This is a genomic window from Cellulomonas soli, assembly GCF_052036975.1.
GTDB classification, from domain to species: Bacteria; Actinomycetota; Actinomycetes; order Actinomycetales; family Cellulomonadaceae; genus Cellulomonas; species Cellulomonas soli_A.
Genome location: NZ_JBQIAR010000001.1, coordinates 397,869 through 512,041 on the forward strand (window position 1 = coordinate 397,869; position 114,173 = coordinate 512,041).

Consider the following 114,173-nt stretch of genomic DNA (forward strand, 5'->3'; position numbering starts at 1 on the left):
CGGGCGCTGCGTGGCCAGCACCAGGTGCAGCCCCAGCGACCGACCGCGCTGTGCGACGTCCACGACGCCGTCGACGAACTCGGGGACCTCCGAGACGAGCGCGGCGAACTCGTCGACCACGATGACCAGCGCCGGCGGCGTCTCGGGGTCGCCGCTGCGCTCGAGGGTCAGCAGGTCCTTGGCCTTCTTGCGGTGCAGCAGCTGCTCGCGGTGTCGTAGCTCGGCGCGCAGCGACGTCAGCGCGCGACGCACCAGGTGCGGCGACAGGTCCGTGACGAGCCCGACGCAGTGCGGCAGACCCACGCAGTCGGCGAACGCAGCGCCACCCTTGTAGTCGACGAACAGGAACGTCACCCGGTCGGGGCTGTGCGCGGCCGCCATGCCGAGCACCCACGCCTGCAGGAACTCGCTCTTGCCCGACCCGGTGGTGCCACCGACCAGCGCGTGCGGGCCCTGGCTGCGCAGGTCCAGCACGAACTCCCCGCCGACGCCCTGCCCGATGACGGCCCGCAGCGTCGCGTCGGTGCGGCGGGGGGCCGGCGGCCCGTGACGGTCCACGATCGACCCCGTCTCACGCCACCGCTCGATGACCGCACCCGGGTCCTCGGCGACCTCCGGACCGGCCAGGGCCAGGTAACCCACGGCACGCGGCAGGTCGGTCTCGTCCTCCACGGGTGCACCGGCGTCCACGACCCCGGTCAGGTGCAGACCGAGCCGCCCCGTCGTCTCCTCGTCGACCGGCTCGGCCGTCACGTCACGCCACGTCCGGTCCGGCACGGAACCCCCGCGCACGCCACCGTCGTGGCACACCAGGAACGCACGGCACGCCGCCGGCAGTCGCGGCTGCCGTGCCGCGCACCAGATCACGTGCACCCCGCGCTCGGGGCCCTCCTCGGCGAGCCGCACGAGCCGGCCACGCTCCACGGGGGCGTCGTCCTCGACGACCAGCACGACCGCGGGCAGCGTCGAGGCGCCCCGGTGGTCGCGGCGCGCCGCGACGAGCTCCTCGAGCTGGCCGACCACGGCCGCGCACGTCGTGGGGTTGTCCCCGAGGTGGTGGGTCAGGGGGCTGTGGGCGCTCGCGGTGTGCGGCAACCAGGTCAGCCAGCGCCAGCTCTGGGCGCTGCGCGCGGAGGCCACACCGGCCACGACGACCTCGGCGGGGGAGTGCAGGCACACGAGCTGGGCGACGAGGCTGCGGGCCACGGCGGCGGCCTCCAGCGGGGCACCGGCGATGCCGATGCCACCGACCTCGCGCAGCCCGGCGACGAGCGGGACGCCCTGCACGTCGCGCAGGCCGGTGACGGTCTCCTCCAGGTCGGCCCACATCTGCCCGTCGGCCTGCCCGCGTGCCGGCAGTCGGACCGTGGTGCGCGACGCGTCCGTGCCGGTGCCGAGGCGCAGCGACAGGAAGTCGTCGTCGTCCGGTCGGCGGCACCACAGCAACGGGCTGAGCGTGAGGGCGGCGTCGACGACCTCGGCCGTCGAGGGGTGCTCGACCAGGCGGGTGGCGACCTCGTCGGTGTGGTCGGTGCGCACCTGCTCGGCCAGCAGGGTCAGGTCGGTGCGGAACTTCTCGGCCTGCTTCTGCACGCGCCGGCGCTCACCGGTGCGCCGGTCGAGCCACGAGCCGAGCATCAGCAGCGGGCTGAGGCCGACGAACGCCAACGTGAGCACGTTCTGGGTCATGGCATACATGCCGACACCCAGCAGTGCCGGGGCGAGCATGGCCAGCCACGGGAAGCGCTGCGGCTTGGCCGGTTCGGGCGGTGCGGGGGCCTCGACGGTCTTCTCGGCGTAGCGGGGCACCACCAGCGGCGGCCGGTTGAACGCCACGACGGCGCCCCCGTGCTCCGTGCTCGTCACCTGCGTGAGCCGCTCCACGCGGAACGTCGTGTCGCCGAGCCGCACCACGTCGTCCGGTCCGAGCGCCGTGCGGGCCACCAGGCCACCGCCGACCTGCACCCCGTTCGAGGAGCCGTTGTCGACGACCTCGACACCGTCGGTGATGACCAGCCGGGCGTGTCGCTGGGACACGGTCCGGTCGTCGAGACGCACCGTGACGTCACGACCGCGCCCGACGGTGTGCACCCCGGCCGGCAGCAGCACCTCCAGCCCGGCGTCCGGACCGCCCAGGACGATCAGGCGCGCTGCCGCGTCAGCCACGTCCGCACCGGGCTCCACGAAGCGCCGCGCGGCACGCGTCACGGCCACGGTCGAGCCGGCCCGCAGCCCGGCGTCCAGCAGCGGGATCGCACGCGGCAGCGACCGGAACTGCGTCGCACCCACCGGGCACGCACTCAGCTCGACCTCGCCGACAGGACCACCGAGGCGCGGGTCGGCCCGCACCAGGGTGTCGGCGACGTCGCCGACGGTCGTCACGGCGTCGGCCTCGATGACGACGGCCTCGGTCATGCCGTCCGGGCGGCGCAGCAGGAGCCGGGTGCGCATGTCAGTTCTCCAGGGCGGACGGCTCGTGCATCACGTTCACGGTCTGGACCGTACCGACGATCGCGTCGAACAAGCTCACCAGCGCATCCCGGGCGCCCACCAGCGGGCTCGAGAACGCCAGGTAGACCAGGTCCGTGCTGCCGTGCGGCTCGATCCAGTAGTCGACGACGAACGACTCGAGGGCGCGGTCCTCGCCGCCACCCGTGCCGCCGTCCTCGCCGGTCAGCCCCGCCAGGTCGGTGCGTACGGTGCCGGCCCGCACCCGCCGCAGGATCACACCGAGCTCACCCTCGGTCAGGTCCACGCTCGCCGCCAGGCCCTCCGCGCCGGACGCCTCGGCGAGCACGGTGCGCCCCAGCGCCTCCAGGTCCTGCCCGGGCAGCGTGTGCACCGTGACCGACGCAGGGATCGGCACACCGCCGACCTCCATCAGCGACACCCCCATCAGCTGCCCCCGGTGCGCGGCGGCCCGCGCGGTCTGCTCGAGCAGCTGCCCACGCAGGGTGCGCCGCAACGTCGCCCACTCGTCCGCCCTGCCCAGCTGCCGGTCGACGAGCGCCTCGACGGACCGCACCCGTTCCGCGTCGTCCGCCAGCTCGACGACCACCCAGTCCTCGGGCAGCTCCAGCGTCACGAACCCGGCCGGTCGCGCCGCCGGGTGGCCGGTCACGGGTTCACCTGCTCGAGTCGTGTGGACGTCTCGACGCTGTCGCCGCCGCTCAGAAGCACGTAGTAGCCATCCTCGATGTCGATCCAGCAGGTCGTGTCGGTGCCGTCGGGGAGCGTGACCGGTTCTTCCCAGGGGGCGTCGTCCGCCCGCACCGGGATGATCGGCGAACTACTCGTGAACTTGATGCCGTAGGTCGATTCCAGGCCCGTGATCGCGGTGGCTTCTGCGGCTCGCTCGAGCGCTCGGTTCTCGGCACGCGCGCGCACTTCACCGTCGACCGTGATCTGGAAGGAGATGTAGGAGGCGCCGATGAAGACCATGCCCCCGCCGCTCAGGATGGCGACCAGTCGCATCGGTCGGCGTGAGGTGCTCCAGCCGAACTCGACGCGGATGACAAGCACGACGAAGGCGATGGCGAAGCCGATTGCGATGGCCCCGAAGATCCAGGTCAGCGGCCCTCCCTCGCCATTCGTCACTGGCGGGGGTGGGAGGTCCGGCACGAGCACCGTGGCGGACAGGTGCGGGGCGCCGGTCATGACGTCACAGGGTCGAGACGGGTGGAGGTCTCCAGACTGTCGCCGCCGCACAGCAGGGCGTAGTGATCGTCTTCGATGTCGATCCAGCAGGTCGTCTCAGTCCCGTCGGGCAACCGGACGTCTTCTTCTCGTGGGGCGTGGGCGGCGCGGATCGGGATGATCGGCATGGAGTCGGTGAAGGTGATGCCGTAGGACTCTTCGAGCCTGCCGATCACCGTGGCTTCAGCGGCTTGCTCTAGCTCCCAGTGCTCGTCGCGTTCCTGCTGCTCGGCGTCGCGTTGGATGGTGTCGATGCCTGCGGTGGCCAGGGCGGTGACGAGCATGATCGCGGCGAGTGTCAGGGTGACGGCGATCGGACGGCGTGTGCGGGACACGTTGAGGATCATCCGGATGACGTGGACCCCGAACACGACGGCAGTCAGCACGGAGATCACTCCGACGGTGATCACCAGCGGCGAGGAGATGTCGGAGAACTGGGGTGCGGGCGGCACGTCGGGTACCAGGACCGAGCTGCGCAGCGTCATCGTGCCCCCACCGTTCGGTTGTGTCGCACGGCGTCCGTCTTGGGGGCGCTCATGCGGTGGCCTGGCTCTCGGTGAGGTGGACGGCGAGCGTGTCGGTGACGACGTTGGTCTGCCAGCCGATCGCGTCGGTGAGCTCGGGGTGCTCGGAGTCGAACTGGCACAGCACAATCTGCTCCGTCCCCGGGGGAAGCACGAACCAGTTCATCTGGAGCATCACCCGCCGTGACGGACGGGTCACGGTCTCCAGGATCTGGAAGACCGCAGGCCCGGCCGTGAGGTTGCCGGGGGAGACGCCCACCTGGACGTATCGGACGCCCTTGGTGCGGGGCGGCTTGTTGGCCCAGCGCACGAGGTCCGCCTGGGACATGCGCTGGGGGCCGTCAGGCTCGACCACCTTGATCGCGACGGTCGACACCGGCTCGCAGGACTGGCGGTCGGGCAACCAGATCCCGGCCGACCAGGTCCCGCCCTCGTCCAGGTACCGGTTCTCCAGTGCGCGGATGCCCGCGGCGACTGCGGGCGCGTGGTCGGGCGGGATCGTGCCGTTCACGGCGATGTCGTCCGCCAGGGCGTGACCCCCGCCGATGTGCCACACCAGCCACGACTCGGTAGAGCCCCAGTCAAGCCCGACTACGCGAGAAGTCGTGTATCTGTGCGTCACAGGCCGGCCCGAGCCCCGCGACGATGGGTGCTGCCGGTCACGAGTTCACCGGTTCCAGGCGGGTGGAGGTCTCCAGGGTGTCGCCGCCGCACAGCAGGGCGTAGTGGTCGCCTTCGATGTCGATCCAGCAGGTCGTCTCGGTGCCGTCCGGCAGCCGGACGTCTTCTTCCCGTGGAGCGTAGGAAGCACGGATCGGGATGATCGGCATGGAGTCGGTGAAGGTGATGCCGTAGGTCTCTTCGAGCCCGGCGATCACGGTGGCTTCAGCGGCTTGCTCCAACTCCCACTGCACGTCGAGAGCGCGCTCCTCACGGTGGACGTGGACCTCGAAGGCAATGTAGGCGGCGGCGCCGAAGACGAACATCCCGGCGATCAGAATCGCGGCGAGCCGAAGAGGACGGCGTGCCTTGACCAGCCCGAGTTCGGTTCTGACGACGAGCGTCGTGAACGCGATGACGAAACCAGCAGCGATGAGGGCGAACGCGAGGCTGACCGGGCCACCGTCGCCGGTTGATGTCGGTGCGGGTGGCAGGTCGGGGACGAGGACGGAGGTCAGGGTGGGGTTCATGCGTCCTCCAGGTGGACGACGACGGAGTCGGTGACGGTGTTGGTCTCCCAGCCGAGGGCGTCGACCAGTGCGGGGTGTTCGGTGTCGAACTGGCACAGCACGGTCTGGTCGGTGTCGGGAGGCAGGATGAACCAGCTCAGTCGGGTCATGACCTTGCGGGAGGGACGGGTCACGGTCTCCAGGAGCTGCAGGACGACGGGTCCGGCGGCGACCTGCCCGGGGGAGGCCTCCACGTGCAGGACCCGGGTGCGCTTCATCTTCGGTGGCCGCACAGCCCAGGCGAGGAGCTCCTGCTGGGTCATGCGTCCGGTGGGCTCAGGTTCGATGAGGCGCACGAGGACGGTGCCGGCCATGGTGCGGGTATGCGGGTCGGGCAGCCACACACCCATGGACAGGGTGCCGGGTTGGTCGGTGAGGACCTCGCAGTCCATGGCGCGGATGCCCTGGGCGATGGCGTGCACCATGCCCGGGTCCTCGTGCATGGGTGCGGCCAGCGCCTCGGCGTTCTGCGTGCCGTCACCAGCGGCCCAGATGACCCAATCCTCGGTGGCACCCCACCGCACCTGCGCGATCCGCCGTGTAGCGCTCACAGGTGCAACCTCTCATCCGCAGCAACCTCGGGTGTCGCCCACTTGTTGAGGAGTTGTCCGCTGTTGTACGCATTGAGCCCAGAGTCGACCAGGTAGAGCGACGTGGCGACTCGCGTCTGTCGCACCGCGGCCCGGAGCGCGCTATCGATCGCGGGGAGCGCGGCGGGATGCCGCACAATCTCCAGCGACTCCTGCAGGGCAACCCTGTTGCCGATGACATCGGCGCGGCCCGCCCAGGCCAGGATCTGGTCTTGGCTAGCGGGTGTGTCGGCGGCCGACGGGTGTCAGCCGCGCAGGCCGGAGGCGAGCTGGGTGTCGGCGTCCTCGAGGGTGGTGGCGGCGGTGCGCAGGTACTGGCCGAGGTTGGTCAGGGCGGCGACGGTGTCGGTGGCGCCCTGGGTGAACTGGCGGTAGGACTCGCCGAAGGCGACGGAGGCCTGGTCGGTGACGAAGCCGGAGGAGATCAGCGACTCGATGAAGGACTTCAGCTCGTTGAGCTTGGCCGTGATCTCGTCCTGGCCGGAGGTCAGACGCGTGGCCGCGTCCCGCATCTCCTGGTAGCTGACGTTCAGGTTCGACATGGGGGTCCTCCACGTGGTCAGGGGTGCGGGACCACGAGGGAACCCGCCCTGACCTGGGAGGTTATCCGACGTGACTGAGTCACCGGCCATCCTTTCCACAGGTTCACTCCATCGCGCCGAGCCGCCGGGCTCCCGTGGCAGGGTGAGGCCCGTGACGCGCCAGAAGCCCCCGTCGAGGCAGGTGCGGGCCAAGCCTCCCGCTCTCGACGCGGTCCGGGCTACGAGCCGAGCACGTCTCGCGGTGTGGGTGGCGGTCGGTGGGTGGTGTGTCGGGGTGCTCGGCGCTGCACTGCTCGCGCGGGACCCAAACCTCCCGGACCTGCGCTGGGGGCTGGCATTCGGTTCGCGCGGCGGCGACAGCGTCCTGGAACTGCATGTCTCGCGCGTCTGGGTCGTGCCGTTTGCAGCGCTCGTCATGACTGTGCCGATCGCGATGGCGGCGGCGGCTGTCATGTGGACGAGGGAGCTGGCCTGCGAGGTGCCGTCCTTTCGCGGGCAGCGTCTGCGCCCGTCCCGGTGGTGCACGGCCTCGATGGGCGCCGTGCTGGCTCTCCTGCCGAACGTTCTCGGCTGCTACGCGGTGAGCCGGCATCACGGTTCGCCCGACGTGATGGTCCTGCTGATGCTGTGGCCTCAGTTCACCTTCCTGGTGTTCGTCGGCGCTGCGATGTGGCGGTGGGAGGCCAGGAGGCTGCGACGCTGACGCCCTCGGGCTGCCGCAGACGACGACGCGCCGCCACCCCTGCTCGGGTGGCGGCGCGTCTGTCCTGGTGGCGGGTGCGCGTCAGAGCGTCGCGCGGACCGCCAGGGTCGCCGCCTGGATGCGCTCCAGGGACGGGGTGACCTCCTCGTACCGGCGGGTCTTGAGCCCGCAGTCGGGGTTGACCCAGAGCTGGTCGACGTCGATGGCCTTGACGGCCTCGGTCAGCAGCTCGGTGATCTCCGCCTCGGACGGCACGCGCGGGGAGTGGATGTCGTACACGCCGGGGCCGACGGCACGCGGGTAGCCGGCGGCGTGGATGTCGCCGAGGATCTCCATCTTGGAGCGGGCGGCCTCGATCGAGGTGACGTCCGCGTCGAGGCCGTCGATCGCGTCGATGATCTCGCCGAACTCGGAGTAGCACAGGTGCGTGTGGATCTGCGTGTCCTCGCGCACCCCGGCCGTCGACAGGCGGAACGAGCGCACCGACCAGTCGAGGTAGGCGGCCTGGTCGGCGTGCCGCAGCGGCAGCAGCTCGCGCAGGGCGGGCTCGTCGACCTGCACGATCGCGATGCCGGCCTCCTCGAGGTCGGCGATCTCGTCGCGCAGGGCCAGGGCGACCTGGTTGGCGGTGGCGCCCAGGGGCTGGTCGTCGCGCACGAACGACCAGGCCAGGATCGTCACGGGGCCGGTGAGCATGCCCTTGACGGGCTTGCTCGTCAGCGACTGCGTGTACGCGGACCAGGCCACGGTCATGGGTGCCGGGCGGGACACGTCGCCCCACAGGATCGACGGGCGCGTGCAGCGCGAGCCGTACGACTGCACCCAGCCGTTGGCGGTCACGGCGAACCCGTCGAGGTTCTCCGCGAAGTACTGGACCATGTCGTTCCGCTCGGGCTCGCCGTGCACCAGCACGTCGATGCCGATCTTCTCCTGCAGCTCGACGACGCGGCGGATCTCCGCCTTCATCTCGTCCTCGTACTGCTCGGCGGTCAGCTCGCCCTTGCCGAACGCGGCACGGGCCTTGCGGATCTCCGGGGTCTGCGGGAACGAGCCGATGGTCGTCGTGGGCAGCGGCGGCAGGTTCAGGCGGGCGGCCTGGGCGGCCTTGCGCTCGGCGAACGGGCCGCGGTGGAACGCGTCCTCGTCGAGCGCGGCGACACGGTCACGGACCTCGGGGCGCACAACCCCGGGGGCGGCGGCGCGCGAGCGCACCGCGTCGGACGCGGCGAGCAGCTGCTCGTGGATCGCCTCACGGCCCTCGGTCAGGCCCTCGGCGAGGGTGACGACCTCGGTGACCTTCTGGTCGGCGAACGCCAGCCACGACACGAGCGTCGGGTCGAGCTGCGGCTCGTCGGCGGTGTCGTGCGGCACGTGGAACAGCGACGTGGACGTGCCGACCGCGACGGCGGCGGCGCCCAGGTTCTCCAGCTGCTCGAGGATCGCCAGCTTGGCGTCCAGGTCGGCACGCCAGATGTTGTGGCCGTCGATCACACCGGCGACGAGGGTCTTCGTCTCCAGGCCGGGCACGGCGGCCGCGGGGGCGTCGCCACGGACCAGGTCGATGCCGATGGCCTCGACGTCGGTGGCGGCCAGCACGGGCAGCGCCGCACCGAGGTCGCCGTAGGGGGCGGCGACGAAGATCGCCGGGCGCTCGGGGGCGGTCAGCTCGGTGGCCAGCACCCGGTAGGCCTCGGTGACGGCGGCGAGCAGCTGGTCGGCGGGCACGTCGATCGAGTCGGAGACCAGGGCGGGCTCCTCGAGCTGCACCCACGTGGCACCGGCGGCCGCCAGGTCGCGCAGCAGCGCGACGTACACGGGGAGGATGTCGGCGAGCCGGTCGATCGGCAGGAACCCGTCGGGCGCACCTTCGGTGGCCTTGGCCAACGCCAGGTAGGTCACCGGGCCGACGATGACCGGGCGGGTCAGCACGCCCTCGGACAGTGCCTCGGTGAACTCGGCGACCGGGCGGGTGCTCGCGTAGCGGAACGCCGTCTCCGGGCCGATCTCGGGGACCAGGTAGTGGTAGTTCGTGTCGAACCACTTGGTCATCTCGAGCGGCAGGTCGTCGCCACGTCCGCGCGCGACCGTGGAGTAGCCGGCCAGGTCCAGGCGGCCGTTGTCGTCGACCAGGTCGGCGAACCGGGCGGGCACCGCACCGACGACGGCGGTCGCGTCGAGCACGTGGTCGTAGAACGAGAACGCCGAGGGGATGGCGGCGGCGTCCTTCGGCAGACCCAGCTCGACGAGGCGGTTGCGCGTGCGGCGGCGCAGGTCGGCGGCGACGGCCTCGACCTCGTCGGCCGAGGAACGCCCGGCCCAGAACGCCTCGATGGCCTTCTTGAGCTCGCGGCGCGGGCCGATGCGCGGGTAGCCGAGGACGGAGCCCGCGGGGAAGACGGGGGTGCTGCTGGTGGTCATGTCGTGTTCCTTGCGGTCAGTGCTGCCGGGGGTCAGGGGGTCTGTCGTGCCTCGCCGGAGCCGCCCAGGTGGGCTCCTTCGAGCAGGTCGAGTGCGGCGTGGTGTTGGTTGAACGTGTACACGTGCACGCCGGGTGCACCGCCGTCGAGGACCTGGTTGACCAGGTCGACGGAGGCCCGGATGCCGCGCCGGTGCCGTTCGGCGGCGTCGTCGGTGCCCAGCAGGTCCAGCAGGTCGCGCGGCACGGGCACGCCGGTGAGGTCCTGCACGCGCAGCAGGCGGGCGGGGTCGGTCGTCGGGATGATGCCCGGGATGATCGGGATCGTGACGCCGGCCTCGCGGGCTTCGGCGACGAGGGCCAGGTAGGAGTCGGCGTCGAAGAACAGCTGGCTGATCGCGAAGTCCGCCCCCGCCTGCTGCTTGGCGAGCAACGAGGCGACGTCCTGCGCGCGGGTGCCGCCGGTGGCGTGGTTGCCGCGGGGGAACGCGGCGACGGCCACCGACAGCGGGCGGACGGTGGCCCGCACGGCCTGCGCGGGCGACACGGCGCACCGGCGGCCCTCGATCTCGCGAAGCAGCTCGACGAGCTCGCTCGCCGTGTGCAGGCCCTCGGGGTGCGGGTGCCAGTCGGTGGCGTCGACGGGCGGGTCGCCGCGCAGCGCCAGGAACGAGCGGACGCCCTCGTCGAGGAACTCCTCGACGATCGTGGTCGTCTCGGCCTTCGAGGTCCCGACGCAGGTCAGGTGCGCGATGGGGTTCAGGCTGGTCTCGCGCAGCAGTCGGCGCACGAGCGCACGCGTGGTCTGGCGGGTCTTGCCCGAGGCCCCGTAGGTCACCGACACGAAGTCGGGCCGCGCGGACTCGAGCTGCTGGATGGTCGCCCAGAGCTTGGGTGCCGCATCCGGGTTGCGGGGCGGGTACAGCTCGAAGGAGACGGTGGGGCGGTCGACCGGGGCGACGAGCGCGCGCGGCTGGGTCGCGGTCGCGGCGCTCATGGCCGACCGGCCCTGGGGGTACGACAGGCAGCGGGGTCGTTCATCGTCAACTCCATCGACCCTGGCGGAAGCACCCACACCCTCGTCATGAGGGGGGTTGCTGCGGCGTCGACGAGCCAGGTCTCTCGGCCGCTCTGGATGGTTGTGCCGATGGTAGAACGACGATCACATCGTGGGCAACCAGACTCGACATGTGAGACGGGCGGGATCGAGGGGCGATCAGACGAGGCCGACCACCCGCCGGGCGCAGGCCCGGACCCTGCGTGAAACTCAGACGGGTCGGCGCTGGCTCAGGTCGCCGCCGAGCTTGGCGGGGCGCTGCCGGGGCACGTCGAACCACGACGACGGCGAACCCGTCGGCACCGAGAGCAGAGCGTCCTGGACAGCGGCCAGCACCAGCGCGTCGGTGGCATCAGCGACCGACTCCCCGCGCAGCACCTTCTGCACGTCCCGTTCGGCCGCCGTCCGACCTGAGGATTCGGGCACGTCGGTCATGGGGGCACTCTAGGCAGACCTCACGGACTCGGCCAGGAGCCGCGCGGGTGATGACACGCCCCTGACCGTGGCAAACGGGTGACGCCGGACAGGTCAGGGGGCAGCCACGCGCACCGCCGGGCAGCTCGCCAGGTGGTCGTCCACCAGACCGCACGCCTGCATCGCCGCATAGGCCGTCGTCGGGCCGACGAAGCGGAAGCCCAGCCGACGCAGCTCCTTGGCCAGCGCCGTCGACTCCGGGGTCACCGCCGGGACGCCCTGCCACGTCACCGGCCGCGTGCGCGTGCCCGCCGCGGGCGCGAACGACCACAGCACCTCGTCGAGGGTCCGGCCCGCCTCGTGCAGGGCCACCAGCGCGCGGGCGTTGGCGATCGTCGCCTCGATCTTCCCGCGGTGACGGATGATGCCCGCGTCGCCCAGGAGCCGCTCGACGTCGTGCTCGTCGTAGTCCGCCACGACCAGCGGATCGAACCCGGCGAACGCCGTCCGGAACGCCTCGCGCTTGCGCAGCACGGTGATCCACGCCAACCCGGACTGGAAGCCCTCCAGGGCGATCCGCTCGTACAGCGCGTGCTCGTCGTGCACGGGGACGCCCCACTCCTCGTCGTGGTAGCGCTCGTAGAGGGGGTCGCCGTCACCGAAGCAGCGCGGGATCGGGTGCGGGTCGACGTCCATCGTCCGATCCTGCCCTGAGGCACTGACAGGCGACGGGCAGAACAGGACGACACCTGGTGCGGGGTGCGCTGGGCTGGTCGGGTGACTCCCTGGTCGTTGGCGTGTGTGCGCCTCTAGGTTCGGGGTGTCGGGCCTGGTCAGGGGGCTGCTCGAACAAGGGGGCGTGTGCGCACCGGGCGAGGAGGGCGCGACCGTGCGAGTGAACCTGGGCACCCTTGCCGTCAACGACCGCGCGTCCCTCACCCTCTATGTCGGCGTGACCCGCACCAGCGCCGCCGCCCTGAATGCCATTGGTGGCATCGACCCGGCCCTCTACGCCCTGGCCGAACCCACCAACCCCGGCGGTGCCGTGGGCACCTTTGCCATCTCCGGCCTCACCCACTCCACCCCCACCACCACCGCAGCAAGCGGGCCTGAACCATCATGACCATGAAGCGAGCACGACCCGACAACGAGGTGACGGCATGAGACGACACATCGCGACCGTGGGATGCCTTGCGGTGATCGGGTTCCTGACCGGGTGCGTCTACGACGCGGCAAGACCGCAGGTGACCTACGAGAACCGGCTCGCCGAAGATGTCCTCGTCACAGTCGAAGGCGCGAACATGCCGTATCAGGTGGCCGTCGGCAGCAACTCGTCCAACTCGCTCGGGACCGATGAATGCAAGGGCACGGCGATCGTGGTCAAGACCGAGGACGGGGACCTGGTCGGGCGGGTCGAGGAGCCTGCGTGTCCCGACTGGCGTCTGGTGGTCAACGAGGACGGCACCCTCGACTACACGGAATGACCCGCCAGAGCCCCTGACGCTGGGCACCCCACACTCCCGCATGCGGACCTCGATCCGTCTGTGAGGAAGGGCTCGCGGCCAGGGCGAGGGCAGGCGGGCGGGCGGTCGTGTGTGCGTGTCGGACCGGGCGCCTACGGTCGACCGCATGGAGCAGCGACTGTCCTTGGTGACCCTCGGTGTCGCGGACGTGCCGCGCGCGCACGCCTTCTACGCGGCGCTCGGGTGGCGCTCCCGCGCCGACCTCGGCAACGACGAGGCGGACATCGTGTTCATCCAGACCGGCGGCATCGTGGTCGCCTTGTGGAGCCGTGCTGCGCTCGCGGAGGACACCGGGGTGAGCGACACCGGCGGTTGGGGTGGCATCACGCTCGCCCACAACGTGCGCAGCCCCGCCGAGGTCGACGCGGTGCTGCAGGAGGCCGTCGACGCGGGCGCGACCCTGCTGCGTGCCGGGTCCGCGACCTTCTGGGGCGGGTACAACGGCGTGTTCGCCGACCCGGACGGGCACTGCTGGGAGATCGCGCACAACCCGTCCTGGCCGATCACCGAGGACGGGCGCACGCTGCTCGGCCCGTGACCGCGACGGGCGGGGTCGCGCCCACCGCGAGCGAGCGGCGGGCGGTCTGCGGCGGACCCGGGCACGTCAGCCGGCGGCGGCGAGGGCCTTGCGGATGCGGGTCGGGGAGACCGGGCCGGGCGTGCCGAGCTGCTGGGCGAACAGGCTGACCCGCAGCTCCTCGACCATCCACCGCACGTCCTCGAGGACGGCGTCGCGGGCCGCGTCGGGGGCGGCGGTGCGGGCCTTGGTGCGTGCGGCGGCGAGCAGGTCGGCGCACTCCTGCACCTGCCAGGCCAGGTCGCCGTCGCGCACCGGGTTGTCGGCGGCCTTCGTCAGCCGGTAGGCCGCGGCGCGCAGGTAGCGGGCCAGGTGCGGTAGGCGGTCGGCGCCGACCTCGGAGACGAACCCGTCGTGCACCAGGTCCGCGGACTGGGCGCGCACGTCCTGCAGGGTGGCCAGCAGGGCGAGGCTGCTGATGCTGCGGACCTGCGCGTCGAGGTCCCGCCATGCCGTCAGCACGGCGACCAGGTCGGTGACGACCGCATGCACGGCGTCTTCCAGGCCCGTGCGCACCGAGGTCCGCAGGGCCGCGTACGTGTCGGCGTCGCGCACGGTGGTGGCGTCCGCACCGGCCAGGTGCGCGGCCATCAACCGGTCGACGGCCGCCAGCTGCACGTCGGTGACCAGGGCCTGCGTGCTCGGGTACGGGCTCGCGGCCAGCGCGAGGGCCTGCGTGCCGGTCCATCGGGTGGTGACGCGCGCGGTGGCCAGGGCGGTCTCGGTCAGCAGCAGGCGGCGCAGCCCGCGGCGGTGGGCACCGGCCACGCGCTGCTCGTCGGCCAGTGCGCGCAGGGCCACCGAGGTGCCCTCCTCGACGAGCGAGGGGAACGCGCGCACCACGACACCGCCAGGCCCGGGGGTCTCGACGGTCTCGGGCAGGGTGCCGCCGGGGATGTCGTCCCACGAGGTGACGGCCGCACGCTCGACGGCCGCGGGCGGGGCGGGGGTCGAGGTCGAGGGGGCGACCGGACGGGCGTCTCCGGGCGACCGGGGTCCCGTGCCGGCAGCACCGTGGCTGCCGGCGCCCGCCGCGCCAGAGCCCGACGGACCGGCCTGAGCCGATCCCGTCGCGGAGGAACCGGCGGAGGCCTCCTCCATCGCCGCCCGCAACGCGGTGCGCACGGCCGAGGACACCGCGTCCTGCGCGCGCGCCGCATGCTGGCGTTGCAGCACCAGCAGGTCCTTGCCGTCGTCGACGACCCCGCCGCGGTCGCCGACCACCCGGAACGTCATGCGCAGGTGCGCGGGCAGCTTGGTGTCGTCGAACGCGTCCTCGGGGACGTCCACGTCACGCATCGAGCGCACGGCCTGCCGGAACGCGTCGTGGAACGAGGGTGCGGCGTCCCCGGCACGCACGGTGTCCTCCCAGGACGCCAGGTGCTCGTCCATCCAGGCGTCGACCGCCGCCGCGACGTCGGGTGCGGGGACCAGCTGCACCCGGACGGGCTTGGGCAGGGCGCGGATCGTGGCGGTGACCAGCTCGGCGCGCAACCCCGGCACCAGCCAGTCGAACCCCTCGGGGCGCAGCCGCGCGAGCGAGACGAGCGGGATGTGCACGGTGACGCCGTCGGCCTCGGTGCCCGGCTGGAACTGGTAGGTCAGCGGCAGGCTCAGGTCGCCCTGCGGCCAGCGCGAGGGGAACGACTGCTCGTCGATCGCGTCGGCCCCGTCCGCCACGAGCAGCTCGCGCGTGAACGAGAGCAGGTCGGGTGTGGTGCGCCGCGCCTGCTTCCACCACTGGTCGAAGTGCCGGGCGGAGACGACGTCGTCGGGCACGCGCTCGTCGTAGAAGTCGAACAGCACGTCGTCGTCGACCACCAGGTCGCGGCGGCGGGCGCGCGCCTCGAGCCCCTCGGCCTCGGCCAGCAGGCGGCGGTTCTCGTGGAAGAACTGGTGGTGCGTGGTCCACTCGCCCTGCACGAGCGCGTGCCGCAGGAACAGCTCGCGGGCGTGCTCGGGGTCGACCTTGGAGTACAGGACGCGGCGGCCGGCGACGATCGGCACCCCGTAGAGCAGCACCTTCTCGGTGGCGGTCGCCGCCCCCTGCTTGGTCGACCACGCCGGCTCGGAGTACGTGCGCTTGACCAGGTGCGCGCCGAGCTCCTCGGCCCACTCCGGCTGGATCCGCGCCACGTCCCGACCCCACAGCCGCGAGGTCTCGACGAGCTCACCGGCCATGACCCACGCGGGGGGCTTCCGGGCCAGGCCCGAGCCGGGGAAGATCGCGAACCGTGCGCCGCGGGCCCCCAGGTACTCGTTGCGCCCTCGTCGGTCCGGGCGGCCCCCGCGCGCGTCCGGCCCGCCCGCGCGACCCCGCGAGGCCTGCACCTCGGTGGCCTCCTGCATGCCGATGTGCGACAGCAGGCCTGACAGCACCGACTGGTGGATCAGGTCGGCGTCCCACTCGAGGCGCGTCGGCGGCCCGTCCGTGGCGGCTGCTGCGGCGTCGGCGTCGGCGGGCGTGGCGGCCCGGCGCGGCGGGTTCACCGTGATGCCCAGCGGCTTCGCCAGCTCCTTGAGCTGGGTGACGACGTCCTGCCACTCGCGGATGCGCAGGTAGTTGAGGTACTCCGCACGGCACATCCGCCGGAACGCCGACCCTGACAGCTCACGCTGCTGCTCGCGCACGTAGTGCCAGACGTTCAGGTACGAGAGCAGGTCCGAGGTCGGGTCGGCGAACCGGGCGTGCTGCTGGTCGGCCCGCTCACGCTCCTCCGCGGGGCGTTCGCGCGGGTCCTGGATCGACAGGGCCGCGGCGATCACCATGACCTCGCGGGCCACCCCGCGCCGACCGCCCTCGACGATCATCCGGGCCAGCCGCGGGTCCATCGGCAGTTGCGCCAGGGCCCGCCCGGTGTCCGTCAGGCGCGTGCCGCCGCCGTCACGGCCCACGGCCAGCGCCCCGAGCTCGGTGAGCAGCTGCACGCCGTCACGCACCGCGCGCACGTCCGGCGGGTCGACGAACGGGAACGCCGTCACGTCGTCCGGGGTGGTCGCCACCCCCACGGCGATCATCTGCAGGATCACCGACGCCAGGCTGGTGCGCAGGATCTCCGGCTCGGTGTACTCCGGCCGGGACTCGAAGTCGTCCTGCGAGTACAGGCGGATCGCGATGCCGTCCGCGACGCGCCCGCACCGCCCCGAGCGCTGGTTCGCCGACGCCTGCGAGATCGGCTCGATGGGCAGCCGCTGCACCTTCGTGGCCTTCGACCAGCGCGAGATGCGGGCCGTGCCCGGGTCGACGACGTACCGGATGCCCGGCACGGTCAGCGACGTCTCGGCCACGTTCGTCGACAGGACGACCCGGCGGGTCTGGTGCCGTTCGAACACCCGGTGCTGCTCGGCGGCCGACAGGCGCGAGTACAGGGGCAGGATCTCCACGGCCCGCGGGTGCTTCGGGTCGCTCACGCGCGGCCCGAGCGACCCGCGCAGCGCGTCCTCGGCGTCGCGGATCTCCCGTTCGCCGGACAGGAACACGAGGATGTCGCCGTCGCCCTCGGCGCACAGCTCGTCGACGGCCTCGCAGATGGCCGTCATCAGGTCGCGGTCCTCCTCGCCGCGCGCCGCCTGGCCCGGGCGTGCGGCACCGCGCGCCTGACCCTTGCGCGGCTTGGACCCGGCGCCGCCACCCGTGCGATGTGGGGAGGGCGGGGCCGGCACCGGGTCGTCGAGGTCGTCGCCCGTGACGCCCGTGTCCGGCGACAGCGGCCGGTACCGCAGCTCCACCGGGTACGTCCGCCCGCTGACCTCCACGACCGGCGCGGGCACGCCCTCGGGGTGCTCGGCCGTCGGCGCCGACGCGAAGTGCCGCGCGAACCGCGCCGAGTCGATCGTCGCCGACGTGATGACGACCTTCAGGTCCGGCCGCTGCGGCAGCAACCGCGTCAGGTACCCGAGGATGAAGTCGATGTTCAGCGACCGCTCGTGCGCCTCGTCGATGATCAACGTGTCGTACTGCCGCAGCATCGGGTCGCGCTGGATCTGCGCGAGCAGGATGCCGTCGGTCATCACCTTCACCAGCGTCGAGTCGCTCGACTCGTCGGTGAACCGCACCTGGTAGCCGACGATCTGCCCCAGCGGCGTGCCGATCTCCTCCGCGATGCGCTCCGCGACCGACCGCGCGGCGATGCGGCGAGGCTGCGTGTGGCCGATCTGGCCGGCCCGGCCGCGCCCGAGCTCGAGGGCGATCTTCGGCAGCTGCGTCGTCTTGCCCGACCCCGTCTCCCCGGCGACCACGATCACCTGGTGGTCGCGCAGCACCTGCGAGATCTCGGCGCGGCGGGCGCTGACGGGCAGCTGCTCGGGGTAGACGACCGGCGGGAGCTCGACCGCGGTGCGCAGCTCGGCCGCCCTGGCCAGCCGGGCCGCGGTGCGGTCCGCCCGCGGATCGCCGCCCCGACCGCCGCGCGGCGTCGACCGGTCCCCACCCCGTCCGCCACCCCGACGGGGTCGACGACGACCGGACCCCTGCGGGCCGGTGGTGGAAGGGGACGACGTGCTCACGACGTCCGATCCTCTCAGGCCCCGGCTCGGGCACGCTCCCGGATTATTCGCGTGCCGACCGCGACCCGGGCCGCCTACCGTGTCAGCGTGCTGATCTGAGCCCGAGCCCGAGCCCGAGCCCGAGCCCGAGTCCCTTCCCGACTCCCCGCACCCGTCGCCGCCCGGCGTCTTCGATGACACCGGCGGCATGCCGGCAGCACCCGGACGCACGTCGTCCGCCGCCGGCCGGGTGCACGCCCGGTGGTGATCGCTGTGCCCCCTGTGTCCCCCGTCCTCCGCGCCCGCGGCCTGTCCCGCTCGTACGACGCGCGACCCGTCCTCGTCGCCCTCGACCTCGACGTCGACCCCGGCCACCGCCTGGCCGTCGTCGGTGAGAACGGCGTCGGCAAGTCCACGCTCCTGCGCCTCCTGGCCGGTGTCGAGGACCCCGACGCGGGCGCCGTCGACCGCCCCGCCGACCTGCAGCTGCTCACCCAGGAACCCCCGTTCGCGTGGACCGCCACCCTGGACGAGGTCATGGCGGAAGCGCTCGCCGTGCCGCGGGCCGCGCTCTCCACCCTCGACCGGTCCGCCGCCGCGCTCGCGGACGGTCGGCCCGGCGCCGACGACGCCTACGCGGCGGCGCTCACCGAGGCGGAACGGCTCGACGCGTGGGATGCCGACCGACGCGCCGCCCTCACGCTCGCCGGACTCGGGCTGGCCGACGTCGACGGCGGCCGCGCGACCGGGACGCTCTCGGGTGGGGAGCGCACCCGGCTCGCCCTCGCAGCCCTGCTCGTGCGTCGACCGACGGCCGTGCTGCTCGACGAACCCACGAACCACCTGGACGAGGATGCCGCCGGGTACCTCGCCCAGGCGTTGCGCGAGCTGCCGGGCGCGGTGGTCCTGACGAGCCACGACCGGGTGTTCCTCGACGAGGTCGCGACGTCGATCCTGGACCTCGACCCGGGGCTCGGTGGCCCGGCGCTGTTCGGGGGCACGTTCGGCGCCTACCTGGCCGAACGGCGCGCGGCCCGGGCCCGCTGGGAGGGCCGATTCCGCGCGGAGCAGGACGAGCTGGCCCGTCTGCGGGTCTCCGTGCGCACCACCGCGCGTGCCGTCGGGCACGACAGGGAGCGCCGGGACGGCAACAAGATGGGCTTCGGCATCCTCGGGAACCGGGTCGAGCAGAAGATCTCCAGCCGGGTCCGCGACGCGCGCCGACGCCTCGAGGAGCTGACCGAGCACCAGGTGGCCCGACCGCCGGCGGCCCTGCGGTTCACCCCGCCGCCGGACGGCCTCGTGGCGGCGACGCCCGACGGCGTGCTGGTGCACGTGCGCGGGGCTGAGGTGCCGGGCAGGCTGCGCGTGCCCGTGCTGGACCTCGCCGCCGGTGACCACCTGCTCGTCACGGGTGCGAACGGCGCAGGCAAGTCCACCTTGTTGCGCCTGCTGGCCGGCGACCTGCCTCCCGGGCAGGGTGCGGTCGACCGTGCGCGAGGCGTCGAGGTGGCACTGCTCGAGCAGGACGTGGGCCTCGGTGACGACCCGCGCACGCCGCGTGAGGTCTACGAGCTCGTCACCGCCGACCGCCCCGCCGCCCCCCGGCTCGTCGAGCTCGGGCTGGTCGCCCCGCGGGACACGGAGCGGCCGCTGCGTGAGCTGTCCGTCGGCCAGCGTCGGCGCCTCGTGCTGGCGCTGCTGGTCGCCCGGTCGCCCCACGTGCTGCTGCTCGACGAGCCGACGAACCACGTGTCGGTCACCCTCGCCGACGAGCTGCTCGACGCGCTCGCGACCAGCTCCGGGGCGGTCGTCGTGGCGACGCACGACCGGTGGGTGCGTCGCACCTGGACGGGGCGGCAGGTGGCGGTCGTGGAGGGTGCGCTGCTGCTCTGACACCGCCCACGCGCCGAAGGGCACCGCTCGAGCGGTGCGCGAGGACAGCCCCATCGAGTGAACGCCCGGACGCCCTTCGCCGCGGCGTCGCGTGTCCGGTTCGCCCTAGAGTGGGCGGATGGCCCAGCAGAGCGATGATCCCGGCACGTCCGAGGGTGAGCGACGTGCCGTCGCCGCGCTCACGGCGTCCGGGATCCCGTTCGAGGTGACCCGGCACGGTCCCGTGCGCTCGTTGGCCGAGGCCGCGGCGGCCCGGGGCGTCGACCCGTCCGCCATCGTGAAGTCGCTGGTGGTGCGGCGCGGGGAGGACGACTACCTGTTCGTGCTGGTGCCCGGCGGCCGCACGATCGCCTGGCCGCAGCTGCGGGCACTGCTCGGGGTGACGCGTCTGTCGATGCCCGACGCGGCCACCGCCAAGGATGTGACGGGCTACGAGCGCGGCACGATCACCCCGTTCGGCTCGCTGCGGGCCTGGCCGGTGATCGCCGACGCGCACGTGCCCGGGAGCACGGTGTCCATCGGTGCCGGCGCGCACGGGGTGGCCGCGACGGTGCACGGCGACGACCTCGTACGGGCGCTGGGGGCGACCGTCGCGGACGTCACCGAGCCCGAGGGTGCGCCGGAGGGCAGGTCGTGAGCGGGCAGCCGCCGAGCGGCGGTGACGGGCGCCGGGAGGTCGCAGCGTTCTTCGCGCACCCCGCACCCGCGTGGCGGCGGCAGACGCCCGTGCCGTGGTGGAAGTCGTTGACGCAACCGCGCTGGTCGTCGGGGGTGCCCCAGCCCGAGCATCCACCGGTGGTCGTCGCCCCGGTGCCCGGTGGTGCGACTCCTGCGGCGGAACCTGCCGGCGGCACGCGGTGGGAGCCTGAGGCCGCGGCCTGCGTGCCGACGCCGTTCGGTGCGTACGAGCCGGGCCCGTACGGGTCGTGGGCGGCGCTGGCCGACCGAACGAGCTGGGCCGGCGCGCACCGGCCGGGTGAGGAGCGGGCCGACAAGGCGTTCCGGCTGGCGTGCGCGATGCTCGCCGTCGCCACGGTGCTGGTCGGTGCGGCCCTGATCGCCCTGACGCGGCTGGGCGGCTGACACCGGCGGCTCTGGCCCCTGTCCGGCGGGCGTGCGGCGCGCGTCCTCGGGGTGTGGGCGGCCTCGACTACCGTCCGGGGCATGCGGTTGATCCACACGTCCGACTGGCACCTGGGCCGGACGCTGCACGGGGTCGACCTGCTGGAGCACCAGGCGGCCTACCTGGACCATCTGGTGGAGCTCGCGAGGGCCGAACGGGTGGACGCCGTGGTGGTCGCCGGTGACGTGTTCGACCGGGCGATCCCGCCGGTCGAGGCCGTGACGCTGCTCTCCGACGTGCTGGCCCGGTTGGCGGAGTCGACCACGGTCGTGGTGACCTCCGGCAATCACGACTCGGCCACGCGCCTCGGCTTCGGTGCCGCGCTCATGCGCGAGCGGGTCCGGGTACGCACCCGGGTCGCCGGGTTGGCCGAGCCGGTCGTGCTGCACGGTGCCGGCAGTGCCCGCGGTGCTGACGGTGATGTGCTGGTGTACGGGGTGCCGTACCTGGACCCGGACTTCGCCCGCCAGGAGCTGGCCGAGCCGGACGCTGCGCCGCTGCGCCGCTCGCACGAGGCCGTGGTCGCCGCGGCCGTCCGTCGCATCCGTGCCGACGTCGAGGGGCGGACCGGCTCCGCGGCCGGGGCCTCCGGCGGTGCGGCGCCCCGCACGGTCGTGGCTGCCCACGCGTTCGTCGTGGGTGGTGCGGTGAGCGAGTCCGAGCGGGACATCCGGGTCGGGGGTGTCGACCAGGTGCCCGCGGGGGTGTTCGCCGGCCTCGACTACGTGGCGCTCGGGCACCTGCACGGTCCGCAGCGGGTCAGCGGGCCTGACGGCACCGTGCTGCGGTACAGCGGGTCGCCGCTGGCCTACTCCTTCTCCGAGCAGCACCACGCCAAGTCGAGCGTGCTGGTCGACCTGTCGGGGGCCGAGGTCCGCACCGAGACCGTCGCGGCACCCGTGCCCCGGCGACTGGCCGACCTGACCGGGTCTCTCGAGGAGCTGCTGGGGGCGGCGGGGGAGCCGCACGTGCGCGACTGGTTGCGGGTCACGGTCACCGACCCGCACCGGCCGCAGGACCTGTTCCGCCGTGTCCGTGACCGGTTCCCGCACGCGCTGGTGGTGCAGCACCGGGCGGCGGGTGGCGCGGAGGGCCCTGTGCGCGCGGCGACCGTCACCGCGGCGCACGACCCGCTGGAGGTGGCCGCCGACTTCGTCGCGCACGTCACGGGTGCCGCCCCCACGCCCGACGAGCTGGCCGTGCTGCGCCGCGCGTACGAGTCGGTCGCGGCGAGCGAGCGGAGCGCCTGATGCACCTGCGCTCCCTGACCCTGCGGGCCGTCGGCCCGTTCGCCGACGAGCACACCATCGACTTCGACGCGCTGGCCACCTCGGGTCTGTTCCTGCTCGAGGGGCCGACCGGCTCCGGCAAGTCGACGCTCATCGACGCGATCGTGTTCGCCCTGTACGGCAAGGTCGCCTCGGCCGAGGCCAGCGACGACCGCCTGCGCTCGGCGTACGCGGCGGACGACGTGGAATCGGTCGTCGACCTGGTCTTCGAGGTGCCCGCCGGGGTGTTCCGGGTGCGGCGCACACCGCAGCACCAGCGCGCCAAGCGGCGCGGCACGGGCACCACGACGGCGCAGGCCACCGTGCGGCTGTGGCGGCTGCCGGCGGACGTCGACCCCCTGGCGGGGCCGGACGTGCTCGACGCCGTGGGCACCCCGTTGGGCAACCGCCTGGACGAGGTCGGTGCCGAGCTGCAACGGCTCGTCGGTCTCGACCGGCAGCAGTTCGTGCAGACCATCGTGCTGCCGCAGGGCGAGTTCGCGCGGTTCCTGCGCGCCAACCCCGAGGACCGCAGCCGCCTGCTGCAGAAGATCTTCGGCACCGAGGTGTACGAGCGGCTGCAGCAGCAGCTGGCCGTGCTGCGCACGGAGCACAACCGGGCGGTCGACGCCGGGCGGGCGGCACTGGACCGTTCCGTCGCGCACCTGGTCGGCGCGGCGCGATGGGACGAGGACGAGGCCGACGAGCTGCGGGTCGCCGCGAGGGACGTCGGCGCCCCGGACGAGGGTGCGTTGCCCGCCGCCGGTGCGAACGTCCGTGCGCTCGTGCTCGGTCGGCTCGCGGTTCTCGACGAGCAGGCAGGCCAGTCGCGCCAGGTGGCCGCCGAGGCCGAGGAGCTCGCGGCCGCCGCCCGGACCTACCTGGACGAGCAGACCGCCCGGGCGACCGTGCTGGCGCGGCGTGCGGCGCTGCGGGCCGAACGTGACGCGCTGGACGCGGCGGCGGCGGCGCACGAACGGTCCGTCACCCGCCTGGCTCGGGCCGCTGCCGCGCGAGCCGTCGCACCGCTGCTGATCGGCGCCGACACGGCGCGGACGGCGGTGTCCGCGGCCGAGAAGGCCCTGGGGGCGGGGCTCGACGCCGCACCGGACGACCTTGCCGCCCTTGTCGGCGGCGTGGACTCCCTCGACCCGGTGGCCGCCCGGGCGGCGCTGGAGCTCGACCACCGCACGACGGTCGGCGCCGTCGCGACGTTGCAGCGGGCGCTCACCCTCGAGGCCGGTCTGGACGACGAGCGGCACCGCGTGCGCGCAGCCCGGGACGCCGTCGAGGACGCCCGGGGCCTGCTCGGCACCCACGACGTGTGGCTCGCCGACCGGCCGCAGCAGCGGGCCGAGCTGGTCGAGGCACTCACCGCGGCGCGGGCGGGGGCCGCACAGGTCGGCGAGCACGAGGCGGCGGTCACCGCGGCACACGCCACCGTCCAGGCGGTCGAGGACCTGACCGCGGCGCGGCGTGAGCGGCAGGCGGCAGACCGTGCTCGTGGCGACGCCGTCGCGCGGGCCACGGCGGCCGTCGAGCACGAGCGCGTGCTGCGCAGCGCCCGGATCGCCGGTCTGGCCGGTGAGCTCGCCGCCGCGCTGGCCGACGGCGACCCGTGCCCGGTGTGCGGCTCGGTGGAGCACCCGGCCAAGGCGGTCGTCGGGGCGGACCACGTGCAGGCGGACCAGGTGGACGCCGCCGAGCAGGTCAGGTCGGCCGCCGAGGTCGAGCTGTCGGCCGCCGCCGAGGTCGCCACCCGGTGGGCTGAACGAGTCGCCGCCCTGCACGCGCAGGTCGACGCCTCACCGGCCGGCCCGCTCGACGACCTCGACCCCGTCGGCCCGCTCGACGTCGTGCTCGAGCGTGCCTCGGACCTGCTCGACTCCGCCGCGGCGGCCCTCGGCGCCGCACGTGCCGCGGCCTTGGACGTGCAGCGGCTCGACGCCGAGGTGACCGCCTTCGACGCGGCCACGGCGGATCGGCAGGCCGAACGTTCCGAGCTGGCCGCCGCGCTCGCCGCCGCCGAGGCGGCGGTCGACGCGCAGGTCGCCGCGTGCGAGGAGCACGAGGCCGAGACGCTCGCGGCCCGCGGTGCGCACCCGACGGTCGCGGCCCGGCACGGGGAGCTCGCCGAACGGGTGGCGTCGGCGCAGACGCTGCTCGACGCTCTCGCCGAGCTGGCCGCCGCCCGGGACGACGACGCCCGCAGGTCGGCCGAGCTGGCTGACGCCCTGGTGGCGCACGGGTTCGGCACCGCCGACGACGCACGGCACGCGCACCTGGATGCCGAGGACCTCGCGGTGCTCGAGCGGCTGGTGGCCGATCACGTGGCCGCGCGCGCCGCGGTGACCGCCGGTCTCGCGGATCCTGAGGTCAGCGCACTGCCCGAGGACGCGGTGGCCGACGTGGACACCGCGCGCGCAGCCGAGCAGCAGGCGCGGACGACGGCACAGCTGGCCGCGGCCGCCGCCCGCTCGGCCGCCGACCGTGCGACGGCCGCCACGCAGGCCGCCACCCAGGTGCTGGCGGACGCCGAGGCGCTCGCACGCGGCGTGGCCGACGCGGTGCCGGTCGCACGGCTGGCCACCCTGGCGGCGGGGACCGGTGGTGACAACACCCGACACCTGTCCCTGGCCACGTACGTGCTGGTCCGTCGGTTCGAGGACGTCGTGGCCGCTGCCAACGAGCGGCTGCTGACCATGTCCGACGGCCGGTTCGAGCTGGTCCGCTCGGACGAGAAGGAAGACGTGCGGACCCGCGCCACCGGTCTGGCCATGCGCGTGGTCGACCACCGCACCGAGCAGGCGCGCGACCCGCGGACCCTGTCGGGCGGCGAGACGTTCTACGTGTCGTTGTGCCTGGCGCTGGGCATGGCGGACGTCGTGACGGCCGAGGCCGGCGGGATCGACCTCGGCACGCTGTTCGTCGACGAGGGGTTCGGCTCGCTCGACCCGCACGTGCTCGACCAGGTGCTCGTCGAGCTGGGGCGCCTGCGGGCCGGAGGCCGGGTCGTGGGCCTGGTCTCGCACGTGGAGACGCTCAAGCAGGCCATCGCCGACCGCATCGAGGTGCGCCCGACCCCCGCCGGTCCGAGCACCCTGCGGGTGCTGGCGTCCTGAGTCGGGGACGACTCACCAGGCCCAGCCGCGGGAGGCGAGCTCGACCTCCTCGCGGAACCGTTCGGCCGGGTCGCCCTTGGCGTGCGGCTGCACCTCGACGCCGGCCAGCCGGCACGCCTGCGCGAGCAGCTCGTCGTACGCGAGCTGGGAGGCGATGACCCGCTCGGCCAACGCCCACGTGTGCGGGTCACGTTCGAGCTCCTGCACGTGCTCGGCCACGGCGCCGAGCCGCTCCTGCACGTGCAGCGCGAGGAACGGGTCGAACGTCGGGGGCCGTTCGCGGCGCAGCCGCCGGGCCAGACGGTCGAGGTGGGCGGCCAGGGCCGTGCGCCATCGTGGCGTCTCGTCGGCGCCCGGGAGCAGCGAGCAGAAGAGCACCATCACGAGCGCCGGGACCAGGAAGGTCAGGAGCAGAGCAACCCACATCATCGTGTGCCCCTTGGGCCGTGCACGCACCGTCGCGTGCCGCCAGGGTAGGTCCGGCCGCCAGGTGGCGCCACAGCGGGTTCTCAGCAGGCGACCGGGGTGCTCAGGGAGCGGGACGGCCGCTCGTCGACCGTCGGCGGCGTCGAGCGGCGACGGGCGGCGTCGGGCGGGTCGGGCTCAGGCGGGTTGCACGTCGCGCGTCCTGAACCGCGCGATCCCCGCCCACACGAGCCCCGCTGCCACCAGCGTCATCACGACCAGCGGTGTCCAGCGCAACGGTTCGAGCGGCTGCGCAGGGGTGGCCGAGAACGGCAGCAGGTCGAGCAACCAGGCCGGCAGGTGCAGCGCGTCGCCGATGACGACGACGAACCACAGGCCCGCCAGCACACCCCAGGTCAGGGGCACGGCGAGCCGAGGCAGCCACCCGAACAGTGCGACGGCCACGCCGACGAGCACCATGACGGCCGGCCAGTAGGCCAGCGCCGCACCGGCCAGCCGGACGGTCTGCCCGCTGTCGCCGACGATCGAGCCGTACCCGGCGCCCATCCCGGCTCCGCCGACCAGCAGCAGGACGGCTGAGCCGACCGCCGGGATCACCAGCCGTTCCAGCGCCCACCGTGTCCGGGACAGCGCCCCGGCCAGCTGTGGCTCGACGGTGCCGCCGGCCTCGTCGGCCCGCAGCGAGACGGCGGACTGCAGCGCGAACACCGTGGTGATCAGGGCGATCATCACGACGAGCAGGGACAGCAGCGCGTCGACGCCCGTGCCGCCGACCATGGCGGTCACCGACGACCCGGCGTCGTCGATCAGGTCGGTCATCGACTCCACGACCGAGCCGAACAGCAGGGCGGTCAGCACGACCGTGACGCCCCACCCGATGATCGGGCCGCGCTGCAGCCGCAGGGCCAGCCCGAGCGGCCGGCCGTAGCGGGCCGGGGCCCCGGCGGGGCCGGCTCGTTCGGGCAGCAGCCCGGAGCCGAGGTCACGTCGGGCCTCGAGCCGGGCGGCCACCGCGAGCAGCACCGCGGTGAGCGCGAGCAGCAGCCAGAGCGGCCACCACCGGTTGGCACCCCACGGCTGCATCTCCTGGCCCCAGCCGACCGGCGACACCCAGGTCAGCCGCCCGTCGCCGAGGTCACCGACCATGCGCAGCACGTACAGGACGCCCAGGACGACCGAGCCGAGGGCGTTCGCCCCACGGGAGGTCGAGGCGACCTGCCCGGCGAGGGCACCGATGCCCAGACCGACGAGCCCGACGCCGGCCACGGAGGCACCGACCACGAGCGAGCCGGTGATGCCGGTGCCCGTCGGGTCGAGCCCGCCGGTGGCGGAGACCACGGCGATGCCGGCGCCGACGGCCACGCACAGCGCGGCGTTGACCAGCCAGGACGCGAGCGACCCGGCGTGCAGCCCGAGGGCGCGCGAGCGCAGCAGCTCGGTGCGTCCGAGCTCCTCGTCGGCGCGGCCGGTGCGGGTGACGAGGAAGACGACCCCGAACGCGAGCGAGAGCGCGCTGGTCATCCAGATCTTCGTCCAGACCGCGCCACCCAGGGTGGCGGGCGCGGCGGCGAGCCCCGTGAGTGCCTTGATCGAGGGGGTGTTGCTCAGGGCGGCGAAGTCGTCGAGCGCGGCCTGCGTGGCGAACACGTCGCTGTAGTAGGAGCCCACGTAGGCGAACATGCCGACCAGGACGACCCACCACACGGCCAGCCGGACGCGGTTGCGGCGCAGCACGAGCCGCACCATGGTGCCGGTCCCGGTGAGGGTCTGCGTGGCGGGTGCCGGGGCGACGCGTGCGGCCGGGCCCGAGTCGGGTGCGCGCAGCGCGGTCGCGGTCATCGCCGGTCCCCGTGCAGGGCGGCCAGCTCGTCGCCGTAGTGCCGCAGGAACAGCTCCTCGAGCGAGGGCGGGTTGGCCACGAGCGAACGGGGCCGCAGCCGGGCCACGGCGGCCAGCACGGTCGGCAGCTCGGACTCGTCGACGGCGAACGTGACGTGCCCGTCGGCGGCCTGCAGGTCGTGCACGCCGGGCAGGTCTGCGAGCCCGTCCGCACCGCTGTCGAGGCCGACGGTCAGCTGGGAGCGGGTCAGGTGCCGCAGCTCGGCGATGGTGCCGGACTCGACGGTCACCCCGTCGCGGATGATCGTGACCCGGTCGGCGAGCTTCTCCACCTCGGCGAAGATGTGGCTGGACAGCAGCACCGAGCGGCCTTCGGCCTTGACCTCGCGGATCGACTCGGTGAACGCGGCCTCCATGAGCGGGTCGAGGCCCGAGGTCGGCTCGTCCAGCAGCAGCAGCTCGGCGTGCGAGGCGAGCGCGGCGACGAGGGCGACCTTCTGGCGGTTGCCCTTGGAGTAGGCGCGGGCCTTCTTGGTCGGGTCGAGCTCGAACCGTTCGAGCATCGTCTGCTTGCGGCGCGGGTCCAACGAGCCGGACAGCCGCGACAGGATGTCGATGGCCTCCCCGCCGGTGAGGTTCGGCCAGAGGGTGACGTCGCCGGGCACGTACGCGATGGAACGGTGCAGGCGGACCGCGTCGGACCACGGGTCGCCGCCGAGCAGCCGGACGTGGCCGCCGTCGGCGCGCAGCAGCCCGAGCAGCACCCGGATCGTCGTGGACTTGCCCGAGCCGTTCGGGCCGAGGAACCCGGTGACCTGCCCGGCGGGGACGCTCAGGTCGAGGCCGCGCAGGGCGTGCACCCGCCCGAAGCTCTTGGTCAGGCCGGTGACCTCGATGGCCATCTGGTGTGCGGACATCGTGCTTCCTTCAGGGACGACGGTGCGCAGGCGGCGGGTGCCGTCACGCGGTCGGGGAGGCGACTCCCGCCGGGGTCGGCGTTCGCCGTGCGTCGGTCGGTCCGTCCGTCGGGCCGTCCAGGACACGGAGGTAGCCGTCGAGCATGTCGCTGCTGGTCAGCAGTCCCTCCGTGTACAGCTCGAGCTGCGGGAGGACGAAGTCCTGCTCGCGGGCATGCAACGAGGCCACGAACGCATCGGGTGTCGTGTCGGGCGCGGTGAGGAACTGCACGAGCATGACGCCCATGGCCTGCTGCGTGAGGTGCCGCAGGCGCGCCTCCTCGTCGCGCGAGGGGCGGATGAGTCCTGCGGCCACACCCTCGGCCATCAGGGAGCGCACCTGCTCGGTGAGGCTGGCGAGGAAGTCGCGCGCGGGCTGCCCGCCGGCCTGGATCGTGCGCAGCATGTAGACCGTGACGACGCCGGTGTCGCCGGGCGCTGCCAGCCACGACGTCAGTGACGCGCTCGGGTTCGCCATCGCGTCGGTCTTGAGGTCGTGGTAGCGCTGCAGCACCTCCGCGTCGCAGGCGGTCCGGAGGGCGGCCTTGGAGCCGAAGTGGTGCGTGATGAGCCCGGGGGAGACGCCGGCCGCCTCGGCGATCGTGCGGAACGGTGTGTCGAACCCCTGCTCGGCGAAGCACTCGATCGCCGCGTCGCGGATCCGGGCGCGGGCGGTGAGGTCGGAGAGCGGACGCCTGTCGGGCGCCCCGGCTGTACGCACGACCAACACGCTATACGCGCAACCAGCCGCAGGCAACGGCACGGCGCCCCCACGCGCACCAGGCCGGCACGCGCGGGTCGCCGGTGGCCGGTCAGACCGGACGCAGGACCAGCAGGTGCTGGCCGCCGCCCGGCTGCACGAGCGCCTCGACCCGCAGGTCAGGGGCCAGACGGCCGATCCGGTCGACCAGCCAGTCGGCGGCGTCCTGCGCGTCGTCGCGGTCAGCGCAGCGCGCGACGACCTCACGGCCACCTGCCCGGGAGAGCCGCTCCACGGACTCGACGATCGGCGCTGGGTCCGCCACCAGCAACCGGTCCGGCCAGGCGACCACCGGGGCGACCGCGCCCTTGCGGGTGTTGCACGCGCGGTGCGCCAACCGTTCGGCGCCGAACGGCCCGGTATCGGGCGACCGCTTGTTCTTGCCCTTGCCCGACCCCTTGCCCGGACCGCCGCCCGCAGAGCCCGCACCGCTGTCGATGCTCGGACCCAGGTCGGAGTTCACGGAGGCGTCCGGGTCGACCGGCTCGTCGCAGAGCCAGCAACGCCAGCCGTCACGGTCGCCGATCTCGTCCAGGGTGCTCATGCGGCGAGCGTACGGGCGGATCCGGCACGCCCACGACGGCCCGTCGATAGTCTGCAGCGGTGATCGGGATCGTCGAGTGACCCAGCTGCAGTCGGCGCACGACCTTCAGGTGCTGCTGGCCAGCCGTGTGCCGCTGGTCGTCCTGGAGACCCGCGACGAGCCCCGTGCGCTCACGCTGGTCGCCGAGGCCACCCGGCTCGGCCCGGCGCCGCAGCCCGTGTTCCGGTGGACGGTCACCGAGGGCCTCGGCCGTCTCGACGTCGACCTGGGTGCCGCGCAGCGGTTCAACACCGACCCGCTCGACGTGCTGCGCACCGTGCGCGTGACCGACCTTCCGGGCGTGTACGTGCTGGTCGACTTCCACCCGTTCCTCACCGACCCTGTCGCGGTGCGCCTGCTCAAGGACATCGCGCAGGGTCACGGCACCGTGCCCCGCACCGTCGTGCTGCTCAGCCACTCGATCGACGTCCCGGCCGAGCTGGAGCACCTGGTCGCGCGCGTGCAGGTGTCCGTGCCGGACCGGGCAGCCCGCGCGGCCCTGGTGGATCGTGCCGTCGCCGAACGCGCGCAGGTGCAGGGCGGGTTCGTGCCCGTCGACCCGCGCGCCCGTGAGCTGCTGGTGGAGAACCTCGGCGGGCTGTCGATGGCCGAGGCCGAGCGGCTGGCCCGCGGTGCGGTGGCCGACGGTGCGCTGGCCGCGGACGACCTGCCGGTCGTCATGCAGGCCAAGTACGCGCTGCTGGCCCGCGGCGGGGTGCTGAGCTACGAGCACGACGTCCCGGCGATCAGCGACATCGGTGGCATGGCGCGACTGGTGCACTGGCTGGGGTTGCGTCGTGTCGCGTTCGACGGCTCGGCCCCCGGCCTCGAGCCGCCGCGGGGCGTGCTGCTCGTCGGTGTGCAGGGGTGCGGCAAGTCGATGGCCGCCAAGGCTGCCGCCGGGGTGTTCGGGGTTCCGCTGCTGCACCTGGACCTGGCGGCCGTGCACAACAAGTACGTGGGCGAGTCCGAGCGGATCCTGCGCGAGACGCTGGCCACCGCCGAGGTGCTCTCGCCGTGCGTGCTGTGGATCGACGAGATCGAGAAGGCCATGGCCGAGGACGAGGAGGGTGCCACCCGCCGGGTCCTCGGCACGTTCCTCACCTGGCTCGCGGAGCGGCGGGCGCCCGTGTTCGTGGTCGCGACGGCCAACGACGTCACCGCCCTGCCGCCCGAGCTGGTGCGCAAGGGCCGCTTCGACGAGATGTTCTTCGTGGACCTGCCCGACGACGCCGCCCGCCGGCACATCCTCACCGTGCACGCCGCCCGCCGCGGTCTGGGCCTGCACCCGCAGGACGCCGCCGTGCTGGCCGCCGCCGCCGACGGGTACAGCGGGGCCGAGCTCGAGCATGCCGTGGTCTCGGCCGGCTACACCGCGCTGGGTGCCGGCGCGCAGGTCACCGCGGCGCACGTGCTCGACGAGCTGCGGGGCACCCGCCCGCTGTCGGTCGTGATGGCCGAACGGATCGCCGGGCTCCGCGCATGGGCGTCGGGCCGCACCGTGCCGGCCGCCGCCCCGGCGGGGGCGTGACGATGAGCGCCCGGGGTGTCGTCGCGATCGGGATCGGCCTGGTCCTGGTGGCGGGTGGTCTGGTGGTCGGCGACCGGTTCGCCGCCTCGCTCGCCGAGCAGCAGCTGGCCGACCAGATCGGGGCGCGGCTGGAGGTCACGGGCGAGCCTGACGTGCAGATCGACGGCTTCCCGTTCCTCACCCAGCTCGCCTCGGGCACGTTCTCGCACGTCACGGTCGACGTCGACGGGGCCGTACTCGACGGTGTCCAGGCCACGGACGTGACGATGGACGCCCGCGGCGTCACGCGCGGCGACCCCGTCACGGTCGACCAGCTCGAGGCGTCCCTGACGCTGCCGGCCGCCACCGTGCAGGACGCCGCGGCCGAACGCACCGGCCTGGCCGTCACGGTCGTCGTGCAGGGCGACGCGATGCAGGGCTCCATGGACGTGCTCGGGGTGCCGCTCGCGGCGACCTTCGTGCCGCGCGTCGACGGCGGGCGGCTGCTCGTCGACACGACCTCGCTGTCGCTCGGCGGGCTGTCGGTCGACGCGGCATCGCTGCCGGGCGGCCTCGGCGAGCGGCTCACCGGGCTGGAGGTGCCCGTCGACGGGCTGCCCGAGGGGGTCGAGCTGACCGACGCCCAGGTCGTCGCCGGGGGTGTGCGGATCACCGCCGCCGGGACGGACGTCGCCCTCACCTCGCCGTGAGCCGAGCCCGCGCCTGCTCACGGAGTCCGCGCCGGGCCCCTGGGTGGGGTCGGTAGGGTCGGCCCGCACAGCGGGCGACGACAGGAGCGGCGTGGACACCATCGAGGACCTGTGGACGCAGGTCACGACACCGCAGGCACCGCCGACCACGTCGGTCGTCGCGCTCACGGCGGTGGCGGCACTGGTCTGCCTCGCCGTGCCGTGGCTGTGGCACCTGACCCGGCACGGGCTGACGATCCTGCACGAGGCCGCGCACGGTGCCGTCGCGGTGCTGGTCGGCCGCCGCCTCACTGGCATCCGGGTGCACTCGGACACCTCGGGGCTGACCGTCTCGGTGGGCAAGCCGCGCGGACCGGGCATGGTCGCCACGTTGCTCGCGGGCTACACGGGTCCCGCGATGGTCGGACTCGGCGCGGCCTGGTTGCTGGCCCGCGGGTACCCGACGGCCGTCCTGTGGCTGCTGCTCGTGGTGCTGGCGCTCGTGCTCGTGCAGATCCGCAACTGGTACGGGCTGTGGGCCGTGCTCGTCAGCACCGCTGCGATCGTCGCCGTCACCTGGTGGGGGTCGGACGAGGTGCGCAGCACGTTCGCGCACGCCCTGACCTGGTTCCTGCTGCTCGGCGCCCCGCGGGCCGTGCTCGAGCTGCAGGCGCAGCGCCGGCGGCATCGTGGGCCCGACACCTCCGACGCCGGCCAGCTCGCGAAGCTCACGCACGTGCCGGCCGGCGTCTGGGTCACCGTGTTCCTGCTGGTCTGCCTGGGCGCTCTCGCGCTCGGCGGGGGATGGCTCCTCGCGGTGCTGTAGCCGTCAGGCCCGCTGCGTCCGGGCCAGCAGGTCCGGGTGGTCGCGCCAGGCCGGCATGGTCGCCATGTACGCCAGCGTCTGCGCCTCGATCTGCTCACGCGGCGCGTCGGGCGTCTCGCGCGACTGCCAGCCGACCATGCGCTCGAACCGTTCCTCGAACGCCTGCAGGTTGCCGTCGGCGTCGGTGCAGTACTGGCAGTAGGTGCCCGACTCGACGGGCATGCCGCAGCTCTGGCAGTGCGGACCGTCGTGGGTGTGGCCGTCGGTGTGGTCGTGGGTGGTCATGCGGGTTCTCCTCCGGGGGTGGGGTCGTCGGCTGCGACGAGTCGACGCAGGGTGTCCAGCAGCACGGCACGGTCGGCCGGGGTGAGCCGGTCGGCGGCGGCCGTGACGAGGTCGGCCGAGAGCACGCTGCGCTCGCGGTCGAGGGCGGTGCGCCCCTCCGGCGTGAGCCAGACGAGGGTGCGGCGGCGGTCGGCGGGGTCGGCCTCGCGGGCGAGCAGGCCCTTCGACTCGAGCTGCGTGACGATGTCCGAGACGACGGACTGCGCGCGGTCGAGGTGCTTGGCGGCCTCGCCGACGGTGAGCGGTCCGGTGTGCGCCAGGTGCAGCAGCACGGCGCGTGACGCCCCGGACATGGCGTTGCGCTTGCCGTCGCGACGGTGCAGCTGCAGGTAGGCCTGGGCGTACAGCCGCTCGAACGCGGCCGCGAACTCCTCGGGCGGCAGGTCGGCCTGCGTCTCGGGGCGCGGCGGTGGCGGGGGCGATGTGGTCACCCGCACACCGTCGTCCGAGGGGTTTCCATCGTCAATCCCGATGGAACTGCGGCCGCCGGCCGGCCCGTGCTCGGCGCGGGTGACGAGCCTCACCAGCCGGGCCGTTGCCCCCCGGTGCGGCCCGTGCGACCGTGGAGGCAGCCCTGATGACGGGGCCCGGACGAGGGAGCCGTACCCGGACAGCGACAAGACGGCCTCACGGAGGCTCGTCATGGCATGGATCGTCCTCGTCGCATCCGGGGTTCTCGAGGCCGTCTGGGCGACGGCGCTCGGCAGGTCCGAGGGTTTGTCCCGGCTCGTCCCGACCGTGGTGTTCGCCGCGGCCCTCGCCCTGAGCATGGGCGGGCTGGCCTTCGCGATGCGGACGCTGCCCGTCGGCACGGCGTACGCCGTGTGGGTGGGCATCGGTGCCGTGCTGACGGTGACCATCGGCATGGTCACCGGGACCGAGACGGTGTCGCTGGTCAAGGTGCTGCTGCTCGGCGGCATCGTCGCCTGCGTGGTGGGGCTCAAGCTCCTGCACTGACGACGGCGCCTGCTGACAGCCGGAGGCGGGCTCAGTCCCCGGGGCGTGCCGAGCGCAGGCGCTTCGTGGCCGACCGCTGCTTCTTCGCCGTGAGCCGCCGCTCGGCCGAGCCCCGCGTCGGACGCGTCGCGCGCCGCTGCCGTGCCGGGGGTGCGATCCCCTCCGCGACCAGGGCCGCCAGGCGGCGTTCGGCGGCAGCCCGGTTGCGTAGCTGCTCGCGGTGCTCGGAGGCCGTCACCGTGAGGACCCCGGTCACGAGCCGCGAACCGAGACGCTCGACCAGGCGTGCCCGCTGGGTGTCGGTGAGCACGGCGGACGAGGCGACGTCCCAGGACAGCTCGACCCGGGAGTCGGTGGTGTTGACGCCCTGACCGCCGGGGCCGGACGACCGCGAGAACCGCACGGCCAGCTCGGCCCGGGGGATCACGAGCGAGGGCCCCACGGTGATGCCGGTGCTCATGACGCCGATCGTGCCACCTGGTCCGCGGACGGGATTCAGCCGGCGTCGGCGGGGACGACGCGGAACACCGGGTAGTCCTCGGCGACGGCCGCGAACTGCGCCAGCCGTGCACCGCGCGGCACGCGGACGTGCGGCCGCGCCCCGGGGGCGAGGTCCAGGTAGTGGCGCAGGATCGGGGCACGGTCGGCGGACGGCACCTCGACGAGCCGGACGCGCTCGGGTCCGCGCCGCCCGAGGATCACGGCCCGCCCGTCGTCGGCCTGCACGTTGAGCACCCACTGCGCGTGCCGCCCGAGCATGGACACCAGGTACCGCTCGCCGTCGTGCCGCGCGAGGACGAGCGGCAGTCGCACGGGTGTGCCTGACGTCCGCCGCCGGACCTCGAGCGTGATGCCACGGCCGCCGAACGTGAGGATGCCGTGGGCGTACTGCCAGGCGCCGATCCTGTTGAGCGCGCGTGCGGTGCGGCCGGGTCGACCGCCGCGGTACCAGGCTCGCCTGACCGCGTAGCGCCGCGGGTCCTCCGGCATGGTGCCCCTTCCGTCCGGTAGTTTGGTACTTGGAGTTCCATGTCCCGACTCGAAGGTAGGTCCATGCCTGCGCCGCGTCAACGCCCCGCCCGCCGCCCTCGCCTGTCCGACACGGACACCCGCGCGCGCATGCTCGCGGCCGCCGTCGACCTGCTGGGGGAGCGGGGCGTCACGGTCGGCCTCGACGGGATCCAGCTCGAGGACGTCATCCGTCGGGCCGACGTCTCACGGACCTCCGCCTACCGGCGCTGGCCCACCCGCGACGCGTTCCTGGCCGACGTGCTGCTCGAGGTCGCCCGCGGCACCGACCTGCCCGGCATCAGCGCGCGCGTCACCGCGGAGGCCGGCCCCGTGCTCGACCCGCGGACCGTCGACGTCGGATCGGTCGAGGGCCGCCGCGAGCTGTTCGTCGAGCTGCTGCGCCTGACGTTCCAGGCCGATCTCGAGGGGACCCTCGCCTCACCGCAGTTCTCGGCGTACCTGGCGCTGCGTGCGGCCTTCGCGGGCGTGCCCGAGCAGGGCCTGCGGGACGCCCTCGCCGCCGAGCTGCTCGTCAGCGAGCGTGCCGCCGTCGCCCGCGGCGCCGTGATCCTCTCCGGTGCGGCCCACCTGCTCGGCTACCGGCTCGTCGCCCCGCTCACCGCACCCGACGGGTTCTCGGTGGTCGCCCGCGCGATCAGCGCCATGACCACCGGGTTCGTCATCGCCGCCCAGGCCGACCCGGCCCTGGTGCACGGGACGCAGCAGCAGGCACCCTTCGGTGCGCGGCGCACGGCCGCCTGGTCGGTGCCGACGTTCGCGCTCGCCGGGCTGGTGCTCAGCCACCTCGAACCGGACCCGGGCGCCCCCGACGTGGACGCCGCCCGACTGCTCGAGGAGCTGACCGGCCTGGTCGAGCAGGGGCGTCTCGTCGCGCAGGCGCAGCGCGGCGTCAGTCCGTGACCACGCAGCGGTCCAGCTGGTCGGCCAGCGCGTCCTTCTCGGCGGCGGTGACCCACAGGCCGTAGGCGTCCTTCACCCGGATCTGCCGCAGCGCGTACACGCAGCGGTACCCGGTGCTCGGCGGCAGCCAGGTGGCGGCGTCACCGGCGCCCTTCTGCTGGTTGGCGGGGCCGTCGACGGCCAGCAGGTTCGCCGGGTCGTTCGCGAACTGCTCCCGCTTCTCCGCGGTCCACTGCTGGGCGCCCTTCTGCCACGCGTCGGACAGCGCGACCACGTGGTCGATCTGCACGTCGGCCGAGTGCTCACCGCGCTCGAACGCGATGACCTCACCCGTGTACGGGTCGTCCAGCGTGCCGGTGCGGACCACGCAGGAGTCGTCCGGGTCGGTCGTGATGCCCGTCAGGTCGCGGGCGAGCACGTCGTTGCGGGTGTCGCAGCCGTTGCCGTCGACATCGGCCCACGACTCGCCGAACTGGGAGCGCTCGTACCCGGTGCGCGGTGCCCGTCCCTTGACCGGCAGCGCCTCGAGAGCGGCACGGCCGTCGGCGAGCACCTGCGCCGTGACGGGGAACCGGGCGGAGTCTCGCGCCTCGGACCAGGCCGGGGCGCCGGCGCCGATGGCGACGGCCAGCACGAGCAGCAGCAGCCAGCCCCACGTGCGCGGGCGTCGGACTCGTCCGTTTCTGCTGGTCACGGCAGGAGGGTGCCACATCCCTGTGACACCTGGTGCGCAGGACCCACCGTCGGAGGATGATGCGATCCGTCTCACATGTCGGTCCGTCATGACCTCGGTCCCACGGCTCGCTGCGAGCGGTTGTGGGAAAGTCGTCCCTCCCACGGGCTCCCCCGAGGGCAGACCAGGGATCAACGCACCGCCCGCGCCCGCACCGATGGAGGTCCGATGGCCAGCACCCGGAGCGTCCTGCGACGCAAGTCCGTCGAGGAGACCCTCGCCGCCGTCGACGATCCTGAACGGTCGCTCAGCCGCACCCTGACCGCATGGGACCTGGCGGTGCTCGGCGTCGCCGTGGCCGTCGGCGCAGGCATCTTCTCGGTCGGTGCGACCGCCGCCGCGAACTACGCCGGACCGTCGGTCATCGTCTCGTTCGTCATCGCCTCGGTCGTGTGCGGCCTGGCGATCATGTGCTACGCCGAGTTCGCCTCGACGCTGCCCGTCGCCGGCTCCGCGTACACGTTCTCCTACGCCACGATGGGTGAGCTCGCCGCCTGGATCATCGGCTGGGACCTCATCCTCGAGATGCTGCTGGCCGCCGCCGTCATCGCGAAGTTCTGGGGCGTGTACCTCTCCGACGCGTTCGGCCTGTTCGGCATCGGCATCCCCACCACGCTGGACCTCGGCCCGATCGACATGGAGTGGGGTCCCGTGCTCATCACGGCGGTCTTCACCACGCTGCTGGTCGTCGGCACGCGCCTGTCGGCCCGCGTGAACAGCGTGTTCACCATCATCAAGGTCGGCATCACGCTGTTCGTGGTCGTCGCCGGGTTCTTCTACATCGACAAGGCCAACTACACCCCGTTCGTGCCGCCGAGCCAGCCGGCCGAGGGGGCGACCTCGCTCGACCAGCCGCTGTTCGCGTTCCTGTCCGGCCTGGAGCCCACCACGTACGGCGTCGTCGGCATCCTGTCGGGTGCGGCGCTCGTCTTCTTCGCGTTCATCGGCTTCGACGTCGTGGCGACCACCGCCGAGGAGACGAAGAACCCGCAGCGCACCGTGCCTCGCGGCATCCTGGGCGGTCTGGCCATCGTCACCGTGCTGTACATCCTGGTGACCGTGGTGGTCACGGGCATGGTCAGCTACGAGGACCTGGCCGCGTCCGGCAGCCCGTCGCTGACCACGGCGTTCGTGCTGGTCGGTGCGGACTGGGCGGGCAAGATCATCTCCGTCGGCATCCTCGTCGGACTGACCTCGGTGCTGCTGGTGCTGCTGCTGGGCCTGACCCGTGTGGTGTTCGCGATGAGCCGTGACGGCCTGCTGCCCCGGTCGGTGTCCAAGACGCACCACCGGTTCCACACGCCGGCCCGGCTGCAGATCGGCGTCGGGATCGTGGTGGCGCTCATCGCCGGGTTCTCCCGCGTGGAGCTGCTCGAGGAGATGATCAACATCGGCACGCTGTCCGCGTTCGTGCTGGTGAGCTTCGGGGTGCCGATCCTGCGCCGCACCCGCCCCGACCTGGCCCGCGGGTTCCGGGTGCCGTGGTCGCCGGCGCTGCCGATCATCTCCGGCCTGGCGTGCCTGTGGCTGATGCTCAACCTGACCACCATGACGTGGCTGCGGTTCGCCGCGTGGCTGGCGGTCGGCATGGTCATCTACGCGACGTACTCCTACCGGCACAGCCTGCTGGCCGTCCGGGGCGCGGCTGCACCGGCCGGAGAGGCCGCCTCGGGTGCCGCGCAGGGTGATTCCTGAGGGCCATTCGGGTGAAGTCCCAGAACATCCGGCAAATCGGACATCATCGGCTGCCCGACACCGGTACTCTTCGGCGCGCGCCCGCTGCTGAGCGGGCCCCCACGAACGAGGAGAACTCATGTCGGACCAGGTCCCCGCACCCGCGCCCATCGCCTACGGCACGGCCCCCGAGGGCAAGTCGCGCGTCATCGTCGGCGTGCTCGGCATCCTGCTGGGCTCGCTCGGCGTGCACAACTTCTACCTGGGCTTCACCAAGAAGGCCGTCATCCAGCTCGTGCTGTCCCTCGTGACGTTCGGGATCGCCGGCATCTGGGGCTTCGTCGAGGGCATCATCTACCTGGTCTCGAAGGACCCGAAGTGGTCCGTCGACGCTGCGGGCGTGCCGCTGGTCTGATCGACCGGTCGATCGTGCGAAGGGGTGGGCACCTGCGGGTGCCCACCCCTTCTGCCGTCCGGGCGTACCCCGGCCGCCGTGCGTTCAGGCGCCCGTCGGTGTCAGGAGCAGCAGGGGGATGAGCCGGTCGGTCCGCGTCGTGTACGTCTGGTAGTCCGGCCAGGTCTCCAGTGCCCGGGCCCACCACGTCTCCCGCTCGGCGCCCTCGAGCTCACGGACCGTGTAGTCGCGTCGCACGGCACCGTCCTGCAGCTCGGCCACGGGGTGCTCGACCAGGTTGTGGTACCAGGCGGGGTGCTCGGGCGCACCGCCCTTGGAGGCGACCACCACGTACTCGCCGTCGTGCTCGACGCGCATGAGGGCGGTCTTGCGCAGCTTGCCCGAACGGGCGCCGACGGTGGTCAGGATGATGACGGGGCGGCCCTGCAGCAGGTTGCCCTCGCGGCCGTCGGTGCGTTCGTACAGCTCGGCCTGCTCGCGGGCCCACTGCGACGTGCTCGGCTCGTACTCACCAGTCAGAGGCATGCCGTGCACAACCGACACCCGGCGCGACGCATTCCGGCCCCGGAACCTCGACGGAGGTCCGGGGCCGGAGCCGTGCGGGCAACCGTTGCCGCAGGCCGCAGGCCGCAGGCGACAGGTCAGGGGCGCTGACGCCCGCCGCCGCCCCCGCCCGTCCCGCCGCCCCCGCCCATCGCGCCGCCCCCGCCCATCCCGGCGATGACGGTGCCCGCGGTGGCGGTCCCGACCGACGAGGCGCCGTCGGCGTCGCCCGTGTGCGACAGGCCGTTCACCGCGTCGTCGCCCACCGAGCCGCCCACCGAGAGCGTGTACTCCTCACCCGAGCTGAGGTCCGCCGAGGAGTACACGACCGACGAGAAGTCCTTGGTCGCCTCGAACGAGGCCACGACGTTCCCGTCGGCGTCCAGCACGTGCACCACCGACCCGTCGCCCTCGGTGGTCGACAGGGTGAAGCCGACGAAGGACTGCGACGAGCCGTCGGTCGGGGTCTGCGCCATGCCCGCCGCCCCCACGGCGATCAGCTCGCCGCCGGAGATCTCGAACGTGCCGCCGAAGTCGAGCGCACCGTTGCCGGCGTTCGTCGGTCCTGCCACCACCACTGTGCCGCCCGTCATCACCATCGAGCCGTTGGAGTCGAGGCCGTCGCCCTGCGAGTCGACCAGCAGGGTGCCGCCCGAGATGGTCACCAGCGCGTTGGTGTCGGTGGCCATCTCGCCGCCCGGGCCGGCGGCCGCGTCGCCCGAGGAGTCCTCGGTGGCGTCCTCCGTCGACGAGGCCGCGTTGAGGCCGTCGTCGCCGGCCACCACGGACACGTCGCCGCCGGCCACGGTGATCTGCGCCGCCTCGAGGCCCTCGTAGGAGTCGGTGATCTCGACCGACCCGCCGGTGATCTGCAGCGCGTTGTCGGCGTGGATGCCGTCGTCGCCCGAGGCGAGCGTGAGCACGCCGTCGGCCACGGACACCACACCGGCGGAGTGCACGGCGTCGTCGGCCGCGTCGACCAGCAGGGTGCCGCCGCCGAGCACCACGGACACGTCGCCCACCAGGCCCTTGGGGGAGGCGTCGGCCGCGACCGTCGCCCCGGCGCCGCCGCCCGACTCCACCGTGAGGGTGCCGCCCCCGACGATGACGTCCGTGGTCGCCGTCAGGCCGTCGTCGCCCGCCGTCACGGTCACGTCGCCGCCGGCGAGGTAGAGGTAGCCGAGCGTGGCGTCCTCGTCGTTGTCCGACTTGATGCCGTCGCCGCCGGCCGTCAGGGCGAGCGTGCCGCCGTTCACCACCACGTAGTCCTTGCCGCGGATCGCGTCGTCGACCGCGTCCACCGTGATGGTGCCCGACTCGATGACCAGACCGTCCTTGCTGGCGATGCCGTCGTTCGCGTTGCCGTGCACGTCGAGCGAGCCCGTGCCGGTGATGGTCAGGTCGGCGGTCGAGTAGAGGGCCGCGTTCGGCGCGTCCGTCTCGGTCGAGGTGTCGGCCGAGGCGTACTCGCTCGCGTCGGACAGGCTGTTGGCGGTGCCGTCCTCCAGGACGACGGCCACGGCCGTCGCGTCGGTGACCTGCAGCGGCGAGGTCGTCGAGCTCGACAGCGACGCGTCGTCCAGGATGATCCGCACCAGGCCGTCGCTCGTGCTGTTGACCACGAGCGAGCCGTCGTCGAGGGTGCCGGACACGCGGTACGTGCCCGGGGCGGTGACGGTGATCGTCGAGCCGTCGACGCTCACGCCGTCGCCGTCGACCGTGGCCGACGAGCCGGTCAGGGTGATCGTCACCTCGGCGGACGCGTCCCACGTGGACTCGACGGTCTCCGCCGCGGTGTTGGCGGCCATCGCCGCCTCGACGGTCAGGTTCGCGTCGGTGGCCGCCTCGATGACGGTGCCCGACGAGTCGGACGAGCTGGTGCCGGTGGTGCCGGTGGAGTCGGTGGTCGACGAGCAGCCGACCAGCAGGGCCGCGGTCAGGGCGGCGGGGACGAGCATCTTCAGGGTGGGGCGTCGCATGGCGCTCTCCTTCTCAGGACTCAGGGGGTCGTGGGGGTCACGCGACGGCGGGCAGGACGTGCCGGTCGAGCACACGTCGCCACGGGGTCGCAGGCAGGTCGGGGTGCAGCACGGCCATGCCGGTGCCGTACTTGGAGATCCGGACCGGGCGCAGGCCGTGCCGCCACAGCAGGCGGTCGGTGGACGACGGTGTGGACCCGGTCTTGGTCTCGACGATCGCGTAGCCGTCGAACCGGACCCGCCCGCCGTCGACCGGGTCGATCCACTCCAGGTCGGTGTCGATCGTGGTGCGGCTGTCGGTGGCGGGCAGGTGGATCGTGGTGCGCCGATACCGGCTGACGAGCGTCGGGGCCAGCGGCGTGCCGGTCAGCTCGTCGTGCGTGGTGGGCGGTTCGACGTCGGCCTCGGCCAGCACGTGGTGCGTGAACACCGTCGCGTCACCGGTCAGCACGGCCCGGGCGTGGATGTCGTGCGGCAGGCGCTCCTTGACCGTGCAGCCGCGCGGGCCGCGGGTCTTCACCTCGACCCAGCACAGGGCCGAGTCGACGTACGTGCGGGTGCGGACCTTGTACCGGCGTCGCCGGCGGCGGGCCGCGCCCAGGTACGAGTCGAGCTCCGGGGTGTCGAAGTACACCGACTCGTACGCGAACGACCGGCCACCGTCGATCTCCAGCACCCGGGCCCCCGCCTCGAGCCCGGCCAGCAGCGCCGGCAGGTCGGTGAGCGGCACCACGTACTTGCGGTCCACGCGGGTCTGCAGCGACGCGCGCTCGGTCAGCTCGCGGAGGGTGATCGGGTCGAGCCGGTTCAGGTGGCGCAGCGGGTCGACTCCCGGGTGGCCGGTGGTGCCGGTGGTTCCGGCGGTGGTTGCGGTGCGGGCGGGGAGGGTCGTGGTCATCGGGCCACCCCCGCCGGGACCGGCTGCTGGGCGGAGGGTGCCACGGTCGCGGCGGCCGCCCGGCCGCGGGGGGCCGTCTGGTAGCGGACCTCGACCACGGTCGTGTCGTTCACCAGGTCGAGCCGTTGCACGTCGGTGCGCAGCACGCGCGCACCCAGCAGCTGCTCGAGCCGGGCCACCAGGGCCGTCTCGTCGAGCACCGCCTGGTCGAGCACGACCAGCTGCTGGCGGTGGCGGGACAGCAGCCGCGGGGAGTCGGCCAGGGCGATCACCAGCACGAGCAGGACCATCAGGCCGATGCTGAGCCCCACCGGGCCGGCCGACAGGCCACCGAGCAGGCCGAGCGCGAGGGCGGCGAAGTAGTACGCGACCTCGTGCTGGGTCAGCTCGGTGGACCGCAGCCGGATGATCGACAGCACGCCGAACAGGCCGAGGCCGAGGCCCGCACCGACGGTGCTCTGCGCGAGCGCGCCGGCCACGGCCAGCACGCCGACGTTGACGCCGAGGAATGCCACGACGAGGTCCCGGCGATGGTGCCGGGGAAGGTACACCGCGAACGTGAGCACGCAGATGGCGATCAGGTCGACCGCGTAGAGAAGGTAGGCGGACACAGGGACCTCCGGGGGGTGGGGTCTGGTGGACGTCCCCCATTCAGTCCGTCCGGCCTGTGGCGCGTCTGTGAACCGCCTGGGACCGGCGTCAGCGTCTGCGGTCGGTGGGCGAGGTCACGGCCGGACCGGTGGGTCCCGGGACCGCCAGAGCGTTGCCGAGCAGGTCGGCGAGCAGGACGGCGATCTTGCGCTGCTGCAGGGAAGGGCGCACGACGCGCACCGCGGAGCTCATCGTCAGCTGGCCCAGGTGGTGGCCGTCGTGGCTGACCTCGAGGGCGACCAGGTCGTCGGTCGGCAGGCCGTGGCGGGCGACGTCGATCTCACGCCCGCCGTGCCGCACGGACCCGTCGCGCTGCAGGGTGGTCCACGAGTGTCGCTCGTGGCCCTGCGGCTCGAACCGGCAGTCGTCGACATCGAGGACGTCGACCACCTGACGGGCGACCAGGAGGGTGAGGGTGTCCACGTCGGTCTGCCCGTCGGTGGCGCGCTCGGCAGTGCCCAGGACGCCGTTGAGGTAGCCCGCCCCGCGGCGGGCGCGCGCCTGCTGCCGCAGACCCCACTGCGCCAGCTCGCTGACCGCGACCCCGATCACCAGGAGCAGGACGGCCGCCTGGACGTCGTCGGGGTGGTGGATCTTGAGGCTGTTGTACGGCTCGGTCAGGAAGTAGTCGAACCCGACGGCCGCGGACAGCGCCGCCACGATGCCGGCCGAGCGCAGACCGGTCGAGGCCGCGGCGACGACGAGCAGGACCAGGACCAGGGCCGACGTGGTGGCCGTGACGGTCCCGTGCACCTCGCCGAGCACGGCCGCGACGGCCAGCGGGCCCAGCGCGGCGGCCCCGAGCACCACGCTCGTGTGCGAACGGATCGACAGGGCGGCGTCCATCATGTGCTCCATCCTTCGAGCCGGCGCCCTCTCGTCGCCGGTGCCGGCGTGTGCGGACAAGACGTCGTGCACTGCCCTGTCATCTCCCTGTCTAGTGCCGTCGCGCCGGCGAGGACGGCCCCCTGACGGAACGCATACGCCCCCGAGGACGGTCCTGACGGGGTCCTGACGGGGAGGGAGCCGGACATGCCACGTGCGGCGTCCGGGGCACGGCAGTCAGACCTCGAACACGTACCCCATGCCCGGGCGGGTCACCACGTGCCGCGGGTGGGCGGGGTCGTCCTCGAGCTTGCGGCGCAGCTGCGCGGAGTAGACCCGCAGGTAGTGCGTCTCGTCGGTGTAGCCCGGCCCCCAGACGGCCTGCAGGAGCTGGTGGCGGGTCACGAGGCGCCCGCGGTGGCGCACGAGCACCTCGAGCATCGCCCACTCGGTGGGGGTCAGCCGGACGTCCGAGCCGTCACGTGCCACCCGCCGCCGGGCCAGGTCGATGCTGAGCGCACCGGCCTGCACCACCGCCTCGCCGTCGTCGGTCGGGGCGGCGGCGCGGCGCACCGCGGCCCGCAGACGCGCCAGCAGCTCGTCCATGGCGAACGGTTTGGTCACGTAGTCGTCGGCGCCGGCGTCGAGCGCGTCGACCTTGTCCTCGCCGTGCTGGCGGGCGGAGAGCACGACGATCGGGACGTTGCTCCAGGCCCGCACGGCCGTGATCACGTCGAGCCCGCTGATGTCGGGCAGCCCGAGGTCGAGCAGCACCACGTCGGGGTGCCGCGCGGCGACGGCCTCGATCGCCCCGGCACCGTCGGCGGCGGTGTGCACCTGCCAGCCGTGGGCGCGCAGCGTGATCGCGAGGGCGTGCGCGAGGCCCGGCTCGTCGTCGACGACGAGCACCTTGTTCCCTGCGGCGTTCCCTGCGGCGTTCCCTGCGGCGCTGCCCGGTGCTCGGTCCTCGCTCATCGGTCCTCCTCCGTCGCCGCACCGGACGACCGTGCCGGCGAGGCGACGGCGAGCGGCACGGTGACCACCATCGTGAGCCCCCCGCCCGGGGTGTCCTCCGCCCAGATGCGCGCGCCCACCGCGGTCGCGAGCCCTTCGGCCACCGCCAGGCCGAGACCGAGTCCGGTACCCGAGGTGTCCCCGAGTCGCTGGAACGGCTCGAACATGCGTCCCTTGAGGTCGTCGTCGAGCCCGGGTCCGGTGTCGACGACGCGGATCTCGATCGCCTCGCCGTGCGTCGCGGCGGTGATCACCGGGGGCTGGCCCGGGGGTGAGTGCCGGACGGCGTTCGACGTCAGGTTGGCGACCACGCGTTCCAGGAGCCCGGGGTCCGTGAGCACGAGCGGCAGGTCCTCGGGCACGTCCAGGACGACCGCGGTGGGGTTGACCACGTCGAGGGCGAGGGGCACGACCTCCTCCAGGCTGGTCGGTCGCAGCACGGCGGTCACGCTGCCGGTCTGCAGCCGCGACAGGTCGAGCAGGTTGTCGATGAGTCGTTCGAGCCGACCCGTGGCGTCCCCGAGCGTCGAGACGAGGGAGGCCCGGTCCGCTGCGCCGAGGTGCAGCCCGGCGGAGGTCAGCGCGTCGACGGACGCCCGGATCGTGGCCAGCGGTGTGCGCAGGTCGTGCGAGACGGCCGTGAGCAGGGCGGTGCGCACGGCCTCGGACCGTTCGAGCACGCGTGCCTGCTCGGCCTGGGTGCGCAGCCGCTGGGTCTCCAGCGCCACGCCGGTCTGCGAGGCGAACGCCTCGAGCACACGACGGTCACCCGCGGGGAGCACCCGACCGCTCAGGGCCAGCACCCGGTGGTCGTCGACCTGCAGCACCGTCGGGGCGTCGTCGGGTGAGGTTGCCGGTGCCGTCCCGTCGGCCGCGAGCGTCGTCCACCCCTCACGCCCCTCGAGTCGTTCGAGGAGCGCGACCGCCTGCAGCCCGAACGTCTCCCGCAACCGTTCGACCACGGCCTGGGCCGCCTCCTGCCCGGACAGCACCGAGCGGGAGACCGCGGCCAGGGCCGAGGCCTCCGCGCGCGCGCGGGAGGCCTCGGTGGTGCGTCGGGCCGCGAGGTCCACGACCGAGGCGACACCGGCGGCGACCAGCACGAAGACCGCCAGCGCGAGGGCGTTCTCCGGTGAGGCGATCGTGAGCCGCCCGACGGGCGGGGTGAAGAACCAGTTGAGCACCAGCACCCCGACGACGGCGCTGACGACGGCCGGCCACAGGCCGCCGACGAGCGCGACCGCGACGGTCATGGCCAGGTAGAGCATGAGGTCGGTCGCGAGCGTGGCGTGCACCGCGCTCAGCTGGAGCACGGCTAGCAGCCCCAGCGGGCCCGAGAAGGCCAGCACCCAGCCGAGCACGCGCCGCCGGGGCGTCAGCGCGGACGCGCGGGCCGGTCGGGGCACACCCCCGCGGGCCCGTTCATGGGTGACCAGGTGGACGTCGATCGCCCCGGCGAGGCGCGCGACGGCGACCCCGTTGCTCTCGGTGAGGGCCTCGCGCCAGCGGCTGCGCCGCGAGACGCCCACGACGATCATCGTGGCGTTCACACCGGTGGCGAAGTCGACGACGCCCTGGGCGACGTCCTCGGCCACGACGGTGTGGAACGTGCCGCCGAGCTCCTCGACGAAGGTGCGCAGCGCGCTGATCTGCGCCGGTCGGGCGCTCGGCAGCCCGTCGCCGGCCAGCACGTGGACCACCAGCAGCTCGGACCCGGCCGACCGCTCGGCGAGCCGGGCGCCGCGCCGCACGAGGGTGGTCGCCTCGGCGCCACCGGTGACGGCGACCACGACCCGCGCCCGGGCCGGCCAGGGCGCCTCGATGTCGTGCTCGTGCCGGTACCTCGTCAGCGCGTCGTCGACCCGGTCGGCCAGCCACAGCAGGGCCAGCTCGCGCAGGGCGGTGAGGTTGCCGACCCGGAAGTACGAGCTGAGCGAGGCGTCCACCTGCTCGGCGCGGTACACGTTGCCGTGCGCGAGCCGACGGCGCAGCGCCTGCGGGGACAGGTCGACGAGCTGGATCTGGTCGGCGTCCCGAACCACCCGGTCGGGCACGGTCTCGCGCTGGCGGACGCCGGTGATGGCCAGCACGTCGTCGTTGAGCGACTCCAGGTGCTGCACGTTGACCGTCGTGACCACGTCGATACCTGCGTCGAGCAGCTCGGCGACGTCCTGCCAGCGTTTGGCGTTGCGGGTCCCCGGCACGTTGGTGTGCGCGAGCTCGTCGATCATCGCGACCTGCGGTGCGCGTGCGAGCACGGCGTCGACGTCGAGCTCGGTGAACGGCGACCCGCGGTGGAGGAGGTTCTGCCGGGGGACGACCTCGAGGCCGTCGAGCAGGGCCGCGGTGGCGGCACGCCCGTGCGTCTCGACGAGGCCGACGACCACGTCGGTGCCGCGGGCGAGCCGCCGGTGCGCCTCGTCGAGCATGGCGTACGTCTTGCCGACGCCGGGTGCCGCCCCCAGGTACACGGTCAGCCGTCCGCGCCGGCAGGCGGCCCCCGTGACGGGTGCCGCCTGCCGGTCCGGGACCGGGCGGTCGTCCGCGCCGGTCGTGTCGGGGTCGCTCACGAGCCCATTGTCGGCAGCGCGAGGTTCAGCTGGAGGACGTTCACCCGCGGCTCGCCGAGCACCCCGAGCGTGCGCCCCTGCGTCGAGTCCTCGACGAGCGTGCGCAGCGCGGCCGGGTCGAGGTCGCGCGCCCGGGCGATCCGGTCGACCTGCAGCAGCGCGTATGCCTCGCTGATGTGCGGGTCGAGGCCGGAGGCCGATGCGGTGAGGGCGTCGGCGGGGACGTCCGCCGGGTCGACGTCCTCGACGGCGGCCACCTGGGCGCGCCGGTCCTCGACGGTGGCGAGCAGGTCGGGGTTGAGCGGCCCGAGGTTCGACCCGGAGGAGGAGAGGGTGTCCCACCCGTCGCCGGCCGCGGACGGGCGCGGGTGGAACCACTCGTCGCCCTCGAACCCCTGGCCGACGAGCAGCGAGCCCACGGCGGGCTCGGCGCCGCCCGCCGGCGAGGTGACGTGCGAGCCGTCGGCCGCGACCAACGATCCGTTGGCCTGCCACGGGAAGACGACCTGCGCGACGGCCGTGACCGCGAGCGGGTACCCGACGCCGAGCACCACGGTCAGCACGAGCAGCACCCGCAGCCCGGCCCACGTCTGGCGGACGAAGGCGTTCACGGTGGCGCCGGGGCCACGGGTGGGCGCGGCGGGGAGAGCGACGGCGGGGCGATCCATGGCGTTCATGCGGCGATCCCGGGGATGAGGCTGACGAGCAGGTCGAGGAGCTTGATGCCGACGAACGGGGCGATCAGGCCGCCGACGCCGTAGATCAGCAGGTTGCGGCGCAGCATCGTGCCCGCCGCGGCCGGCCGGTACCGCACGCCCCGCAGGGACAGCGGGATGAGCGCGACGATCACCAGCGCGTTGAACACGACCGCCGAGAGGATGGCCGACTGCGGGCTGGCCAGGTGCATGACGTCGAGCGCGTCGAGCTGGGGGAACACCGCCACGAACATGGCGGGCAGGATCGCGAAGTACTTCGCGACGTCGTTCGCCACCGAGAACGTGGTCAGCGCCCCCCGCGTGATGAGCAGCTGCTTGCCGATCGCGACGATCTCGATCAGCTTGGTCGGGTTCGAGTCGAGGTCGACCATGTTCCCGGCCTCCTTCGCCGCGCTCGTCCCGGTGTTCATCGCGACCCCGACGTCGGCCTGCGCCAGGGCGGGGGCGTCGTTGGTGCCGTCACCGGCCATCGCGACGAGCCGGCCACCGGCCTGCTCGCGGCGGATGAGCGCGAGCTTGTCCTCGGGCGTGGCTTCGGCGAGCACGTCGTCGACCCCGGCCTCCGCGGCGATCGCCGCGGCCGTGACCGCGTTGTCGCCGGTCACCATGACGGTGCGGATGCCCATGGAGCGCAGCTCGGCGAACCGGTCACGCAGGCCTTCCTTGACGACGTCCTTCAGGTGGATCACCCCCAGCACGCGGGCGGGGGAGTCGCCGATCTGCTCGGCGACGACCAGTGGCGTGCCGCCTGACGCCGAGACCGCGTCGACCGCCGCGGCGACCTGCTCACCGGTGTGGCCGCCGGTGCCGCGCACCCAGTGGCCGACCGCGGACGCGGCGCCCTTGCGGACGCGACGGACGGGCGAGCCGCCGGGCGTGCCACCGGGCGTGCCGTCGTCCGGCAGCACGACGTCGACACCGCTCATGCGGGTGCGGGCGCTGAACGGCACGAGCGTGGACCCGACGAGCTCGCCCTCGGTGCGCGCCCGCAGGCCGTAGCGCTCCTTGACCAGCACGAGCACGGACCGGCCCTCGGGTGTCTCGTCGGCCATCGAGGACAGCTGGGCGGCGTCCGCCAGGAGCGACTCCTCGACGTCCGGGGCGGGCAGCAGCGTGTGCGCCTGCCGGTTGCCCAGCGTGATGGTGCCGGTCTTGTCGAGCAGCAGCACGTCCACGTCGCCGGCCGCCTCGACGGCGCGGCCGCTCATCGCGAGCACGTTGCGCTGCACCAGCCGGTCCATGCCCGCGATGCCGATCGCTGACAGCAGGGCGCCGATCGTGGTGGGGATCAGGCACACCAGCAGGGCGACCAGCACGATCATCGACTGGCGGGCGCCGGAGTACACCGCGAACGGCTGCAGCGTGACGACCGCGAGCAGGAAGATCACGGTCAGGGTGGTGAGCAGCACGTTGAGTGCGATCTCGTTGGGGGTGCGCTGCCGCTGCGACCCCTCGACGAGGGCGATCATCCGGTCGACGAACGTGTGGCCCGCGGGAGCGGTGATCTGCACGACGATCCGGTCGGAGAGCACCACGGTCCCGCCCGTGACGGCCGACCGGTCACCGCCTGCCTCCCGGATCACGGGGGCCGACTCGCCCGTGATGGCCGACTCGTCGACGCTGGCCACACCTTCGACGACGTCACCGTCGCCGGGGATCGTCTCCCCGGCGCTCACGACGACCCGGTCGCCCACGGCGAGCGAGGCGGACGCGACCTCCGTGGTGGGCAGGTCGGTGAGCCCGCGCGTCGCGGTGTCGACCGTCGCGGCGAGCAGGTGCGCGGTGGTCTGCCGTTGGGTGGCGCGCAACGAGGCGGCCTGGGCCTTGCCGCGGCCCTCGGCGACGGACTCGGCCAGGGTCGCGAACAGCACCGTGACCCACAGCCACGCGGCGATCGCCACCGCGAACACGCTCGGGTCGAGCACGGCCACGACAGTGGTGAACAGCGCGCCGACCTCGACCACGAACAGGACCGGTGCCCCGACCAGCACCCGGGGGTCGAGCTTGCGCACCGCTCCCGGCAGGGCGGCGACGAGCTGACGCCGCAAGGGGATGACGCTCATGACAGGGACTCCGCGACGGGACCGAGGGACAGGACGGGGACGAACGTGAGGGCGGTGACGACGACCACGACCGCGAGGAGCAGCCCGACGAACAGCGGGCCGCGGGTGGGCAACGTGCCCGCACCCGGTGGGACGGCCCGTTGGCTCGCCAGCCGTCCGGCGAGGGCGAGCACGAGCGCGATCGGCACGAACCGGCCGACGAGCATCACGACACCGAGCAGGGTGTTGTAGAACGGCGTGGCCACGGTCAGGCCCGCGAACGCGCTGCCGTTGTTGTTGCCGGCCGACGTCAGCGCGTAGAGCACCTCGGACAGCCCGTGCGGTCCGGCCTCCTGGATGCCGGCCTGGCCTGCGGGCAGCGCGATGGCCAGCGCCGCGCCGACCAGCACGATCGCGGGCATGGTCAGCACGTACAGCGCGACGGCCGTGATCTCGTGCCGGCCGATCTTCTTGCCCAGGTACTCCGGTGTGCGACCGACCATGAGCCCGGCGAGGAACACCGCCACGACCGCCAGCACGAGCATCCCGGCCAGCCCGGCACCGACACCGCCGGGCGCGACCTCGCCCAGCATCATGTTCACCATCGCGACCGCACCGCCCGGCGCCGTCAACGAGTCGTGCATCGCGTTGACCGCACCGGTGGACGTGGCCGTCGTCGAGGCCGCGAACAGTGCACTGGCGGCCGGGCCGAAGCGCAGCTCCTTGCCCTCCAGCGCCGCACCTGCCGCCTGGGCGACCGTGCCCGGTCCGGACACCTCCGCCCAGGTGAGCAGCGCGAGCATCCCGGCCCACAGCGAGGCCATCGTCACCAGGATCGCCCGGCCCTGCCGCACATCGCCGACCATCACGCCGAACGTGCGCGGCAGCGAGAACGGGATCACCAGCAGCAGGAACACCTCGAGCAGATTGGTGAACGGGGTGGGGTTCTCCAGCGGGTGCGCCGAGTTCGCGTTGAAGAACCCGCCACCGTTGGTGCCGAGCTCCTTGATGGCCTCCTGGGAGGCCACCGGGCCGCCCAGCGCCTGCTGCGTGCCGCCGGCCAGGGTCGTCACGTCCACGTGCCCGGACAGGTTCTGGATCACGCCACCGGCGACGAGTACGAGCGCGAAGACGAACGCGAGCGGCAGCAGGATCCGCACGACACCACGGACCAGGTCGGACCAGAAGTTGCCGATGCGCCCGTCCGCGTCCGACCGGGCGAACCCGCGCACCAGCGCCACCGCCACGGCCAGGCCGACGGCCGCCGAGACGAAGTTCTGCACCGCGAGCCCCGCGGCCTGCAGCAGGTGCCCGGCCGCGACCTCCCCGGAGTACGACTGCCAGTTCGTGTTCGTCACGAACGAGACGGCCGTGTTCCACGCCGTCGCCGGGTCCATGCCCTCGGCGCCGACCGCCAGCGGGAGCACACCCTGCAGCCGGGCCAGCCCGTACAGCACCAGCACCGAGGCCAGCGAGAAGCCGAGCAGCGAGAGCAGGTACGTGCTCCACCGCTGGTCGGCGTCCGGGTCGACCCGCATCACGCGGTACCCGACCCGCTCGACGCGCAGGTGACGCGGGGAGGTGAACACCCGGGCCATGTGGTCGCCGAGCGGGCGGTGCACGAGTGCGAGCATCGCGACGAGCACACCGATCTGCCCGAGAGTCGCCAGGAGCGAGGTCTGCACGCCGGTCACCGGACCTTGTCCGAGCGCACCAGCTGCACCACCAGGTACACGAGCAGCGCACCGGCGACGACGAGCCCCGCCCAGTCCGAGGCCGTCATGCCCGGTCCGCCGCACGCACCACGAGCGCCACCGCGGCGAAGAACGCCACGGTCAGCACCAGGAAGAGGATGTCCGCCCACACGGGGATCGCCCACACCTTCGACGCAGATCGGCCGCCGCACCACCGCGCGGCGACCGGCACCCGGGAGGGGTGCAGGTCACGGTCTAGTCCCGTTCGGGCCGGGCCATCGGGGCCTTGACGGTTCCTTGACGGGCGCGGCGCCTGGCCTGTCGACACCCTGATGGCGTCGCCACCGGAGGTGCGGAGGCGGACGTCGCGCCCGAGCCCCCGGGCTCGTGGCCGGCGTCGGGTCGTAGGGTCGGACGGTGCGTGCGACGAACTCCCCGGACCTTCCCGCTGCCGGCTCCGCCCCGGAGCCCTACCGGGCGGGTCCGCTGCTCGTCCGCGACCACCGTGTGCGCGTGCCCGTGGACCGCGCCGACCCGACGCGGTTCGGTGACCTGCACCTGCTGGCCCGCGAGGTCGTCGACCCGACGCGTGACGGCGAGGACCTGCCGCTGCTGCTGTTCCTGCAGGGCGGCCCGGGCGGTGCAGGTCCACGTCCGATGCCGGGCGGCTGGATCGCCACCGCGACGCGCACGCACCGCGTGGTGCTGCTCGACCAGCGCGGCACGGGCCGGTCCTCGCGCGTCGACGGCCGCACGATGTCCCGGTTCGACGACCCGCGCGACGCCGCGGACTTCCTGGCCTGCTTCCGTGCGGACGCGATCGTGGAGGACGCCGAGGCGGTGCGCGCGCAGGTGTACGGCGGGCGCCGGTGGGCGACGCTCGGTCAGTCGTACGGCGGGTTCCTCACGCTGACGTACCTGTCGCGGCACCCCGAGGCGTTGACCTCGTGCTACGTCACCGGAGGTCTGCCGGGCATCACGGCCACGGCGGCCGACGTGTACCGGGCCACGTACCCGTTGCAGGCGGCACGCAACCGCGAGCTGGCCCGCCTGTACCCGGGCGATGTGGCGGTGCTCGACCGGCTGGCCGACCGCCTGGCGGTGGGCGATGTGCGGCTGCCGAACGGCGACCCGTTCAGCGTGCGGCGCCTGCAGGCGCTCGGCGGGCCGCTGGGCATGAGCACCGGCATCGACGCCCTGCACTGGCTGCTGGACACGGCGTTCGACGACGACGCGTCCGGCGAGGCCGGGTCGGAGCCGTCGGCCGCGTTCCTGTCCGCCGTCGCGCAGCAGACCGGGCTCGACGCGAACCCCCTGTACGCCGTGCTGCAGGAGCACATCTACCACCAGGGCGAGGTGCCCGGCGGGTGGGCCGCGCAGGACGAGCACGCCCGGTGGCCGGCGTTCGCCGACACCGCCCGGCCGCTGCAGCTGACCGGCGAGGCGATGTTCCGCTGGATGTACGACGAGCACACCGCGCTGCGCCCGTTCGCGCCGGCCGTCGACGAGCTGGCCGCGCGCACGTCCTGGCCGGCGCTGTACGACGTGGACCGCCTGGCCGCCAACGAGGTGCCGGTCGCGGCCGTGCAGTACTTCGACGACCCCTACGTGGACCTGGGCCTGGCGCTCGGCACGGCGTCCCGGGTGGGCAACGCGCAGGTGTGGGTCACCAACGAGTACCTGCACGACGGGCTGCGGGTGGCCGGTGACGTGATCCTGCCGCGGCTGCGCGACCTGGCTGCGGGGACCTGGTCCGTCACCGGCCGCTGACGGCCGGGACGGGCCAGCCCCTGAGTGCCTACCGGCTGACCGCGTCCAGCACCTCGGCGAGCTCGGCGGGTCGGCTCACCATCGGCCAGTGCCAGGTCGGGAGCTCGACGTAGGTCCAGTCGCCGTCGACCATGTGCGCGAACACCGGTGTGTGGGGTGCCATCTGTCGCAGCTGCTCCAGGCTGAAGGTGCACAGCACGCCGGTGCGCGGCAGGTGCTCCCAGGCGCCGGTGAGCGCGACCGGTTGGGTGGCGGTGCGCCAGGGCTGCGGCTGCGAGCCCTCGACGAGCGCGGTGACGGCGGCCTCGTCGACCCCGGGCACGTCGGTGGCGAGGGCGGCCCAGGGCGGGGGCGGCAGCTGCCAGCCGTGGCCGTGCGCCGTCACCAGCTGCTCGTTGGCGGCGCGGGCGTCGGGTCCTTCGAAGTCGGCCTGGGCGGTGCCGTCCGGCAGGGGTCCCGAGTCGATGAAGACCAGGCGCGCCACGCGCTCGGGCACGCGGTCCGCCGCACCGGTCACCACGAGGGCGCCGTAGCTGTGGCCGACGAGCACGACGTCGTGCAGGTCGTGCTCCTCGAGCAGCCGCACGACGTCGTCGACGTGGGTGGTCAGGTCGGTGGTGGGTGAGGCGAGCTGGGCGCGCTCGCCCATGCCGGTGAGGTCGACGGCGTGCACGGCGTGGCCGCGGGCGCGCAGGGCGTCGGTGACGGGGCGCCAGACCGAGGCGCCGAGCCAGAAGCCGGGGACGAGGACGTAGGTGGTGGTCATGAGCACGACGGTAGGGTGGATTGTGGACAGATTCCGCCCGGTATGCCGAACCGACCTCGATGTGCTGTCCCCGCCCTGTGACCAGCGCCGTCGCGGGCTGAGGTGACCCGCCCGACCGCCCGGGTGCTCGCCCTGCTGGAGCTGCTCCAGACCGGCGGGCAGCGCACGGTCGGCGAGCTGGCCGACCGGCTCGGGGTCGACGAACGCACCGTCCGGCGCTACGCCGAGCACCTCGCCGACCTCGGCATCCCCGTCCAGGCGCAGCGGGGCCGGTACGGCGGCTACCGGCTCGCCCCGGGCTACAAGCTGCCGCCGCTGATGCTCACCGACGACGAGGCCGTCGCCGTCGCCCTCGGCCTCAGTGCCGCGGAACGCGCGGGGCTCGCCACCACCGACCCCGCCGCGACGGCCAGCGCACTGGCCAAGGTGTCCCGCGTGCTGCCCCGGGCCCTGGGTGCACGGCTCGCCAGCCTGCTCTCGACCGCGCAGTTCACCGCCCCGGTGAGCCCCGCGGCCCCCGCCGGGGCGGACACGCTGCTCCGGCTCGCCTCGGCCGCGCAGGCGCGGCGCACCGTCGTCATCGCCTACACCGCGTGGGACGGGCAGGCCTCGCAGCGTGAGCTCGACGTGTACGGCCTGGTCTTCCACGCCGGCCGCTGGTACGTCACCGGGCACGACCATGGTCGTGACGACGTGCGGACGTTCCGGCTGGACCGCATCGCCTCCGTCGAGCAGCGCGACGGCACCTACGTGGTGCCCGACGACTTCGACGCCCGGACGCAGGTCGTCTCGGGCATCGCGGCGGTCGGGTGGTCGCACCAGGTCTCCGTCGTGCTGCGCACCGGTCTGACGGAGGCTCGCGCACGGCTGCCCCGCAGCGTCGGTCGGCTCAGCGAGCACGCCGACGGGGTGCTCCTGGAGACCCGCGCCGAGCACCTGGACGGCATGGCCCGCCTGCTGGCCGGGCTCGGCTGGGACTTCGAGGTGCTCACCCCGGACGCCCTGCGCGACGAGGTCCTCGCCCTGGCCGACCGTCTGCGGGTCAGCGCCGCGCGTGGTGCCGTCCCCGGCACGACGGCCGAGCCGCCGAGGCCGTGAACGGCACCGCCCGCCGTCCGTGTCAGAGCAGGCGGCGCCGCGACAGCGTGGCGACCGTGGCACCCACGCCGAACAGGGCGAGCGCGGTGATGCCCCGGCCGGCCGAGCTGACGGCCGCACCGTCGACGGCCGCCAGGTCCAGCGAGTAGGCGGTGACCGATGCGGCGCCCTCGGGTCCGCCGTAGGCCATCGACTCCTCGGCGGTGCGCTGCGCCCCGGCCTCAAGCACGGCGTACTTCACGCCGTAGTCGGCCGCGGTCTGCGCACCGGTCTCGGCGAGCACCGACGTGCCCTGCTCGGACAGCTGGGTGGCTCCGTCGACGAGCGCCGGGGCACCGTCCGCCGCCTGGGTGAGCCCGTCGGCGAGCTGGTCGGCGCCGTCGGCGGCGCCGCCGAGCCCGTCCGCCAGGTCACCGGCACCGGCGGCCAGCTGCGACGTGCCGGTGGACAGCCGGGCTGCACCGCCGGCCAGCTGGGAGGTGCCCGACGACAGCTGCGAGGAACCCGTACGGAGCTGTCCGGCGCCGGCCTGCAGCTGGCCGAGGCCGCTGACCAGGGATTGCGCGCCGGTGATGATCTGCGCGGTGCCGTCCTGCAGCGAGGTGATGCCGCCGCGCAGCGTGCCGTTCGCCTGGGTGTCGGCGTCCTGGCCGATGGCGCCCTGCACACTCCCCGCGATGGTCGTCAGCAGCTGGGTAAGCCCGCCGTCGACACCCGCCAGGCCCTCGGCGAGCCCGGGGCTGGTTCCCGCGCAGGTCAGGCCGTCGGTGGTGGCGGCAGTGCGGTTCATCCCGCATTGCAGCGACCAGAGGCCCGGCACGATGCCCCCGCTGATCACGCCGGCCAGCGACTGGAGCCCCGGGCCGAGGTCGACCGGGCCGGTGTCGACCGTGTACATCGCGGCCACGGCCTGCAGGGTGGCCTTCTTCACCGGGTCACTCTGCGTGGCGGCCGCAGCGGTGAGGAACTGGCTGAGCCCGGCGACGGCCGGGATGCGCGGGTCGCCGGGGCCGGCCAGCGTGAGGGTCGGCTGCGTCTGGCCGAGCCCGTCGAGCACCGCGGCCATCGAGGTGAGCGAGGAGCTCATGGACTTCGCGCCGAGCCGGGCGCTCTCGACCCCGGCCTTGAGCGCCGTGATGCCGTCGCGCAGCGGCTTGACCCTCGGGTCGGTGGGCAGTCCGCCCGCGGTGGCTGACATGGTCGCCAGGCCCTGGTCAACCTTGGCGAGGCCGCCCTGCACCTGGGTGAGGCCGTCGAGCAGGGCGGGGGCCTTCTGACCGGCCTGCGTGAGCCCGGCGTCGAGCGAGGCGGCGCCGTCGGCGAGTCGCCGCGCCCCGCCGTCTGCGGTGGCGGCACCGGCGGCTAGGTCGCTCGCGCCGGTCCGGGCGGTCACCAGCCCGGTGGCCAGCTGTCGCGCCCCGGGGGCGGCCTCCCCGTTGAGCCCGGCGGACAGCTGTGCGGCACCGTCCTGCAGCTGCAGGAGCCCGTCGAGCAGGGTGGCGGCGCCGTCGCGCAGCGCGAGCAGGTTGCCGTCGATCTGCGTCGCACCGGCCGTGAGGGCCTGACCGGACTCGGCCCCGCCCTCGTAGGAGGCGGCGCCGCCCTTGAACGACGGGCTGGTCAGCGGTGAGACCGGCAGCACCGAGACGTTCGCGGCGGGCACCTTGCCACCCTGGATCGTCGCGGTGTACCCGAACTCGGCGGTGTCGGAGCCGATCGGCGGGAAGAGCGTCATGGTGAACGAGAGCTTCGTGCCGCCGCGTCCGTCACCGGCGATGTTCGCCTCGCCCGAGGTCACGGCCGTGAACGTCGAGGGCAGTGTGGTGGTCAGCTGGCCGACGAGCGGCACGACGGTCAGGGCGGTCGTCGTGGCGGGCTTGCCGGTGCCGTCGACGTAGGTGACCTCGTCCTGCCGGGCGGTCAGGTTGTGCACGGTGTAGCGGACCTCGAGGGTGCCGTCGGCGCCGACGACGCGGCCCGGGTCGACGTCCTCGCCGTTGAGCCGGTACCGCACGTCGACGCCGACGGGCAGCTCACCGGTGAAGTCCGAGACGGTGCGCAGCCGCTTCTCGCCGTCGACCGTGACGGTCGCGGTCATGGTGTCCTCGCCGGTGGTGAACCCGCCGAACCCGTCGAGGTTGCGCAGGCCTGCGGTCGAGGTGGGGTTCACCACGGTGGTGGTGCCCGTGCCGGTGAACGCCAGCTGCTCGTACAGGCGGGCGACCTGCAGCCGACCGGTCGCGTCGAGCCGCGCCTGCACGGTCTCGGTGTTGGTGACGGTGATGTCGCCGTCCCCGGTGGTCCCGGCGGCGAGCTGCCGGGCCTGGGCGGCCGAGTCGAGGGGAGCCAGGGCGGAGGCGGGGGCGGCGAGCAGCAGGAGCGGCAGGCCGAACGCGGCCGCGCCGGTGCGGCGCAGCACGGTGGCACCTCGGGCTGCACCCCGGGCAGAGCCTCGGCCGGCCCGGGTGCGCGGGGTCGGCTGGTCGTCGGTGCGTGCGGTCACGTCAGGCCTCCGGTGCGGCGTCGAACGGGCGGTAGATCGGCGTGGCGGCGGTCGCGGGCGGTGCCGCGGCCTGACGTGAGGCCGTGGCGGGTGCGGGTGCGGGTGCGGGTGCGGTGGCGGTCGCGGTGGCCGGGGCGAGCGCGGCCCGCTCGGCGCCCGCCCGCTCGGCCTCGACCTGCCGGCGGGCGTCGTCCAGCAGTGCCTCGTCGGTGCGTTGCTGCTGCACCACGGGTCCGAGCAGCGAGGTGGCCACGAACCCGGCGGCTGCGGTCACGAGCACGGCGGTCGCGGACACCGGTGAGGTGGTCAGGAACCCGCTCGGGTCGGCCGCGTACGGGTACTCGTACGAGCCGGCCATGGCGGCGGCGCCCAGCAGTGTGGACCACAACGGCAGCCGTCCGCGGGTGCCGACGGCGATCGCCAGGCACACGAGCACGACGACGAGCACGGCCACGGCGCGACCGCCGGGGCTGTCGGGCAGCACGGCGGCCCGCAGGCCGTACCCGAGCCAGGCCGCGACGAACCCGGCGACGAACCCGCCGACGCGGGCGCCGGGGGACCGGTCGGGCACGAGCCCGAGGGCTCCGCCGAGGGCTGCGCCGAGCAGTGCGACGCCTTGGACCTCGGGGCCGAGCAGGCCGGAGAGCAGGACCGTCAGGGCGGCCAGCGCGGCGAGGGCGATGCCGGCGAGGACGTGTCTGGTCATGTCCACCTCGTTGTGGGTAGGCCGAGCCCTGCCGGGGCGCGGACGTGGGGGAGCGTCCGGTGGGGTGGTGCTCGCGGCGGCTCCGTTGCCGCCGGCGAGGACCTCGCACCGGCTGGGCAAGTCCTACCAGTGCGCGGTTTCTCCCGGACAGTCGGTACTAGGTACTTTGGTCCCACATTCGCCGATTGTTACCGGTTCGTAACCTGCCTCGTGCGGGTCCGACCACCCGCCCGGCGCCCGTGGTCACGCAGCCGCACGGCTCTAGGCTGCACGGATGAGCTGGAGCGAGGACTGCCTGTGGTGGCACGTCTACCCGTTGGGGTTCGTCGGCGCCGACATCCGCGGCGGGCACCACCTGACCCAGCCGCCGCAGCACCGGCTCACCCATCTCGAACGGTGGCTCGACCACGTCGTCGACCTCGGCCTCAACGGCATCGCGCTCGGCCCCGTGTTCGCCTCCACCAGCCACGGCTACGACACCGTCGACCACCTGCGCATCGACCCGCGCCTCGGAGACGAGGACGACCTGCGCCACCTGGTCGACGCCGCGCACGCCCGCGGCGTCCGGGTGCTGCTCGACGGCGTGTTCAACCACGTCGGCCGCGACTTCCCGCAGGTGCGCGACGCCCTCGCCGACCCCACCGGCCCTGCCGCCCGCTGGTTCCGGCACGACCCCGACGGCCGGCTCGCCGTGTTCGAAGGACACGACGGGCTCGTCCTGCTCGACCACGACGCACCCGAGGTCGTCGACCACGTCACCCGCGTGATGACCCACTGGCTCGACCTCGGCGCCGACGGCTGGCGCCTCGACGCCGCCTACGCCACACCCCCGCAGTTCTGGGCCCAGGTGCTCCCCCGCGTGCGAGCCGCGCACCCCGACGCGTACATCGTCGGCGAGGTCATCCATGGCGACTACGCGGCCGTCGTCCAGGAGTCCACCATGGACTCCGTCACCCAGTACGAGCTGTGGAAGTCCATCTGGAGCTCGCTGCGCGAACGCAACTTCTACGAGCTCGACTGGACCCTCACCAGGCACGACGCCCTGCTCGACACGTTCGCGCCGTGGACGTTCGTCGGCAACCACGACGTCACCCGAATCGTCGACCAGATCCCCGACACCCGCCACCACGCCCACGCCCACGCCCTGCTCCTGCTGCTCGCCGGGACACCCGCCGTCTACTACGGCGACGAGATCGGCCTGCACGGCATCAAGGAAGAACGCCTCGGCGGCGACGACGCGGTCCGCCCCGCCTACCCCGACGCCCCCGGCACCTGGACCACCGAGCAGCAGGCCACGATCGACCTGCACCGCCGGCTCGTGTCCGTCCGGCGGCGCCACCGGTGGCTGCGCACCGCGCGCTCGCGGTCGCTCGTGCTGCAGAACGAGCTCCTCGTCCTGGAGCTGACGGCTCGTGACGGGCAGGCGCAGGGCCCGATCGTGCTGGCGCTCAGCACGGCCGACGCCCCGGCGACGATCGACGCGCCCTGCACCGAGCTGCTCGCCGGAGACGCGTGGCGCGACGGCAGCACCTGGCAGCTGCCCGCGCACGGATGGGCCGTGCTGCGCTGACGCCACCCGTTCGCCCGCTCAAGGATCGCGCTCAGACGCCGATGAGTTCGGTGTGGCTGCCATGCCGAGCACGACGCCGAGGACGGTGGGGAGACCTACCGCGCGTCTGCGTGCGACCGGCCCGGTGACCGGCCAGACACCCGTGGTGCCCACCACCACCGGGCAGCACGCGGCCATCACCCCCGCGATCCTCGCCGCAGCCGCCACGACACCCTCCGTGCCGTTCGTGCCCACGCAACGCGCACCGCAGGGCACCGAGCTACCGCACCGCGCCAGCCGCCAGCCCGACGCCGACGCGACGACACGCACGCGGGACTCCGACGGTCTGCGCTGGCCCGTCGACGCCGTGCGTGAGCTCGCCGCCGACGCCGTCACCTCGTCCGTGCGCGTCGTGCCCGCACCCTCCGGCTGGGGCTCCGCCGACCCCGTCTCGGTGCACACCGGTCCGCAGCGCGTGCCGACCTTCCCGGCCTCGGGCGTCTCCACCTTCTCGATGCCCACGCCGGTCGTGCCGAGGCCAGTCGCGCCGACATCGGTCGTGCCCACGCCGGTCGTGCCCACGCGGGTCGTGTCGAGGCCCGTCGCGACGCCCGTCCCCGTCGTCCCGCGGGTCGCCGACGCACCGGCCGTCGACGCGCCAGCCCCCGACGCGGTGAGCGCGCCCACCCCTGTCACCTACCCGAGCCGCCGCTCGATGCGCCCGGCGCGGTCCCGCAGCCGCCGCGCCGCGCAGTACGTCGCCCCCACGGTCGCCGTGGCCGGTGCGTTCGCCGCCGGCTACTGCGGTCACCTGCTCCTCGGCTGAGCCGTTCTTCACGCACCGGCGCTGCTCGTGCGCCGTCGTGAGGCGCGCCTGCCGGTGGTCGCCGGGCACTGACGGCATGATGCGGACGGCGCAGATCCGGGACCGGGCTGCCGATAGGAACGGTGCCGCGTGCAGCCCGCGGCCGACGACCGCAGGGGGTACCAGGACGCATGGCGAGGACGGACGCGGGCCGCAGCCGTGCCCCCCGTCCGCGCGCCCGCGCCGCCCAGTCCGCCCGGGCCGCCCGACCTGACGACGTGGGACCCGCCGGGCTGTCCGCCGCAGAGGCCCGCGCACGCGAACGGGCCGCCCTGGCCCGCACCGACCTGGCCGACGACGAGCTGCCCGCCGTCCCGGCAGGGGTGGCCACCGGTGAGCTGCCCATCGAGGCCCTCACCGCAGCCGCCGACCAGCTGGCCGTGGCGCTCGGTGAGCTCGGCCAGGCACCCTCCGCGTCACCGTGGCGGCTGGCGGGGCTGACCGACGCCGACCGGCTCGACGCACGACGGTGCGCCCAGACCGTCAAGCGGCTGCTGTCGGCCAGTGCGGCGCTCGAGGACCCGCACGTCCGTGCGCTCGCCGCCCGCGCCTACACCCCCGCGCACCTGGACCTCATGGCCGACTGGCTCGCGTCCGGTGCGACCGGCTCCTTGATCACCACGGGCGACGCACGCGAGGTCGTCGGCCCCACCTGGCACGCCCACGCCGAGCACGTGCGAGCCCAGGTCGAGGCCTACCGGCAGGAGCACGTGCCGCACCTGGGCCCGTTCGTCCCGGACGTGGTCACGGCGGACCTCGATGCGGCGCTCGCGGCCGCGCAGCAGGCGGATGCCCGGCTGCTGACCCGTCGGCGTCGCCGTCGCGAGGCGCTGGCCTCGGTGGCGGTGTTCGTGCGTCCCGGCGTGCAGGTCGATCTGGGGTCGTTGACGGCCCTGGTCACGGACCTTGTGGCGGCCCGGGATGCGCTGCCCGGCCTGGTGCGCACCGTCGGGGAACTGCCCGGGGTGGGCGTCCCCGACGACTGGAACGCGCTGGACGACGACGCGGTGGCCGCGCTGGACCGTGCGCTGCACGCGTGGGAGTCGGCGGCGGCGCTGGAGCCCGCAGGTGAGCCCGACGGTGCGGCCGAGCTCGACGCCGCGACCCTGGCGGTGGCGGTGGCCGCCGCCGACGGCGACCTGCCGGCGGGTCCGAGTGCGGCAGCGGGTGCGTTGCGGACCCTGGCGGACGCGTGGCGTGCCCTGGTCGACGTGCTGCAGGTCGGCGCCGTCGACGCGGTGTTCTGGCAGGCGGGGCGCACGTTGGCGGAGACCCTCGCGCACGACGGGCCGCTGTGGCACGCCGACGTGTCGAAGGCCGGTGGCCTGGTCCGTCTGACCCGGTGGGTGCGCGTGCGGGCGGCTCTGGCCGCCCTCGACGAGCAGGGGCTGACCGAGGTCGCAGGCCTGGTCCGGGCGGGGCGCCTGGACGCCGAGACCGTGCGGGACGCCGTCGAGCTGGCCGTCGTGCGTGCCGTGCTCGCCGAACGTCAGGCCGCCGGTGCGGCGACGCACGACGCGCCGCTGGACGGGGCAGGTGCGCCGGTCGAGGAAGCCGACGAGGAGCCGGAGGACACGCCCGGTGCGCTGCCCGGTGACCTGGTGATCCGGTCGGCTCTCGCCTCGCGGTACGTGCCGGCCTCGGACGCACCCGTGCTGGACCTGTTCGTGCTCGACAACGTGGGCATCAGCAGCAACCTGGCCAAGGTCCGCGCGCAGATCGACGAGATCCTCACGGCCGAGGCGCCGGTGACCGCCGACCGGATGGCCCACCTGGTCGCTCGACGGTTCGGGCTCGAGCGCCTGCGGGAGGCCCGGCGGGCGACGATCCTGCAGACCGTGCCCAAGGGCAGGCTGCACCGCTCACCCAACGGCGACCTGGTCGTCTGGCACGTGGCGCAGGACCCGGACACGTGGACCGGGTACCGGGTGCCGGCCGAGGGCACCCGACGCGAACTGGTGGACGTGCCCTACGAGGAGCTGCGCAACGCGCTCGTCGACACGGCCCGCAGGGCTCACGGTCTGCCCGAGGCGCGGCTCGTGGCCCTGACGGCGGCTGCGTTCGGGGTGCGTCGCCCCTCGGCCGCTGCCGCGCAGCGCCTGGCCGACGCGATCACCGTGGCGGTGCGCGAGGGTGTGCTGACCCGCCGCGAGGAGTCCCTGATCGCCACCTGAACGGGGGCGGTCACTGCTTGTCGAGGAAGTCCTTGGCCTTGTCGACCACCGAGTCCACGGTCTTGTCGTGCTCGTCACCGGTGTGCGTCTTGACGGCTTCGGCGGCCTTGTCGAGCGCGTCGTCGACCTTCTCCCGGTTGTCGCCCAGCGCGTCCTTGGCCTTGCCCACCAGGTCGTCGATGCCCACGGTCGCTCCTTCACCGGTTGCTCCGGTCGCGTCGCCCGCGTCCGATCGCCTGACCGATTCTGCCGAGCGTCCCGGGAGGCCGCACGCCGGCGGGTGAGTCGGGTGGGCTCAGTCGAGACCGCCGAGCACGCGGGCGCGCCGCAGCACGGCGTCGAGCATCGCGGGGGTCAGCCGGCCGGTGTGCGTGTTGTGCGGGCTCACGTGGAAGCAGCCGAGCAACGTCAGCGGTGGTCGCGCGTCGGCCGCGTCCGAGCCTGTCAGCACCACCTCGGCGCCGTGCCCGAACACCGGTCGGGGCCGCGGCACGTGCCAGCCCTGCTCGGCGAGCGTGGCCCGCACGGCCTTCCACCCGAACCCGCCGAGCACGACCACGACCGCCGGGTCCAAGATCGCCAGCTCGCGTGCCAGGTACGGCCCGCAGGTGTGCCGCTCCGACGGCGTGGGCGCGTTGGCCGGCGGCGCGCACCGGACGGGCGCGGCCATCCGCAGGCCGGTGAGCACCAGGCCGTCGTCGCGGGACCGGGACGTGGGCTGCGACGCGAAGCCTGTGCGGTGCAGCGCCGCGAACAGGAAGTCGCCCGACGGGTCGCCGGTGAACAGCCGCCCGGTGCGGTTGCCGCCGTGCGCCGCCGGGGCCAGGCCGACCATCATCACGCGGGCGTGCTCGTCGCCGAACCCTGGCACCGGGCGGCCCCAGTAGGTCTCGTCGCGGAACGCGGCGCGCTTCTCGACGGCCACCTCCTCCCGCCACGCGACCAGCCGCGGGCACGCGCGGCACGTGGGCAGCACGGCGTCGATGGTCGCGAGGTCGGGGGCGGCGGCTGCCACGGTGGCGACCTGTGCGGGTGTCGTCGGACCTGGCGGCGGCCCGGGCTGCGGCACGCTCAGAACCGGTCGGGGTCGCCCGCGCCGACCCGCACCACCTCGGGTGCGCCCTCGGTCCAGTCGACCACCGTGGTCGGCTCCGTGCCGCAGTCGCCCGCGTCGACCACGGCGTCGAGCACCGCGTCCAGCTCTTCCTTGATCTGCCAGCCCTCGGTCATCGGCCATTCCGACCCGGGCAGCAGCAGCGTGCTCGACAGCAGCGGCTCGCCCAGTTCCCGCAGGATCGCCTGCGCCACCGGGTGCTCCGTGATGCGCACACCCACCGACCGCTTCTTGGCGTGCGCGAGCCGACGCGGCACCTCGGGCGTGGCCGGAAGGATGAACGTGTACGGCCCCGGTGTGGCCGCCTTGATGGCCCGGAACGCGCTGTTGTCGAGCACCACGAGCTGCCCGAGCTGGGCGAAGTCGGCGCACACCAGCGTGAAGTGGTGCTTGTCGTCCAGGTGACGGATCTGCCGGATGCGGTCCGCCCCGGTGTGGTTCTCGATCCGTGTGCCGAGCGCGTAGCAGGAGTCGGTCGGGTAGGCGATCACGGCGTCGTCGCGCAGCATCGCCACGACCTGTGCGATCGACCGGGGCTGCGGGTTCTGCGGGTGGACGTCCAGGTAGCGGGCCATGGCACGAGCCTAGGAGCGCCGCGGTGCGGCTGCTCGGCCGGTCCTCATCTCGCCTGCTGTGGAGGTTCCGATCCTCGCCGCTGCGCCGAACGAGTGACATCAGTGGAAACGAGTCCGTCGAATCGATTGTGACTCTAGGCTCCGAGCGCGGCGCACATGCGAAGCACCGAGGAGGCTCAGCGATCGCAGGGACCGCTGAATTGTGAGCATTGGGGTGAGCGTGCGCGACCTGCGTGGCCATTTCGGCATTCCGGGCAAGTGGCGACGTGTGGTGCCGGGCGGAGCTGCGCTTGTGGCTGCTGCTTTGGTGATGGCGGCGGCGCCCGCCCAGCCCCTCGAGTCAGCCGAGCTGGTCGGTTCAGCTCCGGCATCCGCGCCTGCCGCACCGGCCTCCGGGGACGCCGCTCCGAGCTCTGCGCCGGACGAGGCGTCGGCACGTGCGGTCGCCCGTCTCTCGGGGGCTCCGGTCGAGGTCCTCGGGCTGCGGACCGAGTCAGGATCCGTCTTCGCGTTGCCTGACGGCACGATGGCTGCCGGTCAGGGCTCTGGGCCGGTCTGGGTGCGGCGCGGTGGCGACGGCACGCACGAAGAAGACTGGGCGCCGGTTGACCTGACACTCGCGCGGGCCGAGGACGGCACCGTGCGCCCCGCTGCGCAGACGGCCGATCTGGTCCTGGCGGGAGCGTCCGACGGCTCCGCCCCTGTGGACCTCGCGACGACGACCGACTCGGCGACGGGCGTGACGACTCGGGTGCAATGGGACGAGCCACTCCCTGAGCCTCGCCTGGAGGGGCGGCGTGCGATCTACGAGAACGTGCGCCCGGGTACGGATCTTGTTCTCGAGGCCACCAGTACGGGCTTCGAGCAGTTCTTTGTGCTCAAGGAAGCTCCGGAGGGCGGGAGCGTCCCCGAGCTTCCTCTGTCGCTGGTCAGCGATGGGGCCGAACTCCTCCCGTCGGAGGACGGGGGGCTGACCGTGGTCAAGGACGGAGCGGTTCTCGCGACCGCTCCCGCAGCACAGATGTGGGATGCACAGTCCGACCAGGGCCGAGCCTTCCCCGTCACGGAGGGCAGGCCCGAGGAGCAGGACGATGCCCCGCGCCTGTCTCCCATGCCCGCGTGGGTGCTGGAGCCCGGACATGGCAGTTCGGGGGCCGGTGACGGCGCTCCGCGTGCGGACGGTGGGGCACTGCCCTCTGCCGAGCCGATCGTTGGGGACGGCGGCGTTGACCTCGCGGCGGGGTCCGTGGAGGTCGAGCGCGACGTCGATCTCGTCTCATCGAGCACCGTGGACATCGCCCTGACACCGCAAGCCGACTTCCTCCTCGATGCCGAGACTGAATACCCGGTCGTGATCGACCCCGACTTGAACTTCAGCTGGGGTTTCGACACGTTCGTCCTCAAGGGATACTCGAATACTCGCGATGGCCTCGCAGAGTTGGACGTCGGCACCTATGACGGTGGCGCACACATTGCCAGGACCTTCATCCACTTCCCTGTGGGCGCGATGGTGGGCAAGCAGATCCTGGGCGCCCGGATCGAGCTGTTCAACTACTACTCGTGGTCCTGCCAGCCGCGGAACTGGGAGGTCTGGAACGTCTACCCGGCCGCGCCGTCGACGGTCTGGAGCAACCAGCCAGGGTGGGCTGCCAGGTACGCGACCAGTTCCGAGACGCACGGTTACAGCGGCTCTTGCCCGGGCGGTTGGTCCAACGCGGACGTCACCGCTCTGGTGGCGGACTGGGCCCGCACCGGGACAACCGAGGGACACGTCGGCATCAGGGCTGAGAGCGAGACGGACAACTTCGCTTGGAAGCGGTTCTACTCGGCCAACAACGGGGCCTATATCCCTTCGATCTGGGTCACCTACAACTCGGCTCCTGGCACGCCATCTGGTGTGCAGGTCTCGGGCTCGCCAGCACCGTCGGCCAACGGTACGTGGACCGCATCGACGACTCCGCGCCTCTCGGCGACTCTGACGGACGCGGACGGCGAGAACGTGGATGGCAACTTCACCCTGTTCGAAGGCGGGACGGCAATCTGGGCGAAGGCTTCAGGATTCGTCGCCAATGGTGCGGTCGCCTCCGTCGTACCTCCGAGCGGCCTTCTGAGAGACGGGCACAGCTACACCGTGCAGGTACGGGGGAGCGACTGGAAGGTCGAGGGTGGGCCCGCGACGTTGACCTTCGGGGTCGACGTCACAGCCCCGGCGGCTCCGGCGGTGAGTTCGACCGCGTTTCCGAGCGACGGAACGTGGAACGGCCAACCGGGCGTAGGTGGCGCGGTCACCATCCGGATGCCCACGGATCCGTCGGTGACGGCATACCGCTGGGCGCTCGACAAGGCTCCCGACTCGACGCAGCAGGTGGCCGCCGGGTCAGGGACCTCGGCCACGCTGCAGGTCACCCCGCCGGAATCGGGCCGGCACGTCCTGCAGGTTCAGTCGGTCGATCGCGCAGGGAACGTGTCGGGGATCACCAAGTACGTCTTCCGGGTGGGTCAAGCCGGCATCGTTGCACCCGACGATGGCGCACGGGTCGTGCAGCAGGTTCGCTTGTCCGTCGAGGCGAAGCCGGGACTCGGATACGTGAGCTTCGAGTGGCGCCGGGGCCCGGACGCGGACTCCTCCAAGCGCCCCGTCTCGACGAGCAACCTGAAGACCTCGACGGGGTCTGTGTGGAGCTCAGCGTGGCAGCCGCTCCCCGGGGCGGACAGCTACACCACCTGGGACGCGGGCGCCGAGCTGGGCTACCTCGGTGGTCCCGCGCAGGTGCGTGCGCTGCTGTCGGCCTCCGCTTCTGGTGCGTCTCCGACGCCGACCCAGTGGGTCACGGTCGTCGTCGACCCTGACGCCGACGGTGCGGCCTCGACGGCCATCGGTCCGGGTTCGGTGAACTTGCTCACGGGTGACCATTCGCTGACGGTCACCGATGCAGAGGAGTTCGGGCTGTCACTGGTCCGCACCACCTCGTCGCGCGACACCGATGCAGGCTACGAGCTGCAGCCGAACGGGCTCACCACGGCGCAGCAGGAGGCGACGAGCTTGGCGGGCCTGGCCGGTCCTGCGACGGTCTCGGTAGACACGACGCGGTTCCATTCGGGCACTTCCTCCTACAAGGTGACACCGACGAACGGCTCGGACGACTCGTACGCGAGTGTCGGGGGCGACATCGGCGAGCTGCGACTCGGGATGCGCGCCGGCAGGTCGTACCGCATCTCCGGGTGGATCTACGTTCCCGAGTCAACTGGCTTGTCGCCCTCGAGTGGCCGCGGCCTGAGCCTCGTGCTGTTCACGAAGGTCGGAGCGGCTCCCTATGTCGAACCGGTGACGTCGCGGCAGCTCACCCCCCGGCCGACGATCACCGACGCGTGGCAGCAGGTCAGCGTCGACGTGACGATCCCTGTGGGTGCGACCGAGGCATTCGTGCGCCTGTACAACGGATTCACGTCCTCGACGAAGTCCGTGTACTTCGACGACATCCAGGTGCAGGAGCTGTGGTCACCCTTCGGGCCCGAATGGTCCATGGGCAGCGTGGACGCAGCGTCCGGTTCGGCATACACACGCATCACCAAGCCCTACGACGACGTGGCAGCGGTGGAGCTGGCGGGTGGCGGTGACGTCTGGTTCACCCGCGGCGACGGCGGTGCCTGGTGGCCTGAGCCCGGCGCGGAGGCACTGACGCTCATCGAGGTGTCCGCGCGGTCGTGGCGACTGACCGATGTCGGCGGGACGATCACCGACTTCGCCCGGGCGGGTGCGACCGGCGACTTCCTGGTCCAGTCGTCGATGCCGCCCGGCGCCGTCGGGTCCGTGCGGCCGGTGTACGACGTGGCGGGGGTTCCTGGGGTCTCGCGGCTCAAGCGGCTGATCGCGCCCATCGAGCCGGGGGTCGACGGTTGGCCGGCGAACGCTGCAGCCTGCACGACTGCCGTGCCTGCAGCCGGTTGCGAGGTGATGGAACTCGACTACGCCACGACGACCACGGCGACGAGCACCACGATCGGCGCGTACAGCGGGCGTGTGTCCACGGTGTCCGTGTGGACTGCCGCCGCCACGGGTTCGGCGATGGCGAAGACCGCGGTGGCCGCGTACGGGTATGACGCGAGCGGGCGGCTGCGCGAGGTGCAGGACCCCCGACTTGTCGTCGCCGGCGCACAGCCCCAGGTCACGCGCTACGAGTATGACGAGGTGGGCCGGTTGACGTCGGTCGCAGCTCCGGGGGAGGTGCCGTATCGCTACACGTACGGCGCGGCTGGCAAGTCGAAGACTGGCTCGGGTGACTTCATCGATCCTGATCCGGGTCGCCTGCTGAAGGTGACGCGCTCCTCGCTGGAGCCGGGCACGGTCGACACGCTCGGCCCCGACAACACCACGACGGTCGTGTACGGGGTTCCGTTGTCCCGGGCCGCGGGCGGCCCGTACGACCTTGACCCGTCGAGCTTGGCGACGTGGTGGCAGCAGGACGGCCCGACGGATGCGACCGCAGTGTTCGGTCCGCTGGACGACCCCGGGGTGACGTCCGCCAGTGCGACGGCACCGGGGCCGGACGGGTACCGGGCGGCGACCGTCTCGTACTTGAACGCGTCCGGCCTGGAGGTGAACACGGCGAGCCCTGCGGGGAGTGGCGCGCCTGTCGAGGGGTTCATCGACACGGCCGAGTTCGACGCGCGTGGCAACGTGGTTCGCACGTTGGACGCCACGAACCGACTGCTGGCTCTGCGGGCGCTGCCCGGATCGGCCGATCTGCTTGCCGCATGGGGGCTGGACACGCGGTCCGGCGTGGAGCTGGCGCAGCTGCTGGACTCGCGGACGACATACAGCGAGGACGGTCTGGATGTCGTGTCGACGCTCGGGCCGATACAGCGTCTGGCGGTGGCGAACGATCCGAGCGACGTGCGTCTGCTGCGCGCCCGCACACGCCTGGTGTACGACGAGGGCAAGCCGGATGGCGTGTCGTACCACCTGACGACGCGGACGACCGTCGACGGGACGGACGCCTCGGGCGTGAGTTCGGTCGACCCGGTTGTCACGGTGAACGAGTACGACCCGATCGACGGCGCGTCGCCCTTGGGCGCGACCTCGGGTTGGGTGCACAAGCAACCGACCCGCGTGACCGTCGACGCCGGGCAACCGTCCGCGTTGACGTCGACCGTGCTGTATGACGCCCGTGGCCGCGCGGTCCAGTCGTCCAAGCCAGGGTCGTCGGGCACGGACGCCGGCACGACGATCGCCGTGTTCTACACGGCGGCTGCCAACCCCGCCGACGCGGTGTGCGGCAACCGACCGGAGTGGGCCGGCCAGCCGTGTCTGACGCGCGCGGCTGGTCCGGTCACGGGCCACGACGCGGCGCGGATGGACTCGAACCTGCCGATCAAGAGGGTGGAGGGCTACAACCAGTTCGGGTCGCCGACGGTCGTGATCGACTACGTGGGCGCCGTGAAGCGCACGTCGACGACGACCTACGACGCCGCCGACCGTGTGACCGCCGTGGCGCTGACCGGCACGGCCGGCGCAGGCGCTGCTGTGGCCACCACGACCACCACCTACGACCCGGCCACCGGGGACGTGGTCAAGAACGCCTCGGTGGACGCCAACGGGGTCGAGACGGCGGCGATCACCAAGGAGTACGACAAGCTCGGCCGCCTCACGAAGTACACCGATGCGGCGGGCGGGTGGACGAAGACCACCTACGACCGGCTCGGTCAGCCCCTGACGGTCACGGACTCGATCGGCACGTCGCGCACCTACACCTACGACCGCGCGGTGGAGCCGCGCGGGTTCGTGACGCAGATGGTCGACTCGGTGGCCGGCACGATTACCCCGACCTGGGGCCCGGACGGTCAGCTGGAGTCGCAGCTGTTGCCCGGTGGTGTGCGGTTGACGGTCACGTACGACACGGCGCGTGTGCCGACGGCCAGGACGTACACGCGGGTCTCGGACGGTGTGGTCATCGCGAGGGACTCGGTGGTCGAGAACCACCGGGGGCAGTGGATCACGCATGCGTCGGACACGGGTGTGCGGAACTACCGCTATGACCGGCTGGGTCGCCTGACGGGTGTGGATGACACGTCGGCGGTGACGAACGCGTGCACGTCTCGCACGTACGGGTATGACTCGCACACGAACCGGACGGCGTTCACGCAGGCGACGGGTGCGGTGGCGACCGCGTGCCCTGGCACGACGGGCGCCACCACGGTGACCTCCTCGTACGACAGTGCGGACCGTCTGGTCTCGACGAGTGCTGCGGGGGGCTCGTCGTGGAAGTACGACGTGTTCGGGCGGGTCACGGGGATGCCGGTGGCGGACGGGTCGGTGGTGGCCGCCAACGAGTACTTCGTGAACGATCTGGTGGCGGCGCAGGAGGTGCCGGGGGACACGCGCAGCGTGTGGACCTTGGACCCGTTGCAGCGGTTCGCGACCGAGGACACCTCGGTGTGGGTGGACGGGGCGTGGGCGAGCTCGACCGAGCAGGTCAGTCACTTTGACGGTGATGGTGATGAGCCGGCGTGGATCGTGGAGGACGCCACGTTGCCCGATGTGGTGTCGCGGTTCGTGGAGGGGATGGACGGTGCGGTCGCGGTGCAGACGACCTCTCAGGGTGGTCGGGTGTTGCAGCTGGTGGATCTGCACGGGGACGTGACCGGGACGTTGCCGATCGATGATGGTGCGTCGTCGGCGTCGTGGTCGGGTCTGCGGTTCACGTCGTTCGATGAGTTCGGGGTGCCGGAGCCGTTGACGTCGGCGGCGACGGGGAACGCACCGCCGCGGTATGGGTGGTTGGGGGCTGCGCAGCGTTCGGCTGATACCCCCACGGGCACGGTTCTGATGGGTGTTCGCCTGTACTCGCCGGTGATGGGTCGGTTCTTGCAGGTGGATCCGGTGCCGGGTGGGTCGGCGTCGGCGTATGACTACTGCAGCGCGGATCCGGTGAACTGCACGGATCTGGGTGGCACGTTCTCCTGGAAGGGCCTGGTCAAGGCCGTCGCGGTGGTCGGGGAGATCGCTTCGTGGATCCCTGGTCCGATCGGCGCGGCCGCGGCGGGTGTCTCGGCAGTGGCGTATGCGGCCTCGGGGAACACGGGCAAGGCCATCGAGATGGCGGTCACGGCTGCGGCGAACCTGGTGGGTGCGGGTGCGGGGGCGCGTGCGGGGTTCAAGGCGGCCTCGGTCGCGGCGAAGCTGGGGCAGCGGGCCTCGCGTGCGGTGGTCAAGGTCGAGCGGGCCGTGGCCCGGGTGGCGCGCACGTGTTCGTTCGTTGCCGGCACGTTGGTGCGGATGGCCGACGGGTCCTTGAAGCCGATCGAGGACCTGCAGACCGGTGACGCGATCTTGGGTGCCGAGCCGGCCACGGGTGAGCTGGTCGACGAGGTGGTCATCGAGCCGTTGGCCTCTGAGGGTGACAAGCACCTGATCGCGTTGTGGTTCGGCCAGGACCCGGTCCCGGTGATCGCCACGGACAACCACCCGTACTGGGTGCAGGGTGTCGGGTGGGTGCAGGCCGGGTCGTTGCAGCCCGGTGACGTGACGGCGACCTCGACCGGCACCACACTGGTCCTGCAGGACGTGGCCGACCTGGGCTGGTTCACCGACCAGAGCGTCTACAACCTGCACGCCTCGGGCACCCACACCTACTTCGTCACCGCCGCACCCGACCAACCCGACCAACTCGTCCACAACGCCTCCGCCTGCAACATCACCCCCGGGGAGGCGAGGCGAATCCAGAATGCCGCCGACCACATTGGTCATGATATTCATGTCATTGGTAGCCGCGCGACTGGACGTGCCCACGCAGGGTCGGATTGGGACTACATTATTCCGGGGATCACGTCACGCGTACGGCACTCGGTGGCACGCCTACTCCCCAAGGGCGCACGCGAGTTGGGTCGGGATCGAAGGATTGACATTTTCCCAGGACCGCTGGACCGGTCGCTGCCGCACATTACGTTCTCGGCTCGGAAGCCGCATTGAGGATAGAGAGCGGCGCGACGAGAGAAGACGGGAGGAAGAGTTGGCCACTGCAAAGATTCTTGCCAGGTTGGATGCTCTACCGTTGGTGCAGGATCCGGGGCGCCGATACCCCGGCCTGATCATCCAGGGCGACACGCTCTTCATACTCCTGAAGGACTTGGAGGAAGAAGCCCCCGAGTCGTACGCGCTGGAGAAGGTCAGGGACTGGGTCTCCATGTACGAGCAGATGATGGCGGAGGTTGGCATCGAGCTGCCGTACTTCCGGGGATGACGACGGCGGATTGCGTCCGGACGTCCACTCGGCGGTGATGTGTCTCGTGCTGATCACCACCACGACCGACGCTCCCACTGGCTAGGGCTTCTGTTGGGGCTGCAGGACTCGCGTGGAAGGGGATGTGCCCGGGCACGACGGACGCCACCGCGGTGACTTCCTCGTACGACAGTGCGGACCGTCTGGTCTCGACGAGTGCTGCGGGTGGCTCGTCGTGGAGGTACGACGTGTTCGGGCGGGTCACGGGGATGCCGGTGGGGGACGGGTCGCCTGTGGGGTCGTCCGAGTACTTCGTGAACGATCTGGTGGCGGCGCAGGAGGTGCCGGGGGACACCCGCAGCGTGTGGACCTTGGACCCGTTGCAGCGCTTCGCGACCGAGGACACCTCGGTGTGGGTGGACGGGGCGTGGGCGAACTCGACCGAGCAGGTCAGTCACTTCGACGGTGATGGTGATGAGCCGGCGTGGATCGTGGAGGACGCCACGCTGCCCGATGTGGTGTCGCGGTTCGTGGAGGGGATGGACGGGGCAGTCGCGGTGCAGACGACCCGGGTGGGCGCCGATCGCCGGTAGCTCGGCGATGAGGGGACATACCGCTGCCGGGTGCGCACCAGATCCCCGAGGCCGACGAGCAGCGCCCACTTCTGTACCGAACGTACATCCCGTACGGTTGGAGCTGTGAGCGAGATGCCCGTCACCGAGGCCCGTTCCCACCTCAGCGAGGTGGTGAACCGTGCTGCCTACAACGGCGAGGCGGTTTACCTGACGCGTCGCGGCCGTCGGCTCGCCGCCGTCGTGCCCGCCGAGGTACTCGAGGCGTACGAGGCCGCCGAGGACGCTGCCGACGTCGAGGCCGCCCGGGCGGCCCTGGCCGAGGGCGGGGAGACCACTTCGCTCGCGGCGTTCCGCGCACAGCTCGCCGCCGAGCGCGCGTGAGCGGCCCAGGGCGCGACACTGCGTCGGGTCGATAGACACCCCACGTGACGACGAACTACTACGGCGTCGAGCTGACGCCTGCTGCTCAGCGCGCCCTGCGCCGCATCGACCGGCCCGTGCAGCGCCGGCTGCTCGACGTCATCGAGACGCTCGGCAACGACCCACGCCCCGCCGGCGCCAAGACGCTCCAGGGTCTCGACGGCCTGCTGCGTATCCGCGTTGGCGACTACCGGGTGGTCTACACCGTCCGTGACGAGCGGCTGCTGGTCCTCGGCGTGACGCTCGGGCATCGCAGCGCGGTCTACCGCAGGCTCTGACCCGCGACGCCACCAGCACGGCCTACGCGCTCCCGCGAGGTCGGCGATCGCGCCGAAGCCACACCGACGGGGCGGAGACCTACCGCCGAACTGTCGGCGCTGCGACGGATCCGTGGCCCGAGCTGATCGGTGTGCCCATCGCGTCGGCTCGACTGTCTGGTGGTCGGGTCCCGACAGCCCTTCACGTCGGGGTGCGATCCGGCCTGTCTTTCGAGGTCCGGCTCGGCGAATGGGCCGACGGTCGGCTCGGTGACGTCCCGAATGCGGTGATCGTGCAGTTCTGCAGGTGAGACGCGCGAGTCGGGCCCGCGCGAGTCTGGGTGCCGGCTGAGAACTGGCAGTCCATTTCGACCACGCGAACGCGCCCGCACCAGTTGAATGCCCCCATGACGACTCCCGACGGCGGCCAGCCCGCCACGCCTGACCAGAGCCCGGACGTGGCTGTGACCCCCGAGATCGACCCGCCCGCCGCCGAGACCCCGTCGGCCCCCACCGACCCCGCGGCCCCGACGGCGGACGCCGGGCCATCGGCTCCCGTGTACGGCTACGCCGGCGCCGAGATCGCTCCGCCTGCGGTCGCCCCCGGCGACGAGGGCGCCAAGGCGCTGCGCGGTGCGGTGCTGACGTTCTGGGCCGGTGTCGCGGTCCTCGTCCTCGGCGGCGGGTCGGCGCTGCTCGCCTCGAACCGCGGCGGGGTGGTGTGGACCGGTGGCCTGATCTTCGGTGTGATCCTGCTGGTGCGTTCGTTCGCCGCCTACAAGGCGGCCCGCGGCGCCGGTGCCCCGGCTCTCGGCCGGCCCGGGTGGGGTCTGGCCGCCGTGGGTCTGGTCGCCGCGGTGGGTGTCGGTCTGGCCGGCGCCGGCCAGTTCCTCGACGCGAAGATGTCGGAGCCGACCGAGGCCGAGGGCACCGGCTCGTGCTGGGAGGTCGTCGACAACTCGACGATGCAGCAGGTGGCGTGCGACTCCGACCACGAGTTCCTGGCGGTCGGAGAGGTGACCGACCCGGACGAGTGCTCGATGGACGCGACGGCCTATGTGGAGCTGGACGACAGCTACCTCTGCCTCGCCGACGACTGACCTGGTCGTCGACGCAGGAGGGCGCCACCCGGGGTGACCGGGGTGGCGCCCTCCGGGCGTCTCACGCCTTGTGCGGCGCGACCCCCCGTAACGTGTCGGCCGGGAACCGTCGGTGCGAGTCGGCGAGCTTGGCGCGGGCGGCGGCGCCCAGGTCGATGCCGAGCACGTCCGCCAGGCGCACCAGGTAGACCAGCACGTCGGCCATCTCCTCCGCGGCCCGCTGCTGGCGTCCGTCGGGGCCGAACTCGGTGGCGGCACGGTCGGCGGGGATCCACTGGAACAGCTCGGCGAGCTCCCCGACCTCGCCGACCAGAGCCAGCACGAGCGACTTGGGGTCGTGGAACTGCTCCCAGTCGCGTTCGGCCGAGAACTCGCGCACGAGCCGGGTCAGCTGGGCGATCTCCTGCTCCGGGGTGTCTGCCTCCGGGGTGTCTGCGCTCACCGGCCCAGCCTCGCACGGCAGACCGCCGGCCCGGGGCGTCGCAGGACGCGCCCCGGGTCGGCGGGTGTCAGGCCGGCAGCAGGTGGTCGGGGCACACCTCGAACCGCTCGGGCGACATGACCAGCTCGGCGCGTCCCCCGGTGATCGAGCGCAGGTCGAGCACGTACCGGGTCAGCTCGGCCTCGGGCACGGTCGCCTCGATGCGTACCTGGCCGTCGTCGAGCGACGTCGTCGTGGTGATGTGGCCGCGGCGCGAGGACAGGTCGCTCATCACGTCGCCCTGCGTGGCGATCGGCACGGTCACGGACACGTGGCTGACGGGTTCGAGCACGGTGGTGCCGGCCGCCTGCAACGCCTCCTTGACGCCCACGGCGGCCGCGGTGCGGAACGCCATGTCGGAGGAGTCGACGGAGTGCGACTTGCCGTCGTACACCTCGACGCGCAGGTCGACCACGGGGTAGCCGTGCGGGCCGCCGGACGCCATGGCCTCGGTGACCCCGCGGTGCACGGCCTGCAGGTACGTACGGGGGATCGCGCCGCCGACGACCGAGTCGACGAACTCGAACCCGCTGCCGTGCGGCAGGGGCGAGACCCGCAGCTGCACCACGGCGTACTGCCCGTGCCCACCGGACTGCTTCTTGACCTTGCCCTCGGCCTCGACCTCGCGCGCGATGGTCTCCCGGTACCCGACGGGCACCGGTGAGGTCGTCACGTGCACGCCGAACACCCGGGCGAGCCGTTCGAGAGCGACGGCCAGGTGCGTGTCCCCGAGCCCGCGCAGCACGGTGCGGTCCGAGGAGCGGTCGATGACTAGCGTGGGGTCCTCGGCGACCAGGCGGGCCAGCGCGGCCGAGAGGCGGTCGTCGTCGGACTGCGTGACGGGTTCCAGCGCGAGCGCGTACACGGCCGGCCGGGACCGCAGCGGCGGGGCGACGACCGCCGGACCGGCACCGACCCGCGCGGTGAGCAGCGACCCGGTGGGGGTGCCCGTCAGCTTGGCCACGGCGGCGATCTCCCCAGCGACGACCTGGTCGGTCGGCAGGTGCTCCTTGCCGCGCAGCCGGAACAGCCCGGGCAGGCGCTCCTCGGTCTTCGTCGAGGTGTTCAGCAGCTTGTCGCCGGGCCGCACCGTGCCGGACAGCACGCGGAACAGGGTGACCTGCCCGACGAACGGGTCGGCGACGGTGCGGAACGCGTGCACCAGGGCAGGGCCGGACGGGTCGGCGGACACCGGCACGTCGAGGTCCCCGGCGATCACCCGGGAGTCCCGGTCGGCCGGTGAGGGCCCGAGCTCGCACAGCAGGTCGGCGAGGCGGTCCACCCCGACCTCCGTGACCCCGGAGGCGACGAGCACGGGGAACGCCTCGAGGTCGCGCACCTCGTGCGCCAGGGTGCGTTCCAGCTCGGCGGCCGAGGGGGCCTCGCCGGACAGGTACCGCTCCAGCTGGTCGTCGTCGTGCGCGACGATCTCCTCGGTGACGGACTCGTGCAGCTGGTGCTCCTCGTCGGCCAGGGCCGCGGGCAGGGCGCCGGTGTGGTGCGTGCCGTCGCCGTCGTACTCCAACGACTCCTCGCTGAGCACGTCGGCCACCCCGGAGAACGCCTGCTCCTCGCCGAGCGGCAGCTCCAGGGCGACGAGCCCCTCTCCGAATGCCTCACGCAGGTCGGCCAGCACGTGCCGGAAGTCGGCGCGCGCCTTGTCCTCCTTGGTGACCACGACCATGCGCGGCAGCCCCGCGTCGGCCGCGGCGCGCCAGGCCAGGTGCGTGCCGGCCTGCACGCCGTCGACGGCGCTGACCACGACGAGGGCCAGGTCCGCCACGGCGAGGGCCGCGTCCATCGACCCGGCGAAGTCCGCCGTGCCGGGGGTGTCGAGCAGGGTGATCTCATAGGTCTGGCCGTCGGGTGCCTTCCAGGGGAAGGGTGCGACGGCCAGTCCGAGGGACAGCCCGCGGGCGATCTCCTCGGGCTCGTGGTCGGTGACCGTCGATCCCTCCTCGACGCGACCGGCGCGGGTGAGAACCCCGGCTCGGTGCAGGAGGGCTTCGGCGAGCGTGGTCTTGCCCGAACCGCTCTGGCCCACGAGGGCCACCGTGCGGATCCGCGGCGTCATTGCCTGGTCCATGTCGTCTCCAAGGGAGAGCCGGTCTTCCCGTCAGAGTAGTGACGACGGCCGCCCGCCCGCAGGACATCGGTCCCAGGGGCGGACGGCCGTCGGTCAGGCAGTCCGTGCAGGTCACCCACCCGGGTGCGGGCGGGCGACCAGATCAGGCGGCGTCGAGGATGTCGACGACGAACACCAGGGTCGAGCCGGCCGGGATGGACCCGGTCTCGGTGTCGCCGTAACCCAGCGACGGCGGGATGACCAGCAGCACCTGGCTGCCGACGGTCTGGCCGACGAGGCCCTGGTCCCACCCGTCGATGACCTGGCCGGCGCCGAGGGTCACCGAGATCGGGTCGGCGCCCCACGAGGAGTCGAACGCGGTGCCGTCCCACAGCCAGCCGGAGTAGTGCACGGTGACGGTCTGACCGGACGCCACGGCGGGACCGGCGCCGGTGATGAGCGGCTGCACGACGAGCTCGGTGGGGGCGGTGCCGGTGGCGGCCGTGATGGACGGCTCACCGTCGTCGGCGAGCGTCACGGTCGGCAGGCCGTCGACGGGGGCCACGGCCTCGCCCTCGGCGCGGTCGGGGATGGTGCGGGCGTCGGTCACCTCGAGCGAGAGGACCTGCGTGCCGTCCGTGGCGCCGCGGCCGAGCAGGATCCGCACGCCGACCTTCTGGCCCTCGAGCGCGTCGCGCAGGGCGGTGACGATGCCGTCGCCCATGGTGATGGTGGTGGGGGTCGAGGTGTAGGTCTCGGAGACCACGGAGCCGTCGGTGCCGGCGACCGAGACGTAGTGGACGACCAGCACCTGGCCGTCCTCGATGTCCGCGCCGGTGCCCTCGTCGACCACGCGGGCGACCGTGCCGGTCAGCTCGAACGGCGTCGTCGGCAGGGTGATCGTGGGCTGGGTGCCCGGGTCGCCGGTGAGCGTGACCTTCTCGAGTGCGGCGACGTCCTCGGGCGAGGCGGTCTCCTCGGCGCTGGCCGAGGCCGTCGCGGAGGCCGACTCGGTCGGGTCGGCGGAGCCGGAACCGCCTCCGCAGGCGGACAGCAGCAGGGTGAGGGCGACACCGGCGGCTGCCAGCGGGGCGGCGATCGTGCGGCGCACGGGATCCTCCGTCGTGGGAATGACCGCCCGGGCGCGGGCGGCAGGACCCGGTAACGGTACGCGGTCTTCCTGGACGTTTGCTGGGCCCGGGTGCCCATCGTTCGCGATGACGGCCGCCCGGACCGTCCGATTCGGCCGCCCGAACAGGGCGCGGACGCTCCCGTGGGGCAGGTCCGGGGTGTCACGATGACGTCCGTGCCCCCCGCCTTGAGTGACCGACCCGCGCCCTCAGCCGCCCAGATCCGCCGCTGGCGCCGCTACCTGGCGGACGAGCGAGCCGAGGCTGCCGCGTACCGTGACCTGGCCTCACGCCGCACGGGCGAGGAGCGGGCGATCCTGCTGGCGCTCGCGGACGCCGAGGGTCGTCACGAGCAGCACTGGCTCGCGCTGCTGGGCGACGACGTCGGCAAGCCCCTGCCGGGCGACATCCGCACCCGCATCCTCGGCTGGTTGGCCCGCCGGTTCGGCTCGGTGTTCGTGCTGGCGCTCGCGCAGCGGGCCGAGGGTCGGGCCGCGTACGACGACGAGGCCGATGCGACCGCCACCATGGCCGCCGACGAGCGGATCCACGAGGAGGTCGTGCGCGGCCTGGCGATCCGTGGCCGCAACCGCATGTCGGGCACGTTCCGCGCGGCGGTGTTCGGCGCGAACGACGGCCTGGTGTCGAACCTGGCCCTGGTGCTCGGTATCGGTGCGGCCGGTGCGTCGACCGCCACGGTGCTGCTCACGGGCCTGGCGGGTCTGCTCGCGGGCGCGTTGTCGATGGGCGCCGGCGAGTACGTGTCGGTGCGCTCGCAGCGCGAGCTGCTGGAGGCCTCCCGGCCCGGTCCGCACGCGCACCGCGCCCTGCCGTTCCTGGACGTCGACGCCAACGAGCTGGCCCTGGTGTACCGGGCGCGCGGCATGTCGGCCGAGGACGCGCACGCGCGGGCCCAGCTGGTGCTGGGCGGCGACGAGCACCCGCGTGACCTGGGCACCGGCGGTCTGCCCGTCGAGCTGCCCGAGGGTGTGGACCCGGCGGACGTCGAGGAGATCGACGAGCACGAGACCATCGGCACCGCGTTCGGTGCAGCGCTGGCGAGCTTCTGCTTCTTCGCCTCGGGCGCGCTGATCCCGGTGCTGCCGTACATGTTCGGTGCGGAGGGTCTGGTCGCGGTGGCCTGGTCGGCCGGCCTGGTCGGCATCGCGCTGCTCGGCACGGGTGCCACGGTGGGTCTGCTGTCGGGCACGTCGCCGCTGAAGCGGGCGCTGCGGCAGCTGGCCATCGGGTACGGCGCGGCGGCGGCCACCTACCTGCTCGGCCTGGTGTTCGGGGCGTCCGGCATCTGAGGCACGGCCCGGCCTGGTCAACCTCGGTGAGGTATGGCTAACCTGACCACCGTGTCGACGACCGTTGAGCAGACCGCGCCCGAGGCCGCCCCCGCCGTCCTGCCGTTCCGCATGTTCTCCGTGCGCCTGGCCCGCACCGAACAGCTGTGCCCCAGCGTCCGACGCCTGACGTTCACCGGCGACGACCTGCACCGGTTTGCCGACAACGGGTTCGACCAGCGCATCAAGTTCTTCCTGCCGCTCGAAGGCCTCGGCTACGACGAGCTCATCGAGCTCGGCGCCGACAGCGACTGGTACGGCCGCTACCGCGTGCTCCCCGACGACCGCCGCCACCCCATCCGCACCTACACCGCCCGCGGTGTGCGGCACGAGTTCCGTGAGCTGGACGTCGACGTCGTCCTGCACGGCGACACCGGCCCCGCCTCCCGCTGGGCCGGGGACGCCGCGCCCGGCGACGAGCTCGTCATCCTCGGCCCGAACGCCGCCGCCGAGGGCCCGCACGGCGGCGTCGACTTCATCCCGCCCGCGCACGCCGACCGCCTGCTCATCGCCGGCGACGAGACCGCCCTGCCCGCCATCGCCGGCATCCTCGAACGCCTGTCCGCCGACGCCCGCGGCGAAGCCCTCATCGAGATGCCGCACGGCGAGGACCGGATCGACCTCGTGGCCCCCGCCGGGGTGACGGTCCGCTGGTACGGCCGCGACGGCCAGCCGCACGGGTCGCTGCTGATCCCCGCCGTGCAGGCCGCCGCCGCCCGCCTGCTGCCCGGCCAGGCCCCCGCGCCCGACGTCGAGCTCGAGGACGTCGACATCGAGACCGGCCTGCTGTGGGAGACGCCCGTCGACGAGCACGGCGCACCCCTGCGCCAGTCGACCGCCCTCTACGCCTGGCTCGCCGGCGAGGCCGGGGTCATCAAGACCCTGCGGCGGCACCTCGTCGCCGAGTGCGGTGTGGACCGCAAGTCCGTGGCGTTCATGGGGTACTGGCGGGCTGGCCGGCCGGAGAGCTGAGCGCGGTCTGGCGGGGGTGCCCGACCCGAACGGCCGGGCTACCTCCGCTCGGGTACGAGCCGCTCGCCCGAGCCGGCTCGGAAGTGGTGCGCCTCGCCCGGCCGGATCCGCACGTGGATCGTCTCGCCCTTCGCAGGAACCCGGCGCGGGTCGACGCGCACGACGAGCGGCGCGGCATCCTCGCCCATGGCCTCCAGCGGTCGCTCGACCTGCCCGGCCAGGAACCCGTAGGCGTAGGCGTCCGAACCGAGCTCCTCGACGACCCCCACCTCGACGGGGATCGCGTCCGGCGTGCCGGCGGCGACGACGTCCAGCGACTCCGGGCGGAAGCCGATCGTGAGGGTCGGGCCGCCGGCTGCGGCGAGCAGGTCGCGAGGCACGGCGAGCCGGGTGGTGCCGACCGCGAGGGCGCCGTCGAGGATCGGGAAGGTGCCGATGTTCATGGCGGGGGAGCCGATGAAGCCGGCGACGAACACGTTGGCCGGGGTGTCGTACATGTCGCGCGGGGTGCCGACCTGCTGGAGCAGACCGTCCTTGAGCACGGCGATGCGGTCACCCATGGTCAGGGCCTCGGTCTGGTCGTGCGTGACGTAGACCGTCGTGACGCCCAGCCTGCGCGTCAAGGAGGCCAGCTGCGTACGGGTCTGCACACGGAGCTTGGCGTCGAGGTTCGACAGCGGCTCGTCCATGAGGAACACCTGGGGCTGACGCACGATGGCGCGACCCATGGCCACACGCTGACGCTGACCACCGGAGAGGGCCTTGGGCTTGCGGTCCAGGTACTGGGTCAGGTCGAGGATCTTGGCGGCCTCCTCCACACGGGTGCGGATCTCCGCCTTCGGGGTGCCGGCGATCTTCAGGGCGAAGCCCATGTTGTCGGCGACCGTCATGTGCGGGTACAGCGCGTAGTTCTGGAACACCATCGCGATGTCGCGGTCCTTCGGCTGGACGTCCGTGACGTCGCGGTCGCCGATGAGGATGCGGCCGGCGTTGACGTCCTCGAGCCCTGCGAGCATGCGCAGGGAGGTCGACTTGCCGCAGCCGGAGGGGCCGACGAGGACGAGGAACTCGCCGTCCTCGATGTGGAGGTTGAGTGCGTCCACCGCGGGACGCTCCGTGCCGGGGTACACCCGGGTTGCCTGGTCGAACGTGACTGTAGCCATGCGTGATCATTCCCTTCACCGGCAGGTACGTGCCGGACGATCCGTCGTGAACGCCGGCCGGCCGCGTCGGTGCGGACGACCGTGGAGCACCCTCGTGCTCGCCGACGACGCTAGGCAGCCGGTATCGCGACCCGGCAGTCCGATCGGGGGTTCGCACAGCCGGACCAATCCGCACCGGGCCACCCGCGCGGCCCGTCCCGGCGGGCGCACGGACCGCCTAGGTTGTCTGCGTGGTCGCCCCGTCGTCGTCGCAGGTCGTGGCCGACATCGCCCTCGACCTCGAGGACGGCCCCGTCGGTCACGAGCGCCTCGCCAGGGCGTTGCGCCGCGCGGTGGACGGGGGACGCCTGCCCCGAGGAACCCACCTTCCGCCCAGTCGTGAGCTGGCAGGCGCGCTCGGGTGCTCGCGCTGGGTCGTGACCGAGGCGTACGGGCTGCTGGTCGCCGACGGGACGCTGGCCGCACGCACCGGCTCGGGCACCTGGGTGGAGGGCAGCCCCGTGGTCGAACCGGCCGCGCCGATCGCACGGGTCCCGGCACCCGTGCTCGATCTGACGCCCGGGGTCCCCGAGCTGGCCTCCTTTCCGCGCGCCCGGTGGAGGCGGGCACTCGCCGCGGCCCTGGCAACGGCGTCGCACGACGACCTCGCGGCCGGAGGTGCGCTCGGCCTGCCACGGTTGCGCGCCGAGCTCGGCCCCTACCTGGCCCGCAGCCGCGGCGCGGTCGTCACCCCGCAGGTGGCCGTCGGCGCCACGCGGGGCACGTCGGACACCCTCGACCGGCTGTTCCGGATCCTGCGGCGGTACGGGCTCGCGCACGTCGCGCTCGAGGAACCGAGCGCCGACCACGTGCGCGTGCTGGCGGAGGCCGAGGGGCTGACGGTCGTGCCCGTGGGCGTCGACCAGGGCGGTCTGCGTGTCGAGGACCTCGTCCGGACACCGGCACGCGCCGTCGTCGTGGCGCCGACCCTGCACTACCCGCTGTCGTACGGCATGGCCCCGGAGCGTCGCGAGGCGCTCGTGCGGTGGGCGCGGGACGTCGACGGGGTCGTCATCGAGCACGACCGTGACGGCCCGCTGACCGACGCACGGCACTCCCCGGTGCTGCAGTCGGTCGGTCCTGACCGGGTCATCCTGGTGGGTTCGCTGGACACGAGCGTCAGCCCGGGGCTCGGGCTCGGGTGGATCGCGCTGCCTGAGCTGTGGCTGCGAACCGTGGCGCCCATGTTGCCGGGCATGGCCGGGCCGCCGACGGTGGAGCAGCTCGCGCTGGCCGAGATCATCGCCGACGGCGCCCTCGACCGGCACGTGCGCCGGATGCGTGCGCGCTACCGGGCGCGCGGGCGGCAGCTCGGTGACGCGCTCGCCCGTGCCCTGCCGGACTGGTCGGTCCGGGTGCCCGAGGGCGGTCTGCACCTGCTCGCCACGATGCCGCCGGGCACCGACGGCCGCGCCGCCCTCGCCCTCACCGACGCTGCGCGTCGCCGCGGGCTGCTGCTCACCACGACGGTGCGTCTCCGGGTGGAACCGGGGCTCGGTCCGGCGACCTTCGCCCTCGGCTTCGCCAATCTCCGGGACGCCCAGATCGGCCCCGCCGTCTCGGCCTTCGTCGCCGCGGCTCGGGCGGGGGCCGCGCCCCCGACTGCGTGACGTCGTCGGGGCCGTGCTCCGGCCGCTCGGATGACCGTGACCCACTACGCGTGCCTCGAGCTGCTCGCGCAGCGCCCCGGCCTGTCCAAATCCGAGATCGCCCGTGGCACGTTCGTGACCCGGCAGTCGATGAACGTGCTGCTGCAGGCCCTCGAGCGTGAGGGTGCCGTGACCCGGCCCCCGGTCGCACCCGTCGGCAAGGCCCTGCCGGCCCGGCTCACCGCACGTGGGCGGGAGCAGCTCGACGTCGCGTCCGCCGCCGTGCGGTCGGTCGAGCGGCGGATGCTCAGCGGCCTGGACGGCGACGACCAGGCGACGGCGACCCGGCTCCTGCGGAGCATGGTCCGCTCCCTGCACGACGGGCCGGGAGCCTCCGAGGCCTGAGCCGTCGCCGGGGTCACCGACGTCCCGCCGGACCGCCAGCTCCGTCCGCGCTCGTCGCCACCCCCCGCGGCCCACACGGGACGGTGGCGGCCCCGTGGCCGGAACCCTGCACGTCTGGCTCCGACGACTACTCGAGCGTGACCGTGAACGGTCCCCCCACCGCGAGCGCGGGGCCCGGGGAGAGGTCGGGCCCGGCGGAGGCGAGCATCACCGTGTAGACGTACAGGTCGTAGGTGCCGGCCGGAACCTCCCCGCCGCCTGAGGCGGTCGTGCACGAGGCGAACCACTGGTAGATCTCACCGCGGAACGACTCACCCGGGCCGACGTCGAAGGTCGTGCCCGAGTCGTACTCCTGGCGCGTGGGGTCGTACAGCTGGCTCACGACGATGCCGTCGGAGTCGACGAGCAGGGCGTGCAGGGCCTGCGGCACCCGGCCGATGAGTCGCCCGGTGCCGGTCGCCGTCAGGGTCGCGCCCACGTGCAGACCACCCGGGACCTCGCCGAGGTCGACCGACGGGTCGAGCGTGACGTCGAGGTCGGCGTCGGTGCGCCCGGTGAGCAGGTCGGCCGGTGCGGGCTTGCCGCAGGCGGGCACCCGGTCGGGCCACTGGCCGGCCAGGGTGCCGCTGCCCGGCTCGAGGCTCACGGGCGCCAGTTCGACGGTCTCGCCGTCCGTGCCGTCCGTCGCCGTCGTGGCGTACGCCCGGTAGGTGCCCGTCAGGGGGCTGCCGGTCCGGCAGTCCACCGCAGCGTACAGACCGTCCGGCGCGAGGCCCCCGCTGCCGTCCGTCGCCGTGACCTGCAGTTGCCGGGCGGGATCGGTCCAGAAGGCCACCGTCCCGTCGGGGGCGACGAGCATCGTCGTGACCCCCGAGGGGTCGAGGCCGTCGGAGGGCCCCGTGGGCACGTCCGCGGTCGTGCCCACGTCGACGAGGAGCGTGTCGCGGACACCCGTGCCCGTCTCGAACGACGCGGTGTCCGCGTGCAACGTGCCGACGACGACCGCGCCCTGGATCTCGGTGTCCAGGGCGTCCCTCTCGGGCAGTGCGAAGGTCGTCCCGCAGAGCGTGGCGCCCGGCGTGGAGGTGGAGGTGGGGGCGGGTGTCGTGACGGGCGCGACGGGAAGCTGGTCGGTCGTGGTCCGGGCGCCCAGCAGCACCGCGCCCGTCACGAGCGCACCGACCGCTGCCAGGCCGCCCACGGAGCGGGTGACGAGCGTCTGGGTCCGACGCCGGTGCAGCCTCGCCCGCGTGCGGTCCACGTCGACCGGGTGGGCGGCGGTGGCCGCCTGCGCCGCGAGGTCCCGCAGCTCCTGCCCGAAGTCCCTGCTCATCGCTCGCCGCCCTCGTTCACGAGGACCGTGTCGCCGAGGGGCGTCAGCGGTCCGAGCAACGTCTCGAGCCGGCCGACGGCCAGGCTCAGGTACCGCTTGACGGTCCCGTCCGCGAGTCCCATCCGGTCCGCGATCTCGCCGACCGTGAGGTCGTCGTAGTAGCGCAGCACCACGCACGCGCGCTGCTGCGGTGCGAGCAGGCGGAGCGCGGCACGCACGTCGTTGCGTGCACCGACCTCGTCGGCGGGACCCTCCTGGCGCTCACCGCGGACCAGCAGGTGCCGCACCCGCTGCCACTGCCGTCGCCGGCGGTACGTGTCGATCCACGTCGTGAGGATCGCCGTCCGGACGTATCCCTCGGCCGAGGCGATCTCGAGGGTTCGCCCGCGGACGAACGTCTTGACCAGGGCGTCCTGCACCAGGTCCTCGGCGTCCCGCAGGTTGCCGGTGAGCAGGTACGCGTACGAGGTCAGTGCCGCGCCACGCTCCCGCGCGAGGGTCGCCATGACCTCGTCGCTGCGATCCTGCCGCCCGTCCACGGGCCTCCCATCGTCGTCGATGCGTTCACACCTTCCACCCCCGAGGACGGGAAGCACCGCCGAAACGTTGCACCGGGGACATCGCTCCGCCGTCGGGGGCAGCACCCCCAGTGCCAAACCGGTCGTGACTCTTGTTCGAGTCATACGAGCCGAAGTTGTAGTTCTTGACCTGAGCGACGTAGTGCTCGGACCCGACCTCGATCCCGCCATCGCCCGTGAAGCGGGTCACCTCCGCATCGCTCTCCCCGAGGTGGCGCATCCATGCGCAGACGAGTGCCTCGGCGCCTGCGTCGGAGACTCCGAACGGCTGCGGGTCCGGGGTGGGGTGGCACCCCATGCGGCGCCACCCGGCGTGTGCGCACGCAACCGTTCCCGACGTTCGTCGATCGCCGACGCGAAGCCACGCCATGCGTGGGTGATCAACGAGTCGGCTACCCGCTCGATGCGGGCGGGACGCGTCATCCAGCCGATCGCCCGCACTCCGCCGAGAAGCAACCAAGCAGTCAGGAGAACCACTCCGACGGAAACCAAGGCTGTGCCAGCGGGTGCTTCAGCGGTCTCCGCCGCGACGAACCGCCGGACCTCGCTCCCGTGCTCCTCGACCCATCGTGGTGGGGGGGTCCCACAAGCGCGGGTGCTCTCGACCGAGTTCCGTGCCGAAGTAGAACGCGCGAGCGGCCGGCGCGCCGCCGTGCCTTGCGTCGGGGGAGTCTGCACGGGCAGATTCGTGCTGCTTGTCCATCAGGCCCCGACCTCACAGTCCTGCCCGGGTTACCCGTGCTCAGATCGCTGGGCTCCAGCGTGCATGTGGCGGCCCTGCTCGGCGTCCGCGGTGAGGGTCAACTCGGGTGCGTTGCCGCTGACTAGCGCACGGATGTCAGCGCACGCAGACATCGTGGCACGTGTCAGGGTATGCCGACATCCGCGCCTTCTGACCCGCCGGGCCGACGGGAACCCCCCCGGGGGTCACGGCACGATGTGCCCCGCCGCGTGCAGCAGCGAGTACCACTCGGCGCGGGTGAGCGGCAGGTCGGAGCCCTGTGCGGCACCGGCGACCCGCTCGGGGCTGGTGGTGCCGAGCACGACCTGCATCTGCGCCGGGTGGCGGGTGATCCACGCGGTCGCGATCGCGATGGCCGGCACGTCGTACCGGGCGGCGAGCTCGTCGATGACGCGGTTCAGCTCGGCATACTCGGGGTTGCCGAGGAACGTGCCGGTGAAGAACCCGGCCTGGAACGGCGACCACGCCTGCACGGTGATGTCGTGCAGCCGGCAGTAGTCGAGGATGCCGCCGCCGTCGCGGGTGATCGACTGGTCCTCGGCGACCATGTTGCCGGCCAGGCCCTGCGTGATGATCGGCGCGTGCGTGACCGACAGCTGCAGCTGGTTGGCGACGAGCGGCTGGCGCACGGAGCGGCGCAGCAGCTCGATCTGCGCCGGGGTGTGGTTGGAGACGCCGAACGCCCGGACCTTGCCGGCGGAGTGGAGCTCGTCGAACGCCCGGGCGACCTCGTCGGGTTCGACCAGCGCGTCGGGGCGGTGCAGCAGCAGGATGTCGATCCGGTCGGTGCGCAGCGCCTGCAACGAGCCGTCGACGGACTCGAGGATGTGCTCGTACGAGAAGTCGAAGTACGGCCCCTCGCGCACGATCCCGCACTTGGTCTGGATGGTGAGCGCGTCCCGCTGCGACGGGGTCAGTGCGAGGGCGTCGGCGAACCGGGACTCGCACTCGTGCAGCTCGCGGCCGTAGATGTCGGCGTGGTCGACGAACGTGATGCCGGCGTCCAGGCCGGTCTGCACGAGCGTGCGGATCTCGTCGTCGGTCTTCTCGGCGATGCGCATGAGGCCGAGGACGACGTTGGGCGCGACGATGTCGGTGCCGGGCAGGGTGAAGGTCTTCATGGGGTCTTCCGGTCGGGGTGGTGTGAGGGCGGGCGCGCGGGCGGGGCGTCAGCCCAGGGACAGTGCCGCGACCTCGTCGTCGGTGAGCACCAGGTCGACGGCGTGCGTCGAGTCGACGATGCTCGCGGGCCGTGAGGCGCCGGGGATCGGGATGACGACCGGTGCGAGCGCGAGCTCCCACGCGAGGGCGACCTGCTGCGGGCTGACGCCGTGCGCGTCGGCGACCTGCTGGAACGCGCCGTGCCGGGTGCCCAGCTCGCCGGAGCGGGCGATGCCGCCCAGCGGGGACCAGGGCAGGAACGCGAGGCCGAGGTCGGCGCAGTGCCGCAGCTCGGCCAGGCTGCTGCGGAACGCGGGGGAGAACTGGTTCTGCACGGACACGAGCCGTCCGCCGAGCACCTGCTGCGCCTCGTCGATCTGGGCGACGGACGCGTTGGAGATGCCGGCCTGCTGGATGACGCCTTCGTCCAGGAGCTCGACGAGCGCGCCGACCGAGTCGGCGTAGGGGACCGTCGGGTCGGGGCGGTGGAACTGGTAGAGGCCGATGGCCTCGACGCCGAGCCGGCGGGCGGACGCGCGCGCGGCGTGCTTGAGGTGCTCGGGGCGCCCGTCCTGGGTCCAGGTGCCGTTGCCGGGCCGCAGGTGCCCGCCCTTGGTGGCGACGAGCACGTGGTCGGTGCTGCTGCCGTAGCTGCGCAGGGCCTGCGCGATGAGCTCCTCGTTGTGCCCGACCTCGTCGGCGTGCAGGTGGTAGGAGTCGGCGGTGTCGATCAGGGTCACGCCGGCGTCGAGCGCGGCGTGGATGGTCGCGACGGACCGGTCCCGGTCGGGGCGGCCCTCGATGGACATCGGCATGCCGCCGAGTCCGATGGCGCTCACGGAGAACGGGCCGATGGTGCGCTGCTGCACGGGGACACCTCACGTCGTCGGGTTGGTGCTCCGACACTAGGTAGGCTCGGTGCTACAAGTCCAACAACTAGAACTCATGCGTTTCAGAAGCGGAGTCGATCGATGGATCTGCGGCAGATGGAGTACGTCGTCGCGCTCGCCGAGGAGCAGCAGTTCACGCGCGCGGCGTCGATCTGCGGCGTCAGCCAGTCGGGTCTCTCCGCCGCCATCCGCGCTCTCGAGGACGAGCTCGGCACCCGCCTGTTCACCCGCACCACCCGCCGCGTCGAACCCACCGAGGCCGGACGCGCCCTGCTGCCGCACGCCCGCGGGCTGCTCGAGCAGGCCGCCGCCGGCCGTGACGCCGTGGTGCGCGCCAGCCACGAGCTCAGCGGCACCCTGCGCATCGGCGCCGAGCAGTGCCTCGGCGTGGTCGACGTGCCCCCGCTGCTCGAACGGTTCCGTCGCCGCTACCCCCAGGTCGACATCGCGTTCACCCAGGTCGGCTCGCACGAGCTCGTCGCCGCCGTCCGGGCCGGTGAGCTCGACCTCGCCTTCGTGGCCACCGAGGAGCACCTGACGCACGTGCGCCCCACCGAGCTCGGGCGGCGCGAGGTCGTGCTGCTCTGCCCCCCGGGGCACCCCCTTGCCGGCGCCGCGCGCACCGACTGGTCCGCGCTCGCAGGCCACGACTTCATCGACTTCCAGCCCAGCTGGGGTGTGCGCTCGCTCAACGACGCGGTGTGCGCGGCGCGCGGCGTGACCCGTCAGGTGCGGTGCACCGTCAACGACATCCACACGCTGCTCGACCTCGTCGGCCGCGGCCTGGGGGTCGCGCTGGTGCCGCAGCACGTGGCCGCCAAGCCGCAGGCCGCGGGCCTGGTCACCGTGCGGCTCCCGCAGGACGGCGTGCCCGCCTGGGTGGTCTCCGCCGTCACGGGCAACGGGCCGAGCCTCGCGCCACGCCTGCTCGAGCTGCTGGACACCGAACCGGAACCCGTGTCCGACCTCGACCGGCCCTGAGCACCACCACCGACCGGACCGGCGTCACCGACCGGAGCAGCATCACCGACCTGAGCACCATCACCGACGAAGGAGTCGACATGCCCCTCACCCCCGCCGCCAGCGCCATCGCGCACGTCCCGCAGGCGCTGCGGCACCGCGTGGCCGCCGCCGACCTGGTCCTGACCGGGCCCGACGGCGCACCGCTGGCCGACTGCGAGGTCGTCGTCGAGCAGGTCCGGCACGAGATGGCGTTCGGCAACATCGGCTTCGACCTGATCCCCCTGGCGAACGGGCAGACCGACGGCGTCCACGACAGCCCGTTCGGGGGCGCAGCACCCAGCCAGGGCGAGCACCTCGCACAGCTGTGGCTCGACCTGTTCGACACCGCGACCCTGCCGTTCTACTGGGCCGGGTTCGAGCCCGCCCCAGGACGCACCGAGACGACCCGGCTGCGTGCGACCGCCCAGTGGTTCGCCGACCGCGGCGTGCGCCTCAAGGGGCACCCGCTCGTCTGGCACACCCTCGCCCCGCACTGGCTGCTCGACGTGCCCGAGGCTCGCGTCGAGCAGGTGGTCCGCGACCGCATCACCCGCGAGGTGACCGACTTCGCCGGCCTGGTCGACACGTGGGACGCGATCAACGAGGTCGTGATCATGCCGGTGTTCGACAAGGAGGACAACGCGATCACCCGGCTCGCGCAGCGCCTCGGCCGCGTCGAGACCGTCCGGCTGGCGTTCGAGACCGCCCGCGCGGCGAACCCCGGCGCGCGGCTGCTGCTCAACGACTTCGACCTGTCGAGCGACTACGAGCACCTGATCGAGGACTGCCTGGCGGCCGGCATCCAGATCGACGCGCTCGGCCTGCAGACCCACATGCACCAGGGGTACTGGGGTGAGGACACGATGCTCGCGATGGTCGACCGGTTCGCGCGGTTCGGCCTGCCCCTGCACCTGACCGAGACGACGCTGCTGTCCGGCCACCTGATGCCACCGGAGATCGTCGACCTCAACGACTACCAGATCCCCTCCTGGCCCTCGACGACCGCGGGCGAGCAGCGGCAGGCCGACGAGATCGCACGCCACTACACCTCGCTCGTCGCGCACCCCGCCGTCGAGGCCGTCGTCTACTGGGGACTGTCCGACGACGGCGCCTGGCTCGGCGCACCGGGCGGTCTGGTCCGCGCCGACGGCACACCCAAGCCCTCGTACCACGCGCTGCGCGAGCTCGTCCGGGGGCGGTGGTGGCTCAGCCCGACCACGGCGCGGACCGGTGCCGACGGGCGCGTCGGGCTCGAGGGGTTCCGCGGCGACTACCGGGTCTCCGCGGGCGGGTCCAGCGCCGACGTCACGCTCGACGGACACCATCGCGTGCTCGACGTCCCGCTCGGGTGACTGCTCCTTGATCCTCACACCGTGGAAGGGTGTCGAGTGTGGATGTGCCCCGAGACAGACTCCTCACGATCGGCGAGTTCTCACGCCTGTCGATGCTGAGCATCCGCATGCTGCGTCACTACGACGAGCGCGGCGTCCTCGCGCCCACCTGGGTCGACCCGCACAGCGGGTACCGGCACTACCACCCCGACCTGCTGCGCACCGCCGGCCGTGTCCGGGCGTTGCGGGACGCCGGGGTGGGGGTGCACGACCTCGCGGCGTGCGCGCCGTTCGTGGACACCGCGCAGCTGCGTGCGGTGCTGCTCGAGCGTCGCCAGGCGGCTGCGGCAGAGGCCGCCGCCGTGTCGAGCCGGCTTCGGGACATCGACCGATTCATCGACGAACTGGAGAGTCCTGTCATGTCCACACCGATCACCCGCACCGTCATCCCCGCCCGCCAGGTCGCCTCCGTGCGCGACGTGATCCCCACGTACGCCGACGAGGGCCTGCTGTGGCAGCGCCTCGGCGGGGGGCTGGCCGCCGCGGGCGCCCAGGTCACGCCCGACGCGCTGAGCGTCGCGGTGTTCCACGACGACGAGTACGTGGAGCGCGACGCGGACGTCGAGGTGCAGCTCGACGTGCTCGCACCGTTCACGGACGTCGACGGCGTCCGGTTCGTCGAGGTGCCGGCTGTCGACGTGGCCGTCGGCGAGCTGCACGGCTCCTACGACGGCATCGGTGCGGTCATGGCCGACCTCGGTGACTGGGTCGCCGGCCAGGGGCTGCGCCCCGCGGGGCCGATGTTCAACATCTACGTGGTGAGCCCCATGCAGAACCCCGACCCGTCGGGCTGGGTCACACGCGTCTGCCTGCCGGTCGCCCCCGCCCAGGACTGACGGATGCTGCGAGTCTTCAGCACAGCGTCACACGCTGGTCATCGTGTCCGTTCCGTCCGGTAACACGACCACGCCACGCTGCTGACGTCCGGATCCGTGCACCTGAGTCGAGACGAGTGATGCCACCGTGCTGAAGAGGTCCCGTTCCGCCACGTCCACCACGCTGACGTTCGCCCTGCCGACCGCGACCCTCGACGGGCCGGTCAGCGTGGTGGGCTCGTTCAACGCCTGGACGCCGGGTGCTCACCCGTTGCGTCGCCGGTCCAACGGGACGGCGAGCACGTCGGTGACCGTCCCGGCCGGCACCGAGGTGCGGTTCCGCTACCTGGGCGAGGGTGGGCGCTGGTTCGACGACGTCGACGCGGACCTGATCACCGCCGAGGGTGGCGTCGTCCTCGCCTGAGGTGCGTCGCCGGGACGCCCGGGGCACGTCGACCGTGAGGTCGGTGCCTCGGGCGCCCCGTGCACCCCGGGGCGTCAGCGGGTGCGGACGATCTCCTGCACGAACCGGGTGGACCGCTCGCGCAGCCCGTCGATGCGCCGTTCCACGATCTGCAGGCGCTCGGCCTCCGTGGCGGTGCCCGCCTCGGAACGGGTGGGCACCCGGCGCACGTTCGTCGAGCACCCGAAGTCCGTGCAGATGAGCGTGCCGATGGTGTCGCCGCGTCGCCCTGCGGCACCGCCGCGCCGGGCGACGTACAGCGTCACGTCGTCGGTCACGACGACGTCCTCGCACCAGGCGCACACGGTGCTGCGGCGTGTGCGCCGACCTTCGCTGGAGCGCAGCAGGACGCCCACGGGTTCGTCGTCGAGCTCGACGACGACGTAGGCGGACAGCGGCGCCTTGCGGTCACGCCAGCCGAGGTAGTCGAGGCGGTCCCAGCGGAGCGCGTCGAGGTCGGGGAGGGTGGCCTGGGTCGCCTCGCGGCGGGACGCGTTCACGAAGGACGCGCGGATCTGCTTCTCGGTCAGGGTGTTCATCGGTCGACTCCGGGGTGGGGTACTGGCCCGCGCCCGGTCACGAGCCGGTCAGCGGGAAGGGCGAGAGGTCGAGGAGTCGCCTGAGCAGGCCGTGTCGGCCACCCCGCCTCCCGCGATGCCCAGCATCGGCGCGCTCCTTGCCTTGGTCTCGTCCCGGTTCTGCCCCGGTCTCGCCAGGGACGGCGGCACCCCGCGGCCGTCCGGCCGGGCGAGCCTACGTCGGGTGTCGGCCCGGCTCCACAGGTTTCGCGGCGGGTGAGGGGCGGTGCCCGATGGCGACCTTCGCGACATGGATCAGATGACCGACGAACGTCGCGGCGATCGGTGCGCTCGCCGGACCTCGGGCGTGGTCGCTATCGTGGGGAGACGGATCAGCTGATACAGCACCCGCGACAGGTCGCGGCAGGGTGTCTTCCGTACGCGGCAAGGCGTGCCGGTGACTGCAGGGGGGTCACCGGCCGCACTGCAGCCGCTCGACGAACGCCGAGGCCAGGTCCCGCGACCACGGGCTCGCCCCCGGTTGACCCCGGTCCAGCACCTCCGACAGCGCCGCCCCCTCGGCGATCACGAAGAACTCGTGCACGACGGCACCGTCGTCGACCCCGTCGCGCAGCTCGCCGAGCTCCCGGGCCTCCGTGAGGCACCCGTACAACACGCGCCGGATGTCCTGCCGTGAGCGTCGACGGGCCTCGGCGAGGTCGGCGTGGGTGAGGGCCGCGGCCGCGAAGGCGGCGTTCGCCGCGGCGTCGACGGCGCGCTCCTCGTCCAGGGGCAACGCCGCCTCGAGCGCCTGCCGCAGGGCGGCCAGCCCTCGCAGGTCGCCACCGATGCGGAACCCGCGCTGCACCATCCGCTCGTACACGGCGCCCTGCGCGGCCACGAGGATCGCGTCCTTGTTGCCGAAGAAGTGCGCCAGCACGCTCAGCGTGCACCCGGCCTCGTCGGCGATCGCGCGGGTCGTCGCACCCGCCAGGCCGACCCGGTGCACGACGCGCAGCGTCGCCTCGACGATCTCGCGACGACGCTGGTCGTGGTCCACTCGCCTCGGCATCAAGCCTCCCGTCGCCAGCGTATCTGCGGCTCTCGAGGCGGCCCGCCCCCCGCACAGGTGCGAGCACCCCCGGCTGCGCGAGGTCGGTGCGTCGCCGGTCCGCCACACCCTCGCCCCGGCAGGACATCGGGTGGGACGACGACGCCCCGCCCCCCGGATCGGCGGGAGGCGGGGCGTCGCAGTCGGCGTGCGCTCAGACGGTGGTCTCGCCGGGCGCCGCGATCGTGAACGGGGCGCGGAGCAGGTCGGCGTCACGCGACGACCGGCCCACCAGCAGCTGGAACTCGCCCGGTTCGACGATGCGCTCGCCGTGCCGGTCGACCAGCGTGCACGCGGCCGCGGGCAGCTCCACCTCGACGTGCACGGTCTCGCCGGGGGCCACGTCGACCTGCCGGTACGCCTTGAGCTCCTTGTCGGCCCAGGTGACCGACGTGACCGAGTCCGACACGTACACCTGCACGGTCTCGCGCGCGGGGCGCGTGCCGGTGTTGCGCAGCGTGACCTCGGCGCGCACGGTGCCCGTGGCGTCCAGGTGCGGGGTGAGCACCTGCAGGTCGGAGTACTCGATCGTGGTGTAGCTCAGGCCTTCGCCGAACACGAACGCCGGGTCCTGCGTCAGGTCGGCGTACCGGTCACCGTGCTGCCCGCGGATCTGGTTGTAGTAGGTGGGCTGCTGCCCGACGTGCCGGGCGAACGAGATGGGCAGACGACCCGACGGCTCGACCAGACCGAGCGCCACCTCGGCGATCGCGCGGCCGCCCTGCATGCCGGGGTTGGCCGCCCAGATGATCGCCTGCGCGTCCAGCGCGGACTGCGGGAGCACCAGCGGCTTGGAGGCCAGCACCACCACGACCATCGGGGTGCCCGTGGCGGCCAGGGCGTCGAGCAGCGCCACCTGCCCGCCGAGCAGGTCGAGCGTGGCGGTGGATCGGTACTCGCCCACCAGCTCGATGCGGTCGCCGACGACCGCGACCACGTAGTCGGCGTCCTTCGCGGCGGCCACGGCCTGCGCGATCATCGCCTCGTCGGGCTCGATCGGCGCGGCGATGTCGGGCCGCGGCTGCCCGTCGGGGAAGAACTCGCCGCGCGGGTCCGGGACCAGCTGGATGATCTCGGCGCCCTGCGCGAAGGTGACGTCCCAGCCGGCGGGCACGTGCGCCCGGAACCCGTCGAGCACGGTGCGGATCATCTCGCGCGGGTGGCCGTCGGGCAGCCAGTCGGTCTGGCCGGAGGCACCCGCCCAGTCGCCGAGCGTGACGTGCGGGTCGTCGGCGTTGGGGCCCACGACGGCGATGCGGCGCGGGCGCCCGTCGGCGGGGGCCTGTGCCCGGCCGTCGGCGTCGGCCACCAGACCGCCGGCCAGTGGCAGCGTGCCGTCGTTCTGCAGCAGCACGAGCGAGCGACGGGCGGTCTCCAGGTTGAGCGCCTCGTGCTCACCGGCGCCGATGACGACGGCCTGACGCTCCGGGTCGGGCAGGCGCGGGTCCTCGAACAGGCCGAGCTCGAACTTGACCGTGAGCACCCGCCCGACGGCCGCGTCGATGCGCGACTCCTCCACCAGCCCGCGGGCCACGGCCTCCTGCGCGCCCTCGAAGAACTGCGGCGTCGTCATGATCATGTCGTTGCCGGCCTGGATGGCCGCGGCCGACGCGAGCGTGTAGTCGGCGTAGATGTGCTGCTCCCAGACCATGCGCCCGACGTTGTCCCAGTCGGTGACGAGCAGACCCTTGTAGCCCCACTCGCCGCGCAGCACGTCGTTGAGCAGCCAGTCGTTGACGGTGATCGGCACGCCGTCGGTGGACTGGTAGCCGAGCATGAACGTGGCGCTGCCCTCACGGGCGACCTTCTCGAACGGCGGCAGGAACCACGAGCGCAGCTTGCGGTGGGAGATGTCGGCCTCGGACGCGTCGCGCCCACCCTGCGTCTCGGAGTACCCGGCGAAGTGCTTGGCGGTGGCCAGGATCGCGGTCGGGTCGGTCAGGCCGTCGCCCTGGTAGCCGCGGACCATGGCCGAGGCGAGCTCGCCGATGAGGTGCGGGTCCTCGCCGAACGTCTCGTCCACGCGGCCCCAGCGCAGCTCGCGCGCGATGCAGAGCACGGGGGAGAACGTCCAGTGGATGCCCGTTGCGGACACCTCGACGGCGGTGGCCCGGGCGACCCGTTCGACCAGGTCGGCGTCCCAGCTGGCCGCCATGCCGAGCTGGCTCGGGTAGATGGTCGCGCCGTAGAAGAACGAGTGGCCGTGGATGCAGTCCTCGGCCACCAGCAGCGGGATGCCCAGCCGGGTGCGGGCGGCCAGCTCGGTGGCCTCGCGCATGTTCTCGGGGGAGGCGTGCAGGATCGAGCCGACGTGCATGTCCTCGACGAGGGGGCGGACGCCGTCCTTGGCGTTGAGCTGGAGCAGCTGGCCGACCTTCTCCGGGAGCGTCATCCGGCCGACGAGGTCGGCGACGCGCTCCGCGACGGGAAGCGAGGGGTCCTGGTACGGCAGGGCGGCGGGCATGGGGTTCCTCTCCCTCGAGGTCGTCGGTGCTGACATCCCACCGCAGTGGGAGCGTTCCCGCCTATCGTATCGATTCGACGGCAAGGCGTGTCCCCGCCGATCAGGTCGCCTCGCCGAGCAGCCGCAGCAGGAGCCGCGGATCGCCCGGCCACGCCTCGAGCAGCACCTCCCGCGGCACGCGTCGGGCCGCGTACCGCAGTGCGATCGCCACCACGACGACGTCGTCCAACGGCCCGATCACGGGCAGGAACTCCGGGATGAGGTCGATCGGGCTGGCCACCCACAGCCCCGCCAGCACCACGGCGACCCGGGCGCTGCGCGGCACCCGAGGGTCCCTGCGGAGCCGCCGCACCGCGGTGACGCACGCCGGCACGAACCCCGCCAGGTCGCGCAGCAACCCCGGCGGCAGCCGCCGGGCCAGGACCGTGAGCAGCGCCCAGGTCAGCACCATGACACCGACCGCGACCGCGAGCCCCACCAGCCAGTTCCGCACCGCCCCTGTCTACCCGACCGCACGGTCGACGGGCCGCCGGGTCCGCCCACCGCCGTCCCCGGTGTACCGCCGGTGCGGTACCGCTGAGACCGCGCACGGACGACGACCCAGGGGTGCCCCCGACAGCACGCTGAGCAGGTCGCCCAGTCGTCCGTCGAAAGGCAGTCCCATGAACGCCCTCGCCCGCTGGAGCCACCGGAAGCGGCGCGCCGTCCTCGGTGGCTGGATCCTGCTGCTCATCGGACTGGCCGCGGCCGTGCTCACGCAGGGCACCGCCTTCACCGAGGACGCCACCCTGCCCGACAGCGAGTCCGCGTCGGCGTACGCGCTGCTCGCCGAGATGGGTGCCGGGTCGGCCGCCGACGGCACCACGGAGACCGGCACGATCGTCTGGCGCACCACCGGGGTCGCGATCGACGACGCCGCAGTGCAGGACCAGGTGCGCTCCGTGCTCACCGACGTCGCCGGGCTGCCGGGCGTCGAGGCGGTCGTCTCGCCCTACGACGAGGCGGGCGCCCGCCAGGTGAACGCCGAGGTGTCCACCGCCTACGCGACGGTCACCGTCGACGAGGACGTGGACGTGGATCAGGTGCGCACCGTCGCCGACAGCCTGGCGGGGGCCGGCATCGAGGTCGCGATCGGCGGGCAGGCGTTCTCCGAGCTGCCCAGCGCGTCGCACGGCACCGAGGGCATCGGCATCATCGCCGCCCTGGTCATCCTGTTCCTCGTGTTCCGGTCCCGCTGGGCTGCGTTCCTGCCGATCCTCGTCGGCGTCGTCGGTGTGGGCACCTCGCTGCTGGCCGTGATGGTCGGCTCGCACTGGGTGGACCTGGCCGAGACCTCGCTGACCATGGGCGCCCTCATCGGCCTCGGTGTCGGCATCGACTACGCGCTGTTCATCGTCAACCGGCACCGCAAGGCCCTCCTGGCGGGGGCGTCCGTCGAGGACGCGATCGCCACCGCCATCGGCACCTCCGGCCGCGCCGTGATCTTCGCCGGCCTCACCGTGATCGTCGCGCTGCTCGGCATGGTCGTCGTCGGGCTCGGCGTGCTGACCGGCATGGGGCAGGCCGCCGCCGTGACCGTCCTGTTCACGGTGCTCGCCGCGATCACGCTGCTGCCGGCCCTGCTCGGCATGCTCGGCCACAAGGTCCTGTCCAGGAAGCAGCACGACGCCCTCGCCGCCGGCCGACCCGACGCCGCCGACCCGACCGGCAAGGCCTCGGTCTCCTCCCGTTGGGCGCTGCTCGTGCAGCGCGCAACGCGCCGTTCGGCCCTCGCCGCCCTGCTGCTGATCGTCGCCATGGCCCTGCCGTTCGCGGCCATGCGGGTCGGCAACGCCGACGCCAGCAGCGACCCGGCCGGCTCGCCGACCCGCGAGTACGCCGACCTGATCGCCCCCGCGTTCGGCGCAGGGTTCGATGCCACGCTCGTGCTCGCCGCCCGCACACCCGACGCTGCTTCGGCCCAGGCGTTCACCGACCTGGTCGCGACCCTGCCCGACGTGGAGGGTGTCGCCGCCGTGCAGGCCGCACCGCTGCAGGACGGCCAGACGATCGCCGTCGCCGCGATCGTGCCGACCACGAGCGCGCAGACGCAGGAGACGCAGGACCTGGTCAACGCCCTGCGCGACGAGGTCATCCCCGCGGCCGCCGACGGCACCGCGCTCGAGGTCTACGTCGGCGGCGAGACCGCCACCAACATCGACCTGTCGCAGGCCCTGATGAGCAGGCTCCCGCTGTACCTGGGTCTGATCGCCCTGCTCGGGTTCCTGCTGCTGGCGATGGCGTTCCGCAGCGTGCTCGTCCCGCTGGTCGGTGCGGTCACCAACCTCGCCACGATCTGCGTCGGCCTGGGGGCCATCACCGCGATCTTCCAGCTCGGCTGGGGCTCCGAACTCCTCGGGGTCGGCTCCGGGGCGCCGATCATGTACATCGTGCCCGTGCTGATCGTCGGTGTGATGTTCGGCCTGTCCATGGACTACCAGGTGTTCCTGGTCAGCCGGATGCACGAGGAGTGGAGCCACACCCGCGACAACGCCCGCGCCGTCCGGGTGGGCGTCAGCGAGACCGGCCGGGTCATCGGTGCGGCCGCCACGATCATGCTCTGCGTGTTCGCGTCCTTCGGCTTCAGCGGTGAGCGGATCGTCTCCGCGATCGGCATCGGCATGGCGCTGGCCGTGCTGGTCGACGCGTTCGTGGTCCGCCTGACCCTGGTGCCCGCGCTCATGCACCTGATCGGCGACCGCAACTGGGCCTACCCTCGGTGGGCCGACCGCCTCACACCGCGCATGTCGATCGAGGGCCCCTCGGAGGTCTCCGGGGTCCCCGCCACCGACGAGCTCGAAGACCCGCAGGCCTTCGCCGGCGTCACGACCGACGGGACGACCAGCCAGCCATGACGACGAACGACGAGGGCGCGCCGGTCACCACCGGGCGGCGCGCCCGCCCGGCAGCCGGGGTGGGACGCGGAGGGCGCCCCACCCCGGCCGGCTGGGCGTTCACGTTCTTCATGCTCGCGATGATGCTCACCACCGTGTCGCTGCGCAGCGGGGCGTTCGAGGTCCCCGACAGCACCCTGCTGGCGTTCACGGTCGCCGCGTGGGCGCCCCTGCTGGTGCGCACGTACCGACCGCTGCTCGCGCTCGCGGGCACCGTGCTCGTCGAGTCGGCGCACCTCGCGCTCATCCCCGTGGTCGACCCCGACGCCGTGCAGACCGTCGCCATGGCGGCCTACCAGCCGGTGCCGCTGGCCACGCTCGCGGCGGCGTTCACGGTGGCCAGCCGGTACCCGCGCCGCACGGGTTGGGTCGCCGGCATCGGCGCGGGGGTGGTCCTGGGGATGGTCGCCATGGGGACCCGCCCGCAGTCCCTGTTCGCGACCGACGTCGTCATGGTGAACCTCGTCATGATCGCCACCGCCGTCGGGGCGCTCGTCGCCGGCCGCCACGACCGGATCGCCCACGAGGCGCAGGAGCGTGAGGACGAGAAGGAGCGGGCCGTCATCGACGAGCGGCTGCGGATCGCCCGCGAGCTGCACGACGTCCTCGCGCACAACATCACCCTGGTCAACGCCCAGGCCTCGGTGGCGCACTACCTGCTGCGCACCGACCCGGAGGCCGCCGCCCGTGCGTTGCAGAACATCACCACGCACTCCGAGCGGGCCATCGACGAGCTGCGCGCGACCGTGGGCCTGCTGCGCCACGGACCCGACCATGCCGAGGGGGCGGGCGCTGCGGGCGACGACCGGTTGCCACCCGTGCCCGACCTGGACCGGCTCGACGACCTGGTCGCCGGGTTCCGCACCGCCGGCGCTCAGATCGACCTGACGGTCACGGGGGAACGGCGCACCCTGCCGCCGCACGGGGAGACCGCCGTGCACCGCATCGTGCAGGAGGCCCTGACCAACGCGACCAAGCACGCCCCCCGGTCACCGGTGCGCGTCGCGCTGCGCTGGTCGCCCGACGACCTGCAGGTCTGGGTCGCCAACGCGCCACCGGTCGAGACCGGTCGCCGCCGCCCCGCCCCGGGCACCGGGCACGGGCTCATCGGCATGCGCGAACGGGCGCTGGCCGCCGGCGGCACGTTCCGGTCGGGGCGGTCGGCCGACGGCGGGTTCGTCGTCGCCGCGACGATCCCCGTGGCCGCCACCACCCTGCACGACACCCCTGACGCCCGCCCGGACCGTGCGGACGAGACCACCGAGGAGCCCACCCGATGACGATCCGCGTGCTGCTGGCCGACGACCAGGCGCTGCTGCGCGCCACGTTCCGCCTGCTGCTCGACTCCGACCCCGGCATCGAGGTCGTCGGCGAGGCGTCCACCGGTGCGGAGGCGGTGCGCCGGGCGCGCAGCGACCAGGCCGACGTGGTGCTCATGGACATCCGCATGCCCGACATGGACGGCATCGAGGCGACCCGTCGGATCACCGCCGACGAGGAGCTCGCGGGCGTGAAGATCCTCGTGCTGACCACGTTCGAGACCGACGACCTGGTGGTCGCGGCGCTGCGGGCCGGAGCCAGCGGGTTCCTCGGCAAGGGCGTCGACCCGGCTGCGTTGCTGGCCGCCATCCGCACGGTCGCCGCCGGCGACCAGCTGCTCTCGCCCGCGGCGACCCGCGCGCTCGTCGAACGGGTGCTCACCCAGGCCGACCCGACCACGCTGGTGCCCGCCCCCGGGCTGGCCGACCTCACCGAACGCGAGCTGGAGATCACCCGGCTGGTCGGTCGAGGGCTGTCCAACACGGAGATCGCCGCGCAGCTGTTCATCAGCCCGGCCACCGCCAAGACCCACGTGAACCGGGCCATGATGAAGACCGCCGCCCGCGACCGTGCCCAGCTGGTCGTGCTGGCCTACGAGTCGGGGCTGGTGCGCCCGGGCGAGGCCTGACGGGCAAGGCCCGACGGGCGCCGCACTAGGCTCACGCGGTGCCCTCCCTGCTCGTCGACACCACACCCCTGCGTGTCAGCCCGCAGTTCCGCCACCTGTGGGTCGGGCTGTCGGTGGGGAACCTCGGGGCGCAGCTGACGGTCGTCGCCGTCGGTCTGCAGGTGTACGCGCTGACCGCCTCGACGTTCGCGGTCGGCATCCTCGGCCTGTGCGCGCTGGTGCCCCTCGTGGTGTTCGGCCTGTACGGCGGGGCGATCGTCGACCACGCCGACCGCCGCACCGTGGCGCTGGTGGCCTCCGTCGTGGCGTGGGTCGTGACGATCGCACTGGCGGTGCAGGCGTTCGCCGGCAACGAGCAGGTCGTGGTGCTGTACGCCCTGGTGGCGGTGCAGTCGGCCGCGGCGGCGGTGAACAGCCCGGCCCGGTCCGCGATCATCCCGCGCCTGCTCGACCCCCGGCTGATGCCGGCGGCCAACGCGCTGCAGACCCTGGCGTGGAACATCGCGCTCACCGTCGGCCCGCTGCTGGGGGCCGGGCTCATCGCCGTGCTCGACTACGCGGTCGTCTACACGCTCGACGCGCTGCTGTTCACGGTGGCCCTGGCCGCCCTCGTCGCGTTGCCGCCCGTGCCGCCCGAACCGTCGGCGGACCGGCGCTCGCGCGCCGGCCTGGGCTCCGTGCTCGACGGCCTGCGCTACCTGGGCACGCAGCGCAACGTGCGCATGACGTTCCTGGTCGACCTGGTCGCCATGATCACCTCGATGCCGCGGGTGCTGTTCCCCGCGGTCGGCGTGCTGTACCTGGGCGGGCAGGAGACCACCACCGGCCTGATGACCGCCGCCATCGCCGTCGGCGGGATCCTCGCGGGCCTGTTCTCCGGGGGCCTGTCGGCCGTGCGCTGGCAGGGTCGGATCATCGTCGTGGCGATCACCGCGTGGGGGTTGGCCGTCGCCGGGTTCGGCTGGGTGCTGGTCGGCGTGGGCCGCACCTCACCGGACCACGTGGTGTGGTGGGCGCTGCTGGCCGCCGCGCTCATGCTCGCGGTCGCCGGTGCGGCCGACACGGTCAGCGCGGTGTTCCGCCAGACGATCCTGCAGACCGCCACGCCGGACCACATGCGCGGGCGCCTGCAGGGCGTGTTCATCGTGGTCGTCGCCGGGGGTCCGCGGCTCGGTGAGCTGCTGCTGGGCGGCATGTCGACACGGGTCGGTGAGGCGTGGGCCGCGGTGATCGGCGGCACCGCGTGCGTCGTGCTGCTGTGGCTGCTGGTGCGTGCGCAACGGTCGTTCCTGGACTACGACGCGCACCACCCGCAGCCCTGACGGGACCGGCCCGCCGGGCCCTGCCGCGTCACGCCCCGGGCGTCGGTGCCGCGGCGGGCAGGTCCAGGGCAGCCAGCTCGTCGAGCGCCCAGCGCAGGTTGCCCTCCGCGGTGGCACGGTGCTGGGCGAGCCAGTCGCCCACGTACCCCCGCGGCGCGATCTCCACGACGAGCAGCAGGCTGTAGAACATCCGGTACAGCAGCAGCCGGGCGGTGGTCGTCGGCTCGTCGAGGTCGAACGCGCTCGCGGCCTCGGCGTACCCGGCCAGCAGGGTGCTCGGCACAGGCCCGCGGCCCATCTGGTCGGCGCCGCTGAGCTCGAACAGGGGGTCGCCCCAGAACGCCCGCTCGGTGTCGATGACGCCGACGAGCTCACCGGTCTCGACGTCGACGAACAGGTTGCCCGGCCACAGGTCGGTGTGGATCAGCGCAGGGCGGTCCACCTGGGCGAGGGCGTCGGCGTGCCGGGCGAGCGTGGCCCGTACCTCGGCGTCGGGCACGGTGGTGCCCCACCGGGCGGCGTCGGCGAGCAGCTGCTCGACGATGCGGCGGAACGCCTCGGCCCACGTGTCGCCGTGCAGACCGGTGGCCGTGTTGGGGTAGCCGAACCGGTCGCCGACCACGGTGTGCAGGCGCGCCATCAGCGCGCCGAGCTCGCGCTCGGTGCGGGCGGTGCGCGGGTCCTCGCCCGACGGGCCGAACCCGGCGGACATCAGGGGTGTGCCGGGTAGGTGGCTGGCGACCACGACGTCGGAGGCGACCACCTGCCGTGTGAAGTCGGTGTGCAGCACGCGCGGCATGAGCAGGTCGGGTCGGTCGGCGGCCAGCTCGTACACGAGGGCCTCGGTGCGGATCAGGTCCGCCTCGTACGTCAGCAACCGGTCGGTGCTCGTCGGCGCGGTCTTGACGATCACGCGCTCACCGTCGGCCAGCGTGACGCGGTACGTGGTGGCGAACATGCCGCCGGTGAGTCGCTCGGCCTCGACGGCCTGGCCGAGGGGGGTCAGCAGCTCGCGCAGCACGGGCAGCGGGTCGGCGGCGGGGTCCAGCGCGGACAGGTCGACGGGGGCCATCCGGCGAGGTTACTGCGGGTCGGGCACCTGCTGGTCGGGACTGCTGTCGTGCGCCCCCTCGTCATCGCTGACCTGCGTCGATACCTCACGCAGGGTGCCCGTGGCGGGCCGACGCGGGCGCAGGGTCGGCAGGGCGACCAGCGTGGCGGCGACCGCGGCCGCAGCCGCCACCACGACCACGAGGAACCCGGCGTGCGAGCCCTGGGCGTCGATCCGTGACCCGGCGACCGACGACCCGACGGACACCCCGACGCCGAGCGACGTCCCGACCCAGGTGAGCCCCTCGGTCAGCCGTTCGGGCGCGACGAGGTCCTGCACGAGCGCGTTGCCGTTGACGAGCGTGGGGGCGATGGCGATGCCGGTGACGAACATGACGGCGGCGAGCGCGACCAGCGAGTCGACGAGCACGAACAGCGAGGCGCCGACGGCCAGGCCGACCATGCCCAGCGCGAACCGTTGCCACAGCGGGCGGACCCAGTGCCGTGCGCCGTACGCCAGGCCGGAGAGCATGGAGCCGAACGCGAACACGGCCAGGATGATGCCGGCGGAGCCCTTGGCACCCTGCTCCTCCGCGAACGCGACCGTGGAGACGTCGGTGGCGCCGAAGATCGCGCCCATGGCGACGAACACGACGGCCAGCACGATCATGCCGGGGTTGGCCAGCACCGAGCCGCGCGGTCGGGGGGAGTCGTGCGGGGCCACCGGCGGTTCGGACCCGCGCAGCGAGAGGAACCAGTACCCGCCGACCAGCATGCCGACGAGCGGGACGACGAGTCCGGCGGTGGGGGTGACGCTGGTGGCGAGCACGGTGGCCAGCACGGGACCGACGATGAACACGAGCTCGTCGAGCGCCGACTCCAGTGAGTACGCGGTGTGCAGGCGCCGCGGATCACCGCCGAGCACGGTGGTCCACCGCGCGCGCACCAGCGAGCCGAAGGAGCCGATGGCCGCCCCGGTGACGACGGCGGCGGCGTAGAGCCACGCCTCGTGCGCGTGCGCCGTGGCGCTGACCACGAGTGCGACGGTGCCGATCGCGGCGACGGCGACAGCCGGGCGCATCACGCGGGCCTGCCCGTGCCGGTCGACGAGCCGGGCGATCTGCGGCGAGCACGCGGCCTGCGCGATGACGTACACGGCGGAGACCCGGCCGGCGAGCCCGTAGGAGTCGTACAGGGCCGAGACCATGAGCACGATGCCGATGCCGATCATCGACATGGGGAGCCGCGCGAGCGTGCCGCTGCCGGAGAAGGCGAGGGCTCCAGGGCGCGACAGGACCTCGCGGTAGGGCTGGAGCATGCGGCCAGTGTCGCACCCGCGTCCGACACGGGGCAGCCCTGACCTTCGTGGGTGGGTCATGGGAGCACCGGGTGTGTGATCGCTCACGCGGACATCCGGCGCAAAGGTGACAGAACGGAATCTGAGTCCAGCAAAGACCGGGTCTGTGTTGTGTATCAAGTCAGTGATATCGATGTCGCCATCGCGCCAAGAACCTGATCCGCGTCCACATGCTGGACACCAGTCGTGACGAATTTCCACCGGCATGTCGAGCTGTTGTGACTGCCTGCCGCGCTCGCAGATGCCTCCGCGTGACCTGCGCCGTCGCGCGAGTTGTCCCGGTTTGGCCACCCCTGAGTCGGACAATCGACCACATTCCTCGACATCCCCGATCGCCGTCGCCGTGGCTGCGGATGTGCCCTGGAGCGGTGCAGTCTTGGTCGCACCAACCGCTCAGCAATGACGGAAGGCCAACAAGTCACCGGGGTCCATGACTCCGGCGACCGAAGGTGCAGGAGCAGTCCCGCGCCCTCGCTGCACTGCCGACGGAGCCGGTCAGCGTCGTCCCTGTCCGCCGCCGCAGCGAGGAGTGCCCCCATGTTCGTGTTCGTCCTGCAGATGCGTCACATGCTCGAAGGCCAGAGCGAGATCTACCTCTTCGCGGTGTTCTCCGCACTGGTCTGGATCCTCTGGATCCTCAAGGTCGTCCTGTCCCGCCGCTACCGGCCGTACACCGCGCCCTACGACACCACGACCTCCGTGGTGATCCCCGTCGTCGACGAACCCCTCGACCTGTTCCGCGACGTGCTGCACCGCATCGTCGAGCAACGGCCCGACGAGGTCATCGTCGTGATCAACGGCAAGCCCAACCCGGCGCTCGAGCAGGTCAGCGACGAGTTCGGCCCCTTGGTCCGCTGGGTGCACACGCCGATCCCCGGCAAGCGCAACGCCGTGAAGATCGGCACCGAGATGTCCCGCGGCGACATCACCGTGCTCGTCGACTCCGACACGATCTGGACCGAGGGCACGCTGCCCGAGCTGGTCAAGCCGTTCGCCGACCCGAACATCGGCGGCGTCACCACCCGGCAGCGCATCCTCGAGCCCGAGCGGTCCTGGATCACCCGCTGGGCCGACTGGCTCGAGAACTCCCGGGCGCTGTACTCGATGCCCGCGCAGTCCGCCCTCGGTCAGATCGGCTGCCTGCCGGGCCGCACCATCGCGTTCCGCCGCAACATCCTGATGCGCGTCATGGACGACTTCATGCACCAGCGGTTCATGGGGGTGTTCCTGGAGGTCTCCGACGACCGGACGCTGACCAACCTCACCCTCAAGGCCGGGTACCGGACCGTCTACCAGTACCCGAGCCTGGTCTACACCGACGCCCCGCTGCAGGTGAAGAAGCTCTTCAAGCAGCAGTTGCGGTGGGCGCGGGGGAGCCAGTACAACACCCTGCGCATGCTGCCCTGGATGCTCGGGCACGCCCCGATCCTGGCGGTGTTCTTCCTCACCGACATCCTGCTGCCGTTCCTGCTGGTCGGCGCCGTCGGCGGCTGGATCTACCGGGCGCTGTCGGGCACCGGCGTGAACCTCTACCAGGCGATCCTCGAGTCGTACACGGGCCTGCGCGGCTGGGTCTGGGTGATCGGGCTGATGATCGCCTCGTCCGTGCTGTCCATGGCGATCCGGCAGATCCGCCACCTGCACGAGAAGCCCTCGGACTTCTTCCGGCTGCCGGTGTTCATCATCGTCTCGACGTTCTTCCTCATGCCCGTGCGGCTGCTCGGCTTCGTGCGCATGGCGCACGCCTCCGGCTGGGGTACCCGTGCCGGCGCCTACGCCGGTGGTGGGCAGGACGACCTCATGGCCCAGCTGGAGCAGATCGTCGACCAGCCGCCGCGTGACGTCGTCGACCGCACACCCCCGCAGGGCGTGCCGCTCACCCCGGGGTCCACCAGCCCCACCGTCCCGGCAGTCCGGCCGGCAGACGGCACGGTGCAGACCCAGGTCCGCGTCGACGAGCGCACCCGGCGGACCGCGCAGGCCGCCCCGACCCGGCCGGCCCGGCGCCGCCTCAACCCCTACGCCGCGATCCCGTACGGCATCGCGGCCCTGATCCTCGCAGCGGAGGCCCTGCTCTATGTCTGAGACGACCCCCACCCCCGGCACGACCACGACCAGGTGGTGGCACTCCGCAGGTGCGGTCACCCGTGCCCGCATCGGTGCCGCCGCCGTCGCCCTGTCCCTGACGATCGTGGCCGGCGCCGTGTGGCTCTCGCCGTCGAACGCGCAGGTCCCCGCGCAGTCGCACGTCTCCGCGGAGGAGCAGCGCCTCGCCGAGGAGAACGAGGCGCTGCGCAACTCCCTGGACGCACGGGAGGACGAGCTCGCCGCCATCGAGCGCTCGCAGGCCAAGGCCGCCGCCGAACGCGCGGCCGGTGCCGCCACCGGCCAGGCGAAGGCCGCCGCCGAGAAGGCCGCCGCCGAGGAGGCCGCCGCGCAGAAGGCCGCGGAGGAGCAGGCTGCCGCCGCCGCGCGCGCCCAGGCCAAGGCCGCCGCCGAGAAGGCCGCCGCCACGGCCAAGGGTCAGGCGCGGGCAGCCCAGGACCGTGCGGAGCAGGCCGAACGGCAGGCCGCCGAGGCCGCCGCCCGCGCCCAGGCCGCCGCGACCCAGCAGAACCCGCCGGCCGCGGACCCCGCCCCGGTGGCCGCACCGACCGCACCGGCCCGTGCGGCGCTGCTCAACCCGACCAGCCGGCTGTTCGGGCTCTACACGACCCAGTCGCCGTTCAGCTGGGCCGAGTTCGACGACACGGTGGCCAAGGCCGGTGCGACCCCCGACATGGCCGGGTACTTCCAGGGGTGGGACACCGCGTTCCGCGCCGACGCCGTCACACGGTCCTGGACGAAGGGACTGCTGCCGCTGCTCACCTGGGAGTCGCGCCCCATGGCCGCCGCGAACGACGTCGTGGTGGACCCCGCCTACTCGTTGCCGGTCATCAACGCCGGCACCTACGACGACTACCTGCGCACGTACGCCGCCGACGTGGCCGCGCTCGGGCTGCCCGTCGCGATCCGCCTCGACCACGAGATGAACGCCGGCTGGTACCCGTGGAACGAGCAGGGCTCCGGCGGTGCCGCCGTCAACGGCAACAGCCGCGGCGACTACGTGACCATGTGGCGCCACGTGCACGACATCTTCGAGGCCGCCGGCGCCAACCAGTACGTCATCTGGGTGTGGGCGCCGAACATCGTCAACAACCTGCCCGCCGCCAACCAGTCGCTGGAGTACACCCAGAGCCTGTACCCGGGCGACGAGTACGTGGACTGGGTGGGCCTGTCCGGCTACTACCGCCCGCCGTACCGTGAGGACCAGACCCCGACGTTCGACTACACGTTCGGCCGCACCCTCGAGCAGCTGCGGACCATCACCGACAAGCCGATCCTGCTCGCGGAGATCGGCGCCTCGGAGACCGGTGGCGGCGACAAGCCCTCCTGGGTCACCGACCTGTTCGACGCGCTGGCCCGGCCCGAGAACGACGACATCCTCGGCCTGGCCTGGTTCAACCTCACGGTCACCACGGTGAGCGAGGGAGAGCTGGTCACCAACGACTGGCGCATCACCTCCCGGCCGGACTCCCTCGACGCGTTCGTCGTGGGGATCAGCGACCCGGCTGCGAGGTTCTGACGTGAGCTCGCCGACGGAGATCCGCACCAGCGTCATCCGCGTGCAGGGCCACCGCATCACCGTGCGTCGGACGACCCTGCGTCCGGACGACGACCCGCCCGGTCTGCGCGCCACCGCGCCCGTGGACCCCACCGACGTAGCCGCCGCTGCCTCCGCCGCACCCCCCTCCTCCCGCACGACCGCCCACCAGGAGCCGTGATGACCACCATGTACGAGCACGACGACCTCATCGAGCCTGCCGACCTCGCCGACAGCCCCCGGCTGCCCCGCATCACGGTGTTCGGCACCGGGTACCTCGGTGCCACGCACGCCGTGGCCATGGCCCAGCTCGGCTTCGACGTCACCGGCGTCGACACCGACGCCGCCAAGGTCGAGGCGCTGGCCGCCGGCAAGGTCCCCTTCTACGAGCCCGGCCTGCCCGAGCTGCTCGAGGCCACGCTCGCCACCGGCCGTCTGCGGTTCACCACCGACGCGGCCAGCGCCGTGGCGAACGCCGAGGTGCACTTCGTGTGCGTCGGCACCCCGCAGATGAAGACCAGCCACGCGGCCGACCTGCGGTTCGTCGAGGCGGCCACCACGGCCGTCGCCCGCGCCATGACCCACGACGGCGTCATCGTGGGCAAGTCGACGGTGCCCGTGGGCACCGCGGCCCGTCTGCGCGAGATCGTCGCCCGTGAGGTCGCCCCCGGGGTCGGCGCCGAGCTCGTGTGGAACCCCGAGTTCCTGCGCGAGGGCAAGGCCGTCGACGACACCCTGCACCCCGACCGCGTGGTCGTCGGGGGTGCCTCCCCGGCCGCCGAGGCGCTGCTGCGCACCGTCTACGCGCAGCCCATCGCCGAAGGCTCGCCGTTCGTGGTCACCGACCTGCCGACCGCCGAGCTGGTCAAGGTCTCCGCGAACGCGTTCCTGGCCACGAAGATCTCGTTCGTCAACGCGATCGCCCAGGTCTGCGAGGCGGCCGGCGCCGACGTCACCGTGCTGGCCGACGCCATCGGCCACGACGTGCGCATCGGCCGGCAGTTCCTCGACGCCGGGCTCGGGTTCGGCGGCGGCTGCCTGCCCAAGGACATCCGCGCCCTCATGCACCGTGCCGGCGAGCTCGGTGCGCACCGGGCCGTCGCGCTCATGCAGCAGGTCGACGAGATCAACATGGGCCAGCGTGCCGCGGTCGTCGACCACGCCGTCGAGGCGTGCGGCGGCTCCGTGCTCAACCGGCGCATCGGTGTCCTCGGTGCCGCGTTCAAGCCGCACACCGACGACGTGCGCGACTCGCCGGCCCTCAACGTCGCCGCGGCCCTGCACCTGCGCGGCGCGCAGGTCACCGTCTACGACCCGCAGGCCGGCGACACCGCGCGCGCCACGTTCCCCTCGCTGACGTACGCGACCAGCGCGGACGAGGCCGTCGAGGGCACGGACGTCGTGCTGCTGCTCACCGAGTGGGAGGAGTTCCTGCAGGCCGACCCGGTCCGCCTGGCCGCCCGCACCCGGCAGCCGCGGCTGATCGACGCCCGCGGCAAGCTCGACACGGACGCCTGGCGAGCCGCCGGGTGGTCGACCCGCACCCTGGGCCGCGCCGCCTGACGCCTCACGCCCGGCACGACGAAGGCCGCCGCCCGGCGACGCGGGTGGCGGCCTTCGTACGGGTGGGTCAGGCCAGCGTGTCGTCCACCAGCGCCTTCGCGGCCTCCTGCACCTGCGTGAGGTGCTCGGCCGAGACGAACGACTCGGCGTAGATCTTGTAGACGTCCTCGGTGCCCGACGGGCGGGCCGCGAACCACGCGTTCTCGGTGGTGACCTTCAGGCCCCCGATCGAGGCACCGTTGCCGGGGGCGGCCGTCAGCCGGGCGGTGATGTCCTCACCGGCCAGCGTCGTGGCGGTCACCTGCTCGGGCGACAGCGCCGCGAGCGTGGCCTTCTGCTCGCGCGTGGCCGCCGCGTCGACCCGGGCGTACCAGGACCGGCCGAACTCGCCCACGAGCTCCTGGTGGTGCTGCGAGGGAGTCTTGCCCGTCGTCGCGAGGATCTCGGAGGCCAGCAGCGCGAGCAGCAGACCGTCCTTGTCCGTGGTCCACACGGTGCCGTCCGTCCGCAGGAACGACGCCCCCGCCGACTCCTCGCCGCCGAACCCGACGGAGCCGTCGATCAGCCCGGGCACGAACCACTTGAACCCGACCGGCACCTCCAGCAGCGTCCGGCCCAGGCGTGCCGCGACCCGGTCCACCAGCGAGGACGACACCAGCGTCTTGCCGATCGCCGTCCCGGTAGGCCAGCCCGGACGCGCCCCGCCGTACAGGTAGTCGATCGCGACGGCCAGGTAGTGGTTCGGGTTCATCAGGCCGCCGTCGGGCGTCACGATGCCGTGCCGGTCGGAGTCCGCGTCGTTGCCCGTGGCGATGTCGAACGGCGCGTCGCCCCGCATGCGCTCCACCAGCGAGGCCATGGCCGACGGCGACGAGCAGTCCATGCGGATCTTGCCGTCCCAGTCCAGGGTCATGAACGACCAGCGCGGGTCCGTGCGCGGGTTGACGACCGTCAGGTCCAGCCCGTACCGCTCGCCGATCTCACCCCAGTACTCCACCGACGCGCCGCCCAGCGGGTCGGCACCGATGCGCACCCCCGCCGTCCGGATCGCCTCGAGGTCCAGCACGTTGGCCAGGTCGTCGACGTACGAGGTCAGGTAGTCGTGCTTGAGCGTGGTGTCGGCCGCCAGCGCCTTCTCGATGCTCACGCGGGGGATCGCCCGCCACCCGCTGCGCAGGATCTCGTTCGCGCGGTTCGCGATCCAGTTCGTCGCGTCGGAGTCGGCCGGGCCGCCGTGCGGCGCGTTGTACTTGAAGCCGCCGTCACGCGGCGGGTTGTGCGACGGGGTGACCACGATGCCGTCGGCCAGCCCGGGGCCCTGCGTCCGCACACCCTCGGACGTGCCCGCACCGTTGTGGCGCAGGATCGCGTGCGAGACGGCCGGCGTGGGAGTCCACGAGTCACGCGCGTCCACGTGCACCTCGACACCCGCCGCGGCCAGCACCTCCAGCGCGGTGCGGAACGCCGGATCGGACAGACCGTGCGTGTCCCGCCCGATGAACAGCGGGCCGTCGGTGCCCTGCCCGCGGCGGTACTCGACGATCGCCGCCGTGATCGCCACGATGTGCGCCTCGTTGAAGGCCCCGTCGAACGCGGAGCCGCGATGTCCGCTCGTGCCGAACACGACGCGCTGCGCCGGATCGGCCAGATCGGGCTCCCGGTCGTAGTACGCCCCGAGGAGGGCGTCCACGTCGATGAGGTCGGACGGCTGGGCGGGTGTACCGGCGCGCGGATCCATGTGCCCGATCCTCTCTCACCCGCCGCGTGCTGGGCACCCCCAGGGGTCCTACGACCCACCGGTCCCGCAGAACCTGCCGACGCCGCGCCGTCCGGCGCCCGGTAGCCTTCCGGCATGGTCAAGAACAGCCCCGCGTTCGTGCTGCGCCCCTTCGAGGGGCTCCCCGGTGAGCCCGACTGGGTCGCGCTCAAGGAGGTCGTGCCCGCCGCCGCCGCCACCGCGCGCACCACCGCGGAGCACGGCGCCAAGGAGGTGCTGGTCACCACGGTGCTGCCCACCGGCTGGCGTGCGCTGCACCGCGCCGACGGCGTGATCCTGCTGGCGCTGCAGGTCCCCGGCGGCTCGGGCGACGCGTCGCGCGACCTGGCGACCGCCCTGCTGGAGGCCCTCGAGGTCGAGCCCGGCACCGCCATCGAGTCGATCGGCCTGCCGACCCCCGGCCCGCGCCTGCAGGACGTGCTGGACCTGACCGTGCCGTTCGAGGTCACCGTGCAGGAGTCGTTCGCCTACTGGCTCGCCCCCGACACCGAGCGCACCGCCGACCTGACCGCCGCGATCGAGGACGCCGACGCCGGCATCATCGAGACCGTCAAGCTCGCCGCCGCCGACTCGGCCTACTGGTGCCGCATGGGCGACCGCGAGTTCCTGCGCTGGTCGCAGCCCCACGAGGAGCAGGTCGTCCTGGACGGCCTGGCCCGCCTGCACGCCGCCCGCGAGTCCGGGTTCGACGACGCCAAGTTCGTCGGCTACTTCCGCTCGTCCGGCCTGGTCGTGCCGGTGTGGGAGCTGACCCGTGGCGCCGAGGCCGCCGAGATCGAGGCGCCGCTGGCCGCGTTCGTCCCGAAGTTCGCCGCGGCGCTCGCGGACACCACACCCCTCGACGCGAACGCGCGCCGTGCCCGCGCGGGTCTGGTGGCCCGCCAGGTCACGCTGCGCTGACCGCATCGTCTGCATCGTCTGCATCGTCTGCATCGTCCGCATCGTCCGCGACGGGCTGCCGGGCTCACCGCTCGGCAGCCCGTCGCGTGTCCGGCGCCGAGCGGACCACCGGTTCACCGCGCCGATAGGCTGACCTCGTGAAGCGCGAGCACCGGTCCGAGGAGACGTCCGACCCGACTGGCGCCCCGGTGCCCTCGGCCGACGTGGCCGCGCCGGTCTCCGCTGCACCGAGCTCCGCCGTCCAGCGCTCCGCGCGGGCCCGGCAACGGGTGGCCGTGATCATCCCGGCCAAGGACGAGTCGCGCCGCATCGCCGCGACCGTGCGCTCGGCCCGCGCCATCCCGCACGTGGACCTCGTGCTCGTCGTCGACGACGGCTCCGAGGACAACACGCAGCACGTGGCCCGCGACGCCGGCGCCGTCGTCGTGCGGCACTCGCACAACCGCGGCAAGGCCGCCGCCATGGAGACCGGTGCGGCGGTCGTGGCCATGCGGGACGCCCCGGACCGTGCACCGCGGATCCTGCTGTTCATCGACGGCGACCTCGCCGAGACCGCCGTCAACACCGCGCCGCTGGTGCCCCCGGT

98 protein-coding genes, 1 pseudogene and 2 riboswitches (2 of these 101 cut by a window edge) are annotated in these 114,173 nt (G+C 73.1%); of the genes and pseudogenes, 45 read left to right on the plus strand and 54 right to left on the minus strand.

The window, feature by feature from the left end:
- The 8 genes from ACTHAM_RS01880 to ACTHAM_RS01915 form a co-directional block, all read right to left on the minus strand.
- Positions 1–2,451 carry the 5' portion of an FtsK/SpoIIIE domain-containing protein gene (locus ACTHAM_RS01880; protein WP_440684064.1) on the minus strand. 1,986 nt of this gene lie to the left of the window's left edge, so only the first 2,451 of its 4,437 coding nucleotides appear in the window; it begins with the start codon at positions 2,449–2,451; its stop codon lies beyond the left edge, outside the window.
- Position 2,452: 1 nt separating this feature from the next.
- On the minus strand, positions 2,453–3,121 hold the full coding sequence (locus tag ACTHAM_RS01885) for a hypothetical protein (RefSeq protein WP_440684065.1): 669 nt from the start codon (positions 3,119–3,121) through the stop codon (positions 2,453–2,455).
- Positions 3,118–3,657, minus strand: a complete 540-nt coding sequence (locus tag ACTHAM_RS01890) for a hypothetical protein (protein ID WP_440684066.1) — start codon at positions 3,655–3,657, stop codon at positions 3,118–3,120. Before ACTHAM_RS01890 ends, ACTHAM_RS01885 begins: the two co-directional genes overlap by 4 nt.
- Complete coding sequence (locus ACTHAM_RS01895) at positions 3,654–4,181, minus strand: hypothetical protein (RefSeq protein WP_440684067.1); 528 nt, start codon at positions 4,179–4,181, stop codon at positions 3,654–3,656. The genes ACTHAM_RS01890 and ACTHAM_RS01895 overlap by 4 nt, the downstream gene beginning before the upstream one ends.
- Positions 4,182–4,230: 49 nt before the next feature.
- On the minus strand, positions 4,231–4,776 hold the full coding sequence (locus ACTHAM_RS01900; protein ID WP_440684068.1) for a hypothetical protein: 546 nt from the start codon (positions 4,774–4,776) through the stop codon (positions 4,231–4,233).
- A 103-nt stretch (positions 4,777–4,879) separates the two neighbouring features.
- Entirely contained in the window at positions 4,880–5,410 is a 531-nt protein-coding gene (locus tag ACTHAM_RS01905) for a hypothetical protein (protein ID WP_440684069.1), read from the minus strand.
- Positions 5,407–6,000, minus strand: coding sequence for a hypothetical protein (locus ACTHAM_RS01910; protein WP_440684070.1), 594 nt, complete (start codon positions 5,998–6,000; stop codon positions 5,407–5,409). The genes ACTHAM_RS01905 and ACTHAM_RS01910 overlap by 4 nt, the downstream gene beginning before the upstream one ends.
- A gap of 284 nt (positions 6,001–6,284) precedes the next feature.
- Complete coding sequence (locus ACTHAM_RS01915) at positions 6,285–6,581, minus strand: WXG100 family type VII secretion target (protein ID WP_440684006.1); 297 nt, start codon at positions 6,579–6,581, stop codon at positions 6,285–6,287.
- A 151-nt stretch (positions 6,582–6,732) separates the two neighbouring features.
- Between ACTHAM_RS01915 and ACTHAM_RS01920 the strand changes: the two genes are divergently transcribed.
- Positions 6,733–7,284, plus strand: a complete 552-nt coding sequence (locus tag ACTHAM_RS01920; protein WP_440684071.1) for a hypothetical protein — start codon at positions 6,733–6,735, stop codon at positions 7,282–7,284.
- An 81-nt stretch (positions 7,285–7,365) separates the two neighbouring features.
- Here ACTHAM_RS01920 and metE read toward each other — a convergent pair whose 3' ends face one another.
- The 4 genes from metE to ACTHAM_RS01940 form a co-directional block, all read right to left on the minus strand.
- Entirely contained in the window at positions 7,366–9,702 is a 2,337-nt protein-coding gene (gene metE, locus ACTHAM_RS01925) for a 5-methyltetrahydropteroyltriglutamate--homocysteine S-methyltransferase (protein WP_440684072.1), read from the minus strand.
- A 32-nt stretch (positions 9,703–9,734) separates the two neighbouring features.
- On the minus strand, positions 9,735–10,697 hold the full coding sequence (locus ACTHAM_RS01930) for a methylenetetrahydrofolate reductase (protein ID WP_440684073.1): 963 nt from the start codon (positions 10,695–10,697) through the stop codon (positions 9,735–9,737).
- A 49-nt stretch (positions 10,698–10,746) separates the two neighbouring features.
- Positions 10,747–10,842, minus strand: a riboswitch (SAM riboswitch).
- A gap of 125 nt (positions 10,843–10,967) precedes the next feature.
- Positions 10,968–11,192, minus strand: coding sequence for a hypothetical protein (locus ACTHAM_RS01935; RefSeq protein ID WP_440684074.1), 225 nt, complete (start codon positions 11,190–11,192; stop codon positions 10,968–10,970).
- Between the two features lie 93 nt (positions 11,193–11,285).
- Complete coding sequence (locus ACTHAM_RS01940; RefSeq protein ID WP_440684075.1) at positions 11,286–11,867, minus strand: DNA-3-methyladenine glycosylase I; 582 nt, start codon at positions 11,865–11,867, stop codon at positions 11,286–11,288.
- A gap of 124 nt (positions 11,868–11,991) precedes the next feature.
- Here ACTHAM_RS01940 and ACTHAM_RS01945 point away from each other — a divergent pair, with 124 nt between their 5' ends.
- The 3 genes from ACTHAM_RS01945 to ACTHAM_RS01955 all read left to right on the plus strand — a co-directional run bounded on the left by ACTHAM_RS01945 (position 11,992) and on the right by ACTHAM_RS01955 (position 13,232).
- Complete coding sequence (locus tag ACTHAM_RS01945; protein WP_440684076.1) at positions 11,992–12,294, plus strand: hypothetical protein; 303 nt, start codon at positions 11,992–11,994, stop codon at positions 12,292–12,294.
- Positions 12,295–12,367: 73 nt separating this feature from the next.
- Complete coding sequence (locus ACTHAM_RS01950; RefSeq protein ID WP_440684077.1) at positions 12,368–12,655, plus strand: hypothetical protein; 288 nt, start codon at positions 12,368–12,370, stop codon at positions 12,653–12,655.
- A 145-nt stretch (positions 12,656–12,800) separates the two neighbouring features.
- Positions 12,801–13,232 carry a VOC family protein gene (locus ACTHAM_RS01955; RefSeq protein WP_440684078.1) on the plus strand — a complete coding sequence of 144 codons (432 nt, stop codon included), beginning with the start codon at positions 12,801–12,803 and terminating at the stop codon, positions 13,230–13,232.
- Between the two features lie 66 nt (positions 13,233–13,298).
- On the opposite strand, the gene ACTHAM_RS01960 is transcribed toward ACTHAM_RS01955, so the two are convergent.
- Positions 13,299–17,966, minus strand: coding sequence for a DUF3418 domain-containing protein (locus ACTHAM_RS01960; RefSeq protein WP_440684079.1), 4,668 nt, complete (start codon positions 17,964–17,966; stop codon positions 13,299–13,301).
- Positions 17,967–18,029: 63 nt separating this feature from the next.
- On the opposite strand from ACTHAM_RS01960, the gene ACTHAM_RS01965 reads away from it, so the two are divergent.
- The 5 genes from ACTHAM_RS01965 to ACTHAM_RS01985 all read left to right on the plus strand — a co-directional run bounded on the left by ACTHAM_RS01965 (position 18,030) and on the right by ACTHAM_RS01985 (position 25,165).
- Positions 18,030–19,652 (plus strand): ABC-F family ATP-binding cassette domain-containing protein, encoded by a 1,623-nt coding sequence (locus ACTHAM_RS01965; RefSeq protein WP_440684080.1) that lies wholly within the window; start codon positions 18,030–18,032, stop codon positions 19,650–19,652.
- 118 nt (positions 19,653–19,770) lie between these two features.
- Positions 19,771–20,289, plus strand: coding sequence for an aminoacyl-tRNA deacylase (locus ACTHAM_RS01970; protein ID WP_440684081.1), 519 nt, complete (start codon positions 19,771–19,773; stop codon positions 20,287–20,289).
- On the plus strand, positions 20,286–20,735 hold the full coding sequence (locus tag ACTHAM_RS01975; protein WP_440684082.1) for a hypothetical protein: 450 nt from the start codon (positions 20,286–20,288) through the stop codon (positions 20,733–20,735). The genes ACTHAM_RS01970 and ACTHAM_RS01975 overlap by 4 nt, the downstream gene beginning before the upstream one ends.
- 81 nt (positions 20,736–20,816) lie before the next feature.
- Complete coding sequence (locus ACTHAM_RS01980) at positions 20,817–22,025, plus strand: exonuclease SbcCD subunit D (RefSeq protein WP_440684083.1); 1,209 nt, start codon at positions 20,817–20,819, stop codon at positions 22,023–22,025.
- A complete protein-coding gene (locus ACTHAM_RS01985; protein WP_440684084.1) occupies positions 22,025–25,165 on the plus strand; it encodes an AAA family ATPase in 3,141 nt (1,046 codons plus the stop codon). The genes ACTHAM_RS01980 and ACTHAM_RS01985 overlap by 1 nt, the downstream gene beginning before the upstream one ends.
- 12 nt (positions 25,166–25,177) lie before the next feature.
- On the opposite strand, the gene ACTHAM_RS01990 is transcribed toward ACTHAM_RS01985, so the two are convergent.
- From ACTHAM_RS01990 to ACTHAM_RS02010, 5 genes are all read right to left on the minus strand, one after another.
- Positions 25,178–25,594: a hypothetical protein gene (locus tag ACTHAM_RS01990; RefSeq protein WP_440684085.1), complete on the minus strand. Its 417-nt coding sequence runs from the start codon at positions 25,592–25,594 to the stop codon at positions 25,178–25,180.
- A 174-nt stretch (positions 25,595–25,768) separates the two neighbouring features.
- Positions 25,769–27,430 (minus strand): ABC transporter permease, encoded by a 1,662-nt coding sequence (locus ACTHAM_RS01995; protein ID WP_440684086.1) that lies wholly within the window; start codon positions 27,428–27,430, stop codon positions 25,769–25,771.
- Positions 27,427–28,347, minus strand: coding sequence for an ABC transporter ATP-binding protein (locus ACTHAM_RS02000; protein WP_440684087.1), 921 nt, complete (start codon positions 28,345–28,347; stop codon positions 27,427–27,429). Before ACTHAM_RS02000 ends, ACTHAM_RS01995 begins: the two co-directional genes overlap by 4 nt.
- A gap of 43 nt (positions 28,348–28,390) precedes the next feature.
- Positions 28,391–29,107 (minus strand): TetR family transcriptional regulator, encoded by a 717-nt coding sequence (locus ACTHAM_RS02005; RefSeq protein WP_440684088.1) that lies wholly within the window; start codon positions 29,105–29,107, stop codon positions 28,391–28,393.
- A 91-nt stretch (positions 29,108–29,198) separates the two neighbouring features.
- Positions 29,199–29,690 (minus strand): hypothetical protein, encoded by a 492-nt coding sequence (locus tag ACTHAM_RS02010; protein ID WP_440684089.1) that lies wholly within the window; start codon positions 29,688–29,690, stop codon positions 29,199–29,201.
- A 76-nt stretch (positions 29,691–29,766) separates the two neighbouring features.
- On the opposite strand from ACTHAM_RS02010, the gene ACTHAM_RS02015 reads away from it, so the two are divergent.
- From ACTHAM_RS02015 to ACTHAM_RS02025, 3 genes are all read left to right on the plus strand, one after another.
- Entirely contained in the window at positions 29,767–31,260 is a 1,494-nt protein-coding gene (locus tag ACTHAM_RS02015; protein WP_440684090.1) for an AAA family ATPase, read from the plus strand.
- Positions 31,261–31,262: 2 nt separating this feature from the next.
- On the plus strand, positions 31,263–31,949 hold the full coding sequence (locus ACTHAM_RS02020) for an LmeA family phospholipid-binding protein (RefSeq protein ID WP_440684091.1): 687 nt from the start codon (positions 31,263–31,265) through the stop codon (positions 31,947–31,949).
- 91 nt (positions 31,950–32,040) lie between these two features.
- Positions 32,041–32,754, plus strand: coding sequence for a M50 family metallopeptidase (locus ACTHAM_RS02025; protein ID WP_440684092.1), 714 nt, complete (start codon positions 32,041–32,043; stop codon positions 32,752–32,754).
- A 3-nt stretch (positions 32,755–32,757) separates the two neighbouring features.
- On the opposite strand, the gene ACTHAM_RS02030 is transcribed toward ACTHAM_RS02025, so the two are convergent.
- Together ACTHAM_RS02030 and ACTHAM_RS02035 are read right to left on the minus strand one after the other, a co-directional pair.
- Complete coding sequence (locus ACTHAM_RS02030; RefSeq protein WP_440684093.1) at positions 32,758–33,039, minus strand: zinc ribbon domain-containing protein; 282 nt, start codon at positions 33,037–33,039, stop codon at positions 32,758–32,760.
- Positions 33,036–33,530: a MarR family winged helix-turn-helix transcriptional regulator gene (locus ACTHAM_RS02035; RefSeq protein ID WP_440684094.1), complete on the minus strand. Its 495-nt coding sequence runs from the start codon at positions 33,528–33,530 to the stop codon at positions 33,036–33,038. The genes ACTHAM_RS02030 and ACTHAM_RS02035 overlap by 4 nt, the downstream gene beginning before the upstream one ends.
- Before the next feature lie 136 nt (positions 33,531–33,666).
- A riboswitch (guanidine-III (ykkC-III) riboswitch) is annotated at positions 33,667–33,730 on the plus strand.
- Between the two features lie 11 nt (positions 33,731–33,741).
- On the opposite strand from ACTHAM_RS02035, the gene ACTHAM_RS02040 reads away from it, so the two are divergent.
- Positions 33,742–34,056 (plus strand): DMT family transporter, encoded by a 315-nt coding sequence (locus ACTHAM_RS02040; protein WP_440684095.1) that lies wholly within the window; start codon positions 33,742–33,744, stop codon positions 34,054–34,056.
- A 31-nt stretch (positions 34,057–34,087) separates the two neighbouring features.
- On the opposite strand, the gene arfB is transcribed toward ACTHAM_RS02040, so the two are convergent.
- Together arfB and ACTHAM_RS02050 are read right to left on the minus strand one after the other, a co-directional pair.
- Positions 34,088–34,516 (minus strand): alternative ribosome rescue aminoacyl-tRNA hydrolase ArfB, encoded by a 429-nt coding sequence (gene arfB, locus ACTHAM_RS02045; RefSeq protein ID WP_440684096.1) that lies wholly within the window; start codon positions 34,514–34,516, stop codon positions 34,088–34,090.
- A 35-nt stretch (positions 34,517–34,551) separates the two neighbouring features.
- Positions 34,552–35,046 (minus strand): nitroreductase/quinone reductase family protein, encoded by a 495-nt coding sequence (locus tag ACTHAM_RS02050; protein ID WP_440684097.1) that lies wholly within the window; start codon positions 35,044–35,046, stop codon positions 34,552–34,554.
- Positions 35,047–35,109: 63 nt separating this feature from the next.
- Between ACTHAM_RS02050 and ACTHAM_RS02055 the strand changes: the two genes are divergently transcribed.
- A complete protein-coding gene (locus tag ACTHAM_RS02055) occupies positions 35,110–35,988 on the plus strand; it encodes a TetR/AcrR family transcriptional regulator (protein WP_440684098.1) in 879 nt (292 codons plus the stop codon).
- On the opposite strand, the gene ACTHAM_RS02060 is transcribed toward ACTHAM_RS02055, so the two are convergent.
- Positions 35,978–36,682, minus strand: coding sequence for an HNH endonuclease family protein (locus ACTHAM_RS02060; protein ID WP_440684099.1), 705 nt, complete (start codon positions 36,680–36,682; stop codon positions 35,978–35,980). The two genes, ACTHAM_RS02055 and ACTHAM_RS02060, sit on opposite strands and share 11 nt — an antisense overlap.
- Positions 36,683–36,889: 207 nt before the next feature.
- On the opposite strand from ACTHAM_RS02060, the gene ACTHAM_RS02065 reads away from it, so the two are divergent.
- Both ACTHAM_RS02065 and ACTHAM_RS02070 read left to right on the plus strand, forming a co-directional pair.
- A complete protein-coding gene (locus ACTHAM_RS02065) occupies positions 36,890–38,416 on the plus strand; it encodes an amino acid permease (protein WP_440684100.1) in 1,527 nt (508 codons plus the stop codon).
- 118 nt (positions 38,417–38,534) lie between these two features.
- A complete protein-coding gene (locus ACTHAM_RS02070; RefSeq protein WP_440684101.1) occupies positions 38,535–38,810 on the plus strand; it encodes a TM2 domain-containing protein in 276 nt (91 codons plus the stop codon).
- A gap of 84 nt (positions 38,811–38,894) precedes the next feature.
- On the opposite strand, the gene ACTHAM_RS02075 is transcribed toward ACTHAM_RS02070, so the two are convergent.
- The 10 genes from ACTHAM_RS02075 to kdpA form a co-directional block, all read right to left on the minus strand.
- Positions 38,895–39,335, minus strand: coding sequence for a nitroreductase family deazaflavin-dependent oxidoreductase (locus tag ACTHAM_RS02075; RefSeq protein WP_440684102.1), 441 nt, complete (start codon positions 39,333–39,335; stop codon positions 38,895–38,897).
- 116 nt (positions 39,336–39,451) lie between these two features.
- Positions 39,452–41,332: a carbohydrate-binding domain-containing protein gene (locus ACTHAM_RS02080; protein ID WP_440684103.1), complete on the minus strand. Its 1,881-nt coding sequence runs from the start codon at positions 41,330–41,332 to the stop codon at positions 39,452–39,454.
- Between the two features lie 37 nt (positions 41,333–41,369).
- A complete protein-coding gene (locus ACTHAM_RS02085; protein WP_440684104.1) occupies positions 41,370–42,230 on the minus strand; it encodes a polyphosphate polymerase domain-containing protein in 861 nt (286 codons plus the stop codon).
- Positions 42,227–42,841 (minus strand): DUF4956 domain-containing protein, encoded by a 615-nt coding sequence (locus ACTHAM_RS02090; RefSeq protein WP_440684105.1) that lies wholly within the window; start codon positions 42,839–42,841, stop codon positions 42,227–42,229. Before ACTHAM_RS02090 ends, ACTHAM_RS02085 begins: the two co-directional genes overlap by 4 nt.
- Positions 42,842–42,929: 88 nt before the next feature.
- The gene (locus ACTHAM_RS02095) at positions 42,930–43,727 is read right to left on the minus strand and encodes a DUF4118 domain-containing protein (protein WP_440684106.1); all 798 of its coding nucleotides are present in this window, start codon (positions 43,725–43,727) and stop codon (positions 42,930–42,932) included.
- Positions 43,728–43,943: 216 nt separating this feature from the next.
- A complete protein-coding gene (locus ACTHAM_RS02100; RefSeq protein WP_440684107.1) occupies positions 43,944–44,681 on the minus strand; it encodes a response regulator in 738 nt (245 codons plus the stop codon).
- Complete coding sequence (locus tag ACTHAM_RS02105) at positions 44,678–47,290, minus strand: ATP-binding protein (protein WP_440684108.1); 2,613 nt, start codon at positions 47,288–47,290, stop codon at positions 44,678–44,680. The genes ACTHAM_RS02100 and ACTHAM_RS02105 overlap by 4 nt, the downstream gene beginning before the upstream one ends.
- The gene (kdpC, locus tag ACTHAM_RS02110; protein ID WP_440684109.1) at positions 47,287–47,967 is read right to left on the minus strand and encodes a potassium-transporting ATPase subunit KdpC; all 681 of its coding nucleotides are present in this window, start codon (positions 47,965–47,967) and stop codon (positions 47,287–47,289) included. The genes ACTHAM_RS02105 and kdpC overlap by 4 nt, the downstream gene beginning before the upstream one ends.
- Positions 47,964–50,069 carry a potassium-transporting ATPase subunit KdpB gene (kdpB, locus tag ACTHAM_RS02115; RefSeq protein ID WP_440684110.1) on the minus strand — a complete coding sequence of 702 codons (2,106 nt, stop codon included), beginning with the start codon at positions 50,067–50,069 and terminating at the stop codon, positions 47,964–47,966. The genes kdpC and kdpB overlap by 4 nt, the downstream gene beginning before the upstream one ends.
- A complete protein-coding gene (gene kdpA / locus ACTHAM_RS02120) occupies positions 50,066–51,682 on the minus strand; it encodes a potassium-transporting ATPase subunit KdpA (protein ID WP_440684186.1) in 1,617 nt (538 codons plus the stop codon). Before kdpA ends, kdpB begins: the two co-directional genes overlap by 4 nt.
- A 477-nt stretch (positions 51,683–52,159) precedes the next feature.
- Between kdpA and ACTHAM_RS02125 the strand changes: the two genes are divergently transcribed.
- On the plus strand, positions 52,160–53,512 hold the full coding sequence (locus tag ACTHAM_RS02125; protein WP_440684111.1) for an alpha/beta fold hydrolase: 1,353 nt from the start codon (positions 52,160–52,162) through the stop codon (positions 53,510–53,512).
- A gap of 28 nt (positions 53,513–53,540) precedes the next feature.
- On the opposite strand, the gene ACTHAM_RS02130 is transcribed toward ACTHAM_RS02125, so the two are convergent.
- Positions 53,541–54,278 carry an alpha/beta fold hydrolase gene (locus tag ACTHAM_RS02130; RefSeq protein WP_440684112.1) on the minus strand — a complete coding sequence of 246 codons (738 nt, stop codon included), beginning with the start codon at positions 54,276–54,278 and terminating at the stop codon, positions 53,541–53,543.
- 102 nt (positions 54,279–54,380) lie between these two features.
- On the opposite strand from ACTHAM_RS02130, the gene ACTHAM_RS02135 reads away from it, so the two are divergent.
- Positions 54,381–55,376 (plus strand): helix-turn-helix transcriptional regulator, encoded by a 996-nt coding sequence (locus tag ACTHAM_RS02135; RefSeq protein ID WP_440684113.1) that lies wholly within the window; start codon positions 54,381–54,383, stop codon positions 55,374–55,376.
- Between the two features lie 22 nt (positions 55,377–55,398).
- Here ACTHAM_RS02135 and ACTHAM_RS02140 read toward each other — a convergent pair whose 3' ends face one another.
- Both ACTHAM_RS02140 and ACTHAM_RS02145 read right to left on the minus strand, forming a co-directional pair.
- Complete coding sequence (locus tag ACTHAM_RS02140; protein WP_440684114.1) at positions 55,399–57,795, minus strand: hypothetical protein; 2,397 nt, start codon at positions 57,793–57,795, stop codon at positions 55,399–55,401.
- A gap of 85 nt (positions 57,796–57,880) precedes the next feature.
- Positions 57,881–58,585: a hypothetical protein gene (locus ACTHAM_RS02145; RefSeq protein ID WP_440684115.1), complete on the minus strand. Its 705-nt coding sequence runs from the start codon at positions 58,583–58,585 to the stop codon at positions 57,881–57,883.
- Between the two features lie 274 nt (positions 58,586–58,859).
- Between ACTHAM_RS02145 and ACTHAM_RS02150 the strand changes: the two genes are divergently transcribed.
- From ACTHAM_RS02150 to ACTHAM_RS02160, 3 genes are all read left to right on the plus strand, one after another.
- Positions 58,860–60,155, plus strand: a complete 1,296-nt coding sequence (locus ACTHAM_RS02150; RefSeq protein WP_440684116.1) for an alpha-amylase family glycosyl hydrolase — start codon at positions 58,860–58,862, stop codon at positions 60,153–60,155.
- Positions 60,156–60,300: 145 nt separating this feature from the next.
- Complete coding sequence (locus ACTHAM_RS02155; RefSeq protein ID WP_440684117.1) at positions 60,301–60,960, plus strand: hypothetical protein; 660 nt, start codon at positions 60,301–60,303, stop codon at positions 60,958–60,960.
- Between the two features lie 170 nt (positions 60,961–61,130).
- Complete coding sequence (locus ACTHAM_RS02160; protein WP_440684118.1) at positions 61,131–63,173, plus strand: hypothetical protein; 2,043 nt, start codon at positions 61,131–61,133, stop codon at positions 63,171–63,173.
- Positions 63,174–63,183: 10 nt separating this feature from the next.
- Here the strand turns inward: ACTHAM_RS02160 and ACTHAM_RS02165 are convergent, their stop codons facing one another.
- From ACTHAM_RS02165 to ACTHAM_RS02175, 3 genes are all read right to left on the minus strand, one after another.
- Complete coding sequence (locus tag ACTHAM_RS02165) at positions 63,184–63,360, minus strand: antitoxin (protein ID WP_440684119.1); 177 nt, start codon at positions 63,358–63,360, stop codon at positions 63,184–63,186.
- Between the two features lie 108 nt (positions 63,361–63,468).
- Positions 63,469–64,188, minus strand: coding sequence for a uracil-DNA glycosylase (locus ACTHAM_RS02170; RefSeq protein ID WP_440684120.1), 720 nt, complete (start codon positions 64,186–64,188; stop codon positions 63,469–63,471).
- A gap of 56 nt (positions 64,189–64,244) precedes the next feature.
- Positions 64,245–64,862 carry an L-threonylcarbamoyladenylate synthase gene (locus ACTHAM_RS02175; protein WP_440684121.1) on the minus strand — a complete coding sequence of 206 codons (618 nt, stop codon included), beginning with the start codon at positions 64,860–64,862 and terminating at the stop codon, positions 64,245–64,247.
- A 1,288-nt stretch (positions 64,863–66,150) separates the two neighbouring features.
- Here ACTHAM_RS02175 and ACTHAM_RS02180 point away from each other — a divergent pair.
- The 6 genes from ACTHAM_RS02180 to ACTHAM_RS02205 all read left to right on the plus strand — a co-directional run bounded on the left by ACTHAM_RS02180 (position 66,151) and on the right by ACTHAM_RS02205 (position 75,433).
- Complete coding sequence (locus tag ACTHAM_RS02180) at positions 66,151–72,831, plus strand: DNRLRE domain-containing protein (RefSeq protein ID WP_440684122.1); 6,681 nt, start codon at positions 66,151–66,153, stop codon at positions 72,829–72,831.
- Between the two features lie 40 nt (positions 72,832–72,871).
- On the plus strand, positions 72,872–73,102 hold the full coding sequence (locus tag ACTHAM_RS02185) for a DUF6959 family protein (protein WP_440684123.1): 231 nt from the start codon (positions 72,872–72,874) through the stop codon (positions 73,100–73,102).
- Positions 73,103–73,254: 152 nt separating this feature from the next.
- Entirely contained in the window at positions 73,255–73,674 is a 420-nt protein-coding gene (locus tag ACTHAM_RS02190; RefSeq protein WP_440684124.1) for an RHS repeat domain-containing protein, read from the plus strand.
- 114 nt (positions 73,675–73,788) lie between these two features.
- Positions 73,789–74,037, plus strand: coding sequence for a type II toxin-antitoxin system Phd/YefM family antitoxin (locus tag ACTHAM_RS02195; RefSeq protein WP_440684187.1), 249 nt, complete (start codon positions 73,789–73,791; stop codon positions 74,035–74,037).
- Positions 74,038–74,081: 44 nt separating this feature from the next.
- Entirely contained in the window at positions 74,082–74,354 is a 273-nt protein-coding gene (locus ACTHAM_RS02200; RefSeq protein ID WP_440684125.1) for a type II toxin-antitoxin system RelE family toxin, read from the plus strand.
- 386 nt (positions 74,355–74,740) lie between these two features.
- Positions 74,741–75,433 (plus strand): hypothetical protein, encoded by a 693-nt coding sequence (locus tag ACTHAM_RS02205; RefSeq protein ID WP_440684126.1) that lies wholly within the window; start codon positions 74,741–74,743, stop codon positions 75,431–75,433.
- Between the two features lie 61 nt (positions 75,434–75,494).
- On the opposite strand, the gene ACTHAM_RS02210 is transcribed toward ACTHAM_RS02205, so the two are convergent.
- The 3 genes from ACTHAM_RS02210 to ACTHAM_RS02220 all read right to left on the minus strand — a co-directional run bounded on the left by ACTHAM_RS02210 (position 75,495) and on the right by ACTHAM_RS02220 (position 79,090).
- A complete protein-coding gene (locus ACTHAM_RS02210; RefSeq protein WP_440684127.1) occupies positions 75,495–75,875 on the minus strand; it encodes a nucleotide pyrophosphohydrolase in 381 nt (126 codons plus the stop codon).
- Between the two features lie 67 nt (positions 75,876–75,942).
- Positions 75,943–78,000, minus strand: a complete 2,058-nt coding sequence (locus tag ACTHAM_RS02215; protein WP_440684128.1) for an elongation factor G — start codon at positions 77,998–78,000, stop codon at positions 75,943–75,945.
- 142 nt (positions 78,001–78,142) lie between these two features.
- Positions 78,143–79,090, minus strand: coding sequence for an FKBP-type peptidyl-prolyl cis-trans isomerase (locus ACTHAM_RS02220; RefSeq protein WP_440684129.1), 948 nt, complete (start codon positions 79,088–79,090; stop codon positions 78,143–78,145).
- Positions 79,091–79,276: 186 nt separating this feature from the next.
- On the opposite strand from ACTHAM_RS02220, the gene ACTHAM_RS02225 reads away from it, so the two are divergent.
- Entirely contained in the window at positions 79,277–80,419 is a 1,143-nt protein-coding gene (locus tag ACTHAM_RS02225) for a VIT1/CCC1 transporter family protein (protein WP_440684130.1), read from the plus strand.
- A gap of 33 nt (positions 80,420–80,452) precedes the next feature.
- Positions 80,453–81,430, plus strand: a complete 978-nt coding sequence (locus ACTHAM_RS02230) for a siderophore-interacting protein (RefSeq protein ID WP_440684131.1) — start codon at positions 80,453–80,455, stop codon at positions 81,428–81,430.
- 38 nt (positions 81,431–81,468) lie between these two features.
- Here the strand turns inward: ACTHAM_RS02230 and ACTHAM_RS02235 are convergent, their stop codons facing one another.
- Positions 81,469–82,593: an ABC transporter ATP-binding protein gene (locus ACTHAM_RS02235; RefSeq protein ID WP_440684132.1), complete on the minus strand. Its 1,125-nt coding sequence runs from the start codon at positions 82,591–82,593 to the stop codon at positions 81,469–81,471.
- A gap of 230 nt (positions 82,594–82,823) precedes the next feature.
- Between ACTHAM_RS02235 and ACTHAM_RS02240 the strand changes: the two genes are divergently transcribed.
- A complete protein-coding gene (locus ACTHAM_RS02240) occupies positions 82,824–84,242 on the plus strand; it encodes a PLP-dependent aminotransferase family protein (RefSeq protein ID WP_440684133.1) in 1,419 nt (472 codons plus the stop codon).
- 10 nt (positions 84,243–84,252) lie between these two features.
- A pseudogene (locus tag ACTHAM_RS02245) lies at positions 84,253–84,626 on the plus strand (MarR family winged helix-turn-helix transcriptional regulator); the annotation flags it as partial.
- A 127-nt stretch (positions 84,627–84,753) separates the two neighbouring features.
- On the opposite strand, the gene ACTHAM_RS02250 reads toward ACTHAM_RS02245, so the two are convergent.
- From ACTHAM_RS02250 to ACTHAM_RS02265, 4 genes are all read right to left on the minus strand, one after another.
- Complete coding sequence (locus tag ACTHAM_RS02250) at positions 84,754–85,959, minus strand: hypothetical protein (protein ID WP_440684134.1); 1,206 nt, start codon at positions 85,957–85,959, stop codon at positions 84,754–84,756.
- Positions 85,956–86,465, minus strand: coding sequence for a sigma-70 family RNA polymerase sigma factor (locus tag ACTHAM_RS02255; RefSeq protein WP_440684135.1), 510 nt, complete (start codon positions 86,463–86,465; stop codon positions 85,956–85,958). Before ACTHAM_RS02255 ends, ACTHAM_RS02250 begins: the two co-directional genes overlap by 4 nt.
- A 999-nt stretch (positions 86,466–87,464) precedes the next feature.
- Positions 87,465–88,400: an aldo/keto reductase gene (locus tag ACTHAM_RS02260; protein WP_440684136.1), complete on the minus strand. Its 936-nt coding sequence runs from the start codon at positions 88,398–88,400 to the stop codon at positions 87,465–87,467.
- Positions 88,401–88,448: 48 nt separating this feature from the next.
- Positions 88,449–89,309 (minus strand): aldo/keto reductase, encoded by an 861-nt coding sequence (locus ACTHAM_RS02265; protein WP_440684137.1) that lies wholly within the window; start codon positions 89,307–89,309, stop codon positions 88,449–88,451.
- A gap of 102 nt (positions 89,310–89,411) precedes the next feature.
- Here ACTHAM_RS02265 and ACTHAM_RS02270 point away from each other — a divergent pair, with 102 nt between their 5' ends.
- The 4 genes from ACTHAM_RS02270 (at position 89,412) to ACTHAM_RS02285 (ending at position 92,962) form a co-directional block, all read left to right on the plus strand.
- On the plus strand, positions 89,412–90,311 hold the full coding sequence (locus ACTHAM_RS02270) for a LysR substrate-binding domain-containing protein (RefSeq protein WP_440684138.1): 900 nt from the start codon (positions 89,412–89,414) through the stop codon (positions 90,309–90,311).
- Positions 90,312–90,391: 80 nt separating this feature from the next.
- A complete protein-coding gene (locus tag ACTHAM_RS02275; RefSeq protein ID WP_440684139.1) occupies positions 90,392–91,684 on the plus strand; it encodes an endo-1,4-beta-xylanase in 1,293 nt (430 codons plus the stop codon).
- Positions 91,685–91,728: 44 nt separating this feature from the next.
- Positions 91,729–92,559 carry a MerR family transcriptional regulator gene (locus ACTHAM_RS02280; RefSeq protein WP_440684140.1) on the plus strand — a complete coding sequence of 277 codons (831 nt, stop codon included), beginning with the start codon at positions 91,729–91,731 and terminating at the stop codon, positions 92,557–92,559.
- A gap of 127 nt (positions 92,560–92,686) precedes the next feature.
- Positions 92,687–92,962, plus strand: a complete 276-nt coding sequence (locus ACTHAM_RS02285; RefSeq protein WP_440684141.1) for an isoamylase early set domain-containing protein — start codon at positions 92,687–92,689, stop codon at positions 92,960–92,962.
- A 74-nt stretch (positions 92,963–93,036) separates the two neighbouring features.
- Here the strand turns inward: ACTHAM_RS02285 and ACTHAM_RS02290 are convergent, their stop codons facing one another.
- The 4 genes from ACTHAM_RS02290 to ACTHAM_RS02305 all read right to left on the minus strand — a co-directional run bounded on the left by ACTHAM_RS02290 (position 93,037) and on the right by ACTHAM_RS02305 (position 97,587).
- Positions 93,037–93,540, minus strand: a complete 504-nt coding sequence (locus tag ACTHAM_RS02290) for an FBP domain-containing protein (protein WP_440684142.1) — start codon at positions 93,538–93,540, stop codon at positions 93,037–93,039.
- A 451-nt stretch (positions 93,541–93,991) separates the two neighbouring features.
- Positions 93,992–94,591 carry a TetR/AcrR family transcriptional regulator gene (locus ACTHAM_RS02295; protein WP_440684143.1) on the minus strand — a complete coding sequence of 200 codons (600 nt, stop codon included), beginning with the start codon at positions 94,589–94,591 and terminating at the stop codon, positions 93,992–93,994.
- 193 nt (positions 94,592–94,784) lie between these two features.
- The gene (locus ACTHAM_RS02300) at positions 94,785–97,094 is read right to left on the minus strand and encodes a glycoside hydrolase family 3 N-terminal domain-containing protein (protein ID WP_440684144.1); all 2,310 of its coding nucleotides are present in this window, start codon (positions 97,092–97,094) and stop codon (positions 94,785–94,787) included.
- A gap of 100 nt (positions 97,095–97,194) precedes the next feature.
- Positions 97,195–97,587, minus strand: coding sequence for a YkvA family protein (locus tag ACTHAM_RS02305; RefSeq protein WP_440684145.1), 393 nt, complete (start codon positions 97,585–97,587; stop codon positions 97,195–97,197).
- 169 nt (positions 97,588–97,756) lie between these two features.
- Between ACTHAM_RS02305 and ACTHAM_RS02310 the strand changes: the two genes are divergently transcribed.
- From ACTHAM_RS02310 to ACTHAM_RS02325, 4 genes are read left to right on the plus strand one after another with little or no spacing between them, the layout of a single operon-like run.
- Complete coding sequence (locus tag ACTHAM_RS02310) at positions 97,757–99,988, plus strand: MMPL family transporter (protein ID WP_440684146.1); 2,232 nt, start codon at positions 97,757–97,759, stop codon at positions 99,986–99,988.
- Complete coding sequence (locus tag ACTHAM_RS02315; RefSeq protein ID WP_440684147.1) at positions 99,985–101,307, plus strand: sensor histidine kinase; 1,323 nt, start codon at positions 99,985–99,987, stop codon at positions 101,305–101,307. Before ACTHAM_RS02310 ends, ACTHAM_RS02315 begins: the two co-directional genes overlap by 4 nt.
- Positions 101,304–101,975, plus strand: coding sequence for a response regulator (locus ACTHAM_RS02320; RefSeq protein WP_440684148.1), 672 nt, complete (start codon positions 101,304–101,306; stop codon positions 101,973–101,975). The genes ACTHAM_RS02315 and ACTHAM_RS02320 overlap by 4 nt, the downstream gene beginning before the upstream one ends.
- 38 nt (positions 101,976–102,013) lie before the next feature.
- Entirely contained in the window at positions 102,014–103,297 is a 1,284-nt protein-coding gene (locus tag ACTHAM_RS02325) for an MFS transporter (protein ID WP_440684149.1), read from the plus strand.
- Between the two features lie 28 nt (positions 103,298–103,325).
- Here ACTHAM_RS02325 and ACTHAM_RS02330 read toward each other — a convergent pair whose 3' ends face one another.
- Both ACTHAM_RS02330 and ACTHAM_RS02335 read right to left on the minus strand, forming a co-directional pair.
- Positions 103,326–104,369, minus strand: coding sequence for a phosphotransferase family protein (locus tag ACTHAM_RS02330; protein WP_440684150.1), 1,044 nt, complete (start codon positions 104,367–104,369; stop codon positions 103,326–103,328).
- A 9-nt stretch (positions 104,370–104,378) separates the two neighbouring features.
- Positions 104,379–105,665 carry an MFS transporter gene (locus ACTHAM_RS02335; protein WP_440684151.1) on the minus strand — a complete coding sequence of 429 codons (1,287 nt, stop codon included), beginning with the start codon at positions 105,663–105,665 and terminating at the stop codon, positions 104,379–104,381.
- A 576-nt stretch (positions 105,666–106,241) separates the two neighbouring features.
- On the opposite strand from ACTHAM_RS02335, the gene ACTHAM_RS02340 reads away from it, so the two are divergent.
- Genes ACTHAM_RS02340 through ACTHAM_RS02355 form a run of 4 tightly spaced genes read left to right on the plus strand, consistent with a single transcriptional unit; the run spans position 106,242 to position 110,910 of the window.
- Positions 106,242–107,789 carry a glycosyltransferase family 2 protein gene (locus tag ACTHAM_RS02340; protein WP_440684152.1) on the plus strand — a complete coding sequence of 516 codons (1,548 nt, stop codon included), beginning with the start codon at positions 106,242–106,244 and terminating at the stop codon, positions 107,787–107,789.
- Positions 107,782–109,329: a glycoside hydrolase family 26 protein gene (locus tag ACTHAM_RS02345; protein WP_440684153.1), complete on the plus strand. Its 1,548-nt coding sequence runs from the start codon at positions 107,782–107,784 to the stop codon at positions 109,327–109,329. The genes ACTHAM_RS02340 and ACTHAM_RS02345 overlap by 8 nt, the downstream gene beginning before the upstream one ends.
- A 1-nt stretch (position 109,330) precedes the next feature.
- Positions 109,331–109,528, plus strand: coding sequence for a hypothetical protein (locus ACTHAM_RS02350; RefSeq protein ID WP_440684154.1), 198 nt, complete (start codon positions 109,331–109,333; stop codon positions 109,526–109,528).
- Between the two features lie 8 nt (positions 109,529–109,536).
- A complete protein-coding gene (locus ACTHAM_RS02355) occupies positions 109,537–110,910 on the plus strand; it encodes a UDP-glucose dehydrogenase family protein (protein WP_440684188.1) in 1,374 nt (457 codons plus the stop codon).
- 67 nt (positions 110,911–110,977) lie between these two features.
- Here the strand turns inward: ACTHAM_RS02355 and pgm are convergent, their stop codons facing one another.
- Positions 110,978–112,648 (minus strand): phosphoglucomutase (alpha-D-glucose-1,6-bisphosphate-dependent), encoded by a 1,671-nt coding sequence (gene pgm, locus ACTHAM_RS02360; RefSeq protein WP_440684155.1) that lies wholly within the window; start codon positions 112,646–112,648, stop codon positions 110,978–110,980.
- A 114-nt stretch (positions 112,649–112,762) separates the two neighbouring features.
- Here pgm and ACTHAM_RS02365 point away from each other — a divergent pair, with 114 nt between their 5' ends.
- Both ACTHAM_RS02365 and ACTHAM_RS02370 read left to right on the plus strand, forming a co-directional pair.
- Positions 112,763–113,587 (plus strand): DUF5926 family protein, encoded by an 825-nt coding sequence (locus ACTHAM_RS02365; RefSeq protein ID WP_440684156.1) that lies wholly within the window; start codon positions 112,763–112,765, stop codon positions 113,585–113,587.
- Positions 113,588–113,790: 203 nt separating this feature from the next.
- On the plus strand, positions 113,791–114,173 hold the beginning of the coding sequence (locus ACTHAM_RS02370; protein ID WP_440684189.1) for a glycosyltransferase family 2 protein. Its footprint extends 430 nt past the window's final position; the window shows 383 of its 813 coding nt (coding positions 1–383); its start codon is at positions 113,791–113,793; the stop codon falls past the right edge of the window.

Coding starts and splice junctions, on each gene's coding strand:
- ACTHAM_RS01890 (WP_440684066.1), bottom strand. CDS start 3,657: ATGACCGGCGCCCCGCACCTGTCCGCCACGGTGCTCGTGCCGGACCTC.
- ACTHAM_RS01895 (WP_440684067.1), bottom strand. CDS start 4,181: ATGACGCTGCGCAGCTCGGTCCTGGTACCCGACGTGCCGCCCGCACCC.
- ACTHAM_RS01905 (WP_440684069.1), bottom strand. CDS start 5,410: ATGAACCCCACCCTGACCTCCGTCCTCGTCCCCGACCTGCCACCCGCA.
- ACTHAM_RS01915 (WP_440684006.1), bottom strand. CDS start 6,581: ATGTCGAACCTGAACGTCAGCTACCAGGAGATGCGGGACGCGGCCACG.
- metE (WP_440684072.1), bottom strand. CDS start 9,702: ATGACCACCAGCAGCACCCCCGTCTTCCCCGCGGGCTCCGTCCTCGGC.
- ACTHAM_RS01930 (WP_440684073.1), bottom strand. CDS start 10,697: ATGAGCGCCGCGACCGCGACCCAGCCGCGCGCGCTCGTCGCCCCGGTC.
- ACTHAM_RS01935 (WP_440684074.1), bottom strand. CDS start 11,192: ATGACCGACGTGCCCGAATCCTCAGGTCGGACGGCGGCCGAACGGGAC.
- ACTHAM_RS01940 (WP_440684075.1), bottom strand. CDS start 11,867: ATGGACGTCGACCCGCACCCGATCCCGCGCTGCTTCGGTGACGGCGAC.
- ACTHAM_RS01955 (WP_440684078.1), top strand. CDS start 12,801: ATGGAGCAGCGACTGTCCTTGGTGACCCTCGGTGTCGCGGACGTGCCG.
- ACTHAM_RS01960 (WP_440684079.1), bottom strand. CDS start 17,966: ATGCCGCCGGTGTCATCGAAGACGCCGGGCGGCGACGGGTGCGGGGAG.
- ACTHAM_RS01970 (WP_440684081.1), top strand. CDS start 19,771: ATGGCCCAGCAGAGCGATGATCCCGGCACGTCCGAGGGTGAGCGACGT.
- ACTHAM_RS01980 (WP_440684083.1), top strand. CDS start 20,817: ATGCGGTTGATCCACACGTCCGACTGGCACCTGGGCCGGACGCTGCAC.
- ACTHAM_RS01985 (WP_440684084.1), top strand. CDS start 22,025: ATGCACCTGCGCTCCCTGACCCTGCGGGCCGTCGGCCCGTTCGCCGAC.
- ACTHAM_RS01990 (WP_440684085.1), bottom strand. CDS start 25,594: ATGATGTGGGTTGCTCTGCTCCTGACCTTCCTGGTCCCGGCGCTCGTG.
- ACTHAM_RS01995 (WP_440684086.1), bottom strand. CDS start 27,430: ATGACCGCGACCGCGCTGCGCGCACCCGACTCGGGCCCGGCCGCACGC.
- ACTHAM_RS02000 (WP_440684087.1), bottom strand. CDS start 28,347: ATGTCCGCACACCAGATGGCCATCGAGGTCACCGGCCTGACCAAGAGC.
- ACTHAM_RS02010 (WP_440684089.1), bottom strand. CDS start 29,690: ATGAGCACCCTGGACGAGATCGGCGACCGTGACGGCTGGCGTTGCTGG.
- ACTHAM_RS02020 (WP_440684091.1), top strand. CDS start 31,263: ATGAGCGCCCGGGGTGTCGTCGCGATCGGGATCGGCCTGGTCCTGGTG.
- ACTHAM_RS02030 (WP_440684093.1), bottom strand. CDS start 33,039: ATGACCACCCACGACCACACCGACGGCCACACCCACGACGGTCCGCAC.
- ACTHAM_RS02040 (WP_440684095.1), top strand. CDS start 33,742: ATGGCATGGATCGTCCTCGTCGCATCCGGGGTTCTCGAGGCCGTCTGG.
- arfB (WP_440684096.1), bottom strand. CDS start 34,516: ATGAGCACCGGCATCACCGTGGGGCCCTCGCTCGTGATCCCCCGGGCC.
- ACTHAM_RS02050 (WP_440684097.1), bottom strand. CDS start 35,046: ATGCCGGAGGACCCGCGGCGCTACGCGGTCAGGCGAGCCTGGTACCGC.
- ACTHAM_RS02055 (WP_440684098.1), top strand. CDS start 35,110: ATGCCTGCGCCGCGTCAACGCCCCGCCCGCCGCCCTCGCCTGTCCGAC.
- ACTHAM_RS02065 (WP_440684100.1), top strand. CDS start 36,890: ATGGCCAGCACCCGGAGCGTCCTGCGACGCAAGTCCGTCGAGGAGACC.
- ACTHAM_RS02070 (WP_440684101.1), top strand. CDS start 38,535: ATGTCGGACCAGGTCCCCGCACCCGCGCCCATCGCCTACGGCACGGCC.
- ACTHAM_RS02075 (WP_440684102.1), bottom strand. CDS start 39,335: ATGCCTCTGACTGGTGAGTACGAGCCGAGCACGTCGCAGTGGGCCCGC.
- ACTHAM_RS02080 (WP_440684103.1), bottom strand. CDS start 41,332: ATGCGACGCCCCACCCTGAAGATGCTCGTCCCCGCCGCCCTGACCGCG.
- ACTHAM_RS02085 (WP_440684104.1), bottom strand. CDS start 42,230: ATGACCACGACCCTCCCCGCCCGCACCGCAACCACCGCCGGAACCACC.
- ACTHAM_RS02095 (WP_440684106.1), bottom strand. CDS start 43,727: ATGGACGCCGCCCTGTCGATCCGTTCGCACACGAGCGTGGTGCTCGGG.
- ACTHAM_RS02100 (WP_440684107.1), bottom strand. CDS start 44,681: ATGAGCGAGGACCGAGCACCGGGCAGCGCCGCAGGGAACGCCGCAGGG.
- kdpC (WP_440684109.1), bottom strand. CDS start 47,967: ATGAACGCCATGGATCGCCCCGCCGTCGCTCTCCCCGCCGCGCCCACC.
- kdpB (WP_440684110.1), bottom strand. CDS start 50,069: ATGAGCGTCATCCCCTTGCGGCGTCAGCTCGTCGCCGCCCTGCCGGGA.
- kdpA (WP_440684186.1), bottom strand. CDS start 51,682: ATGCTCGCACTCGTGCACCGCCCGCTCGGCGACCACATGGCCCGGGTG.
- ACTHAM_RS02130 (WP_440684112.1), bottom strand. CDS start 54,278: ATGACCACCACCTACGTCCTCGTCCCCGGCTTCTGGCTCGGCGCCTCG.
- ACTHAM_RS02145 (WP_440684115.1), bottom strand. CDS start 58,585: ATGACCAGACACGTCCTCGCCGGCATCGCCCTCGCCGCGCTGGCCGCC.
- ACTHAM_RS02150 (WP_440684116.1), top strand. CDS start 58,860: ATGAGCTGGAGCGAGGACTGCCTGTGGTGGCACGTCTACCCGTTGGGG.
- ACTHAM_RS02160 (WP_440684118.1), top strand. CDS start 61,131: ATGGCGAGGACGGACGCGGGCCGCAGCCGTGCCCCCCGTCCGCGCGCC.
- ACTHAM_RS02175 (WP_440684121.1), bottom strand. CDS start 64,862: ATGGCCCGCTACCTGGACGTCCACCCGCAGAACCCGCAGCCCCGGTCG.
- ACTHAM_RS02195 (WP_440684187.1), top strand. CDS start 73,789: ATGCCCGTCACCGAGGCCCGTTCCCACCTCAGCGAGGTGGTGAACCGT.
- ACTHAM_RS02205 (WP_440684126.1), top strand. CDS start 74,741: ATGACGACTCCCGACGGCGGCCAGCCCGCCACGCCTGACCAGAGCCCG.
- ACTHAM_RS02215 (WP_440684128.1), bottom strand. CDS start 78,000: ATGGACCAGGCAATGACGCCGCGGATCCGCACGGTGGCCCTCGTGGGC.
- ACTHAM_RS02225 (WP_440684130.1), top strand. CDS start 79,277: ATGACGTCCGTGCCCCCCGCCTTGAGTGACCGACCCGCGCCCTCAGCC.
- ACTHAM_RS02230 (WP_440684131.1), top strand. CDS start 80,453: ATGGCTAACCTGACCACCGTGTCGACGACCGTTGAGCAGACCGCGCCC.
- ACTHAM_RS02235 (WP_440684132.1), bottom strand. CDS start 82,593: ATGGCTACAGTCACGTTCGACCAGGCAACCCGGGTGTACCCCGGCACG.
- ACTHAM_RS02250 (WP_440684134.1), bottom strand. CDS start 85,959: ATGAGCAGGGACTTCGGGCAGGAGCTGCGGGACCTCGCGGCGCAGGCG.
- ACTHAM_RS02255 (WP_440684135.1), bottom strand. CDS start 86,465: ATGGCGACCCTCGCGCGGGAGCGTGGCGCGGCACTGACCTCGTACGCG.
- ACTHAM_RS02260 (WP_440684136.1), bottom strand. CDS start 88,400: ATGAAGACCTTCACCCTGCCCGGCACCGACATCGTCGCGCCCAACGTC.
- ACTHAM_RS02270 (WP_440684138.1), top strand. CDS start 89,412: ATGGATCTGCGGCAGATGGAGTACGTCGTCGCGCTCGCCGAGGAGCAG.
- ACTHAM_RS02275 (WP_440684139.1), top strand. CDS start 90,392: ATGCCCCTCACCCCCGCCGCCAGCGCCATCGCGCACGTCCCGCAGGCG.
- ACTHAM_RS02290 (WP_440684142.1), bottom strand. CDS start 93,540: ATGAACACCCTGACCGAGAAGCAGATCCGCGCGTCCTTCGTGAACGCG.
- ACTHAM_RS02295 (WP_440684143.1), bottom strand. CDS start 94,591: ATGCCGAGGCGAGTGGACCACGACCAGCGTCGTCGCGAGATCGTCGAG.
- ACTHAM_RS02300 (WP_440684144.1), bottom strand. CDS start 97,094: ATGCCCGCCGCCCTGCCGTACCAGGACCCCTCGCTTCCCGTCGCGGAG.
- ACTHAM_RS02310 (WP_440684146.1), top strand. CDS start 97,757: ATGAACGCCCTCGCCCGCTGGAGCCACCGGAAGCGGCGCGCCGTCCTC.
- ACTHAM_RS02315 (WP_440684147.1), top strand. CDS start 99,985: ATGACGACGAACGACGAGGGCGCGCCGGTCACCACCGGGCGGCGCGCC.
- ACTHAM_RS02320 (WP_440684148.1), top strand. CDS start 101,304: ATGACGATCCGCGTGCTGCTGGCCGACGACCAGGCGCTGCTGCGCGCC.
- ACTHAM_RS02330 (WP_440684150.1), bottom strand. CDS start 104,369: ATGGCCCCCGTCGACCTGTCCGCGCTGGACCCCGCCGCCGACCCGCTG.
- ACTHAM_RS02335 (WP_440684151.1), bottom strand. CDS start 105,665: ATGCTCCAGCCCTACCGCGAGGTCCTGTCGCGCCCTGGAGCCCTCGCC.
- ACTHAM_RS02340 (WP_440684152.1), top strand. CDS start 106,242: ATGTTCGTGTTCGTCCTGCAGATGCGTCACATGCTCGAAGGCCAGAGC.
- ACTHAM_RS02345 (WP_440684153.1), top strand. CDS start 107,782: ATGTCTGAGACGACCCCCACCCCCGGCACGACCACGACCAGGTGGTGG.
- ACTHAM_RS02355 (WP_440684188.1), top strand. CDS start 109,537: ATGTACGAGCACGACGACCTCATCGAGCCTGCCGACCTCGCCGACAGC.
- pgm (WP_440684155.1), bottom strand. CDS start 112,648: ATGGATCCGCGCGCCGGTACACCCGCCCAGCCGTCCGACCTCATCGAC.
- ACTHAM_RS02365 (WP_440684156.1), top strand. CDS start 112,763: ATGGTCAAGAACAGCCCCGCGTTCGTGCTGCGCCCCTTCGAGGGGCTC.